The organism is uncultured Rhodospira sp. (assembly GCF_937138205.1).
In the GTDB taxonomy this organism is placed as follows: Bacteria; Pseudomonadota; Alphaproteobacteria; order Rhodospirillales; family Rhodospirillaceae; genus Rhodospira.
Genome location: NZ_CAKZOT010000045.1, coordinates 1 through 113,527, shown reverse-complemented (window position 1 = coordinate 113,527; position 113,527 = coordinate 1). Strand labels below are relative to the sequence as shown.

The 113,527-nt window shown below is 67.3% G+C and carries 102 protein-coding genes, 1 tRNA gene, 1 pseudogene and 1 riboswitch (1 of these 105 cut by a window edge); of the genes and pseudogenes, 51 read left to right on the top strand and 53 right to left on the bottom strand.

The genetic code is table 11. From position 1 onward, the window contains the following. Window positions 1–1,370, bottom strand: the 5' portion of a protein-coding gene (gene nifB, locus Q0309_RS05665; protein ID WP_299438348.1) for a nitrogenase cofactor biosynthesis protein NifB. 151 nt of this gene lie to the left of the window's left edge; 1,370 of the gene's 1,521 nt are visible here — the first part of the coding sequence; the start codon lies at window positions 1,368–1,370; the stop codon falls past the left edge of the window. 286 nt (window positions 1,371–1,656) lie between these two features. Between nifB and Q0309_RS05660 the strand changes: the two genes are divergently transcribed. From Q0309_RS05660 to Q0309_RS05620, 9 genes are all read left to right on the top strand, one after another. Continuing rightward, complete coding sequence (locus tag Q0309_RS05660) at window positions 1,657–1,974, top strand: iron-sulfur cluster assembly accessory protein (protein WP_299438346.1); 318 nt, start codon at window positions 1,657–1,659, stop codon at window positions 1,972–1,974. Window positions 1,975–1,994: 20 nt separating this feature from the next. Continuing rightward, the gene (nifV, locus tag Q0309_RS05655) at window positions 1,995–3,284 is read left to right on the top strand and encodes a homocitrate synthase (RefSeq protein ID WP_299438344.1); all 1,290 of its coding nucleotides are present in this window, start codon (window positions 1,995–1,997) and stop codon (window positions 3,282–3,284) included. Further along, window positions 3,281–3,607 carry a nitrogenase-stabilizing/protective protein NifW gene (locus Q0309_RS05650; RefSeq protein ID WP_299438342.1) on the top strand — a complete coding sequence of 109 codons (327 nt, stop codon included), beginning with the start codon at window positions 3,281–3,283 and terminating at the stop codon, window positions 3,605–3,607. The genes nifV and Q0309_RS05650 overlap by 4 nt, the downstream gene beginning before the upstream one ends. 5 nt (window positions 3,608–3,612) lie before the next feature. Continuing rightward, window positions 3,613–4,476 carry an electron transfer flavoprotein subunit beta/FixA family protein gene (locus Q0309_RS05645; protein ID WP_299438340.1) on the top strand — a complete coding sequence of 288 codons (864 nt, stop codon included), beginning with the start codon at window positions 3,613–3,615 and terminating at the stop codon, window positions 4,474–4,476. A 42-nt stretch (window positions 4,477–4,518) separates the two neighbouring features. Next, on the top strand, window positions 4,519–5,610 hold the full coding sequence (locus tag Q0309_RS05640) for an electron transfer flavoprotein subunit alpha/FixB family protein (protein ID WP_299438338.1): 1,092 nt from the start codon (window positions 4,519–4,521) through the stop codon (window positions 5,608–5,610). 92 nt (window positions 5,611–5,702) lie between these two features. Next, window positions 5,703–7,004, top strand: coding sequence for an FAD-dependent monooxygenase (locus Q0309_RS05635; protein WP_299438336.1), 1,302 nt, complete (start codon window positions 5,703–5,705; stop codon window positions 7,002–7,004). A gap of 457 nt (window positions 7,005–7,461) precedes the next feature. Then, window positions 7,462–8,274, top strand: coding sequence for a flagellin (locus Q0309_RS05630; RefSeq protein ID WP_299438334.1), 813 nt, complete (start codon window positions 7,462–7,464; stop codon window positions 8,272–8,274). Window positions 8,275–8,690: 416 nt separating this feature from the next. After that, a complete protein-coding gene (locus Q0309_RS05625) occupies window positions 8,691–10,247 on the top strand; it encodes a hypothetical protein (protein ID WP_299438332.1) in 1,557 nt (518 codons plus the stop codon). A gap of 136 nt (window positions 10,248–10,383) precedes the next feature. Then, complete coding sequence (locus Q0309_RS05620; RefSeq protein WP_299438330.1) at window positions 10,384–11,307, top strand: tetratricopeptide repeat protein; 924 nt, start codon at window positions 10,384–10,386, stop codon at window positions 11,305–11,307. Window positions 11,308–11,395: 88 nt separating this feature from the next. Here Q0309_RS05620 and Q0309_RS05615 read toward each other — a convergent pair whose 3' ends face one another. From Q0309_RS05615 to Q0309_RS05600, 4 genes and pseudogenes are all read right to left on the bottom strand, one after another. After that, window positions 11,396–13,342, bottom strand: coding sequence for a 6-hydroxymethylpterin diphosphokinase MptE-like protein (locus Q0309_RS05615; RefSeq protein WP_299438328.1), 1,947 nt, complete (start codon window positions 13,340–13,342; stop codon window positions 11,396–11,398). Window positions 13,343–13,603: 261 nt separating this feature from the next. Continuing rightward, window positions 13,604–13,774: pseudogene (locus Q0309_RS05610) on the bottom strand (IS3 family transposase); the annotation flags it as partial. Further along, the gene (locus Q0309_RS05605; RefSeq protein WP_299438326.1) at window positions 13,761–14,861 is read right to left on the bottom strand and encodes a hypothetical protein; all 1,101 of its coding nucleotides are present in this window, start codon (window positions 14,859–14,861) and stop codon (window positions 13,761–13,763) included. The gene Q0309_RS05605 and the pseudogene Q0309_RS05610, both read right to left, overlap by 14 nt. A 277-nt stretch (window positions 14,862–15,138) precedes the next feature. Next, window positions 15,139–16,086, bottom strand: coding sequence for a 4'-phosphopantetheinyl transferase superfamily protein (locus Q0309_RS05600; protein ID WP_299438323.1), 948 nt, complete (start codon window positions 16,084–16,086; stop codon window positions 15,139–15,141). Window positions 16,087–16,103: 17 nt separating this feature from the next. Here Q0309_RS05600 and pncA point away from each other — a divergent pair, with 17 nt between their 5' ends. Then, on the top strand, window positions 16,104–16,739 hold the full coding sequence (pncA, locus tag Q0309_RS05595; RefSeq protein ID WP_299438321.1) for a bifunctional nicotinamidase/pyrazinamidase: 636 nt from the start codon (window positions 16,104–16,106) through the stop codon (window positions 16,737–16,739). Window positions 16,740–16,749: 10 nt separating this feature from the next. On the opposite strand, the gene Q0309_RS05590 is transcribed toward pncA, so the two are convergent. The 7 genes from Q0309_RS05590 to Q0309_RS05560 form a co-directional block, all read right to left on the bottom strand. Beyond that, window positions 16,750–17,157 (bottom strand): carboxymuconolactone decarboxylase family protein, encoded by a 408-nt coding sequence (locus Q0309_RS05590; protein ID WP_299438319.1) that lies wholly within the window; start codon window positions 17,155–17,157, stop codon window positions 16,750–16,752. Between the two features lie 194 nt (window positions 17,158–17,351). Next, window positions 17,352–17,825, bottom strand: coding sequence for a HEPN domain-containing protein (locus tag Q0309_RS05585; protein WP_299438317.1), 474 nt, complete (start codon window positions 17,823–17,825; stop codon window positions 17,352–17,354). A 100-nt stretch (window positions 17,826–17,925) separates the two neighbouring features. Continuing rightward, window positions 17,926–18,264, bottom strand: a complete 339-nt coding sequence (locus Q0309_RS05580) for a nucleotidyltransferase family protein (protein ID WP_299438315.1) — start codon at window positions 18,262–18,264, stop codon at window positions 17,926–17,928. Beyond that, window positions 18,261–18,680 (bottom strand): HEPN domain-containing protein, encoded by a 420-nt coding sequence (locus tag Q0309_RS05575; protein ID WP_299438313.1) that lies wholly within the window; start codon window positions 18,678–18,680, stop codon window positions 18,261–18,263. Before Q0309_RS05575 ends, Q0309_RS05580 begins: the two co-directional genes overlap by 4 nt. A 65-nt stretch (window positions 18,681–18,745) precedes the next feature. Beyond that, on the bottom strand, window positions 18,746–20,329 hold the full coding sequence (locus tag Q0309_RS05570) for a TRAP transporter large permease subunit (RefSeq protein ID WP_299438311.1): 1,584 nt from the start codon (window positions 20,327–20,329) through the stop codon (window positions 18,746–18,748). Beyond that, complete coding sequence (locus Q0309_RS05565) at window positions 20,326–20,871, bottom strand: TRAP transporter small permease subunit (protein WP_366940568.1); 546 nt, start codon at window positions 20,869–20,871, stop codon at window positions 20,326–20,328. Before Q0309_RS05565 ends, Q0309_RS05570 begins: the two co-directional genes overlap by 4 nt. 167 nt (window positions 20,872–21,038) lie before the next feature. Then, window positions 21,039–22,142 (bottom strand): TRAP transporter substrate-binding protein, encoded by a 1,104-nt coding sequence (locus Q0309_RS05560; RefSeq protein WP_299438309.1) that lies wholly within the window; start codon window positions 22,140–22,142, stop codon window positions 21,039–21,041. A gap of 255 nt (window positions 22,143–22,397) precedes the next feature. Between Q0309_RS05560 and Q0309_RS05555 the strand changes: the two genes are divergently transcribed. The 3 genes from Q0309_RS05555 to Q0309_RS05545 all read left to right on the top strand — a co-directional run bounded on the left by Q0309_RS05555 (window position 22,398) and on the right by Q0309_RS05545 (window position 24,837). Then, a complete protein-coding gene (locus Q0309_RS05555) occupies window positions 22,398–23,162 on the top strand; it encodes an SAM-dependent chlorinase/fluorinase (protein ID WP_299438307.1) in 765 nt (254 codons plus the stop codon). Window positions 23,163–23,295: 133 nt separating this feature from the next. After that, complete coding sequence (locus Q0309_RS05550; RefSeq protein ID WP_299438305.1) at window positions 23,296–24,123, top strand: MBL fold metallo-hydrolase; 828 nt, start codon at window positions 23,296–23,298, stop codon at window positions 24,121–24,123. A 36-nt stretch (window positions 24,124–24,159) separates the two neighbouring features. Continuing rightward, window positions 24,160–24,837, top strand: a complete 678-nt coding sequence (locus Q0309_RS05545) for a CatB-related O-acetyltransferase (protein WP_299438303.1) — start codon at window positions 24,160–24,162, stop codon at window positions 24,835–24,837. Window positions 24,838–24,848: 11 nt separating this feature from the next. Here the strand turns inward: Q0309_RS05545 and Q0309_RS05540 are convergent, their stop codons facing one another. Together Q0309_RS05540 and Q0309_RS05535 are read right to left on the bottom strand one after the other, a co-directional pair. After that, the gene (locus Q0309_RS05540) at window positions 24,849–25,526 is read right to left on the bottom strand and encodes an OmpA family protein (RefSeq protein ID WP_299438301.1); all 678 of its coding nucleotides are present in this window, start codon (window positions 25,524–25,526) and stop codon (window positions 24,849–24,851) included. A gap of 60 nt (window positions 25,527–25,586) precedes the next feature. Next, window positions 25,587–26,426 (bottom strand): MotA/TolQ/ExbB proton channel family protein, encoded by an 840-nt coding sequence (locus Q0309_RS05535; protein WP_299438299.1) that lies wholly within the window; start codon window positions 26,424–26,426, stop codon window positions 25,587–25,589. A 562-nt stretch (window positions 26,427–26,988) separates the two neighbouring features. Here Q0309_RS05535 and Q0309_RS05530 point away from each other — a divergent pair. Then, window positions 26,989–30,207, top strand: coding sequence for an EAL domain-containing protein (locus Q0309_RS05530; protein ID WP_299438298.1), 3,219 nt, complete (start codon window positions 26,989–26,991; stop codon window positions 30,205–30,207). 40 nt (window positions 30,208–30,247) lie between these two features. Here the strand turns inward: Q0309_RS05530 and Q0309_RS05525 are convergent, their stop codons facing one another. Then, window positions 30,248–30,709, bottom strand: a complete 462-nt coding sequence (locus Q0309_RS05525) for a rhodanese-like domain-containing protein (RefSeq protein WP_299438296.1) — start codon at window positions 30,707–30,709, stop codon at window positions 30,248–30,250. A 180-nt stretch (window positions 30,710–30,889) separates the two neighbouring features. On the opposite strand from Q0309_RS05525, the gene Q0309_RS05520 reads away from it, so the two are divergent. Together Q0309_RS05520 and trmFO are read left to right on the top strand one after the other, a co-directional pair. Continuing rightward, complete coding sequence (locus Q0309_RS05520) at window positions 30,890–31,183, top strand: Dabb family protein (protein ID WP_299438294.1); 294 nt, start codon at window positions 30,890–30,892, stop codon at window positions 31,181–31,183. Between the two features lie 82 nt (window positions 31,184–31,265). After that, entirely contained in the window at window positions 31,266–32,648 is a 1,383-nt protein-coding gene (trmFO, locus tag Q0309_RS05515) for a methylenetetrahydrofolate--tRNA-(uracil(54)-C(5))-methyltransferase (FADH(2)-oxidizing) TrmFO (RefSeq protein ID WP_299438292.1), read from the top strand. An 18-nt stretch (window positions 32,649–32,666) separates the two neighbouring features. Here the strand turns inward: trmFO and Q0309_RS05510 are convergent, their stop codons facing one another. Further along, window positions 32,667–34,265 (bottom strand): gamma-glutamyltransferase family protein, encoded by a 1,599-nt coding sequence (locus Q0309_RS05510; RefSeq protein ID WP_299438290.1) that lies wholly within the window; start codon window positions 34,263–34,265, stop codon window positions 32,667–32,669. 151 nt (window positions 34,266–34,416) lie between these two features. Here Q0309_RS05510 and gpt point away from each other — a divergent pair, with 151 nt between their 5' ends. The 3 genes from gpt (at window position 34,417) to Q0309_RS05495 (ending at window position 37,709) form a co-directional block, all read left to right on the top strand. Beyond that, entirely contained in the window at window positions 34,417–34,932 is a 516-nt protein-coding gene (gpt, locus tag Q0309_RS05505; RefSeq protein WP_299438288.1) for a xanthine phosphoribosyltransferase, read from the top strand. Between the two features lie 127 nt (window positions 34,933–35,059). Next, window positions 35,060–35,932: a phosphate/phosphite/phosphonate ABC transporter substrate-binding protein gene (gene phnD / locus Q0309_RS05500; RefSeq protein ID WP_299438286.1), complete on the top strand. Its 873-nt coding sequence runs from the start codon at window positions 35,060–35,062 to the stop codon at window positions 35,930–35,932. A gap of 10 nt (window positions 35,933–35,942) precedes the next feature. Beyond that, window positions 35,943–37,709, top strand: coding sequence for a PAS domain-containing sensor histidine kinase (locus Q0309_RS05495; protein WP_299438284.1), 1,767 nt, complete (start codon window positions 35,943–35,945; stop codon window positions 37,707–37,709). Between the two features lie 96 nt (window positions 37,710–37,805). On the opposite strand, the gene Q0309_RS05490 is transcribed toward Q0309_RS05495, so the two are convergent. From Q0309_RS05490 to rpmH, 8 genes are all read right to left on the bottom strand, one after another. Continuing rightward, window positions 37,806–38,009 (bottom strand): DUF1289 domain-containing protein, encoded by a 204-nt coding sequence (locus Q0309_RS05490; RefSeq protein WP_299438282.1) that lies wholly within the window; start codon window positions 38,007–38,009, stop codon window positions 37,806–37,808. A 29-nt stretch (window positions 38,010–38,038) separates the two neighbouring features. Next, window positions 38,039–38,929 carry a DUF1849 family protein gene (locus Q0309_RS05485; RefSeq protein ID WP_299438281.1) on the bottom strand — a complete coding sequence of 297 codons (891 nt, stop codon included), beginning with the start codon at window positions 38,927–38,929 and terminating at the stop codon, window positions 38,039–38,041. Window positions 38,930–39,265: 336 nt separating this feature from the next. Further along, window positions 39,266–40,192, bottom strand: coding sequence for an acetylglutamate kinase (argB, locus tag Q0309_RS05480; RefSeq protein WP_299438280.1), 927 nt, complete (start codon window positions 40,190–40,192; stop codon window positions 39,266–39,268). Window positions 40,193–40,220: 28 nt separating this feature from the next. Continuing rightward, window positions 40,221–40,901: a ribosome biogenesis GTP-binding protein YihA/YsxC gene (gene yihA / locus Q0309_RS05475; protein WP_299438278.1), complete on the bottom strand. Its 681-nt coding sequence runs from the start codon at window positions 40,899–40,901 to the stop codon at window positions 40,221–40,223. A gap of 19 nt (window positions 40,902–40,920) precedes the next feature. Next, on the bottom strand, window positions 40,921–42,717 hold the full coding sequence (gene yidC, locus Q0309_RS05470; RefSeq protein ID WP_299438276.1) for a membrane protein insertase YidC: 1,797 nt from the start codon (window positions 42,715–42,717) through the stop codon (window positions 40,921–40,923). Window positions 42,718–42,804: 87 nt separating this feature from the next. Next, on the bottom strand, window positions 42,805–43,137 hold the full coding sequence (gene yidD, locus Q0309_RS05465; protein ID WP_299438274.1) for a membrane protein insertion efficiency factor YidD: 333 nt from the start codon (window positions 43,135–43,137) through the stop codon (window positions 42,805–42,807). Further along, window positions 43,134–43,616: a ribonuclease P protein component gene (gene rnpA, locus Q0309_RS05460; RefSeq protein ID WP_299438271.1), complete on the bottom strand. Its 483-nt coding sequence runs from the start codon at window positions 43,614–43,616 to the stop codon at window positions 43,134–43,136. The genes yidD and rnpA overlap by 4 nt, the downstream gene beginning before the upstream one ends. A 59-nt stretch (window positions 43,617–43,675) precedes the next feature. Further along, window positions 43,676–43,810 (bottom strand): 50S ribosomal protein L34, encoded by a 135-nt coding sequence (gene rpmH / locus Q0309_RS05455; protein WP_299438269.1) that lies wholly within the window; start codon window positions 43,808–43,810, stop codon window positions 43,676–43,678. 240 nt (window positions 43,811–44,050) lie between these two features. Here rpmH and Q0309_RS05450 point away from each other — a divergent pair, with 240 nt between their 5' ends. Further along, complete coding sequence (locus Q0309_RS05450) at window positions 44,051–46,126, top strand: hypothetical protein (RefSeq protein ID WP_299438267.1); 2,076 nt, start codon at window positions 44,051–44,053, stop codon at window positions 46,124–46,126. 22 nt (window positions 46,127–46,148) lie between these two features. On the opposite strand, the gene Q0309_RS05445 is transcribed toward Q0309_RS05450, so the two are convergent. Then, window positions 46,149–46,457, bottom strand: a complete 309-nt coding sequence (locus Q0309_RS05445) for a HigA family addiction module antitoxin (RefSeq protein ID WP_299438265.1) — start codon at window positions 46,455–46,457, stop codon at window positions 46,149–46,151. Window positions 46,458–46,889: 432 nt separating this feature from the next. Between Q0309_RS05445 and Q0309_RS05440 the strand changes: the two genes are divergently transcribed. The 3 genes from Q0309_RS05440 (at window position 46,890) to Q0309_RS05430 (ending at window position 52,302) form a co-directional block, all read left to right on the top strand. After that, a complete protein-coding gene (locus tag Q0309_RS05440) occupies window positions 46,890–50,585 on the top strand; it encodes a vitamin B12-dependent ribonucleotide reductase (RefSeq protein WP_299438263.1) in 3,696 nt (1,231 codons plus the stop codon). A 408-nt stretch (window positions 50,586–50,993) separates the two neighbouring features. Continuing rightward, window positions 50,994–51,563 (top strand): DUF488 family protein, encoded by a 570-nt coding sequence (locus tag Q0309_RS05435; RefSeq protein WP_299438261.1) that lies wholly within the window; start codon window positions 50,994–50,996, stop codon window positions 51,561–51,563. 295 nt (window positions 51,564–51,858) lie between these two features. Beyond that, complete coding sequence (locus tag Q0309_RS05430) at window positions 51,859–52,302, top strand: hypothetical protein (RefSeq protein ID WP_299438258.1); 444 nt, start codon at window positions 51,859–51,861, stop codon at window positions 52,300–52,302. Window positions 52,303–52,376: 74 nt separating this feature from the next. Here the strand turns inward: Q0309_RS05430 and Q0309_RS05425 are convergent, their stop codons facing one another. Further along, window positions 52,377–52,856 carry a YbhB/YbcL family Raf kinase inhibitor-like protein gene (locus Q0309_RS05425; protein WP_299438387.1) on the bottom strand — a complete coding sequence of 160 codons (480 nt, stop codon included), beginning with the start codon at window positions 52,854–52,856 and terminating at the stop codon, window positions 52,377–52,379. A 291-nt stretch (window positions 52,857–53,147) separates the two neighbouring features. On the opposite strand from Q0309_RS05425, the gene Q0309_RS05420 reads away from it, so the two are divergent. Together Q0309_RS05420 and Q0309_RS05415 are read left to right on the top strand one after the other, a co-directional pair. Continuing rightward, a complete protein-coding gene (locus tag Q0309_RS05420) occupies window positions 53,148–53,759 on the top strand; it encodes a TIGR00730 family Rossman fold protein (protein WP_299438256.1) in 612 nt (203 codons plus the stop codon). A gap of 276 nt (window positions 53,760–54,035) precedes the next feature. Then, window positions 54,036–55,697, top strand: coding sequence for a hypothetical protein (locus Q0309_RS05415; RefSeq protein WP_299438254.1), 1,662 nt, complete (start codon window positions 54,036–54,038; stop codon window positions 55,695–55,697). A 37-nt stretch (window positions 55,698–55,734) separates the two neighbouring features. Here Q0309_RS05415 and Q0309_RS05410 read toward each other — a convergent pair whose 3' ends face one another. The 3 genes from Q0309_RS05410 to Q0309_RS05400 all read right to left on the bottom strand — a co-directional run bounded on the left by Q0309_RS05410 (window position 55,735) and on the right by Q0309_RS05400 (window position 59,426). Continuing rightward, window positions 55,735–56,508, bottom strand: a complete 774-nt coding sequence (locus Q0309_RS05410; protein WP_299438252.1) for an SDR family NAD(P)-dependent oxidoreductase — start codon at window positions 56,506–56,508, stop codon at window positions 55,735–55,737. Between the two features lie 77 nt (window positions 56,509–56,585). Next, window positions 56,586–58,142 carry a hypothetical protein gene (locus tag Q0309_RS05405; RefSeq protein WP_299438250.1) on the bottom strand — a complete coding sequence of 519 codons (1,557 nt, stop codon included), beginning with the start codon at window positions 58,140–58,142 and terminating at the stop codon, window positions 56,586–56,588. Between the two features lie 9 nt (window positions 58,143–58,151). After that, window positions 58,152–59,426, bottom strand: coding sequence for an Ig-like domain-containing protein (locus tag Q0309_RS05400; RefSeq protein ID WP_299438248.1), 1,275 nt, complete (start codon window positions 59,424–59,426; stop codon window positions 58,152–58,154). Window positions 59,427–59,679: 253 nt separating this feature from the next. Here Q0309_RS05400 and Q0309_RS05395 point away from each other — a divergent pair, with 253 nt between their 5' ends. From Q0309_RS05395 to Q0309_RS05385, 3 genes are all read left to right on the top strand, one after another. Beyond that, window positions 59,680–60,390, top strand: a complete 711-nt coding sequence (locus Q0309_RS05395) for a cytochrome b/b6 domain-containing protein (protein ID WP_299438246.1) — start codon at window positions 59,680–59,682, stop codon at window positions 60,388–60,390. A gap of 123 nt (window positions 60,391–60,513) precedes the next feature. Continuing rightward, window positions 60,514–61,158, top strand: coding sequence for a biliverdin-producing heme oxygenase (locus tag Q0309_RS05390; protein ID WP_299438244.1), 645 nt, complete (start codon window positions 60,514–60,516; stop codon window positions 61,156–61,158). Next, window positions 61,155–63,962 (top strand): ATP-binding protein, encoded by a 2,808-nt coding sequence (locus tag Q0309_RS05385; RefSeq protein ID WP_299438242.1) that lies wholly within the window; start codon window positions 61,155–61,157, stop codon window positions 63,960–63,962. The genes Q0309_RS05390 and Q0309_RS05385 overlap by 4 nt, the downstream gene beginning before the upstream one ends. Window positions 63,963–64,004: 42 nt before the next feature. Here the strand turns inward: Q0309_RS05385 and Q0309_RS05380 are convergent, their stop codons facing one another. The 4 genes from Q0309_RS05380 to Q0309_RS05365 all read right to left on the bottom strand — a co-directional run bounded on the left by Q0309_RS05380 (window position 64,005) and on the right by Q0309_RS05365 (window position 66,019). Next, the gene (locus Q0309_RS05380) at window positions 64,005–64,520 is read right to left on the bottom strand and encodes a DUF2141 domain-containing protein (protein WP_299438240.1); all 516 of its coding nucleotides are present in this window, start codon (window positions 64,518–64,520) and stop codon (window positions 64,005–64,007) included. Beyond that, window positions 64,517–64,795 (bottom strand): hypothetical protein, encoded by a 279-nt coding sequence (locus Q0309_RS05375; RefSeq protein WP_299438238.1) that lies wholly within the window; start codon window positions 64,793–64,795, stop codon window positions 64,517–64,519. The genes Q0309_RS05380 and Q0309_RS05375 overlap by 4 nt, the downstream gene beginning before the upstream one ends. Before the next feature lie 103 nt (window positions 64,796–64,898). After that, window positions 64,899–65,108 (bottom strand): DUF4169 family protein, encoded by a 210-nt coding sequence (locus tag Q0309_RS05370; RefSeq protein ID WP_299438236.1) that lies wholly within the window; start codon window positions 65,106–65,108, stop codon window positions 64,899–64,901. A gap of 20 nt (window positions 65,109–65,128) precedes the next feature. After that, window positions 65,129–66,019 (bottom strand): alpha/beta hydrolase, encoded by an 891-nt coding sequence (locus tag Q0309_RS05365; RefSeq protein ID WP_299438234.1) that lies wholly within the window; start codon window positions 66,017–66,019, stop codon window positions 65,129–65,131. 237 nt (window positions 66,020–66,256) lie between these two features. Here Q0309_RS05365 and Q0309_RS05360 point away from each other — a divergent pair, with 237 nt between their 5' ends. Together Q0309_RS05360 and Q0309_RS05355 are read left to right on the top strand one after the other, a co-directional pair. After that, entirely contained in the window at window positions 66,257–66,934 is a 678-nt protein-coding gene (locus Q0309_RS05360) for a GntR family transcriptional regulator (protein ID WP_299438232.1), read from the top strand. Between the two features lie 161 nt (window positions 66,935–67,095). Next, window positions 67,096–68,589: an aldehyde dehydrogenase family protein gene (locus tag Q0309_RS05355; protein ID WP_299438230.1), complete on the top strand. Its 1,494-nt coding sequence runs from the start codon at window positions 67,096–67,098 to the stop codon at window positions 68,587–68,589. 225 nt (window positions 68,590–68,814) lie between these two features. On the opposite strand, the gene Q0309_RS05350 is transcribed toward Q0309_RS05355, so the two are convergent. From Q0309_RS05350 to ubiG, 3 genes are all read right to left on the bottom strand, one after another. Further along, window positions 68,815–69,069 (bottom strand): hypothetical protein, encoded by a 255-nt coding sequence (locus Q0309_RS05350; RefSeq protein ID WP_299438228.1) that lies wholly within the window; start codon window positions 69,067–69,069, stop codon window positions 68,815–68,817. Beyond that, complete coding sequence (locus Q0309_RS18585) at window positions 69,038–69,328, bottom strand: BrnT family toxin (protein WP_366940567.1); 291 nt, start codon at window positions 69,326–69,328, stop codon at window positions 69,038–69,040. The genes Q0309_RS05350 and Q0309_RS18585 overlap by 32 nt, the downstream gene beginning before the upstream one ends. A gap of 94 nt (window positions 69,329–69,422) precedes the next feature. Then, a complete protein-coding gene (gene ubiG, locus Q0309_RS05345) occupies window positions 69,423–70,181 on the bottom strand; it encodes a bifunctional 2-polyprenyl-6-hydroxyphenol methylase/3-demethylubiquinol 3-O-methyltransferase UbiG (protein ID WP_299438226.1) in 759 nt (252 codons plus the stop codon). Window positions 70,182–70,452: 271 nt separating this feature from the next. Here ubiG and Q0309_RS05340 point away from each other — a divergent pair, with 271 nt between their 5' ends. The 8 genes from Q0309_RS05340 to Q0309_RS05305 all read left to right on the top strand — a co-directional run bounded on the left by Q0309_RS05340 (window position 70,453) and on the right by Q0309_RS05305 (window position 81,397). After that, on the top strand, window positions 70,453–71,685 hold the full coding sequence (locus Q0309_RS05340) for an aspartate kinase (protein WP_299438224.1): 1,233 nt from the start codon (window positions 70,453–70,455) through the stop codon (window positions 71,683–71,685). A gap of 68 nt (window positions 71,686–71,753) precedes the next feature. Next, complete coding sequence (locus tag Q0309_RS05335) at window positions 71,754–72,839, top strand: nitronate monooxygenase (protein ID WP_299438222.1); 1,086 nt, start codon at window positions 71,754–71,756, stop codon at window positions 72,837–72,839. Further along, window positions 72,839–75,103, top strand: a complete 2,265-nt coding sequence (gene ptsP, locus Q0309_RS05330) for a phosphoenolpyruvate--protein phosphotransferase (RefSeq protein ID WP_299438220.1) — start codon at window positions 72,839–72,841, stop codon at window positions 75,101–75,103. Before Q0309_RS05335 ends, ptsP begins: the two co-directional genes overlap by 1 nt. 189 nt (window positions 75,104–75,292) lie before the next feature. Further along, complete coding sequence (locus Q0309_RS05325; protein ID WP_299438218.1) at window positions 75,293–76,822, top strand: RodZ domain-containing protein; 1,530 nt, start codon at window positions 75,293–75,295, stop codon at window positions 76,820–76,822. Between the two features lie 98 nt (window positions 76,823–76,920). Then, complete coding sequence (gene ispG, locus Q0309_RS05320) at window positions 76,921–78,060, top strand: flavodoxin-dependent (E)-4-hydroxy-3-methylbut-2-enyl-diphosphate synthase (protein ID WP_299438216.1); 1,140 nt, start codon at window positions 76,921–76,923, stop codon at window positions 78,058–78,060. 581 nt (window positions 78,061–78,641) lie between these two features. Beyond that, the gene (locus Q0309_RS05315; protein WP_299438215.1) at window positions 78,642–79,253 is read left to right on the top strand and encodes a LysE family translocator; all 612 of its coding nucleotides are present in this window, start codon (window positions 78,642–78,644) and stop codon (window positions 79,251–79,253) included. Between the two features lie 336 nt (window positions 79,254–79,589). Then, the gene (locus tag Q0309_RS05310; RefSeq protein ID WP_299438213.1) at window positions 79,590–80,759 is read left to right on the top strand and encodes an AAA family ATPase; all 1,170 of its coding nucleotides are present in this window, start codon (window positions 79,590–79,592) and stop codon (window positions 80,757–80,759) included. After that, window positions 80,756–81,397: a DUF3226 domain-containing protein gene (locus Q0309_RS05305; protein WP_299438212.1), complete on the top strand. Its 642-nt coding sequence runs from the start codon at window positions 80,756–80,758 to the stop codon at window positions 81,395–81,397. Before Q0309_RS05310 ends, Q0309_RS05305 begins: the two co-directional genes overlap by 4 nt. Window positions 81,398–81,504: 107 nt before the next feature. Here the strand turns inward: Q0309_RS05305 and Q0309_RS05300 are convergent, their stop codons facing one another. After that, window positions 81,505–81,804: a DUF1778 domain-containing protein gene (locus Q0309_RS05300; protein ID WP_299438211.1), complete on the bottom strand. Its 300-nt coding sequence runs from the start codon at window positions 81,802–81,804 to the stop codon at window positions 81,505–81,507. Window positions 81,805–82,011: 207 nt separating this feature from the next. Between Q0309_RS05300 and hisS the strand changes: the two genes are divergently transcribed. The 5 genes from hisS to Q0309_RS05275 all read left to right on the top strand — a co-directional run bounded on the left by hisS (window position 82,012) and on the right by Q0309_RS05275 (window position 86,646). Continuing rightward, window positions 82,012–83,256, top strand: coding sequence for a histidine--tRNA ligase (gene hisS / locus Q0309_RS05295; RefSeq protein WP_299438209.1), 1,245 nt, complete (start codon window positions 82,012–82,014; stop codon window positions 83,254–83,256). Continuing rightward, window positions 83,253–84,608, top strand: a complete 1,356-nt coding sequence (gene hemA, locus Q0309_RS05290; protein WP_299438208.1) for a glutamyl-tRNA reductase — start codon at window positions 83,253–83,255, stop codon at window positions 84,606–84,608. The genes hisS and hemA overlap by 4 nt, the downstream gene beginning before the upstream one ends. Continuing rightward, on the top strand, window positions 84,605–85,666 hold the full coding sequence (gene prfA, locus Q0309_RS05285; protein WP_299438207.1) for a peptide chain release factor 1: 1,062 nt from the start codon (window positions 84,605–84,607) through the stop codon (window positions 85,664–85,666). Before hemA ends, prfA begins: the two co-directional genes overlap by 4 nt. Before the next feature lie 122 nt (window positions 85,667–85,788). Next, a complete protein-coding gene (locus Q0309_RS05280) occupies window positions 85,789–86,013 on the top strand; it encodes a DUF2188 domain-containing protein (RefSeq protein ID WP_299438205.1) in 225 nt (74 codons plus the stop codon). Between the two features lie 3 nt (window positions 86,014–86,016). After that, window positions 86,017–86,646, top strand: coding sequence for a hypothetical protein (locus tag Q0309_RS05275; RefSeq protein ID WP_299438203.1), 630 nt, complete (start codon window positions 86,017–86,019; stop codon window positions 86,644–86,646). A gap of 166 nt (window positions 86,647–86,812) precedes the next feature. On the opposite strand, the gene Q0309_RS05270 is transcribed toward Q0309_RS05275, so the two are convergent. The 5 genes from Q0309_RS05270 to gcvT all read right to left on the bottom strand — a co-directional run bounded on the left by Q0309_RS05270 (window position 86,813) and on the right by gcvT (window position 92,209). Beyond that, window positions 86,813–87,409, bottom strand: a complete 597-nt coding sequence (locus tag Q0309_RS05270; protein WP_299438200.1) for a hypothetical protein — start codon at window positions 87,407–87,409, stop codon at window positions 86,813–86,815. Window positions 87,410–87,514: 105 nt separating this feature from the next. Next, window positions 87,515–89,032, bottom strand: a complete 1,518-nt coding sequence (gene gcvPB / locus Q0309_RS05265) for an aminomethyl-transferring glycine dehydrogenase subunit GcvPB (protein ID WP_299438198.1) — start codon at window positions 89,030–89,032, stop codon at window positions 87,515–87,517. Beyond that, window positions 89,029–90,381, bottom strand: a complete 1,353-nt coding sequence (gene gcvPA / locus Q0309_RS05260; protein WP_299438196.1) for an aminomethyl-transferring glycine dehydrogenase subunit GcvPA — start codon at window positions 90,379–90,381, stop codon at window positions 89,029–89,031. Before gcvPA ends, gcvPB begins: the two co-directional genes overlap by 4 nt. Before the next feature lie 239 nt (window positions 90,382–90,620). Next, window positions 90,621–90,998, bottom strand: coding sequence for a glycine cleavage system protein GcvH (gcvH, locus tag Q0309_RS05255; RefSeq protein WP_299438194.1), 378 nt, complete (start codon window positions 90,996–90,998; stop codon window positions 90,621–90,623). A gap of 92 nt (window positions 90,999–91,090) precedes the next feature. After that, window positions 91,091–92,209: a glycine cleavage system aminomethyltransferase GcvT gene (gcvT, locus tag Q0309_RS05250; protein WP_299438192.1), complete on the bottom strand. Its 1,119-nt coding sequence runs from the start codon at window positions 92,207–92,209 to the stop codon at window positions 91,091–91,093. Window positions 92,210–92,444: 235 nt separating this feature from the next. Beyond that, window positions 92,445–92,556: riboswitch (glycine riboswitch) on the bottom strand. A gap of 150 nt (window positions 92,557–92,706) precedes the next feature. Here gcvT and Q0309_RS05245 point away from each other — a divergent pair. From Q0309_RS05245 to Q0309_RS05235, 3 genes are all read left to right on the top strand, one after another. Continuing rightward, window positions 92,707–93,468, top strand: coding sequence for a 3-deoxy-manno-octulosonate cytidylyltransferase (locus Q0309_RS05245; protein WP_299438190.1), 762 nt, complete (start codon window positions 92,707–92,709; stop codon window positions 93,466–93,468). Further along, entirely contained in the window at window positions 93,465–94,397 is a 933-nt protein-coding gene (locus Q0309_RS05240) for an aldo/keto reductase (RefSeq protein ID WP_299438188.1), read from the top strand. The genes Q0309_RS05245 and Q0309_RS05240 overlap by 4 nt, the downstream gene beginning before the upstream one ends. A 362-nt stretch (window positions 94,398–94,759) precedes the next feature. Further along, window positions 94,760–94,836: transfer RNA gene (locus tag Q0309_RS05235), tRNA-Arg, on the top strand. Between the two features lie 71 nt (window positions 94,837–94,907). Here the strand turns inward: Q0309_RS05235 and Q0309_RS05230 are convergent. From Q0309_RS05230 to Q0309_RS05190, 9 genes are all read right to left on the bottom strand, one after another. Next, window positions 94,908–97,625, bottom strand: coding sequence for a GNAT family N-acetyltransferase (locus Q0309_RS05230; protein WP_299438186.1), 2,718 nt, complete (start codon window positions 97,623–97,625; stop codon window positions 94,908–94,910). A gap of 131 nt (window positions 97,626–97,756) precedes the next feature. Beyond that, window positions 97,757–98,755 (bottom strand): SLAC1 anion channel family protein, encoded by a 999-nt coding sequence (locus Q0309_RS05225; protein ID WP_299438184.1) that lies wholly within the window; start codon window positions 98,753–98,755, stop codon window positions 97,757–97,759. Window positions 98,756–98,820: 65 nt separating this feature from the next. After that, window positions 98,821–99,414 carry an NUDIX hydrolase gene (locus Q0309_RS05220; RefSeq protein ID WP_299438182.1) on the bottom strand — a complete coding sequence of 198 codons (594 nt, stop codon included), beginning with the start codon at window positions 99,412–99,414 and terminating at the stop codon, window positions 98,821–98,823. 295 nt (window positions 99,415–99,709) lie between these two features. Then, window positions 99,710–99,991 (bottom strand): DUF2160 family membrane protein, encoded by a 282-nt coding sequence (locus tag Q0309_RS05215; protein ID WP_299438180.1) that lies wholly within the window; start codon window positions 99,989–99,991, stop codon window positions 99,710–99,712. Between the two features lie 27 nt (window positions 99,992–100,018). Further along, the gene (locus tag Q0309_RS05210) at window positions 100,019–100,819 is read right to left on the bottom strand and encodes a carbohydrate ABC transporter permease (protein WP_299438178.1); all 801 of its coding nucleotides are present in this window, start codon (window positions 100,817–100,819) and stop codon (window positions 100,019–100,021) included. After that, window positions 100,819–101,682, bottom strand: a complete 864-nt coding sequence (locus Q0309_RS05205) for a carbohydrate ABC transporter permease (RefSeq protein ID WP_299438176.1) — start codon at window positions 101,680–101,682, stop codon at window positions 100,819–100,821. Before Q0309_RS05205 ends, Q0309_RS05210 begins: the two co-directional genes overlap by 1 nt. After that, on the bottom strand, window positions 101,679–102,767 hold the full coding sequence (locus Q0309_RS05200; RefSeq protein WP_299438174.1) for an ABC transporter ATP-binding protein: 1,089 nt from the start codon (window positions 102,765–102,767) through the stop codon (window positions 101,679–101,681). Before Q0309_RS05200 ends, Q0309_RS05205 begins: the two co-directional genes overlap by 4 nt. A gap of 45 nt (window positions 102,768–102,812) precedes the next feature. After that, a complete protein-coding gene (locus tag Q0309_RS05195; RefSeq protein WP_299438172.1) occupies window positions 102,813–103,892 on the bottom strand; it encodes an ABC transporter ATP-binding protein in 1,080 nt (359 codons plus the stop codon). A 208-nt stretch (window positions 103,893–104,100) separates the two neighbouring features. Continuing rightward, window positions 104,101–105,837, bottom strand: coding sequence for an ABC transporter substrate-binding protein (locus Q0309_RS05190; protein WP_299438170.1), 1,737 nt, complete (start codon window positions 105,835–105,837; stop codon window positions 104,101–104,103). A 241-nt stretch (window positions 105,838–106,078) separates the two neighbouring features. On the opposite strand from Q0309_RS05190, the gene Q0309_RS05185 reads away from it, so the two are divergent. The 3 genes from Q0309_RS05185 to glpK are packed head-to-tail and all read left to right on the top strand — an operon-like array spanning window position 106,079 to window position 109,883. Then, complete coding sequence (locus Q0309_RS05185) at window positions 106,079–106,870, top strand: DeoR/GlpR family DNA-binding transcription regulator (protein WP_299438168.1); 792 nt, start codon at window positions 106,079–106,081, stop codon at window positions 106,868–106,870. Then, on the top strand, window positions 106,867–108,399 hold the full coding sequence (gene glpD / locus Q0309_RS05180) for a glycerol-3-phosphate dehydrogenase (RefSeq protein WP_299438166.1): 1,533 nt from the start codon (window positions 106,867–106,869) through the stop codon (window positions 108,397–108,399). Before Q0309_RS05185 ends, glpD begins: the two co-directional genes overlap by 4 nt. Then, entirely contained in the window at window positions 108,396–109,883 is a 1,488-nt protein-coding gene (glpK, locus tag Q0309_RS05175; RefSeq protein WP_299438164.1) for a glycerol kinase GlpK, read from the top strand. The genes glpD and glpK overlap by 4 nt, the downstream gene beginning before the upstream one ends. A 280-nt stretch (window positions 109,884–110,163) precedes the next feature. Here glpK and Q0309_RS05170 read toward each other — a convergent pair whose 3' ends face one another. Together Q0309_RS05170 and Q0309_RS05165 are read right to left on the bottom strand one after the other, a co-directional pair. Beyond that, window positions 110,164–111,135 (bottom strand): D-glycerate dehydrogenase, encoded by a 972-nt coding sequence (locus Q0309_RS05170; protein ID WP_299438162.1) that lies wholly within the window; start codon window positions 111,133–111,135, stop codon window positions 110,164–110,166. 41 nt (window positions 111,136–111,176) lie between these two features. Further along, on the bottom strand, window positions 111,177–111,890 hold the full coding sequence (locus tag Q0309_RS05165; RefSeq protein ID WP_299438160.1) for a GntR family transcriptional regulator: 714 nt from the start codon (window positions 111,888–111,890) through the stop codon (window positions 111,177–111,179). 311 nt (window positions 111,891–112,201) lie between these two features. On the opposite strand from Q0309_RS05165, the gene Q0309_RS05160 reads away from it, so the two are divergent. Next, on the top strand, window positions 112,202–113,221 hold the full coding sequence (locus Q0309_RS05160) for a tripartite tricarboxylate transporter substrate binding protein (RefSeq protein ID WP_299438158.1): 1,020 nt from the start codon (window positions 112,202–112,204) through the stop codon (window positions 113,219–113,221). A gap of 98 nt (window positions 113,222–113,319) precedes the next feature. Next, a complete protein-coding gene (locus Q0309_RS05155) occupies window positions 113,320–113,499 on the top strand; it encodes a hypothetical protein (protein ID WP_299438156.1) in 180 nt (59 codons plus the stop codon). Window positions 113,500–113,527: the final 28 nt, after the last annotated feature.

The window sequence follows — 113,527 nt, the reverse complement described above, 5'->3', positions numbered from 1 at the left end:
AGCACGGCGTCGATCCCTTCCAGCACGGACAGGATCGTCGTCATGCGCTCGGCGTCGCCGTATCCGCCGAGGCAGTAGTTGTCGGCGCGGCGGATGCCGACGAAGCGCACGCCGGCGGCGCCCACCTCGTAGACATGGAACTCCGTCGCCTTGCCGAAGTGCAGGTTCACACGCCCCCCGCCGCGCGAGCACACGGCCACCAGGCGGCGGTCATCGGCCGGGGCCACCGACCCGGCCAGGGCATCGGCGCGGGCCGCCTCGGCGACCTGTTCGGCGCGGCTGTCCTCGACCACCGCCCGGTAGGCGGCGCGCGCATCGGCATCCACCGTGGCCGGGGTCGCGTCCTCCCCTGCCCCGTCGCCGCACGAGTCCTGGCCGAGCATTCCGACCGCGTCGGCCCGGCACTGGCGGCAATGGCGCATCAGGCGAGCGTCGTTGCCGAGGGATTCGCGCAGGGCATGGAGTTCCACCGGTGTCGGCCCGGGCTGCCCAGTCAGGCCGAAGTGCGTGCCGTGCGCCGGGTCGGAGATCAGCGGCATGACGTTGTGCAGGAACGCGCCCTTCTCGCGCACCACCCGGTTCACGTCCTTCAGGTGCGCGTCGTTGATCCCCGGGATCATGACCGAGTTGACCTTGACCAGGATGCCGGCGGCGACGGCGCGCTCCAGGCCCTCCATCTGGCGCTCCAGCAGGATCCGGGCGGCCTCCACCCCGTGCCAGCGGCGGTGGTCGTGCGCGATCCAGGGGTAGATTTCCGCGCCGATCTCGGGGTCCAGGGCATTCAGGGTGATGGTGACGTGATGCACGTCCAGCGCCTTGAGCGCGTCGACATGGTCGGGCAGCGCCAGTCCGTTGGTGGACAGGCACAGCGTCAGGTCCGGCAGTTCGGCGCGGATCAACTCAAAGGTCCGCAGCGTGCGGGGCGCGTTGTGCAGCGCGTCCCCGGGACCGGCGATGCCCACCACGGAGAGCTGCGGCAGGCGCGCCGCCACCTGGCGCACCTTCTCGACCGCCTGTTCGGGCGTGAGGCGGTCGGAGACCACGCCCGGCCGGCTCTCGTTGGCGCAGTCGTATTTCCGGTTGCAGTAGTTGCACTGGATGTTGCAGCCGGGCGCCACCGCCACATGCATCCGGGCGAAATGGTGGTGCGCCTGCTCGGAGTAGCACGGGTGCTCTTTCACCTTGGCCCAGACCGCCGGGTCGACGCGGGCGGGTTCCGCCGGCCCCTGTGCCTCGCGGCGTTTGTTATGCGGCAGGCGGACGGTCCGGCCCGGCGCCGCCGCCGATGCCGGCGCCAGCGAGGCGCGAAGGTCGGCGGCGGTGGTGACGGATCCCAGTCCGTCGAGCGGAATGCGCGGCATCGAGGTCATGTGTCCGGTCTCCCTGGCGATGCGGGACAGGACCCACTCAGCAATCCCGATGCCAGTTTGGAAGTTGTGCGATTTCAGGACGTTACGCGACCGTACGCCTGTCCGGGGCGCGACACGCCGCCTGTCGGATTGTCGCAACACCGACATGGCGGTCCTGCGTCGGCGGGGACGGAACCCCTTGTCCCAGGCCGGATTTCACGCCTCAACCGCCTTGGCACGCTGATTGCTGCACCGCACGGCGACTCTTTTTTGTGCTCGCCGATCGACCTGTTAGGAGATCCTCGCCATGCTGTCCCTGACCGACACGGCCCAAAGCGCCATCCGACGTGCGGTGAGCCGGTCCGACGCGGCGCGCGGACTGCGGATTGTCGTCGCGGCCGGCGGCTGCGCCGGGATTCAATACCGGCTCGGCTTGGCCGCCGGCGCCGAGGAGGGTGATGCCGTGACGACCTTCGACGACCTGTCGGTGTTCGTTGATCCCGAAAGCGCGCCGTTGCTGACCGGAACGACCATCGACTTCGTCGAGGACGAACGCGGCGCCGGGTTCGTGTTCGACAACCCGAACGCCGCCGGCCGGTGCAGCTGCGCCAAGGCCGGCGCCTGAGCCAAGGGGAGGCCCATCGCATGAGCACAGTCGGCGCCGCGATCGACCGGTCCGTGCCACAACGGCCCGGTACGCCGGTGGTTCTGACGGACACGACGTTGCGCGACGGCGAGCAAACCGCCGGCGTCGCCTTCAGTCGGGACGAAAAGCTGGCCATCGCCACGGCGCTCGACCAGGCCGGCGTGCCGGAGCTGGAGGTCGGCATCCCGGTCATGGGGGCGGAGGAACAGGCCGACATCCGCGCTATTCTGGCGCTGCCGCTGCGGGCGACCGTGTTCGTCTGGTGCCGTCTGAGCGACCGCGACCTTGACGCGGCCTTGGCCTGCGGTGTGTCCATGATCCACATGTCGGCGCCCGTCTCGGACAGGCAGATCGCCGGCAAGCTGGGGCGGACGCGCGCCTGGGTGCTGAGCGAGCTGGACCGCCTCGTCCGCCGGGCGCGGGACCACGGCCTTCGCGTCAGCATCGGCGGCGAGGATGCCTCGCGCGCCGACGCGGATTTCGTCGCCCGGGTCATCGACACGGCGGCGACGGCCGGCGCCGAGCGCTTCCGCTTCGCCGATACCCTGGGCGTGATGGAGCCGTTCACGACCCGCGCCCTGTTCGAACGCTTGCGGGCCGGGACGGACCTGGATCTGGAAATGCACGCGCACGACGACCTGGGGCTGGCGGTGGCCAATTCCCTGGCCGCCGTGCTGGGTGGCGCCACGCACGTCAGCACGACCGTTGTCGGCTTGGGCGAGCGCGCGGGCAACGCCGCGCTGGAAGAGGTGGCCGTCGCCCTGGAAACCCTGCACGGCTGCGCGACGGGCGTGGATGCCCGTCAGTTGCCGGCATTGGCCGATCTTGTGTCCCGCGCGGCGGAGCGCCCCGTGCCCTGCGGCAAGAGCCTTGTGGGATCCGGCGCGTTCAGTCATGAAAGCGGGATCCATGTGCATGGCCTGCTGCGCGAGCCCGACACCTACACCGGCCTTGATCCGGCGTGCCTGGGCCGCGTCCACCAATTGGTGCTGGGCAAGCACTCGGGCGCCGCTGGCATGGCGCGGGCGTGCGCCGACCTGGGCCTGACGCTGGAGGCCGGGCAGGCGCAGCGGATGGTCGGGCTGTTGCGCGCCCACTATCGCCACAGCAAACGGCCGCCGCAGGCCAATGACCTGCGCCAGTGGCACGCCCTGACAGCCCGGACACTGACCGCCGCAACGCTCATGGGTCCGGCCGCGACTCGGGACGCGACTCCGTGCGACTCGATGATGACACCGCCCCTGATCGGCGGGTCGCTGGCTCCAACAGAAGGGGTGATCCCGTCATGAATGCCGCACTGCAGCGTCTTGCCGGCCTTTCGGCGGCGGAAGAGTTTTTCGAAGCCCTTGACGTGGCCTATGACCCCCAGGTACTGGCCGTCAGCCGTTTGCATGTGCTAAAGCGGTTTCGGGAATTCCTGATCGCGTACGAGGACCCGGACGAAAGCATCTTGCGTGACTGCCTGCGGCGCGCGCACGACGATTTCGTCACGTCGACCGCCCGCCGCGAGAAGGTGTTCGCGGTCTTCCAACAACAGACCGACGGAGCCGGCCGCGCCTTCATTCCCCTGGAGGCGCTGTCCCCGTCCCCACCATCATCCAGGGGAGAGTGAGCCCGATGAGCCAAGGCCCGAACATGGTCGTCTGCATCAAGCAGGTGCCCGACAGCGCCCAGATCAGCGTGCATCCGGTGACCAACACCATCATGCGCCAGGGCGTGCCGACGATCATCAACCCGTACGACCTGTTCGCGCTGGAAGCCGCTCTGAAGCTGCGCGACCAACTGGGCGGCAAGGTGACGGTCCTGACCATGGGGCCGCCCATGGCCGCCTCGGCCCTGCGCAAGGCGCTGGGTCACGGCGCCGACGACGCCATCCTGTTGTCCGACCGCTTCTTCGCCGGCGCCGATACGCTCGCCACCTCATATGCGTTGACGGCGGCGATTAACAAGATCGGCGCCGAACGGCCGGTCGACATTGTGTTCACCGGCAAGCAGACCATCGACGGCGACACCGCCCAGGTGGGCCCCGGCATCGCCCGCCGCATGGGGCTAAACCAGCTCACCTATGTCTCCGCCATTCCCTCCATTGATCTGGAGGCCGGCGAGATTTCGGTGCACCGCCGCGCCGAGGGCGGCGTGCAGGTGCTGAAGACCAAGCTGCCGTGCCTGATCACCATGCTGGAGGCCACCAACGAACTGCGCCGGGGCTCGCTGCCCGACGTGCTGCGGGCGGAACGGGCCGAGATCAAGGTGTGGAACGCCGAGGCGGCCGGGGTCGAGGACCTTGGCAAGTGCGGCATGAAGGGCTCGCCGACCAAGGTGAGCAAGGTGTTCGCGCCCAAGCCGCGCGCCGAGAAGGCGAAGATGATCACCGCCGAGGACGGCGCGCCCGCCAGTGTCGCCGCCGCCGCCGTCGAAACGCTGCTTGACGCTGATCCGCGCCTCTTGAGCGTGCTCACCAAGCAGACGACCGTCGCCTGACCCGGCCCGCGCGCCCGAGCGAGATTTCAAGGAGACCATATCATGGCCCAAGCCCCCGCCGCTCCCCCGGCCAAGGGTCGCAAGAAGACCGAGGAACTGCCCGAACACCTGAAGGCCTACAAGAACGTCTGGGTGTTCGTCGAACTGGAACACGGCCGCGTCCACCCCGTGTCGTGGGAACTGTTGACCGAGGGCCGCAAGCTGGCCGACGCCCTGGGTGTCGATCTGTGCGGCGTCGTGCTCGGCCCGAAGGCCGAGGGCACCGAAAAGGCGGTGGCCGAGGCGTTCCACTACAGCGCCAACCGCGTCTACGTGATCGAGGATCCGCTGCTGGCCGAGTACCGCAACGAGCCCTACACCAAGGCGATGACCGACCTGGTCAACAAACACAAGCCCGAGATTCTGATGCTGGGCGCCACGACCCTGGGCCGCGATCTGGCCGGTGCCGTGGCCACCACGCTGCAAACCGGGCTGACCGCCGACTGCACGGAACTGGCCATCGACGACGACAAGTCGCTGGCAGCCACGCGGCCGACCTTCGGCGGCTCGTTGCTGTGCACCATCATGACGCGCGCCGCCCGGCCGCAGATGACCACCGTGCGCCCGCGCGTCATGGCCATGGGCGACCCGGACCGCGGCCGCACCGGCGAGGTGGTGCGCGAACCGCTCGACATGGCCGAGGAGTCCATCGTCACCAAGGTTCTGGATTTCATTCCGGACTCCGACACCAACCAGGCGCAGTTGGCTTACGCCGACATCGTCGTCGCCGGCGGCATGGGCCTGCAACGGCCGGAGAACATCCGGCTGGTGGTCGACCTGGCCCAGGTGCTGGGCGCCGAGTACGGCTGCTCGCGCCCACTGGTGCAGAAGGGGTGGATGACCGCCGACCGGCAGATCGGCCAGACCGGCAAGACCATCCGCCCGCGCCTGTACATCGCCTGCGGCATCTCGGGCGCCATTCAGCACCGCGTGGGGTCCGAGGGGGCCGACCAGATCCTGGCCATCAACATGGACCCGAACGCGCCGATCTTCGACTTCGCCCATCACGGCATCGTCGGCGACGTGCTGGAACTGCTGCCCGCCCTGACCGAGGCCTTCCGCAAGCGCCTCGCCGTCGACCGGATGGCCGGCTGACGACCCGCAAAAAAACCAAAGGGCCTGAACCCGGCCCGCGATCACCCGGCGATGCCCGCCCAGGGCCGCCGGTCTCACGGAGACCAGAGAGCATGACCGAACATTTCGACGCCATCGTGGTCGGGGCCGGGCCGGCCGGCAACAGCGCCGCCCTGGTGATGGCCCGCGCCGGACTGTCCGTGTTGCAGATCGAGCGCGGCGAGTACCCCGGCGCCAAGAACGTGCAGGGCGCCATCCTGTACGCCAACGCGGTGGAACAGGTGATCCCCGACTTCCGCGACAGCGCGCCCCTGGAACGCCACATCATCGAACAGCGCATGTGGATGCTGGACGACCACGCCTATGTGGGCTCGCACTTCCGCTCGGACACGTTCAACGAACAGCGCCCGAACCGCTATACCATCATCCGCGCGCAGTTCGACAAGTGGTTCAGCGGCAAGGTCAAGGAGGCCGGCGCCCTGCTCATCTGCGAGACCACGGTGACCGGTCTGCTGCGCGACAAGAAGGGCAAGGTCATCGGCGTCAAGGTGGATCGCGACGACGGCGAGGTGACCGCCGACGTGGTGGTGCTGGCCGACGGTGTGAACGCCCTGGTCGGCAGCCGCGCCGGCCTGCGCCCCGAACTGAAACCGCAGGAGGTGGCCCTTGGCGTCAAGGAAACCATCTTCATGCCGCGCGAGACCATCGACGCGCGCTTCAACCTGAAGGGCAACGAGGGCGTGGTGATCGAGGCCGCCGGCTCGATCACGGCGGGCATGACCGGCACCGGGTTCCTGTACACCAACGGCGACAGCCTGTCGGTGGGCATCGGCTGCCTGATCAGCGACTTCGCCAAGAGCCAGGTGCGGCCGTACTTCCTGCTGGAACGCTTCAAGCAGCATCCGGCCATCGCCCCCCTGATCGCCGGCGGCGAACCGAAGGAATACGCCGCGCACATGCTGCCCGAGGGCGGATACAACGCGGTGCCGCAGGTGCACGGCGACGGTTGGGTGATGGCCGGCGACGCCGCGCAGTTGCTCAACGCCATGCACCGCGAGGGCTCCAACCTGGCCATGACCTCCGGGCGGCTGGCGGCCGAGACCATCGTCGCGGCCAAGAAAGAGGGCAAGCCGATGACGGCGGCCACCCTGAAGGCCTACCGCAAGGCGTTGGAGGACAGCTTCGTCCTGCGCGACCTGAAGAAGTACCGCCGCCTGCCCAAGATTCTGGAGACCAACAAGCACTTCTTCACCGACTACCCGCGCCTGCTCACCAACGCGGCCGAAACCATGCTGCGCGTGGACGGCGTGCCCAAGCGCGACAAGGAACGCGCCATCATGGGTTCGTTCCGAAGCACGCGGAAGCTGCGCGGGCTGATGACCGACCTCGTCAAGCTGGGCCGGGCGTGGCGGTAGGGGGGCCAGGGCTCACAAAGCCTTGGCGCCCAACTGGGGAATTGAGGATCAGAAAGTTGTGCAGCGACGGTTGCCGTCAAGCGTGTATCCCCTTGACGGCGTCGCTGCCCTACCGCTTGGGCGGTTTCGACCTGCGTCCGCTCCACGATGACGAAGGGTGGGGAGACGCACCGGCCGCCCCCGCGCCCATTGCGCGGGGGAATTCTGACGATTCGTTTAGAAATCAAGTCAAATTGCTCGACTTGCGCTTTCCGTAGGGGACCCCAACCTTCGTCGACGTCCGCGAGCGTTTGCTCCCGAGGCAACGCGTCTTTGGTCCAGGAGGCAAGAATTGTCTTGCACGACCGGATCCAGGGCGCTAGGATGTGATTGGTCGTCAGGAGACGGCCATTCAACCTAGTTGCCCCGCCGCCACATAAGGTTTTGGTGGGGCCGCGATCCAGAAGGGACGAAAACAATGGCTGACATTACCCTCTCCACGGGCATTCAGAACAACCTGCTGTCGCTGCAGCGGACGACGTCTAATATCGAAGAGACGCAGTTCAAGCTGTCGACCGGCAGAAAAGTGAACAGCGTTCTTGACGATCCGATTGCCTTCTTCAAGGCGCAGGACTTCAATTACCGCGCTTCTGACTTGGCGGCCCGTAAGGACGGCGTCGTCCAGGCCCAGAAAACCATCGAAGCCGCCACCAACGCGCTGGACGCCATCACCAAGCTGGTCAAGCAGGCCCAGGCCATCCAGGAAGCTTATGCCGCCGATACTGGCAATCCTGGAACCATCTCCTCCGATATGTCCGGGATCTATTCGGCCATCAACGATTTGATCAAGGACGCGCACTATCAGGGCATCAACCTGCTGAACACGGGCGACCAGCTCAAAGTCAAGTTTGACGAAAAGGGTTCGAGCACCCTGACGATGACCGCCGTGGGTGCCTGGACCGGCGCAGGGACCGGCGGTATTGCAGCCGCTCTCGCGACCCAAGATGCCGCGACCGACGTCCAAAGCCAGATCAGGATGATGGACGAGGTCATCGACGACCTGCGCGCTTACTCCAAGTCGTTCGGTACCGACAACGCCATCCTTGAGACGCGTCGTGAGTTCACCGACAATCTGGTGAACACCCTGGAAGTTGGCGCCGGCGAACTGGTGAACGCCGACATGAACGAAGAGTCCGCGAACATGCTGGCGCTGCAGACCCGTCAGCAGCTTGGCACGATCTCACTGTCGATCGCCAACCAGGCCGAATCGTCGGTGCTGCGTCTGTTCTAAGTGGCAGACCGAGGTCCGTGCCCCACGCTGTACGGGAACGCGGACATCGGTTGGTTTTTCGGGGCATCGGCTTGGTCTATGCAAAGATCGGGCCGGTGCCCCTTCCTTTTTCGGCGTCAGGGTCCGGGCATCGCTTCGGAGCCTGCCACGTGCATGTGGCGCCAGCGCGGGCGACGACAGGGCAAAAATGCGTCGTGCGCGGCAAGCGCAATTTTTAGCGTGATTGGCAGGCCACCCTCCCGCTTATCGCGCAAACGCGCTCCCCCCCCACCTCCCCAAGTCAGATCGCACCGTCCGACCGACCTTGGGCGATCGGCCGTCGCGCGTTTGACCCATGGCGCTTGCCATTTGGTTGGATTTCCTTGAGAATCCTGAGCGTACGGCGGTCTTTTTTTTGACAAGAGGAACGGGAAGACATGACCTCGGTCGCAGGCGACACCGAAACGAGCGACGTGGCGCATCCCTCGGACCCGGGGCTTGGTGCCCTGCAGAGCGAGTCGGCACAGGCGGCACACGTTCGGGCGCTGATTGAGGCGGGAGCACTGTTCCAGATCGACAGTCTTCTGAACGCGGGCACCATGGCGCCCTTGCCCGTCCTGGATCGGCTGGCCGTGGCGTTGTTTCAATTCGATTTCAAGGCCGTACAGGCGCTACGGCCAGACGTCACGGACCCGGGTGTTCAGCGGGCCCTGGACGCCGTCGTTCTTTTCCAGCCGCCACCGGACACGCCTGAAGAGGAAACGCCAACGGAAGGCGACGCCTCGGTGGCCCTGGTGATGGCGATGCTTACTCTGCTGGAAGACTCTCTTGCGGATATCCTGAGAAACCAGGTGCCGGAACAGTGGAACTCCTCGCTTCATCGCTACATCTTCATCCGGCTTCTGGTGTATACGCGGCCTCGACTGGGCACAGCCCTTGACACGCTCTTTTCTTCTGAGGATCTGACCGAAGGCGACACCTTCTGCCTCTTGTTGTACCATATCGAAAACGGGCATGAACACTTTGTCGACCGCATGTTGCGGGTCTTGATGAACCGTCACCGGGACAGCGGACACATCTTCTACCTGATGTATCGCCAAGCGCTCGCCGTGAATGCACCAACCACCGCGAAGGCTTGGCTCTTGAACGCGTGGTCCTGCTCGGGGGTGGACGAACGCCTGGCGGAACGGGTCTTTTGCTTGTTCGGGATTGACGACGCAAACACGACGAGCGCGGATGTTGGGCTGCGGGCACTCCGCGAGGTCGGTGACCGTTCGGCCTTCGCCGTGCGCCGGGAAGATCTGCGGGCCACCCCGCGTCCGGATTCGCCGTTTGGCGCCCCTTGCTTCGCGTTTGCCGACATCGACTTGGCGAACGATGTCGCCCATATCTGCCACCAACTTGCGCATGACCCGGTCACCCGGTCGGGCGGCGCCGCGCTGCAGTCCGACCAGGCCGGCGAAGAAATGCACGGCAGAGAAAAACGCTTCGTGATTGTAGCGCCACCTAAGCGGGTCGAGGACATCGGTTTGGCCGTCTCCGCCGTCAGCACAGCACCGATCGTATGGTTCGATTGCCTGGGGACGATTCTAGACAATGCCGCCAAGCTGGATGCCACCGTCAGCGCATCCGACCCTTCGACCCTTGCACGGCACGCCTCCGTTTTGCGCGGGGCTTGGGATCGGCTGGTGCAGGCCCGCGCGGGGGTCCAACCAGGCCGCCCCGTGTTTCATTTGGTTGCCGATCCACAATCGCTGGAGGCCATACGCGCCTTGTGGCCGGCAGCCGGTTATGTCCTGTGTGTGCCAACGCCTGACGTGGTCAACGACCTCGCGGCGGCGGGATTGCCGGTCGACGGCGTTGATCGGGTCCTGTGCTGGCGCCGACCATCCGGGATGATTAGGATACTCGCGCTGCTCGGTGTTCACCGGCAGAACCGCCGAAGACTGATGCAAACCGGCCACTACCTGCGCCATCTGCTGTACCCCGTCTGAGGGGGATCGAAAGCGCGAGGCTGACGTCTGCACAGTGCGGCCTTTGAGTTTGAACGTTATGCCGCGCAGCGCCTTACGCGAACCTTACCAAGCGTGTTTCCACGTGCGACAAGCCCCGTGAAGCGGAGACGAAAACGTGCAAAATCCAGATGAGGACGCCCCGGTGCCGACAGATGTCACTCGCCTGGACACGCTGCCAAGACAGATGCTGGAGGCGTACCAGGAGGGCGACTTCAAACACAGTAGTTTGCTTGCATTTTCCGTCGTGAAGGAAACACCGACCGATCAGGTTGGCTGGATCATTCACCTGGAAAGCCTTTTTCAAGGCGGACAGGTCTTGAGGGCCTTGTCCAGCGTGGATACGGCCTTGCGCATGATCCCCGGCTCGGCGGATCTTCACCGCCTGCGCGGCGAAATCCTGGTCGCGCTTGGTCGCGATCCCGAAGCAGAGGAGTCGCTGCGGGAAAGCCTGAGCCGCGACCCCGAAAACCCCCTGGCGGTGCAAGCCCTGGCGGCAATCCTGACCAAAGGCGGGCGTGAGGCCGAAGCCGCCCACCTGCCCCACGTGGACGAGGTGCAAGATCGACAAGCGGCCGTTCTGGCCCGGCTTCACCGGGCTGGGTCCGTGCCAAGTGTTGACGCGTTGCGGCGGATTGTGGCCGCGGCACCGGCGTTTGCCGAAGCGTATGCGGCACTCGCCGACGTAATGAGTGCCACCGAGGACACCCTGGACCTGGCCAATGTCTACGCGCGAACCGTTCAGTTGCGCCCCAAGGCGGTACGCCCACGCTACGGTTACGCCCGCGTGTTGACTGACCAGGGCGATCTTTTTGAGGCCCGTGATGTGATCCGAGCCGCCGTTGCTCTTCGGCCAGAGGCGCCGCAGGGCTATTTTGGCATGGCGTATGTTCTGTATTTCATGATGCGGTCCGAAGGCGCCGCGATCAACCACCGACGCGGGACCATGCTGGCGCCAGATCATCCGGGCGCTCGGCTCCCAATCGCAAGAGTTGTAGATCAGGTCCCCCACGCCGAACTCAATTGGTTCTTCGCGGACTGATCGAACGCCGGCGAACGAAGATCGTGCTCGGGATCTGTCCCGCGTGGGCACCTTTACTCGAACGCCCCAGACGAAATACGCCGCCCCGTCAGTTTCGACGCGGGTCGTCTGGTGGCACGACACGGATGCCGTGTCGGATCAGATCGCCGACTTCCTTGTGCATACCGTCGAGGCCGGCCATCAAGGCTTGCCGCAACACGGGCTCGTACACTGTCCTCTCGTCCTGTGACATGCGTCCAAGCGCCCCCATCACGCTCCAGACCATCTGCGAAAGGGTGCCACGAAATATGCTCTGGAATGGATGAGTCAACGGTTGGATCCAAAGCAACATGGCCAGCGACTTCAGCGTTTCCCGCCGTCGCGTCCAAGACAGCCTTTCGAAGGCTCGGCGCACGTTCCGGACGAAGGAGTCAAGGTCCTCTGAAGCATAGTTATACTTTTCCCTGTCGAAGTTCTCCCCTTCAATCACCAATGATGCCGCGCCCGTGTCGGCGAGTGGAAACACGCGATCGAGAAACTCTCCGACGGGCCCCTTGAGCGGCGGTACGGACGCAATGCGGACGCCATCGGAGAGATTCAGGGCGATCGCATCGGTCTGCGCCGCCAGAAGCTGTTGCAGTCTGTAGCGCGTCCAGTCGAACACAACGCTGGTATAGGCGGGTCCACCGAACGAGGCCTCCACCTCGATTGGCAGTTTTAGATCGGTTTTTTTCAGGTCCTCATCCGTGTAATACGCACTTTGTGCGCTGTGATGCCGGGCTTGGTCCACCGAACCGACATCAATGCCAAAGAGGACCAAGCGCCGGAACCCAAGAAACACGGCCAAAGCCGTGCCCGTGTTCGCTACGGTTGGATCACAATTGAGGAGAATATGTTCTGACCCCCAACCAAATCCGATCGCAACGTTGAGTCCCGGCCGGTAGAAGTACAGGCCCCGAGCAAAGAACTGCTCCAGATCGGGGTGCACCGTTGAACTGGCAATCATCGGAACGGATGCCAGATCGACTCTTTCCGCTATTCGCTCGTAGATGGGCCGCAGTGCTGTTCCACGCTCCAGCACCACGCACGCGTCAACACGGATGCCCCTCGCCAGCAAAGGCTCCACCGCGGTGCCACAGGCGATGACAGCGCAATGCTGGCTCAACCGTTCTATCGTGTCCAAGTTCTGGTCAAGCGACGGACCGGAGCCGATCACCAGAGCGGTCCCGTCGTGAACCGGCTGCCGCTTCAGGAGCGGCCGGTCGTGCTCCAAGATATTATCGGTGGTTGATTCCAGCATGATGATTTCATCCCGGAAAAACCCGACCCCAATGACGGCAGAACGGAAATCGCGAACCACGGTCCGGCACAAATCCACGTATCGGCTGCCGTCACCATGCGGATACAGGATAATGTTGTCAGGCATCATCCGTGCGGCCCGATGAAGCTGGTGCACCATCTTGGCAGCGCCTTCATTTCCGGGCGGAAGCACATGAAAGCTGATGCCAATGTCGCGACGATCACACAGTGAAAAAACTTCGCTCCAGTTGATGACGTGCAAAGAGGCCATGAAAAGATCGACGTCGAGAATAAAAATCAGAAGAGTATCGAGCATCGGGAAAGCATTAATGAGACGCGCAACGCCATCCGTCGATGGCGGATCCACGATGGCGAGCGTCAGTGCGTGTTCTGGTGCGAAGGGGCGCGCCCAGAAGGCATCATCGCAGAGGTCCTGTACGGCCCCGAGGTGGTCATGCCAATAGGCGGGGTCGCCGGTGCTGACATTCTCTAAGCGAATGTACATAGAAAGCTGGGTTGGGGCGGTCAAAAAAGCATCGACCCGCTTTCGAGAATACGCCGGCTCCGCCTCCGCCAGCACGGAACGGCCCGTGCGATCACGGAAAACCAGCCCGTCCGGTGTCTCGTGAAGCCGATAGCTACACCGTTCCATTTCAAAGAATTTTTGTAGACCCAAGACCCGGGCCGACAAGCACTTAAGATTACTCGGATACAGGACGGGATCAGTATAAATCTTGTCGGAAAATTCGATCTCCATTTACCTACCTCCACTTGAGGCGCGGTCGCGTTCTCGGTCGATCCGCGCCGCGCCCCTAACAAAAAACGAATACCCATTCGCCGTCCGCCCGTCCGCAAATAGGCACGGGAACAGCGTCAGTGTATCATAACGGCCCGTTCCTGGCACCAGACGGGTGAGATGGCCGGAGTCGTTCAGATAGCGGGCGGATTTACTGGTCGATCTTCGCGTGCCGCTCATTGAGCGCCTCGGATGGGCTCAGCCGTTGGGCGCGTGGTCATCGAACAACCCCGTTGCGCCCTCCAGGCGCTGGGCGCGCCTTGGCGTGATCTGGTTCGAGTGAACGTCGAACTGCTGCGCCAGCTTATCCAGCGTCTAATCGCTCTTGAGGACGGCAAGGGCCACTTTCGTGTTGAAGGCCGGCGCTCCCCGGGTACCGCTACCCCAGGATATTCACGAACGACCCACCGCCACCGACCTGGGCCAGAATGCGCTGATAACCACTCAGTGCACCGGACTGGGCGTTCAGGCTGGATTCGATCGCGTTGAACTCCCGGCGAGCCTCGTCCTCAATGTCCGCGATCTTGTCGTCCATCAGGCGACTCGTGGCGGTGAAGTCGTCCAAAAGCGATTTCTTCTCCGCCTCAAGGGAGGTGGCGATCGGCTTAACCTTCGCTTCGGCCATCGTGACCGAGAACGAAACCCTATTCAGTTGCGTGAAGGCGTCGTTCACAGCCTCGCGGGCAGCATCAATACCAGCATCATCTTCGAAGTCGTTGTAGTACCAAGCCGGCATGAGTCCGAGGCCACCCTTCTGAATCGTCCCCTCGAATTCATCCCCGTTCCCATCACTGCTATTGAGTTTAAACTCTATCGTGTTGGCATCGCGATCAATCGTGATGGTCTCAAACATGCTCGTCCCGTGCGCGATTACAAAGAGTGGGTCTTCGGCGCCGAGACTTTCAACCTTGGACATGAAATTGCCGCTCGGATCGTTCTGGTAATACTCGCCTTCGCTCGCATTGGTTCCGATCAAGTTGAAAGAAGACCCACCGTAAAGGGTATCGATGTCAGTCGTCGTACCGTAATCGCTGGAGAGTTCTTTTGTCTCAGGAAGAAGCGTGCGCTCATCCGCTCGACCGATCAAGTTATACTCGGCAGCATACTGATCCGCCACCTCATTCAATTTTTTCAAGTTTTCGTTGAACTGCTTGGCATAAAACTCTTTCGCAGTTGCCGAGGTCGTGGTCTTCGCCTTCGACAGCATCACCTTCATATCGCGCAAGACTTGTCTAATCTCTTCGATTTGGGTTTCGGCGTTTTTCACACCGTCCAAGACGTTTTGCACCTCTTTCAGACGGCCCACGACCGTCCCGCGACGCGCCAAAATTGACTGGAGCTCAGGATTGTATTTTGTCTCGACGGCGGTGACCTCCTTGGTCATATCCGCGTACAATCGACCGGCGATCCGGTTCATGAGAAACGCCGTTGGGTCGGACGACAACAGCGAGGAGGAACCTGCGGTCAGGGCGTTCACCATGGGTCTTCTTCCCTATCAAGTGGGACGCACTCGGCCCGACGGTTCGCCGCGAGCCATATCATTCGTGCCGATCATAGCACAAGTTCCCCACTGGGTGTGAATATGGAAATAGGTCGTGCTGCCCTTGCGTTCTGTCCGTTCGCCCTCGTCCATTCTTGGCTTGGCCGTGAAAGGCCGCCGGCGCCCCACCAAAATGGGGGAACCGAATGGTGAGTTTGCCCCGAAAAAGTGAACACCGGATTGTGGGCTGCGGCGTTCGGCGAGCTTTGGCCGACGTCTACCGCCGATGGACGCGCACGGCTGGGCACGGGCTTTCGAAATCGCCGCCGCCGTCCGGCCCGCGCACCGCCCATGACAGGCGGTGGCTGGGGCTCGCATCCTCGCTGGCCAGGTGCCATCGGGCCGAGTCGCCGATCAGGTCGGCGGGGCCGTCGACACGCGCGGGGTCGCCCAGGCACGCATACAGGCTCAGGTGGTTGGCGATGCCCAGACCAAGCGCCTTCAGCACCGCTTCCTTGCGGGTCCACAGTGTCATGAACAGCTGTTGGCGCTCTGGACCGCGCGGAACCAACTCGAGGGCCGCCGCCTCGTCCGGATGGAAGAAGCGACGGGCCAGGGGCACGGCCGGCACGCTGGGGCGTCCGGTCCACTCGGCGTCGACGCCCAGGTCGGCCCCCGGCGGCCACGGCCCCAGGCTGACGGCGCACGCGGCCAGACCCACCGTGTGGCTGAGGCTGAAGCGGGGCCGCGTCTCGGCGGTCAGCGGATACGGCGGCCGCGTCATGTCGACATGGGGGCGACCGCCCGGCTCGGTGACGAAATGCCAGGCCAGCGGGTCGGCACCGTGAAACCGGCTCAGCATGGTCCGCAGCAGCAGCCGCGCGGCGGCACTCGACCACGCGTGCCGTGGGTCGCGGAACGACGTCACGCGGGTCCATTCGTTGACCGACAGGTGCGGCCGCATGGCGTCAAGATCGGGCTGCCCGGCGGCGTCGGGTTGCAGCGTCCACAAGGCGAGGTCGAGTGCGTGGGCCGGCTCCCCCGGTCCGTCACGACAGGTATCTGATTCCGTGCCCTCACCCGACCGGGTCAGGGCGAGCGGCATCGTTTGCGGGGCGAGGCGGAGAACGGACGTTGACATGCGCGGATGGTGATGCAGGCTTGCCATCGCGTCAACGCTGGCGGGGTGCCGCCCCGGCGTGATGACGGTGACGATCTGGTTCATTGGCGGAAGAGGCTTCCATGCCATCCATCCTCGAAGACGCCGCGCTCGTGGTCATTGATGTGCAGAACGATTTCTGCGCCGGCGGCGCCCTGGCGGTCCCCGACGGCGACGCCGTGGTCCCGGCCGCGAATCGGCTGATCGAGGCGTTTCAGGTGGTTATCCTCACCCAGGACTGGCACCCGCCGGGCCACGCCTCGTTTGCCTCCGCTCATTCGGGGGCGGAGCCGTTCTCGATGACGGAAATGCCGTATGGACCGCAGGTGCTGTGGCCGGACCACTGCGTCCAGGGCACGGAGGGGGCCGCGTTCCACCCCGATCTGGACACGCGGCGGGCGCGCCTGGTCCTGCGCAAGGGCACCGACCCGGCCATCGATTCCTATTCCGCGTTCTTCGAGAACGACCGCGTCTCGGTGACCGGTCTGGCCGGCGCGCTGTCCGACCTGGGGGTCGAGCATGTGGTGCTGGCCGGGCTGGCCACGGACTACTGCGTGTGCTGGTCGGCCCTGGATGCCCGCGCCCTGGGCCTGAATGTCAGCCTGGTCGAGGACGCCTGCCGCGCCATCGACATGGACGGCTCGCTCGCCTCGGCCATGACCAACATGCTCCAGGCCGGGGTGCGCCTGACGAACAGCGACGCCGTGCTGTTCGGGTAGCCGCCGCCGATCACGTCGCGTCCGCGTCGAACGCGGCGTCGACGGGGATGTGCAGACCGTTCAGCAGCGCGTTCAGACGCGACGCCGTGCCGACCACCCGCAATAGATCGGCGTACTCGGCCTCGGTCATGCCCTTGGCGCGCGCCGCCGCCGTGTGCGAGTGGGTGCAGTAGTCGCAGCCGTTGGCGATGGAGACGGCGACGTAGATCATTTCCTTGGTCTTCGGGTCGAGGGCCGAGGCCGTGGCCATCACCGTCTTGATGTCGGCCCAGACCTGCTCCAGCAGGACCGGATCAAAGGCCAGATACCGCCAGACGTTATTGATGAAGTCCGTGCCGCGCGTGGCGCGGATGTCGTCGAATACCGCCTTGACACGGGGGTCGCTCTCCGGGTGCTCGGGGGGGCGGACGGTGGCCATGGTCGGGAGTCTCCTCTAACGATGCGACCGGCTGGCTCCGGACCGACCGCGAAGGCCCTGATCCGGTTGCCTGACTCTTTCTACACCACACGGTCGCCCGGCGCCGCGCCCAATGTCGAGTCGGGCACGGACTGTCTACAAGAGCTTGGATATGTGCCTGGAAACGGGCCGAACACGGCACCGTCGCGCCGCGCTCACCCGGCCAGCGACGGGCGCGGCGGGCCACGATGGTCGTCGGCGGCCAGATCCAGACCCCCCGCACGGCCTTCGGCAGCCTCGGCGACAAGCCCCAGAAGCTGTTCCGTCAAGGCGACGGCGTCGCGCGCCAGGGCCACCGAGTCGTCGGGTCCGTCCTGCAGCACGGCTCGGTCCGGGCTGCGCAGCCGGGCGGCGATCGACTGGAGCGCTTCCAGGTCGCCCAGACGCGCCACGTCGGCCTCGCCCAGCACGCCCAGTTCCATCAGGTCCATGGCCAGCAGGGCCGGGTTGTTGGTGGCCAGTGGCCGATGGCCCGCGTCCAGAGCCAATCCCTTCAGCGCCCGTTCGGCGGCATGGTGGGCCGCCAGGCACGCCCAGTCGGCATGTCCGGCGCGCATGGACCAGTGGGCATGGACCAGATCGTAACGGGCCTGCCGCAGCCAGCCCTTCGCCGCATCTCGGGGATTCATCGGGGCGCCCTCCGAGGGGAGCATTTCACCAAACAGGATCGCAGGCGCGCGACACACCGGTCAATCGAATCGTTGGGCGGTCGCACCGAGATCGGAAACCCTACGGCCAGAGCGGGATGGCCTCGGCGCGGATGTCGGCGACCATGTCGCCGGCCGCCAGGTCCGCGCTGCGCCACCGCGCCGGGGCGACGGCCACCACGTCCACCGGCCGGTCGAAGGCGGAGAAGACCCCGCTGTCGAACGCCTGCCGATCGCCGATGACCGCGATATCAGCGTCCGACAGGCCGTCGAAGTCACCGCGCGCCAGGGACCCGAACAGCATGACGGCCTCAATGCGGGCCGGATCGCGAACCGCCCGCGCACACGCTGTCCGCAGGGCGGCGATGACCTCGTGCCGCACCCGGTCGCGGACCCGTTGCATGTCCGGCGGCCGGCTCATGGGTCGCCGACCCCGAGCTGGGTCCGCGCCCAGGCCAGCACACGGTCGGCTGTCTCCAACGCGCCTTGAACGCGCGGCGACGAGATGACATCCCCGGGGGCCGTGAGGCCATCGCCCAGAGGGTATCGCGCCGTCACGCTGAACTCCGTCAGGGCCGCCAAATCGCCCAGTGTCTCGACCGTAGCGGTGTCCATGCCCCCGTGCTGGACAACAGCGTGCGCCAACGCCGCCAGGTCATGCACCGGCGCGGGCCGCGTCCCCAGGTCGATCAGCACGGCCTTCAGCGCTTTTTCCGCTGCCTGCTGGGCGGCGTAACAGGCCCATTCCGGATCACTTTGATCAGCCGAGCGGTGGGCGTGCGCAAGGTCACGCTCGGCCTGCCTCAGCCATGCCGTGGCCCTGCGATCGGCGATCATGCCCCGTTCACCTCTCCGTGCTCCGCTCTGCCAAGCCTATCACAGCGAGCCGGCGGCGCGCACGGCTACCCGAAGATCACGTCCGGCAGCCAAGTGGCCATTTCCGGCCACAGGGCCAGCGCCCCGAGTCCCACAAGCTGGATCAGAATGAACGGCAGCACGCCTTTGTATATGGACATGGTGCGGATTGACGGCGGCGCCACCCCGCGCAGATAGAACAACGCGAAACCGAACGGCGGCGTCAGGAACGACGTCTGCAGGTTCATGGCGATCATCACGCCGAGCCAGACCGGATCGAGGTCCATCCTCAGCAGAACAGGCCCGACGATCGGCACCACGACGAAGATGATCTCGATGAAGTCCAGGAAGAAGCCCAGGACGAACATCACCAGCATGACCACCAGCATGGCGCCAAAGGCGCCGCCGGGCAGGTTGGTCAGGAACTCATGCACCATCTCCTCGCCGCCCAGGCCCCGGAACACCAGCGAGAACAGACCGGCGCCGACGATGATGATGAACACCATCGAGGAAATGATCAGCGTCTGGCGCATGACCTCTTGCAGGATGCCCATCGACCAGACGCGCCGCAGGCTCTCGCCGATGCCCAGGAAGACAATGCCGGTACAGGCCACCGCCGCCCAGATGCCCACGGTGTCACCCGGGCCGATGGCATCGCGGGCCACGCGCAGGTCCACCCAGCGCGCAAGTAGCAGCATGACCACCAGCGCGCCGAAGGTCAGGATGATGGGCCATCGGGTGCTGCCCTCCAGCTTCAGGCCGCCCAGCAGCAAGGCGCCCACGGCGCCCACGGCGGCGGCCTCGGTGGGCGTGGCCACGCCGGTCAGGATCGAACCCAGCACGGCGACGATCAGGAACACCGGCGGCAGCAGGGCATTGGCCAGGGTGCGGACCGTCTCCCACCCGGTCATGCCGACGTCCGCCGCGTCGTGGATGGCCGGCGCCCGTTTCGGCTGCAACCACGCGACCAGCGCCACATAGGTGATGTACAGCACCACCAGGCCCAGGCCGGGCAGCAGGGCACCGGCGAACAGATCGCCCACCGACACCGGCTCTGGCGACCAGTTGCCGATGGCCCGCTGGGCATCGGTGTAGGCGTTGGAGATCTGGTCGCCCAGCAGCACCAGCACGATGGACGGCGGAATGATCTGCCCCAGAGTGCCGGCCGCGCAGATGGTCCCGCAGGACAAGGCCGGACAGTATCCCCGGCGCAGCATGGTCGGCAGCGACAGCAAACCCATGGTGACCACGGTGGCGCCGACGATCCCGGTGGAGGCCGCCAGCAGGGCGCCGACGATGCACACCGAGATCCCCAGGCCGCCCCGCAGCGTGCCGAACAGCTTGCCCATGCTGTCCAGCAGTTCCTCGGCCACGCGCGAGCGCTCCAGCATCACGCCCATGAACACGAACAGCGGCACGGCGATCAGCACCTCGTTGGTCATGGTGCCGAAAATGCGCTGCGGCATGGCCGCGACGAAGCTCATGTCGAAGGCGCCGATGAACCAGCCGACGATGCCGAACAACAGCGCCGAGCCGCCCAGGGTGAAGGCGACCGGAAACCCGCTTACCAGGAACAGGCAGGTGCCGGCGAACATGACGAGGGCGTAGATTTCGCGCTCCATCAGGGTCATCGGGCTGCCTCCTGCTCGGCCGCGCCATCGGCCTCGACTCCGGCGAGGGTCAACACCGACCGGAGGATCAGCGACAGGCCCTGTAGGAGGACCAGACCGGCAAACACCAGGATCACGGTCTTGAGCAGGTAGATGCCCTGAACGCCGCTGGTTTCCTTCGACCCCTCCATGACCCTCCAGGCGTTCATGACGTAGTCCCAGGAAACCCACAGGATCAGCGCGCAGAACGGGACCAGGAACAGCAGGCTACCCACCAGATTGACGATCGCCTGGCGGCGCGGCGACGCCTCTCGATAGAACACGTCCACCCGGACGTGGCCGTCCATCAACAGCGTGTACCCCGCGCCGACCATGAACAGCAGGCCGTGCATGTAGACGATGCTTTCCTGCATCCAGATGAAGCCGAGCCCGAACACGTAACGCAGCACGACCACCAGGAACTGCACGAGCACCATGATCAGCGCCAGCCAGGCGGTGGTGTGCCCGACAAAGCGGCTGAACGCGTCAAGGGCGCGGGCCAACGCGGCGAGCGACGACACCACGATTTCTCCCTGCTACGACAAATGGGAGGAGCCAGAAGCGGTTACGCCTCCTGCTGGCGCCCGCCCGAAATGGGCGGCGGCGCGCCCCATCACCCCAGGAAGGGTGTGGGCACGCGCCGCCGGTCAGGGCACGCTGGGACACGGGGCACACCCCGCGACCCGGCACGTCAGCCCTTGGTGTACTCATACGGCAACTCGCGGGCGTTCCAGTACGCCTGGTCGGCGATCCGCGCCCAGCCCATGGCCTTGGCGCGGAAGTCGATGAACGAGTCGTAGACCTTCTGCGTCATCGGATCCTCGGCGGCCACCTCGGCGACAACCTCGCCGGCGGCGGTACCGATGGCCGTCATGACGTCGTTGGAGAACTTGCGCAGCTCGACGCCGTGTTCGTTGACCAGTGTGTCCAGCGCGTCGCCGTTGCGGGCGTTGAACTCGGCCAGGGAGTAGTCGTTCTCGGCGGTGGCGGCGGCCTCGATAATGGCCTTGTCCTCATCGCTCAGGCTGTTCCAGACGTCCAGGTTGACGCCGCCGGACAGGGTCGTGCCCGGCTCGTGGAAACCGGGATAGTAGTAGTACTTGGCGACCTTGTAGAAGCCGAACGCGAGGTCGTTCCAGGGGCCGACCCACTCGGTGGCGTCGATGGCGCCGGACTGCAGGGCCGGGAAGATCTCGCCGCCGGGCAACGACACGGCGGCCGCGCCGATGCGGCGCAGAACCTCGCCACCCAGGCCGGGCATCCGGATCTTGAGGCCCTTGTAGTCTTCCAGGCTGTTGATTTCCTTGTTGAACCAACCGCCCATCTGGACGCCGGTGTTGGCCACCATCATCGGCTTGATGTTGAAGCCGGCCGACAACTCGTCCCACAGCGCCTGACCGCCGGCGTGATGGATCCAGGAACTCATCTCGGTGGCCGTCAGGCCGAACGGCACGGCGGCGAAGAAGTTGAACGCCTTGGACTTGCCCTGCCAGTAGTACTCGGCGCCGTGGTACAGTTCGGCGGTCCCGGAAGACACGGCGTCAAACGCCTCGAACGGTGGCACCAGTTCGCCGGCCGCGAACACCTTCACCGTCAGGCGACCACCGGACATGGCGGTGATGCGTTGCGCCAGCCGCTCCGCGCTGGTGCCCAGCCCGGGGAAGTTCTTCGGCCATGTGGTGACCATCTTCAGTTCGCGCCTGTCCTGAGCGATGGCGGGCGTGGCCAGCGTGGAGGCAGCGGCGGCACCGGCGCCGGCGACGGCGGCGCCGGACAGAAACTCGCGGCGTTTCATGAGACGTTATCTCCCTCGTCTGTCCTTGATTGTTCGGACGGGACCCCTGGGGCTGGTACCCTCGCACGGTCCGGCCCCCCAGGGAACCGGGTCCACCGCCCGGACGCGGTCGTCGCGCCGGGCCGGGCACCCCAGAAGGACTCATGAGTAGACCAAGATGCCCTGAAACGAAAGGATCATTTCCGTCGGGTATTTGGGTTGGTGTTGCAGTGGCCCGACGTCTGCGCGAGAGTTGCGCCGACACGGAGGCGGCGGTTGAGGTGGCGGAAGGTGTTCGCGCTGTTCACGGATTTCGGGCTGGAGGGACCCTATACCGGGCAGGTGAAGGCGGTCCTGCATCGGGACGCGCCGGGGGTCCCGGTGGTCGATCTGTGCGCCGACGCGCCGATGTTCGATCCCATGGCCTCGGCCTACCTGCTGGCCGCGTTGGCACCGACGCTGCCCCCCGGCACGATCGTGCTGGGCGTGGTCGATCCGGGCGTCGGCTCGCAGCGAGGCACCGTGATGCTGTGCGCCGACGACCGCTGGTACGTGGGGCCGGACAACGGCCTGTTCGCCCTGGTGGCGCGACGGGCCGCGAAGGCGCGGGCCTTTCCGGTGTTCGCGGCGGACGGCCCCATCAGCGCCAGCTTTCACGGCCGCGACCTGTTCGCGCCCGCCGCCGCGCGACTGGGACGCGGCGAGCGACCCGACCCGGCGCTAGCCAGTGGGCCGGGGCACGTCGACCGGCCGGACTGGCCCGACGATCTGCCGCGCATCGTCTACATCGATCGCTACGGCAACGCCATGACCGGGGTCAGGGCCGCCGGCCTGGAGGCCGGGACGGACATCATCGCCCACGGGCGCCCGGCGCGCCGCGCCCGCACGTTCTCGGACGTTCCCGTCGGCCAGGCCTTCTGGTACGAGAACGCCAACGGCTTGGCGGAACTGGCCGTCAACCAGGGGCGGGCGAGCGAAGCCCTGGGGGTGCGGCAGGGGGACGCGGTCACGATCCGCCCGCCGCGCCGGGGCGGGTCATGAGGCTCGACAACACCGGCTCGATGGCGGAAAAAGGCTCGAAGCCGTGGCGCGTCTGGCATAGTCTGCAACTGGAATGCCTTCGGTTGAGCCGCCGGGGGCGAGAGTGACCATTGGGAGGAGTTGAACTCGGGCCATGGCGTGCTGGGTAAAGTTCTGGGGCGTCCGCGGTAGCATTCCCTGCCCGTCTCCCGACCATGTCGTGTACGGCGGCAACACGAGCTGCGTCGAGGTGCATCTCGACGGACGGCACATTGTGTTCGACGCCGGAACCGGCCTGCGCGGCCTGGGGCAGTCGCTCAACGCACGGGGCGTGACCCATGCCACGCTGCTCATGACGCACACGCACTGGGACCACATCATCGGCTTTCCGTTCTTCGCCCCCGCGCATCGGGCCGACTTCACGCTCGACATCATGGCCGGACACGTGGCGGACAACGGCGGCATCCGGCGCCTGTTCTCGAGCCACATGTCGGACCCCATGTTTCCGGTACCGCTGGACGCCCTGCGCGCCCACATCACCTTTCGGGACTTCAAGCCGCGCGAATCGTTCGTGATCGAGGACGCCGTGCACGTGCGCACGGCGCCGTTGAACCATCCGAACGAGGCCACGGGCTACCGCCTGGAGTACGACGGACTGGCCATCTGCTATATCACTGATACAGAGCACCGACCGGGCCATCCCGACGAAAACGTGCTAGGCCTGATCGACGGCGCCGATCTCGTCATCTACGACTGCACCTATACGGACGAGGAATTCGCCGAGCGGATCGGCTGGGGCCATTCGACGTGGCAGGAGGGGGTGCGTCTGTGCCAGGCGGCCGGCGCGCGCCAACTGGCCGTGTTCCATCATGATCCGGACCACACGGACTCGGTCATGGAACGCCTGGAGGACGAAGTCCGCCGGCACTGGCCCCCGGCGCTGGTGGCGCGCGACGGCATGGAAGTGACCTTGCGGCCCTGATCTCCGGTCCAGAAAACTTGGCGGTGGAGTCCCCCCATGCCCGTCACGCCGAGCCTGCCGCCCGATCCCGACCGCCTGCACCCCATTGATCGGCGTGCCGGCGTCGTTTTCCTGCGCCCGTTGCTCGCGGCGCATCCGCCGGCCGAGGGCGCGGGACCGACCGAGGTCGGCGCGTACAGCTACTATCACGATTTCGAGGACCCGACCCGCTTCTTCAGCCGCAACGTGCGCTACCATTTTCCGTTTTCGCCGGAACGGCTGGTGATCGGCAAGTTCTGCGCCCTGGCCCACGGGACGACCTTCGTCATGGCCAGTGCCGCGCACACCATGGCCGGGCCGAGCACCTACCCATTCCCGATCATGGGCGGCGCCTGGGCGGAAGCGATGCCGCTGGCCGACGTGCCATTTCCGAACAAGGGCGACACCGTCATCGGCAACGATGTCTGGCTGGGCTATGAGAGCCTGATCCTGCCCGGCGTAACGGTGGGCGACGGCGCCGTGGTGGCGGCCCGCGCGGTGGTCCACGACTCGGTGCCGCCCTATGCGGTCGTGGCCGGCAACCCCTCCCGCGTCATCCGGTTCCGCTTTGAGCCGGCGATCGTTTCTCGGCTGCTCGATCTGGCGTGGTGGACCTGGCCGGCGAACCGCGTCATCGCCGCCATTCCGACACTGGTGGACGGCGATTTGGACGCCCTGGAACGGCTGGCCCCATAGCGACCCCGCCGTCAGCGCGGCATCACGCGGATCGCCACCCGCCGGTTGATTTCCTGGTTGTTGGCGAGCGGGCTTCCGTCCGGCCCCCGGTTCGGAACCTTCGGCGCCGTATGCGCGAAGCCGATCGCCCTCATGCGCTGGTCGGCCACGCCCTGGTCCTCGAGCACCCGCACCACACCCGAGGCCCGGGCCGATGATAGCTCCCAGTTCGACGGAAAGCGCCGCGAGCTGATGGGCGTGTCGTCGGTGTGCCCCTGCACTTCGATCTGGAAGTTCCGATACTTGGGCGACCGCAGGGTGTTGGCGATGCGCTCGAACACCGGAACCGCCTCAGGCCGGACCTCGGCCTCGCCGCGATTATAGAACGCGGCACTGGCGAACTCGATCACCAGGCCCTGCTGGTCCTGGCCCACCGCCACGGCGTCGTCGACCTTCATCAGGTTCACGGCCGACTCGATGTCCTGGCGCAGCGACTCGATCGGGCGTTCGATCTCGCGCTTGCCGATGCCCTTGGCCATGCCGGCCTTGACCTGTTCGAACAGGATCGGGTCCACCTTGGAGATGGCGGCCAGCAGGATGAAGAACGCGAGCAGCAGCGTCGCCATGTCGGCGAAGGTGGTGACCCAGTCGTTGTCCTCGTCCCGGCGCGGGGCCTTCCGAGTCCAGCTTTGGCCCAGGTTCTCGAACATGAACACCTCCAACCGCCCGGACCCCGGCCCCGCCGTGAGCGGACGGCCGCGGTGCCGCCCTTACGCCTCGGACGGACCGTTCGTGGGTTTCGCGACCTCCGGCCGACCGCGCATCATGCTGTCGATGCTGAAGTGCAGGGCCGGATCCAGGTAGCTGTTCATCTTGTCCTGGATGTAGCGCGGGCTCTTGCGTTCCGCCAGCAACGCCAGCCCTTCGGCCAGCAAGTAGTTGCGGAAGCGCACGATCTCCTCGCGCTGCTGCACCTTGTTGGCGGCGGGCAGGAAGATCAGACGGGCCGCCAACACGCCGTAGAGCGTGGTCACCAGGGCCACCGCCATGCCTGGTCCCAGCGAGGCCGGATCCTCGCCCATCTTGTCGAGCATGATGATCAGGCCGACCAGCGTCCCGATCATGCCGAACGCCGGCGATGTCGCGCCCATGTTGCGCAGGATGTCGGAATAGACCGTGTTGCGCTGGAACGTGGTCTCGACCGTGTTGGCCAGAATCTCCCGCACTTCCTGACCGGTGTAGCCGGTGATCACCAGGTCGATCCCGTAACTGAGGAAGCGGTCGATCTTGCGCGCCCGTGCGGCATCGGTTTCCAGGCCGGCCAGGCCGCCCTTCTGGATCACATAGCCCCAGCGGATCACACGTCCCACCTCGTGCGTCAGGATGGCGCGGCCGACCTCGTGGGCCAGCAGGATGCCCGCCATCGTCCGCAGGGAATGGACGACGAAGCGCGGTTCGAAGGAAATGAAGGTGGCCGCCAGCGTCCCGCCCAACACCATGATGAAGCTGGGCAAATTGAGAAAGATAAAGACGTTGTCCGTGCTCAGAATGATCGAGCCGACGAACAGACCGAAGCCGAAGATAACGCCGAGGATCGTAGCGATGGACATTAAGACAGGATCCCAGAACGAAAAAACTGGATCAATTTGTTGGCACCGAACGAAAATCCTGCGAACCGCCAAGACGGCCCCACAGATGACCGCTTGCGTCCGGTGTTCCCTGACCTAACACCCAGGCTGCAACAGCTTCGCATTGCCCCGGCGGGATCCCTGATGACCTCGTTCACGAAGGACCGTCCACAGACCGCCCTCTCGACGAGACTACCAACGGATCGGGCGGCACCTTAACACGTCTTGGGCCGCGACACGCAAGCGCGGATATTGCCCGGAGAAGGTTTAGAAAGCTTGAACATCCGTAACGGCATCAAAACAAAGCTGAGGCATGGCAACGAAAGCTTAACCGCCGCACTCTAGTCAAACAGGGTACGAGCGCGGGGGATGCCGTCGGCACAGCCCGTTTTTCAGGGACCAAGACTCAGCATCGCGACAGGGCTGGCGAAACACTGCATCCTCGATGATAGAATACCGTCGCCACCCAAGCCGGTCGGCGGGAACCGCCTGCACAATTGCACTGTTTTGGGGCCTCAGCCCGATGGACGCAACAGACCCGCTCATGCAGATTGGTGCCGCGCTGACGGCCCTGGTCTTTGCCCTGGCGCTCCGGCTGGGCCGGCGGGGCGAAGCGGCCCGTGACAGGCTGGCCAGTTGGACGGCCGGGGCATTCACGTTGGAGGCCGCCGCCGTGCTGGTCTCCGTCACCGTCGGTTTGGGCACCGAGACCGGCGTGTTTCTGTACTCGGCCCTGCATGGGCTGGTGCCGGTGCTGGTGCTGGCCGGCGCCGGGCGCCAGCGGCCGGGCGGCGAGCAGAACGCCGTGCTGCTGGCCCTGGTCGGCATCACGGTGGGCGGGCTCGGCACGGCGATGGTCGCCGACGTCCCCACGGCCACAGTGTTGTTCTGCCTGCACGTGTTCAGAGCCGGCGTGTTTCTCGGCGCGGCGTGGCTCATCACCCGCGCCCTTGGCCGGCGCGGCCGCGCGGTCGCGGGCATCGGCGCGACCGCCGGCGTGTTCGCTGCTGGGGTGGCCCTTGGCATCGGTCTGGATGCGCTGTCCGCCGGTTCCGATCCCGCCTTCGCGGCCGTGACCTCCTGGGCGGGGGTCTTGGAGGAAATCGCGCTTTACGGGCTGGGGCTGACCGTTCTGTTGCTGCCGGGACACACGCGTCAGGACAGCGCGATCGCCCCTCGGTCGCCCGAGGGCTGGGCGGATCACCTCATGCAGGCCATGGGTCAGGCCGCGCTGGTGGTCGGGACGGACGGGCACGTCGCCTGGGCCAACGCGGAGGCCGGCCGCCTGTTCGCCGAGGGCACCCGGTCGGCGCTGTTGGGCAAGGACATACGCCTGCTGTTCCCGGACTTCGGCCATCGGATCACCGACGCGCCCGGCAAGGGCACCGGCGTGCCTTCCTCGCCGACGGCGCGATCGAGTCTCGGCCGGACGCTGGGCGGGGCCGAGCTGGGGCTGGAGATCACCCGTCTCCCCATTCCCGGACCGAGCGGCGAGGCGATGACGGGTGTGGTGGTCCATGCCTCGTCAGGCACGAGTCTGTTGACGGGCCTGGTGCATCTCTCGCGGGACATGGACGCGGCCGTCCTGGCCGGCGACTCGGCCGAGGCGTTGTGCCGGCTCGCCTGCGATCGGCTGACCGACATTGAACGCGTGCCGCTGGCATGGATCGCCTTGCGGACCGACCGTGACACGCCAATCCTCGCCGCCGCCGCCGGTCCCGAGGCCGTCGACCTGTGCGATGGCCTGGGCGGTCCCCCGCCAGACTCTTTGGCGGGAACCATCGAACCGCTGTTCCGCCAAGCCACGCTGCATCCGTTCGCCGCCCCGCCGCACGCGCCGGACGGCGACCGCCGGAAACCCGGCGGCACGGGCGAGCCGATCCGGGTCGCCCCGGACGGTCTGCGGCCGGGGTTCGCCTATGCCCTCAGGGCCGGAGACGAGGTGCTTGGCTGCCTGGTGGTGCACCCGGCCGGCGATGCCTCGGACCGCGGGCTGCGCCAGCGCGCCGAGTTCATTGCTCGGCGGTTGGCCATCATGACCAAACTGATCCGCAATTCATCGTTCCTGCGGCTGCAGGCCACCGCCATGACGGTGGCAGCCAACGCCGTGTTCATCACCGACGATCAGGGGCGGATCGAATGGGCCAACGAGGCGTTTGGCCGCCTCTCGGGCTTCAGTCCCGACGAGATCATCGGCAAGACGCCTCATATCCTGTTTTCCGGGCACCAGGACGCGGCCACCTATGCCGACATGTGGGCGACCATCCGCCGTGGCGAGGTGTGGCGCGGCGAACTGGTGGAACGCCGCAAGGACAACACGCTCTACACCGTCTGCCAGACCGTCACCCCCATCACCGGCCCGGACGGAGTTTCCGTGCACTACGTGGCGGTGCACGAGGACGTGACCGAGCGCAAGCGGGCCGAGGAACGCATCCGTTACATGTCAAACTACGACACCCTGACACGGTTGCCCAACCGGGCGCTGTTCCGAGACCGCCTCATCCATGTCGTCCAGCAGGCGCGCCGCACCGACGGCACTGTCGCCGTCCTGTTCGTGGACCTGACCAAGTTCAGCCGCGTCAACGACACACTGGGCCACGACATCGGCGACCGGATCCTGATGACCGTCGGCTCGCGCATCAACGCCGCCGTGGCCGAGGACGTGGACACCGTGGCCCGCATGGGCGGTGACGAGTTCGCCATCATCCAAAGCGTCGTGGGCGGCGCCGACGCCGCCGCAACCCTGGCCCGCCGGGTGGCGAAGATCATCGAAACGCCGGTCGAGGTGGGCGGACACACCGTCTCCCTGCGCGCCACGGTCGGCATCGCCATGTATCCGGACGACGGCAACGACCCCGACCAGATCATCCGCAACGCCGACCTGGCCATGCACCGCGTGGCCCACCATGAGGGCGAGCACTACCGTTTCTACTCGAATGACATCAACAATGAGGCCCAGATCCGACTGGGCCTGGAGGCCGACTTGCGCCGGGCGCTGGACCGCGACGAGTTGGAGAACTTCTATCAGCCGCAGTATGACATGACCGGAACGCTGGTCGGTATGGAGGCCCTGGTCCGCTGGCGCCATCCGACCCGAGGGCTCGTCCCGCCCGGGCAGTTCATCGGCGCCGCCGAGGACAGCGGCCTGATCCTGCCCCTGGGCGAGGCGGTCCTGCGCCGCGCCCTCGCCGATATCGACGCCTGGCGAGCGCACGGCCTGCCGACCCTGCCGGTGGCGGTCAATCTCTCGGCGGTGCAGTTCCGCGACGGTGGCCTGGTGGACCGCATCCGCGAGTCGCTCGAGGCCCACGACCTGCCGCCCGAGGTTCTGGACCTGGAGATCACGGAAAGCGTCCTGATGACCGACCACGTCGGCACCGTCGCCTTCCTCAACCAGTTGACGGGCGCCGGCTTTCGGATCGCCATTGACGACTTCGGCACGGGGTACTCGTCCCTCGCCTATCTGAAGCGGTTCCCGGTGCACAAGCTGAAGATCGATCAGTCTTTCGTTCAGCACCTGGACACGGACACCAACGACGCCATCCTGGTTCGCGCCATCATCAACCTTGGGCACAGCCTGGGCATGACCGTCATCGCCGAGGGCGTCGAAACACAGGCGCAGTTCGAGTATCTGCGCCAGGAAGGCGCCGACGTGGTGCAGGGGTATCTGTTCAGCAAGCCGATTCCGAGGGAAGAGATGGAGGACCTGTTGCGCACCGAAACCGGCCGCATCGGCCGAGCGGCGGCGCGCGTCGGACCCTGACGCGCCGCCCTCCGCCGGCGCCGGCCGAGCGAACGATCGCTCAGGCCGCGTCCCCGTGTTGCGTCGGGTGGCCCTGCGCCCGCCAGGCCGACATGCCGCCGCTGACCACCGCAAGCTGCTGGAAGCCCGCCTTCTTGAGGATCCGGGCCGCGTGGGCGGCGCGGCTGGACGTCTGACAGATCAGGAACACCGGCGTGTCGGCATACGCGCTCAGGCCGGGACCCGCCTCCTCCACGCGCCGGCCAAGCTGGTCCAGCGGCAGGTTCAACGCCCCCGGAACATGGCCATGGCGGCCCGCGTACTCGCCCGGCGTGCGGACATCAACCACCAGCACGTCGTCGCCACGATCCAGGTGCTCGCGCAACACGGACGGCGCCACCAGGGGGACACCGCCCGCCATCAGGCGCGGCATGGCGCGGAACAGAAGAAGCGCCGCCATGCCGATCAGCACGGGCACAAGGATCTCCATGGAGACAAGATCGAAGCCGTCCACGGTGGTCATGTCCTGTTCTGGCGGCGGGAACGTAGGGTGTGCGGGAGGTAACCCCGCGCCGGGGCGCTGTCAAGAATGGGCAATGCCCGCGGGTCCGCCGCCCCTCGTCACGACGGGCTCGACTCCCGCCCGTCGGTGATGGAGGATGCCCCACCGTTTGCCCCCGAACCCCAAAGGACCTTTCGCCCTATGATCCGTCATGTCGTGCTGTTCAGCCTTACGTCGCCGGAACACCTGGAGACGGCGCGGGCGGGGCTTGAGCGGCTGGCCACGAATCCGCACGCTCGCGCGCTTGAGGTCTCGGTCAACCTGAAGTCCGATCCGATCGGCAACGGCGTCGACCTGATCGTGCACGCCGTGTTCGACGACGAGGCCGCGCTGGAGGCCTATCGCCGGCACCCCGTCTACCAGGAAGCCATCGACATCGTGCGGCCCTTGCGCGACGTCCGCGTGGCCGCCGATTTCGTCAGCACGATTACCTGACCCGCCTCCCCGAGGTGTCGTCGGCCGCGTGGCGCTGGCGTCCGCATGGACACACCGACCCGCAGGGCTTACATCCCCGGCCATGACAGACACCTCTCTCCCCTCCCGGATCCGCGTGATCGGCGGCGGCCTCGCCGGCAGCGAGGCTGCGTGGCAGTGCGCGCGCCTTGGCCTCGTCGTCGAGCTGATCGAAATGCGCCCCATCCGCGCCACCGACGCCCACGTCACCGACGGCCTGGCCGAGCTGGTGTGCTCCAACTCGTTCCGCTCCGACGATGCCGAGGGCAACGCCGTCGGCCTGCTGCACGAGGAAATGCGCCGGCTGGACTCGCTGGTGATGGCGGCGGCCGACCGCAACCGGGTGCCGGCCGGCGGCGCCTTGGCGGTGGACCGCGAGGCCTTCTCGCGCGACGTCCATACCACGCTGGAGAGCCATCCCAACGTGACCATCACGCGCGGCGAGATCACCGCCCTGCCCGGCCCCGACGACGGCCCGACGATCATCGCCACCGGCCCCCTGACCTCATCGGCGCTGGCCGAGGCCATCCGCGCCGAGACGGGCGAGGACCACCTGGCCTTTTTCGACGCCATCGCCCCCATCGTCCATCGGGACAGCATCGACATGGACGTGGCCTGGTTCCAGTCGCGCTATGACAAGGGCGAGGGATCGGACTACATCAACTGCCCGCTGGACCGCGCCCAATACGACGCCTTCATCGACGCCCTTTTGAGCGCCGAGACGGTGGCCTTCAAGGAGTGGGAGGGCACGCCCTACTTCGAGGGCTGCCTGCCCATCGAGGTCATGGCCGAGCGCGGCCGCGAGACCCTGGCCCACGGCCCCATGAAACCGGTCGGCCTGACCAATCCGCGCGCACCCGACCGCAAGCCACACGCCATCGTCCAGTTGCGCCAGGACAACGCGCTGGGCACGCTCTACAACATGGTCGGCTTCCAGACCAAGATGCGCCACGGCGAGCAGGCGCGCATCTTCCGCATGATCCCGGGCCTGGAACGGGCCGAGTTCGCTCGCCTGGGCGGTATCCACCGCAACACGTTCCTCAACAGCCCGCGTCTGCTGGACGGTACCCTGCGCCTCAAAAGCCGGCCGTGGGTGCGCTTCGCCGGGCAGGTGACGGGGTGCGAGGGGTATGTGGAAAGTGCCGCCGTGGGGTTGATGGCCGGCCTGTTCGCGAGCGCCGAGGCGCGCGGCGAGACGCCGGCGTCGCCGCCAGCGACGACGGCGCTGGGGGCCTTGCTGAACCACATCACCAACCCGGCCCACGCCGAGACGTTCCAACCGATGAACGTCAACTTCGGCCTGTTCCCGGAACTGCCGCCGGAGTTGACCCGGGTCGGCAAGCGCAAGCTGCGCGGCCGCGACCGCAAGGCGGCGTATGCGCGCCGGGCGCTGGAGGATCTGGCGGCGTGGATGGGCGAGCAGCGGGCGGAGCACACGAACGCCTGAACGCTTTTTCGCACCGGCTCAATACCCCGCCACGACCCCATCGGCGCGGGGATCGGTCGCCCCCTCCAGAACGCCGTCGGGACGGCGCACGATCGCCCCGGCATGGCCGGTCACCTCGTCGAACGGCCCCAACCGGGTCACGGTATGCCCCGCCGCCTCAAGGGCCGAGATCACCGCCGGATCGAGCCGGCTTTCGACCTTCACGTCGTCGGTACGCCCGACCCAGGTCCGACCCAGCATCCAGCGCGGCGCCGTCACGGCCTCCTGCAGCCCCTGGCCGAACAACACGTGGCGGGTGAAGATCTGCGCCTGCACCTGCGGCTGCGCGTCACCGCCCATGGTGCCGTAGACCATCGTCGCGCCGTCGGGCAGCCGCGCCATGGGCGGGTTCAGGGTGTGGAACGGCCGCCGGCCCGGCTTCAACACGTTGGGCCGGGCCGCGTCGAGCTGAAAACTCGTGCCCCGGTTCTGCCATAGGATCCCCGTGTCGCCCAACACCACGCCGGCGCCGAACTCGTGGTACAGGCTCTGGATGCAACTGACCGAACGCCCTGCATTGTCGATGCAGCCCATCCACACGGTATCGCCGTCGCCGACCCCGTTGGCCGAAGGCCACGGCGCGGCGCGGCGCCGGTCGATGCGGGCCGCGCTCTGATCCAGCATGGTGTCCGACAGGTAGGTCGTCGGGTGCAGCGCCATGTAGCGCGGATCGGTCACATGCCGGTCACGCACCGCGAAGGCCACCTTGGCCGCCTCGATCAGCCCGTGCGCATGGTCGAACGATCCCGCCTCGGTCACCCCCAGGCGTTCGAACAGGCCCAGGATCATCAGCGAGGCCAGCCCCTGGGTCGGCGGCTGCGTGTTGTAGACGGTGCCGTGGTCCAGCTTCAGGACCAGCGGTCGGCGCCGCACCGAGCGGTGGCTGGCCAGATCATCCGAAACCAGCGGGCTGCCCACCGCCTTCAACTCGGCCGAGATGGCGCGGCCAACCTCGCCCCTGTAGAAGTCCCCCAGACCGCGCTCGGCCAGGCGGCGCAGCGTCTCGCCCAGGGCCGCGTTGCGCAGACTCGCACCGGCGGCGGGCGCCGCCCCGTCCTCCAGGAACAGGTCCGCGAACCCCGGTAGGTCCGCGAGTTGATCCCTGACCTGCGCCGTGGTCCCGGCCAGCGATTGTGCCCGGGGACAGCCCGCCTCGGCGTAGTGGATCGCGTCTTCCAGCAGGCGCGCCAGCGGCAGCGCGCCGTCCCAATGCTGGCCGCTGATCTCCAGCGCCGAGGCCCAGCCGGACACCGCGCCGGCCACCGTGTTGGCCGCCAGAGGACCGCGGACCGGCACGCGGTCCAGTCCCTGGGACCGGTACAGGTCGACGGTGACGGCCTTGCCGGCCACGCCGGCGGCCTCGATGGACAAGGGCGCGCGCCCGGGCCGGGCCACCAGCCAGAAGGCATCGCCGCCCAGGCCGTTCATGTGCGGATAGACGACGGCGCACGCGGCGGCGGTGGCCACCATGGCCTCGATGGCGTTGCCGCCCTCGCGCAGGACTCGCAATCCCGCCTGCGCCGCCAGATGGTGCGGTGCGACCACCATGCCCCCATCGGCCATCAGGGTGTGCAGCATGGCTCCTCGATCCCGTCGTCGGCGTATCGGACGTTCGTCATGTATGCGGGATCGGCCCCACCTTCGTCCAGCACCTCTTGGCAGGTTGCCCGGTCCGGCGGAGCGGAGTAAGGAAGGGGCGCTCCCGCGAAAGCCCGGCGGAAAAGGCGCAATGAAACGAGACTACACCCATAGCATATACATGCCCATTCCGTGGGAGATTTTTCATCGCGACACGCGCGTGCTTGCACAGCGGGTCCTGGCCACGGGGCGGCGCTTCGACGGGATCATCGCCATCGCCCGTGGCGGCCTGATCCCCGCGTGCATCATCGCCCGGGAACTGGACATCCGCACCGTCGAGGCGGTCAGCGTCGCCAGCTATGATGATCGGTCCCAGGGCGAGCCGCGTATGCTCAAGGGCGTCGACACCGAACTCGTCGGCGACGGGCACAACTGGCTGATCGTCGACGACCTTGTGGATTCGGGCGTGACGGCCGGAGTCGTCCGCCGCCTCCTGCCCCGCGCCATCATCGCCACGGTGTACGCGAAGCCGGAAGGCCAGGCGGCCGTGGACCTGTTCGCCGTCCCGGTGCAGAGCGAGTTGTGGCTGCTGTTCCCGTGGGATGCCGAACTGAAGCCCAACGAGCCCCTGGCCCGGAACGGGCTGGGCGGCAAGCCCGGACCGTGACGCGCCGGTGCGGATGACAATTGTTCAAAGGGCATGACCCGGCGCGCAAGGGCGTGCAGAATGGCGGCCCCAGGGGCGCCGCACTGCGCGATGCGGCCTGGGACCCGAAGAAACAAGGACCATGCCCATGCGTTCCAAGGCTTTCTTGATCAGAGCGTTCCTGTTGCTTGCCCTGATCATGGCCGGCGCCGCGCGCCTCGCCCCGGCGAATGCGACGGAGCCGGAGCCGCTCAGCCTCGGGTTCATGCCCTACCTGAACGCCGAACACCTGATCGAGAAGTACACGCCCCTGGCCGACTATCTGTCGGACCACCTGGACCGGCCGGTCCGGATCACCGTGGCCCGCAACTACAACGAGCACATCCGCCTGACCGGGGAGGATCGGCTGGATATCGCCTTCCTCGGCGGCAGCCCCTATGTCGTGATCGGCGAGCGCTATGGCCTCAAGCCCCTTCTGGTCCGGTACGTGTTCTCGGGCAAACCGACCTTCCGTTCAGTCATCCTGGTCGACGCCAACAGCGGGGTCCAATCCTTGGCCGACCTGGCGGGCAAACGCATGGCCTTCGGCAACGTGAACTCCACCCTCAGCACGCAGGTTCCGTTGTACATGCTGATGCAGGCCGGGGTGGGACTGGGGGACCTGGCCGCCGCAACGCATCTGCGCAACCACGAGAACGTCATCCTGGGCGTACGGTTCGGCGACTTCGACGCCGGCGCGGTGGCCGAGGAGGTCTTCAACGAGCATGATGACGGGACGATCCGCGCCCTGGCCCTGTCGCCGGACCTGTCGACCCATGTGTTCGTGACCCGCACGACCATGGACCCGGCTCTGCGGCAGACCATCGCCACGGCGCTCATAAGCCTGCGCGACGATCCGCGCGGCCCGGCGATCCTGGGCGCGATCAGCCCGACCCTGACCGGATTCGCCCCGGTGCGCGATCGCGACTACGACCTGCATCGGACGATTCTGGCGGACGTCCTGCCCGTCCTCGGGGAGTGACAGGCCAACGATGGGGCGCACCCTGAAACACAATCGGTGGGGGCTGCTGGTCACCATTGTCCTGGTTCTGACGCTGTTCGCCTCGCTCGCCAGCGTGCTGGTGCATGGTCAACAGAAGGCCCGGTTGACCGAGGACCACGTCCGCAGGATGCGGATGGAGGCCGATCTGATCGGCGCCGTCCTGACCGACGCCATGCTGCGCCACGATTACGCCGAGGGGCAGCGCCTGCTGGCCGACTGGACGGCCAAGCACACCGAGGTCGTGGTCCTGACCGTCGAGTTGGACAACGGCCGGCCCTTCTTCGTCTATCGAGCACAGGGCCACACCGGCAGCACGCCGTTGGCGGTCGAGCGCGTGTTCCGGTACCACGACCGCGCCCTGACCCTGACCCTGTGCCATGACGTGGCGGAGCTTACCGGCGCCATGGCCTCCCTGCGGGGTGGGCTCGTTCTGTTAACGGTCTCATTGATCGGCCTGACGGCCCTGACCCTCTGGTACATCCTCTTCCGCTGGATCCTGCGGCCGATGGAGGAGGAGATCGCCACCCGCACCCGCGACCTGAACGCGGCCCGCGACACCCTGGAGCAGCAGGTCGCGGAGCGCACCGCCTCGCTGGCCGCCGAGATCGACATGCGCCGGCGCGCCGAGGCCGAACTCCGCAAGCGCGGAATGCTGGTCGAGCAAAGCCCGGTCATGATCTTCATCACCGATCGCGACGGGGTGATCGAATACGTGAACCCGAAGTTCGAAGAGGTGACGGGATACGTGGCCGCCGAGGCCCTTGGCCAGACGCCACGCCTGATCAAGTCGGCCGACACGCCGCGCGCCGTGTACGAGGACCTGTGGCGCACGATCCTCGCGGGCCGCAGTTGGCGCGGCGAACTGAAGGATCGCCGCAAGGACGGCCGCGAGTTCTGGGCCACCGTCGCCATAACCCCCATCAAGGACACGGACGGCGCGATCACCCACTTCGGCGCCCTGCACGAGGACATCACCGAGCGCAAGCTGGCCGAGGAGTCGATGATCGAGGCCCGCCACGCCGCCGAGATGGCCAACAAGGCCAAGACGGACCTGCTGGCCAACATGAGCCATGAGTTGCGCACGCCGCTGAACGCCATCATCGGCTTTTCGCAGGCGATGACGGACGGCCTGTTCGGTCCGCTCGGCGATGAGCGGTACGGCGAGTACGCCGCCTTTATCCGGTCGTCCGGCACGCACCTGCTGGACCTGATCAACGACATCCTGGATGTCTCGGCGGTCGAGGCCGGCCGTCTGACCCTGAACGAGGAGCCGGTCAGCCTGGCCGACATCTTCGAGTCCTCCTCGCGTCTCGTGATGCCCCACGCCGAGACCGCCGGGGTCACGCTGAACAGCACCATCGGCCGCGACCTGCCGCTGGTCGAGGCGGATCCCCGGCGACTGAAACAGATCCTGCTCAATCTTCTGTCCAACGCCGTCAAGTTCACGCCAGAAGGCGGCCGGGTCGACTGCGACGCCCGGATCGACACGGACGGGGCGATGGTGATCACCGTGCGCGACACCGGCATCGGCATGGACGCGGACGGCCTGGCCACCGCCATGTCCAAATTCGGCCAGGTGGACAGTTCCCTTTCGCGCAAGCACGAGGGCACCGGCCTGGGCCTGCCCCTGACCAAGGGTCTCGTCGAACTGCACGGCGGCACCCTGGACTTGGCCAGCACGGTCGGCGAGGGCACCACGGTCACCGTACGCCTGCCCGCGTGGCGGGTGATCGCGCCGACAGGGACGATGCGTTAGACATGCCGTGGGTTGCCCCGACATTGCGCGGGGGGGCTCCCGAAAGCCCAACACGGGACAGACCACGGCGACGGTGGCACCAGCCACGCCTTGGGATCAGGCCTGCCCGTCCGGCGCGTGCCCCTCGCGGCGCAAACGCGCCCACACGGCCCGCCGCTGGGGCGACGTCATCCGTTTCCAATCGCGGATTTCCGCCAGGGTGCGCCCACAGCCCACGCACACCGCCCCCGCCTCATCCAGCCGACAGACCGAGATGCAGGGCGAGGGGACCTCGTCGTCTTCGTCGGGAGACTCCGCCATCGCGCGTTCCGAAAGGTCCTCGGTGGGGCTCAACAGCCGTCGTCGTCCAGGGGCGTCAATTCCTTCAGCGACGCCCGCAAGGCCATGGTGCCGAAGTCCTGAATGATCTCCTGGGCCACCCCGTTGGCGTGGTAGCGCAGCCGGATTTCGTACTCGGGCAGGCTGCCCGTACTGTCGGGCGCGAAAAAGCTGAGCACCATACGCCAGGACGGCCCGGCCAGCAGGGCATGATCCGCCAGTTCCGACGGCGCGCCGGCCGGCACGGCCTCGATCAGCACCGCCGTCGCCTGCATCGGGCCGGCCGGTTCGGAGCCATCGAACATCGGCACGGTGAAGATGCGCTTGCCCTGGCGCGCCGCCCGCAGCGCCGCGAAGGTGTGTTCCGCCGGCAGCATAACATCGGGCGCCAGGTCCATCGTCTTTTCCTCGGGGTGCGAGAAGGTGGCCACGCCGCCCTCGCCCGGGTCCATGCGCGCCCTGCCGTCGATCAGCTCTTGGACCGCGCCGTTCCGTTCCGAGCGGATCCGGAACCGGTACTGGGTGCTGTCCTTGCTTTCCCAGGAAATGAACGACCAGTCGGTGCGGACCGAGTCGGCGCGGGCGTAGGACAGGTCCAGGTGGGTGCGGCTTTCCATGGCCCACCCGTCGCAGGTATCCGTGATCCGGTAGTGCATGGCGCCGCGCGCGCCAATCACCGGGCTGCCGTCCGCCCGGCTGATCAGGCGCAACTCGTAGCGGGCCTCGTGCGGCGTGAGGGAGACCGCCTGCCCCGACGCGCCGCCGTCGTCCTCGGCCGTGGCGGGCGCGGCCGCCAGGCCAAGCGTCAGCGCCGCCAGGATCATCCCAAGGATTGCCCGACCGGGGCCGCGCCAGCCCGTCGAATGCCGCCTCTGGGTCACACGCGCGCCGCTGATCGTCATGCCGGGAGCCTCCTGTCCTGTTCCATGGTCACCGGGACCGCCGGGTTTGGCCGTCCATCCCGCACCGCCCCAATTTGGGTCGGGACGCCGCCGAAGTCCAAGGAAGAGTGGACGGAAGAGTGGACGGAAGAGTGCACTGGGCCGGTGCCGCCAGCCCAACCGCGCACGAAAAACCGGCGGTGCGTGGGGGAAACGCACCGCCGGCGGGGGGACAGAAGAACGCGAACAAACGCCGTCTTCTGCGGCCAGACAGTAGCGATGCGGGCCTGACGGTGGGCTTACCCGTATATTACATCTCATTCATATAACACCGATACCAGAGCACGATGATCCGACTCATCGCGCCCGGATCAGCGTGCCCGCGCCGTGCGGCGTGAACAGTTCCAGCAGGATGGCGTGCGGCACGCGGCCATCCAGGATCACCGCCGCCTCGACGCCGTTCTCGACCGCCTTCAGGCAGGTCTCGACCTTGGGGATCATACCGCCCGAGATCGAGCCATCGGCGATGCCCGAATGCGCCTCGCCGGCCGACATCTCCTCGACCAGCGTCCCGGCGCCGTCGAGCACGCCCTTGACGTCCGTCAGCACCAGCAGCCGCCGGGCATCGACGGCGGCGGCGATGGCCCCGGCCACCGTGTCGGCGTTGATATTGAACGTCTCGCCGTCATCGCCCTGGCCGATTGGGGCGATCACCGGGATGACGTCCGAGCCCTCGAAATAGTTCAGGACGTGCGGCTGTATTTCGGTCGGCTCGCCGACGAAGCCCAGGTCCAGCAGCTTTTCGATGTTGCTGTCCGGGTCCCGGCGCGCGCGGCGCAGCTTGGTGGCCCGGATCATGTGGCCGTCCTTGCCGGACAGGCCGATGGCGAAGCCGCCCGCCTGGGTGATGGCGGTGACGATCTCCTTGTTGATGGAGCCGGACAGAACCATTTCGACGATGTCCACCGTGGCCCGGTCGGTCACCCGCAGGCCGTCGATGAACTCGGACTGGATTTTCAGGCGCTCCAGCATCCTCTGGATCTGCGGCCCGCCGCCGTGCACCACCACCGGGTTGATGCCCACCTGTTTGAGCAGCACCACATCGCGCGCGAACAGGGTGGACAGGTGCGCGTCCCCCATGGCGTGGCCACCGTACTTGATGACCACGGTCTCGCCCGAGAACCGGCGCATGTAGGGCAACGCCTCCGACAGGGTCTTGGCCTTTTCCAGCCAGACCTCGCGCAAGGCCTCCTTGTCCTGACCGATTCCGTCGTGGCCGCCCATGCCCCGGTCCCCCTTCACGATCCGTTTGTCACGCCGTGCCGTCGCCCGCCGGCAGCGCGATCTCGGCCAGCGCGGCGCGCACCTCCGGCACGCCCTCGCCCGTCTGCGCGCTGGTCGTCAGCACGTCCGGATGGGCCGCCACATGGCCGGACAGCGCCGCCCGCGTGGCCGCCAGCACGTCGAAGAGCGCCTTCTTGCCCGGCTTGTCGGCCTTGGTCAACACCACCTGATAGTTCACGGCAGCGCCGTCGAGCATGGTCATGACCTCGCGGTCGATGCCCTTCAGGCCGTGGCGCGCGTCCACGAGCAACAACACCCGCCGCAGGGGCGGCCGACCTTTCAGGTAGGCGTTCACCAGCCGCGTCCAGGCGTCGACCTTGGCCTTGGGCGCACGGGCGAAGCCGTGCCCGGGCAGGTCGGCCAGCATCAGGCGCGGGCGGCCCTCTCCGCCCAGCGTGAACAAATTGATCTCCTGCGTGCGGCCTGGCGTGTTGGAGGTGCGAGCCAGCGTCTTGCGGCCGGTCAGGGCGTTGACCAGGCTGGACTTGCCAACGTTGGAGCGGCCGCAGAAGGCGACCTCCGGCAGGTCGGAGGCGGGCAGGCCCGACAGGTCGGCGACGCCGCGCAGGAAGGTGCAGGGCTGGGCGAACAGCACCCGGCCGGCTTCCAGCCGGGCTGCCGCCTCGTCCTTCGCGTCATCCTCCGCCAAGACCCCGATCCCCGCCCGCTCAGGGATTCACCTTCGCCCCCATGCGCCGCATGATGTACCACTGCTGCGCCATGGACAGGATGTTGTTCAAGGTCCAGTAGATCACCAGCCCGGCGGCGAAACGCGCCAGAATGAAGGTGAACAGGATCGGCAACATGGCCATGATGCGGGCCTGCGTCGGGTCGGGCGGCGTCGGGTTCAGTTTCTGCTGCAGGTACATGGACGCGCCCATGATGAGCGGCCAGATGCCGATGTGCAGGAACGTCGGCGCATCCCACGGGATCAGCCCGAACAGCGTGAAGATGTTGGTGGGGTCGGGCGCCGACAGATCCTGGATCCAGCCATAGAACGGCGCGTGCCGCATCTCGATGGAGACGAACAAGACCTTATACAGGGCGAAGAACACCGGGATCTGGATCAGGATCGGCAGACAGCCCGACAGCGGATTCACGTTCTCGCGCTTGTACAGGCCCATGATCTCCTGCTGGGCGCGCTGCTTGTCGTCCTTGAAGCGCTCCTGGATCTTCTTCAGCTCCGGCTGCATCTTCTTCATCTTCGACATCGACGTGTAAGCCTTGTTGGCCAACGGGTAGAAGGCCAGCTTCAGAAGAATGACGAAGGCGATGATGGCAAGGCCATAGTTGCCAAGCAGGTTTTCCAGCCAGAGCAGGGAATAGAAAAACGGCTTGGTCATGAAGTAGAACCAGCCGAAGTCGATGGCCAGGTCGAAATTGGTGATGCCGTACTGGTCCCCGTAACCGTCCAGCAATTGCACTTTCTTGGCGCCGGCGAACAGGCGGTTTGTCGTTTCCACGCTGCCGCCCGGCGCCAGCGTCTGCCCGCTCAGGCGGTAGTCCACCTGAAAGCGCTCGCGGCCGTCGGTGACGTGGCGGATGAAGCGGGCGTTGGCCTCGCGCTGCTGATCGAAGGCCAGCGCCGCCAGCCAGTACTTGTCGGTGATGCCGATCCAGCCGCCGGTGGTGGTGTGGGACTGGGTCGACTCGTCTTCCAGGTCGCCGTAGTTCACCTCGGTCAGGGTGCCGTCGAAGACGCCCAGCGGCCCCTCGTGCAGGATCCAGATGCCGGTGGTGGCCGGCCGGTCGGTGCGCGAGACGAGCCCGTAGGGGAACATCGTCAACGGGGTCTCGCCGGTGTTCTCGACCCGCTGGGTGACGGTGAACATGAAATGCTCGTCCACCGCATACGTGCGCGTGAAGCGAAGGCCGGCGCCGTTGTCCCAGGTCAGCGTCACCGGTTCGCCGACCCGCAGCGTGTCCGAAGACGCCGTCCACGGGGTGTCCGCGCCGGGCAGCGGCATGGAGACGGACCCGCCCCCCTGTCCGGCGGCCACCCATCCGAACTCGGCATAGTACGGATCCGGCGCGCCGGCCGGAGAGAACAGATGAATCGGCGGACTGTCCTCCTCAAGCGACTCGCGATAGTCCGTCAGGATCAGGTCGTCCACTCGCGCCCCGCGCAGGCGGATCGATCCTTGCAGCTCGGCCGTGTCGATGGTCACCCGGCCCCCGTCCGACGCCGCCAGCGCCTGCGCCCGCGACACCACGTCCGCGTCCATCACGGGTCCCGGTGCGCCGGGCGCCGGGGGAATGCCCGCCTCCGTACCGCCGGGCGCCTGGGGCGCGGACCCCGGCACGACGCTCGCGCCGTCGCCCGTCGCGGTGCCGTCCGCCGTCTGGGCCTGTTCGGTCTGCTCCGTCGGGGGCGGCGGGAACATCGTCCGCCACACGAACTCGAAACCGAACAGAACGGCAATCGAAAGCACGATCGCGAGGATCAGATTACGCTGGTCGACCATGGGTCCTTTGTCCGTCACACGATCCGGCCGAGGTCCGGCCGGTCGGAAGAGCGGGCGCGCCGGCGCGGGCGCCCCACGCGGTGTCAATCATGGCGCTGAATCGGAAGGCGGGTCGGCGGGCGCGTCGGCCGCGCCGGCCCGGGCCGGATCCCCCGCACCCCCTCGGGCACGCCGTGGCGCGGGGACGGGATCGTATCCCATGCCGCCCCAAGGATGGCAACGAAGAATCCGCTTCAGGGCCAACCATCCGCCGTACAGCACGCCATGGCGCTCCAACGCCTCCATGGCATAGGCCGAACAGGTCGGCAGGTAGCGACAGTTCTGTCCCAGATAGGGCGACAAAACAAGCTGATAGACGCAGATGACACCGCGCAGGGCGTGGCGCGGCCAGTGCGCCAAAGGCGGGAGCCGCCAGCTCATGACGGGGCCTTCCCGGCGCCCCGCCCGCGCCGGCGCCCATCGCCGCGTCCGCCCGCCCGGCCACCGCCGCCACCGCCAGCACCGGCGGCCAGCCGGTCCAGCGCCTTGCGCATGTCGCCCAGCATCCGCGCGAAATCCTGCTCGTTGGTCTCGCGCCGGCCGATCAGCACATAGTCCCAGCCCGGCCGGGCGGCGACCGGAAACACCTGATCGGCGGCCGCGCGCAAGCGGCGCCGGGCGCGGTTGCGGACCACGGCCTTGCCGACCTTGCGGCTGACGGTGAAGCCCAGGCGCGGGGCCAGCGCATCCACACCGAGCCGACGCACGGCCGGATTGGGCGCGGCCTGCAGGATGAAACCCGGCGCCACCCACTTGGTGCGGGCGCCGGCCACGCGCAGGAAGTCGCCCCGGCGCTTCAACCGCTCCACCGCTTGCCGGGGCGGGTCGGCCGCCGTGCATCCGGGCGAAGACGCGGTCATGCTGGCTGCGACCCCGTGCTGTGGAGAGGTGTGGGGTGTGGGGTGTGGGGTACCCGGTCCTAGGCGGACAGGCGCTTGCGGCCCTTGGCGCGGCGGTTGGCCAGGACGCGGCGACCGCCCACGGTCGCGCTGCGGCTGCGGAACCCGTGCCGCCGCTTGCGGACGAGCTTGCTGGGCTGATACGTGCGTTTCACGGTGGCGACTCCGTCGGCCAGAACAAGTTTGAAAGGGAAGGGCGGGTTTATACTGGCGCCCCCCGGCCCTGTCAACGCCGAGCCGACGTTCACGGATTCGCCGCCGCACTTCTCGCTGGCAAAAGTTAAGACTATGTGGCAAAACAATATGGTGTCCAGTGTTTTAAAGGTAATGTGAGAAGTTCGGCGGACATGGGCGCGATGCCCCGCTCCGCGCCTGTCCTCCCGGGGGAGCGACCGATGACCCCACCACGCGCCCCAGGCGCGATCGCGCGACACCCGGCCCGGTCCCACCGCGCCGGCCCGTCGCGCTGGCCGTGGTACCGCCTGGCGGGCGTGGCCCTGGTGATCTGCGCGCCCTTTGCCGGCATGGCGCTGGCCACCCAGCTTGCGCCCGAGCCGGCGGCCGCGCGGGACGAGCCGGCGTCGCTGGCCGTCGACGCGTTTCCGGCCCAGGACCTGGCCGACCAGGCCAAGGCCGAGGTGTTGCGCCTGACGCGGCGGCTCGCCCTGGTCAGGAAGGAGCACGCGACCGCGACCGGCGAGACGCGCCGCCTTCTCGGGGAGGCGGTCGCCGCCCTGTCCGAAGGCCGGGCCGGCTTCGCCATTGTCTCGCGCGCGCTGGGTCATGCGCCCACGCCCGTCGACGCCGCCACCGTGGTCCGGGCGCGTGCCGATGCCGACGCGGCCGAAGCCGCCGTGCGGCGCGCCGATGCCTTGCTTGCCCAGGCCCGCCGCCGGGACACGGCGGCTCCTGCCGAAACCTCGGCGCCCGCCGCGCTGCCCGACCCCGCACCGCCCGAGCCAGCTGTTGCGGCGGACGCCACGCAGGGGCCACCGGCGCCGCCGCCGGCGCTGTTCCGCATCCTGACACCGCCGGCCGCCGACAGGGCGAAAGCGACGGCGGAACCTCCGGCCCAGCCCGAGCCCGAACCCGAGTCCGCGCCGCCGCCGGAGACGGCAAGCAACACGGCCGCCCCTCCGCCGCCCGAGACGGTGACCCCGCCAGCCCCTCGCGACCCAACGCCGCCCGCGCCACCGCCGCCCCTGGCCGGCGCACCCAAGCCGGCCGGTCCGGCCCGGCCAGCCGCCGCCTCCACGGTACGGCCGGCGCCGCCGGTCGCGACCGCTCAACCCCAGCCCGGCCCGCCGCCGGACGACCCGTCCGCCCCAACGCGGACGACCACCAACGCCTTGCGCACCCTGGACCCGCTGCCGGCCACCGGCCCCGTCACCCAGACCGCGCGCCTCACGGCGACCACACCCGCGCCCGACGCCCCGCACGGCAGCACGCTGGTGGACAACCTGGGTCGCACCCTGCCCTCGCCCCCAGCGGTCGAGATGACCGGCACCGCCGCCCTTCCACCCGAAGGACAGCCGCCGTTCGAACGCGGCGGGCCGGCCGACTGGCGCCCCGCACTGAACCCGCTGGCCCGGCCGCCGGGTGACCCGTCGGTCGTGGTCCATCCCGATTTCGCCGGCCCGGCTGTTCCGGACGCGCTGCCGGCCGCCGCCAGCACCCGCGCCTATGCGGACACGGCCCCCGCGCGCACGCGGCCGCTGGAACTGGCGCCGCCCGGCGACGCGCCCCCCGAGACCGACACCACCCCACCCGAGGAGCCGAAGCCCCGGGCCGCCGCGCCGCCCCCGGAGCCAACGCCAACCAACACAGCCACGCCGCCGGCGCCGTCGCGTCCGCCTCCGGCCGATCGCGACGATCCGCCGCCGCCGCCGCCCACGATCGCGGAGACCGAGACCACCGCCGCGCCGCCCCCGCCGCCGGCCGTCGCCGCGCCCGCGCCCCTGCCGCGGCGGACCGAGACCGCCGGCGTGCAGCCCTTCGCCCTCGGTCCGGCCGACTCGGCGCCGCCGGCCGAGTCCCGCGCGCCCGACGCGCGCGCGCAGTTCGCCGACATCGCCGTTCAGGTCGCGGCCCATCACACCAAGGCCAAGGAGATCCTGGGGCAAATCGATCCCGTGCGCAGCGACCTGACCCGCCGCATGGAGGCGCTAGCGCCCGACGATCCGCGCCGCGCCGGCATGGCCGAGGTGCGCGACATTATCACGACCGCCGAATCCAGCCTGCGGGCCGCCGTCACGCGATTCGGAGCACTGTCGGAACAGTTGCGGGTCGTGCTGGCACAGGATCCGGCTCCCGCCGTGGACTGGACCCCGCGCGACGCCGCGCGGCAGGCCATCGCCGCCAGCACCAAGGCCAACCAGGGCGTGAACGGTCTCAAGCAGGCCATGGCCCGATTCGAGGCGGTGATGACGCAGGGCACCACCCGCCTGACACCGGGCGCCCTGGCGCAATAGAGTCGCGTCCTGGTGCCGCGTGTCAGGCGGCGCCGGACACCGGTGTCGCGCGCTCAATCCGCATCCGCTCCCGGGGGGAGTGCATGGCCTCCCATAGATCGGTGCGGCGCTGCACGTTCAGCCAGAACTCCGGGCTGTTGCCGAACACACGCGCCAGAATCAAGGCGGTCGACGCGGTCACGGCGCGGCGGTCGTTGCACAGCTCATTTACATGTTTGCGGGGCACGCCCATGGCCTCGGCAAGCGCGGCCTGTGTCAGGCCCATCGGCCGCAGGAACTCCTCGGTCAGGATTTCGCCTACCGTGGCCGGCTTGCGTTTGGTTTCAAGCATGGACGGAAGCCTCGCGCGCGGCTCGAATCAGAATGCCTCGACCGTACCGCGCCACGGGTCGAATGCAAGCATCGGCACGCTTCGTGCATCAAACAAACCGCTGGAACAAACGCTTATAATCTCTTGAATCATATCCGTTCTTGGCTTATGCTCCGGGTTTAAGAGAGCCCCTCCCCTGCCCTGCCGCGCGGCCGCATCCGGACCGCCCTTGCCAGACGCCCGCGCTTTCAGCGCCCGGGCGCGGGCCTTCTGTCTTTCGCACATGCACTAGATATAGTTATCCACACCCCTGTGGACACAAAATCTATTGCCATCGGTCCCCGCCACGCATACTGTTGGGTCCACGCGTCGACGGAGACACAACATCCTGTGCACCACACGATGTCACGCCGTCGACCCGCGCCAGCCACACGCAGAGGGGACACGCGAGCCATGCGCATCGACCGCCACTATACGACCGAGGGCCAGGACCCCTACGCCGACATTGCCTTCCGCGCCACCGCCAGCGAGATCCGCAACCCGGACGGCTCGGTGGTGTTCCGGCAGGAAAACATCGAGGTGCCCGCCGACTGGTCGCAGGTGGCGAGTGACGTGCTGGCGCAGAAGTACTTCCGCAAGGCCGGCGTGCCCCTGGCCCTGCGCCCGGTGCGCGAGGACGACGTGCCCGCATGGCTGTGGCGGCACGAGGCCGACACCGAGGCCCTGGCCGACCGCCCGGCCGACGCGCGCACCGGCGGCGAGACCAGCGCCCGCCAGGTGTTCGACCGGCTCGCCGGCACCTGGACCTACTGGGGCTGGAAAGCCGGCTACTTCGACGCCGAGTCGGACGCCCGCGCCTACTTCGACGAACTACGCTTCATGCTCTGCACCCAGATGGGCGCCCCCAACAGCCCGCAGTGGTTCAACACCGGCCTGCACTGGGCCTATGGCATCGACGGGCCGTCGCAGGGCCACTACTACGTCGACTACAAGACCGGCGAGATGGTCGCCTCGCACAGCGCCTATGAACACCCGCAGCCGCACGCCTGTTTCATCCAGTCGGTCAACGACGACCTGGTGAACGAAGGCGGCATCATGGACCTGTGGGTGCGCGAGGCGCGCCTGTTCAAGTACGGCTCCGGCACCGGCACCAACTTCTCGTCCCTGCGCGGCGAGGGCGAGCCCTTGTCCGGCGGCGGCAAGTCGTCCGGCCTGATGAGTTTTCTCAAGATCGGCGACCGCGCGGCCGGGGCGATCAAGTCGGGCGGCACCACGCGGCGCGCCGCCAAGATGGTCATCTGCGACGTCGACCACCCCGATATCGAAACCTTCATCAACTGGAAGGTCCGCGAGGAACAGAAGGTCGCCGCCCTGGTGACCGGTTCCAAGACGCTGGCGCACCACCTGAACGCCGTGCTGGGCGCCTGCCGCCAGTGGGACGGCGCCGCCGACGCGCCTGATCGCTTCGACCCCAAGGTCAACAAGACGCTCAAGAAGGCCATCGTCGCCGCGCGCAAGGCGCTGGTGCCGGAGAACTCCATCCAGCGCGCCATCCAGTACGCGCGCCAGGGCTACGCCACGCTGGAGATCGAGACCTTCGATGCCGACTGGGACTCGGCGGCCTACCAGACCGTGGCCGGGCAGAACTCCAACAACTCGGTGCGCGTCACCGACGACTTCCTGGAGGCGGTCGAGCGCGACGGCGACTGGAACCTGACCCACCGCCTGAGCGGCAAGACCGCGAAGACCATGAAGGCCCGCGACCTGTGGGAACAGATCTGCGAGGCCGCCTGGAACTGCGCCGACCCCGGCCTGCAATTCGACACCACCATCAACGAGTGGCACACCTGCCCGGCGGGCGGGCGCATCAACGCGTCCAATCCGTGCTCGGAGTACATGTTCCTGGACGACACGGCGTGCAATCTGGCGTCGCTTAACCTGATCCGCTTCCGCCGCGAGGACGGCACGTTCGACGCCCAGGGGTTCGCTCATTCGGTGCGGCTGTGGACCATCGCCCTGGAGATCTCGGTCCTGATGGCCCAGTTTCCGGCGCGGGAGATCGCCGAGCGGTCCTTTGACTACCGCACGCTGGGCCTGGGCTACGCCAATATCGGCGGCCTGCTGATGGCCAGCGGCCTGCCCTACGACAGCGAGGCCGGCCGCGCCCTGTGCGGCGCCATCACCGCGCTGATGACCGGCACCGCCTACGCCACGTCCGCCGAGATGGCGGAAGAGATGGGTGCGTTCGCGCACTACGCCGACAACGCCGACGCCATGCTGCGCGTCATGCGCAACCACCGCCGCGCCGCCCGGGGCGAGTTGAAGGGCTACGAGGGCCTGTCGGTGACGCCGGTGCCGCTCGACCACGCCGACTGTCCGCAGCCGGACCTGATCGACGCCGCCGTCGCCGCCTGGGACCGCGCGCTGGAGCTGGGCACCGCCCACGGCTACCGCAACGCCCAGGTGTCGGTGATCGCGCCGACCGGCACCATCGGCCTGGTGATGGACTGCGACACCACCGGCATCGAGCCCGACTTCGCCATCGTCAAGCACAAGAAGCTGGCCGGCGGCGGCTATTTCAAGATCATCAACCGCATGGTGCCGGCGGGCCTGCGCGCGCTCGGCTATGACGAGACGACGATCGAGCGCATCGGCCGCTATGCCACCGGCCACGGCACGCTGAAGGGCGCGCCCGGCGGCGACGGCGCCCTGACCCACGCCGCGCTGCGCGCCAAGGGTTTCACCGACGAGGCCCTGGGCCGGCTGGAAGATGCCCTCGGCACCGCCTTCGACATCCGCTACGCCTTCAACGTCTGGACCCTGGGCGAGGACTTCTGCGTGCGCGGGCTCGGCCTGTCGGCGGAGCAGATCAACGACCCCGGGTTCGACATGCTGGCGGCCCTGGGCTTCGGCAAGGCCGCCGTCGAGGCCGCCAACACCTACGTCTGCGGCGCCATGACGGTGGAGGGCGCGCCGGGCCTGAAGCCCGAGCACCTGCCGGTGTTCGACTGCGCCAACCCGTGCGGCCGCATCGGCAAACGCTATCTGTCGATGGATGCGCACATCAAGATGATGGCGGCGGCGCAGCCGTTCATTTCCGGTGCCATCTCCAAGACCATCAACATGCCCAACGACGCGACGATCGCCGATTGCGACCGCGCCTATCGGACGTCGTGGAAGCTGGGGCTGAAGGCCAACGCGCTGTACCGCGACGGCTCCAAGCTGTCGCAGCCGCTCAACGCCCAGGTGCTGGACGACGAGGACGGCGACCTCGCCGATGACATCGCCGACGCGCCGGCCGCCGAGCGCACCACGGTGGTCGCGGAGCGCGTCGTCGAGCGGGTGGTGCACCGCCTGCAGCGCCACCGCCTGCCCGATCGCCGCAAGGGCTACACCCAGAAGGCCGTGATCGGCGGACATAAGGTCTATCTGCGCACCGGCGAGTACGAGGACGGCAGCCTGGGCGAAATCTTCATCGACATGCACAAGGAAGGCGCCGCCTTCCGCTCGCTGATGAACAACTTCGCCATCGCCATTTCCATCGGCCTGCAGTACGGCGTGCCGCTGGAGGAGTTCGTCGAGGCGTTCACCTTCACCCGCTTCGAGCCGTCGGGCATGGTCGAGGGCAACGGCGCCATCAAGATGGCCACGTCGATCCTGGACTACATGTTCCGCGAGATCGCCATTTCCTACTTGGGCCGCAACGACCTGGCCCACGTGCAACCGGACGACCTGCGGTCCGACACCCTGGGCCGTGGCAACGACGAGGGCGACTTCACCGAGGAGTGGGAGGAGGAGCACCTGCCGCGCGAGGTGTCGGCCGGGTACGTGCGCTCGAACCTGTACGTGCTGCACGGGAACGGCCGGGCGCACGGCGCCGAGGCGGTCGCGACCGAGGCCCGCGAGGCCGCCGGCGGGACGGCGGTGCAGGCGCTTGCGGTGGGGCAGACCATGGCCATGGCCCCGGTCGGCGGTGGCGGCGGGGGCGCCGGCGGCGGCTCCGGAGACTCCACCATGGCCCGCATCCGCGAGGCGCGCATGAAGGGCTATGAGGGCGATTCCTGCGGCGAATGCGGCAACTTCACCCTGGTGCGCAACGGAACGTGCCTGAAGTGCGACACCTGCGGGGCAACGAGCGGGTGTTCGTGAGGATTGCGGGTTGGGGCGGGCCTGCGCCACTGGCGCGGCCCGCCTGAAAGCGACATGCGCAAGCGTGAGCACTCGTGCTCACTCATATCAGCCGACCGAAGTCATGACTCGTCGCCATTCGCCGGGCGCAGTGCCGACGCGGCAGATCCCTCGGCTCGCTTCGCTCGCTCGGGATGACAATTTTCTTAAAAAAACAAATACATACGTCATCCCGAAGCGTCCGTTAGGACGCGAGGGATCTCCCAAGGCCGTGTGTCGACGGTCCGGAAAACGTGTCACGATTTTCGTCGCCCGGTATCACTCACTGTCTTGAGTTCCCGCGTTCGTCGGCAATGAGCACCGACCGCGCCTCGGCCGGCGGGAGCTTCAAGCCGCGGCCGCGACAGATCAAAGGTTTACATTTGGGCAGTGGGCAAAGAGTATGTTCGAGATCCGAACCGCTTGGAGCCTAACCCTTTGAGAAACAAAACTCTTTACACGATTGGATACGAAGGGGCGTGCCCAGGGGATTTTTGGGCGACCTTGGTGGCGGCTCGCGTACAGATCCTCATTGACATCCGGGACAAACCATTCTCGCGCAAGAGCGGCTTCTCGAAAAGGGCCTTGGAAGAGGACGCCGCCGCGCACGATATCGGCTACGTCCATCTTTCTGGCCTTGGAGACCCCAAAGAAGGCAGAGAGGCCGCGAAGGCAAGAAACTACGAATTGTTTACCAGGATATTTGAGTCTCATATGAAAACACCACAAGCGCAGTCGGATCTGAAACAAGCCATGACCTTATCCACGGAAGGCACGTCTTGCCTCCTGTGCTATGAGCGAAAACCTCAACACTGCCACCGGATGATTGTGGCGAAACACATGATGTGGTATGAGGAGTTTCGTGTTTGTCACCTTGGAGTGCAGGCAGGGATAGTCAGGAAATGTCTGCCGTCATCCGCAACCTATGAAGACAGAAATCTCGACATCGGGCACTTCTGAAGCTGTCGTCATCGTAAAGGCAGCACCTCAGGTGAGTGCCCGACACGGTGAAACAGTCTGCTGCGCAGCTATTGACATTTACGGGCATTGGCTTCGTTTGTATCCGGTATCGTTTCGATACCTTGATGAAGGCAAGAAGTTTGGGCGATGGGACCGGATTAAGTTTCGTTGGAGGTTGCCTTCGGATGACAGACGGTTTGAGTCGAGGCGAATTGACCAGGACTCACTTCAAATCACTGGGAAACTTAGACAAAGTGACAGAGAGTTATTCTTGTCCAATACTGTGGTCACGAGCTTGGCCAATGAGAAGGAACGGGGAAGAAGCCTCGCGTTATTAAAAGCAGACATAGTGGATTTTTTGATTGAGAGAAAGGACGACAAAGAGATCAATTTACAACAGTCGAGATTCGATGCATTACACGCACAAGCGGACCTTTTCAACACAAAACCTTTGATACCCTATGCACCTTCTCCCTACAAGTTTAAATACAAATACATTACCGATGACGGCGAGCGAGAAGGAACATGCCAAGACTGGGAGATCGAAGCAACATTCTACTATCATTCGCGCGAATATGGTGAAGACAAGGCGCTTTCATTCATAAAGGCAAAATTCGGTGAAGAATATCCGCGCAAAGGTATGCTTCTGGCAATGGGAACCCATTCGCTGCATCCCGATACATGGTTAATAAACGGGATCGTTCGTCTTGACGATATTCGACAGCTTTCACTGTTCTAACCATGATCCTCAGTCCGTCGGATGCGCTGACGGCCGCGTTCGCGGCCCTCAGCGCACCCTACAAGCCCCCTGCCCTACCGCTCATACGTCGCGGTGATGCTGGCGCTGTCGAGCGCGCCGCCCTGAAGGAAATACCCGACCATAGCCCCTGACGCGCTTTCGTCCACGGGCAGGCTTTCGTCGGGCAGAGCGTAGACGGTGAAGATATAGCGGTGCGGGCCGTGCCCCTCCGGCGGGCAGGCGCCGCCGAACGCGTTGCCCCCGAAGTCGGTGCGGCCCTGAACCGCGCCCTCGGGCAGCGGCGCCTCGACGCCCACACCCGTCGGCAGCGACGTCGTCTCGGCCGGGATGTTGAACAGGGTCCAGTGCCACCAGCCGGAGCCGGTCGGCGCGTCCGGGTCGTAGACGGTTACGGCGAAGCTCTCGGTCCCCTCCGGGGCGCCCGACCAGGACAGCGCCGGCGACAGGTTGCCGCCCTCGCAGCCGAAGCCGTTGTAGACGTGCGCCTCGGTCAGGGGCTCGCCGTCGGTGATGTCGTCGGAGGTCAAGGTCATGTCCGCCTGGGCGGCGCTCGCCCCGGCGACCGCGAAGCCGATCGCCGCGACAGAGGCGGAAAAGGCACGAAAAGCGCGCATGGTGCTCTCCCTGGGTTGAAATGGGGTGGGTGGACGTGATGGCGGCCGGCGCCGACCGTCCGGCGCCCAAACACCGACAAAGCGATGACGTGAGCACGATCGATCCGTCCCGCAACCGTGCCGCCGCCCGATCCGCCTCCGCCCGCCTTCCCATCGGGCGCCGCGTGCATTACAACGGCCCGTCTCCCTCCCCCGACGGATCCGAAGACGATGACCGAGTTGACCTCCCTGTGCGTGTTCTGTGGCGCAAAACCCGGCAATAACCCAGCCCTGGCGGACGCCGCCCGCACGCTCGGCACGGCCATCGGCCAGTCGGGCCGGACGCTGGTGTTCGGCGGTGGCCGCGTCGGCCTGATGGGCGAACTGGCGCGGGCGACGCGCGACGCTGGCGGGCACGTCGCGGGGTTCATTCCGGAGCACCTGGAACGCGCCGAACGCGCCGACAAGACCCTGCCGGAGTTGCACGTGGTCTCGGACATGCACACCCGCAAGCTGGGCATGTTCGAGCGCGCGGACGCGTTCTGCATCCTGCCGGGGGGGCTGGGCACGCTGGACGAGACCTTCGAGATCCTGACGTGGCGCCAGCTTGGCCTGCATGACAAGCCGATCGCCCTGCTCAATGTCGAGGGATTCTGGGATCCGCTGCTGGAGGTGATCGACCGCATCATCGTCGAGGGCTTCTACCACACCGCGCACCAGCACCGCCTGTTCACGGTCGTCACCGACCCGGAGGCGGTCCTGCCCACCCTGGCGGCCGAACTGGCCGGGCAGTCCCCCGACGCCGCGCCCGCGCCCGGTCACGACGCCCGGGCGCTGGGGTAGGCGCGCCCCTCTTGCGTTGTGCCATCCCTTGACGGGCGGACCATGGACCGCCTTCATCGTGCCTGCTTGACGTCGCGCGACACTCGCCAGCAAGTTTCGGTTGCCAAAAGGAAATCGAAGACGGACCATACAACTGTCCACGACCAGCCCCGCCGGTTCTTTTTTTGGTAGGCCCTGGATGGCGTTGCTCGGGCTTTCATCGTCTCGCGCCCCATTCATCGCGATCATCCGCCTTAGCAATCCTATATTGTCACAATAAAAATGGAGCGACGCACGATGTCTAGCAGTGTATTTGTCTCTCATTTTGTCGAAAAAAATGGCGTTCGGATTGTTGTCCTTATTTTTGCAATTGGCATTATAATACGGACAGCTTCTATTATACAATACCCTCTTTGGATAGACGAGGCTTATAGCGTATTCTTTTCTGGACTTAGCTGGTCAGAGTTATGGGGTGATATATTCAAGTATGAAATAATCCCCCCATTTTACTATTCAATATTAAAGATTTGGCGAGGTGTGTTCGGGTCGAGCGAACCGGCGCTTCGGCTTTTGTCGTTGCTGTCGAGCGCGGCCGTCCCTCTCGTGTTGTACGCCACGGCTCGTGTCGCATTTTCAGGCCGAGAGGGGCATTGGGTGGGGCTTCTGGCCGTCGCCCTCGCGAGTGGTTGGCTGTACCAGATCAAATTTGCCGAGGAAGCGCGTCCCTATGCGCTTCTCAGCATGGCGATGGCGTTCGTCATGTTAGGGTCCCTCTGGCTGCTGGCCAATGCCGGCCGGTTTTCGGCGCCCCTTAGCAAGGTCGTTCGAAGTACGCCCGGGACGATCCTCGTGATCGTGGGGCTAGGCGTCGCGATGGCCTTACTTTCCAGGCTCCACAATTTGTCGGTGATCACCGCCGCTTTGATCGGCATGTTTCTATTCGTGGTCTCTGTGGTGCAGGTGCGGCGCGTACCCGGTCTTCTTCAGGCCGTGTTGGCCGTGGGGTTTGTTTGTCTGGCGTTGTATGCGCCGTACGTCAGCACCCTGCTTTTCCAGGCCAGCAGTGTTTCCAAGGACTTTTGGCTGGAGGCACCGACACTTACAACCTTGGTCGTTGACTCTCTTCGTATTTACAGCCAAGTTCCCAGCACCTGGTTGGCGAGGAACGTGGCCGATGAATGGGTCGTTGCGGCAATTGGCTCGCTTATTTTCCTTGTGCCGCTGGTTCCGTCCGTTGTAGGCCTTTTTAATGTTTGCCGCCGCAATGGACGGCCCTCTTTTTTTTGGTTTTTACTGATCGCAGCCTTTGGGCCCGGGCTAGTTTTGTTGATCTTGACGTATGCATTCACCCCAGTATGGCTGCCACGTACTCTGGCACATACGTCCGTACCCTTCATTTTGATTTTGGCGGCCTTGCCTTGGGGCCTACCGGAACGCTGGCGAACGCTTGGCGTGATTGTTGTTTTTGGATTGGCGCTCATGGGGCCAATGATCTTGCTTGCAAAAATGATCGTGATAGACCCGTCAAGCGTCGACAACCATCGGTCCTACCCTCACATGCTTGGTGTAATTGAGCATGATTCTGAAAAAAATATACCTATTGTTCTTGCGCCCAACAGTCTGGACCTCCCGGTTTCCTACTACGCAAAAAAGATGAATATTCCAAATCCGATCCACGTTGTTCCAGGACCTTATCCGCAGAGAGGCGAACAATACACTTATCCTTCGGGCAATCGAGGCGCTCCAGCCATACGAGAAGAAGACGTCGAATCCGTTATTGAGAAACTTGAAACCGCGTCAGAGATATGGGTCATTACGCGCAAACTTGATCTTTTTGACCCGAACGATGTATTCATCTCACGAATGAACGCCGCATTTAAATGCCAACAGGACGTCTATGGCCATAAGCCCTACCAAGTAGCCTTGACGCGTTTCACCAGAGAAACATGCGACCCCTGATTCGGCAAACAGTGCCCGGCGGCACCCGACTCCCTGCCTACTTCGGCTCCATGCGCAGGGCGCCGTCCAGCCGCACCACGCTGCCGTTCATCATCGGATTCTCGATCAGCGACCGCACCATGTGGCCGAATTCCTCCGGTTTGCCCAGGCGGTGCGGGTGCAGCGTCTTGCTGATCAGTGCGTCATAGAGATCCGGGGGGAAGCTATCGAACAGCGGCGTCTGGAACAGGCCCGGCGCGATGCACATGACCCGCACGCCGACGCGCGCCAGCTCGCGCGCCGCCGGCAGGGTCAGCGCGGCGACCCCCCCCTTTGACGCCGCATAAGCCGCCTGGCCGATCTGGCCATCGGTGGCGGCGATGGAGCCGGTGTTGACGATGACGCCGCGTTCTTGCGTATCCGCGTCCACTGGCAGGGGATCCAAGGCCGCCATGGCGGCAGCGGCCTGGCTCATGACGTTGAACGTGCCGATCAGGTTGATGCTGATGACGCGCGAGAACGTCTCCAGGTCGTGCGGCCCATCCTTGCCGACCACCCGGCCGCCGGCGACGATGCCGGCGCAGTTGACGCAGAGGCGCGCCGGGCCATGCGCCGCCGCCGCTTCGTCCAGGGCGGCCTTGACGGAGTCGGCGCTGGTGACGTCGCAGACGACGCCGAGTCCGCCGATCTCGGCGGCGGTGGCCCGCACACCCTCGGCGTTGACGTCCAGAACGGTGACGCGCGCGCCGGCCTCGGCCAGCGCCCGCGCGGTGGCCTGTCCCAGGCCGGAGGCACCGCCGGTGACGACGGCGGCATGACCGGAAATCTGCATCCTGACGGGGTTCCCTGATTGGTGTGATTTGGATTGGCGCCGATGGCGCGCGTGACTTGTACCCGAACTGCCCGCGCCTATGCCACCACCCGCTTGCGCAGCACCAGGCGCATGGCATCCACCGCGCGCGGTGTGGCCAGGATGGTCTCGACCGGCGTTCCCTCGGCCTCCAGGCGTTCGCCCAGGGCGGTGAAGGCGAATTCCAGGCTTTCCAGGTGGAACCGCGCCTCGGTCCAGCCGATGGCCGCGTGGCCGTCGGTGAAGGCCGTGAACGAATGCTCGTTGAAGGCCCGCCGGTTGGCCGGGTCGGCCCAGGCGCCGTGCGACAGGTCATAGGGGACGAGGATTTCCATGATCCCATTTTCGGCCAGCAGGGTCAGGCACGTGGTCATGAGCGCCGTCAGGTCCGCCACCCGCGCCGGCACCCAGGGCGCCAGGATGCGCGTCAGCCCGCCCGGCGCCAGGGTCAGCAGCCCGAACCGGTCGGTGTCGAAGACCCGGCCGACGAGGGTCGGGTCGCAGGGATCGGCGACGAGGTCCGGCGGTGCCGCATCGCCCGGCACCGGCAGGCCCGGCAGGGCGAGATTTAGGGCGTCCACGACCGGATTGCGACCCCCGTCGAGATTGAGCACGGTCGGCGCCGGCCCGGGTGGGGCTTCCGGAGGCGGATCGGGATCGGGCGCGGGCGCTTCGGCCAGCCGGTCGGCCGCCGCCGGCTTCGCCATGGTAGTCCGCACCGGCGCCGTCAGGTCCGCCGGCAACCGCGCCAGCGCCCGCTTGAGAATCGTCGCGGCGTCGCGCCGGCGCACCGCGTCCAGCCCGCGCTGTTCCAGGGCGTGGCGGCTGTCCACGTCGTGCGCCAGACGCAGGCAGGCGCGCGGCAGGTCCTCGAAGGCCGCCAGCCGGAGACCGCCGCGTAACGCGACATCGGCCTCCAGGTCGGGCGTCGCCTCGGCCAGCACCACCTTGCGGTTGGCCAGCAGATAGACCAGGCGGGTCGGCTCCGGCGGCTGCTCGTCCAGCGGCGCCAGTTCCAGCACCATCTGCGCGCGGGCCACCAGGGCGTCGCGCTTCTGGCCACCCACTTCGGACACATGACGCACGTCCATGCCCTGGGCCTCCAGTTCGGCCATCAGGCGCCAGCGCGCCCGGTCCATGGGGCCGATGAACAGCAGGCCGATGTCGTGAGCGCGCGCCGGCGGACAGCGCCCCAGGGCCGGCACCCACCCGGGCGGGACGTGCTGCACGCTTTGCGGATCACGGCCGCTGGCCCGCAGCAGGGTCTCGCCCGACGCGCCGCTGACGTCCCACACCGGGTTGCGGGCGAGAAGGCGGGCGTAGTCCGGAAACCGCCCCGCCAGCCCGCCAGGCCCGCCCGTCCGCACCGGCAGGGCATTGTAGACCACCACCTCGGGCGGCAGCGCGTCGAGGGCGCGCCCATCCAACATGTGGCCGCCGATGAGGATGGTCAGGGCCTCCGCGTCCGTCTGGCCGGCGTCTGTCACGCGGCTGACGTCGTGGCCAAGGTCCTTCAGCGCCTCGACCGTGATCAGAACCAGATCGTCCAGGGCGGCGGTTCCCGGCACGCCGGACGGTCGGGGATGAAAGACGCGAATGGGACGGCGCGAGACCATGACCCAGCCCTACTCGGCGGCCGGCAAGGCGGCGGCGTCGTCCGCCGCGCCGGCCTGGTCCAGGGGAATGCGGAACACCTGCCCAGGGTAGATCAGATCCGGATCGCGGATCTGGTCGGTGTTGGCCTCATAGATGATGGTGTAATCGATCCCCTGGCCGTACACGGCGCGAGCCACACGCCACAGGTTGTTTCCCGGCTGCACAACCACCATGGTCTCGCCGCCCGCCGCCGCGTCGGCGACAAGGTTGGTGTGGCGAAACGGCAGCTCCACTCGCTGCTCGACCGCGCCGTCGGCCGCCACCTCGTCGACGCGCAGCGTATAGACCTTGTCCTCTAGATCGGCCGCCCCGGGGGTGGCCGTCCAGGTTCCCTGGGCGTCGGCCTCGACCCGCGCCAGCGGTTGGTTGTCGACGTAGAGCTGGACGGTCGCCCCGGGCGCGGCGGTACCGGACAGCGACAGCGCGCCGCCGCTCGCATAGTCGACACGCGACAGCCGCAACTCCCCGGCAACGTCCGGCGGCGCCGGCCCCTGCAGCAGCCGGGCCGCCGCGCCGCCCTCGCGCGGCGCCTCCAGCGCGATCACCGGCCCCTCGCGATCGGCCCCCGGCACCGACAGGACCACCACGCGTTCCGACCGACGCGCCCCCCCCGTTCCGCCCCCGGCGGAGGCGGTGAGACCCGACCCTGTAACCGCCGTGCCCGCCCCGTCCGCACGGGCCACCAGCGACAGCTCGCGGTCCCCCGCCGCCAGCGGGGCGTCGGGCACGAACACCCACTCGCCGCGCGCATCGGCAGTGACCTCGCCGATGGCCGATCCGGCGTCGAGAATGCTGACCCGCGCGCCCGGTTCGGCACGGCCGGCCATGACGGCGCTGCCGTCGGCCTCGACGCGCACCACGTCGAAGCGCGGCGCCGCCGGATCGGACGGCGCGCCACTGGCGCGCACCCGGGGCGCGACGGCGGCCACCTGATCCGAGGGCGCGGGCGCCTCGGCGGTGACCGCCGGCGGCGACGTTTCCGCGCCCGGCGCCGTGGCCTCCGCTTCCGGTCCATCCGGCGCGTCAACGACCGAGAGGGTCTCGCGCGCCTCCTCCATCACCCGATCGAGACGCTGATCCCCGGTGGTCGAGGGTGCCGCCGGCGGGGGCACCGTCTCGGCCGGCGGTGGCGCCTCCGCCTGGCGGGACGGGCCGTCGGACCCGGTCACGAGGTGCCACGACAGGATCGCGACGGCCAGCACGCAGGCCGCGATCACAAGGCTCCACAGGACACGCTCGCTCATGGTACTGCCTCCCCGTGGCAGACTGGGCCGATGCACCGCACCGGCTTGAGTCTGGGCGCTGTGTGACCATGGCCGGCCCGCCGCGCCCGCGCCCGACTCTGACGGTCGGCGGGCGCGCTGGCAACAGCGCGCGGCACGCGCCGCATCCCCCGCCGCTGCTGTTTCGCTGGACAAACCGCGTCACGCCCTCGATACCGTGCGTCGCAGCGTCCGCGCCCCCACACACCACACGATGAGTTGGAGGACCGCCGCCATGACCACGCCCTTGACCACCGCCGAACACGACGCGGAGCAACCCAAGCGCCCGGTGAAGGTCTGGGACCTGCCCGTGCGCCTGTTCCACTGGGCCCTGGTGGCCGCCCTCGCGATCTCCTGGTGGAGCGGCGAGGAAGGGAATTTCACGGTCCACTTCATCTCCGGTCACGTGGTCGTGGGCCTGATCGTCTTCCGCGTGCTCTGGGGCGTTCTGGGCAGCCAGACCGCGCGGTTCAGGGATTTCGTGCGCGGTCCCGGCGCGGTCCTGCGCTACGCCCGGCGGATGTTCGGGTCCGAACCGGAGTACAGCGTCGGGCACAACCCAGCCGGCGCGGTCATGGTGCTGCTGTTGATGGTCGTGGTGGCCGTGCAGGCCGGCACCGGGCTGTTCGCCAGCGAGATGACCTACGCCTTCGTCGAGGGACCACTGGCCCCGCTGGTCGACAGCGGCACGTCCGAGGCGCTGACCAGCTTGCATAAGTCGTTGCTGTTCAACGCTCTGCTGGCCCTGGTCACCCTACACATCGTGGCCGCCCTTGCCTATCTGCTGATCAAGCGGGAAAACCTGATCAACGCCATGGTTACCGGTTGGAAGACGTTGCCGGCGGAAAAAGCAGAGCGGGCGCCGAGGATGGCCAGTCCGCTCGTCGCAGCCGGGGTCGCGGCCGTCGCGGTGGCGGTGGCCGGGGGACTGTACGCGATGACGTAGCAGTGAGCGGGGTTATGATTGCCGCCGTATAGAGGGCGTCCCGGTGCGCGACGGCATGGCGCGTGACACCCCAACCTGCTAGGAGTCTCGGGTTTTGCCGTTGTCTGGATGAAGGGTTGTATCATGGGCTCTCCCGCTGTGCGCGCCGACCACGCCGACGCCGGTTTGACCGATCCCTCCCTGATGGCACGCCTGCGCGTCGCCACCCGTGAACCGCACGAGGCCCTGCACGTGGCCCCGGGGCTGGCCACGCTGCAGGCGGAGACGCCCGACCCGGCGCGCTACCGGTTCATCCTCGAACGCTTTGATGCGTTCCTGGAAACGGTCGAGAGTCAGGTGCTGATCGCGGCCGACCCCTGGTTCGAAAGCCAGGGATTCCGGCGCCAGTCTCGCCGGCCGAACCTGGCGCAGGACCTCGCGGACCTGGACACCGCCGGCATTCAGGCCCCGCCGACGCCGGCCGCGCCGAGTGTGCCCGCCCTGCCCACGGGCGAGGGCGCGGCCCTTGGCCTCCTCTACATCACCGAGGGTTCGCGGTTGGGCGGGCGGACCATGGCCCGACAGCTCGCCGAGGCACTGCCGGCCGAGATCGCCGGCGCGACGCGGTTCCTGGGATCGCCCGGACTCGATCTCAGCGCCCACTGGCGGCGCGTCGGCGCGTTCATCGACGCCCAGGGGCGCGACGACGAGGCCCGCGCCGCCGCCGCCCTGGACGCCGCCACGCAGGGCTTCGCGGTGCTGGCCCACTGGTTCGACGAGGCCCCATGACCGACTCCGCCGCCGACCTGCCCACGGTCGATCTGAGTGAATGCGAGAATGAGCCGATCCACCTGTTGGAGCTCGTTCAGCCGCATGGCTGCATTCTGGTGCTGGGCCGTCACCCCCTGACGGTGCTCTCCGCCAGCGCCAACACCGACTCCATCCTGGGTGAGTCCGCCGAGTCCCTGCTGGGGCGCCCGATCGACACCATTCTGGACGCGCTCGCCGTGAACGCGTTGAAGTGCCTCCAGGCTCTCCCCCACCGGGCGGAGCCCGTGCCGCCGGCCGGAGTCTATGCGCGCCCGCTGGCGCGTGGCGGGTCCGCGGGGCGGTTGCGCGCGACGGCCCACCGCGCGGACCAGAGCCGCCAACCGCGCCTGATCGTGGAGCTGGAACCGGTCGCCGAGAACGACGAGGACGCCGCCGAGCAGACCTACGCCGCCGAGGCGGTGGCCGAGCCCAGTATGCGGGAGAACGAGAACCTCTATCTGTTCCTGGACCAGACCGTGAACGCCATCGCCGGCCTGACCGACTACGACCGGGTGATGGCCTACAAGTTCCACCCCGACTGGTCCGGTGAGGTGGTGGCCGAGGTCTGCCATCCCGACCTGACGCCGTATCTGGGGCTGCGCTACCCGGCGTCCGACATCCCCTCTCAAGCGCGCCGCCTGTATCTCGACAACCGCCTGCGCGTGATCGTCGACGTGGGGGCCACACCCGCGCCCATGGTGCGGGCCTCGTCCGTGGCCGATGAACCACCCCTCGACCTGGGCCACGCGACGTTGCGCAGTGTGTCCTCCTACCACATTGAATACCTGCGCAACATGGGCGTCGGCGCGACCATGGTGGCGTCGCTGATCGTCGACGGCGCCTTGTGGGGCCTCATCGCCTGCCACCACATGACCCCCAAAATCGTGCCCTGGCACCAGCGCGAGGCGGCGGCGCGCATCGTCGGCCGCGTGTCGGATCGCATCGCCGACATCCTCAGTCTGCAGAGTGACCGCCAGTCCCGGCGAATCCACCGTTTCCTGACCATGAGCCGGTCCCGTGCCGACGACCGGTTCGGCATCGTCGACGCGCTGTTCTTCGGCACTCCGCGCCTCAGCGACGTGATCCGATGCGACGGCGTGACCATCCACGTGCAGGGACGCACGGCGTCCATCGGCAACACGCCCCCCGGCGACGCCATCGGCCCCTTTCTGGACGTCGCATGGCGCCAAGCCGAGGACGGCATCTTTGCCTCGCACGAACTCTCGGCCGACCCGGCGTTCGAGGGCCTGCCCCTGGCCAACAGCCACGGCGCGCTGGTGGCCTTCCCCGGCGCCGATCATTCCGTCGCCCTGATCTGCTTCCGCGACGAAGTGGAACACGAGGTGCACTGGGGCGGTGACCCCAACAAACCGGTCGAGGTCGACCGCGCGTCCAACCGGCTATCGCCGCGCAAATCCTTCAACCTTTGGCGGCAGGGGGTGAAGGGCCAGGCCCGCCCGTGGGAGCCCTGGACACTCGACCTGATTCGTGGCGCGGCCGAGATGCTGTTGCGCGGCCCGGATGAGGGCTTGGACGTGGACGGCGACGGCCGCCCCGACCCGATCCCGGCGGCGGCGGCGGCCACGCTGACAGCGGCGATGGACGACCTGTTCGCCCGCTTCGAGATGCGCACCGAGGCGCTGCTTGAGGGCCTGGACCTGGTCGACAACGGCGCCCTGCTGGCCGTGCCCTGGGCGCGCAATGGCGGCGAGGACATCGCCGTGGCCGCCAACCAAGCCTTTCGCACCCACTTCGATGTGGACACCGGAGACGTCGGCGGGCGCCCGGTGCGCGAGGTGCTGACCGCCATGGGCCTGCCGGGGAGCATCGCCGCCCTGCCGCTCGGCCAGACCAAGGAGGTCGAATGGTGGTCGGGCAAGGACGGGCACCGAACCTTGCGCGTGCTACGGCGCGGCCTGTTTTCCGTCGCGCGGACGGGATCGGACGCGCGCAAGGACGATGAGCGGGCGTGGGTCATCTATACCTTTGACGATGTGACGCATCTGTACCGGACTCAGCGCGCGCTCGGCGCCGCCCGCCAGCAGGCCCTGGCCCGAGCACGGGGGCGCACGGAGTTCCTGGCGCAGCTTGCACGCGAATTGCGCGACCCCCTCCATGCCATCGAAAGCTTCGCCGAAACCCTCGACCAGAGCACCGGACCGGTCCGGACCGACCGCTACCGGGAGTATGCGGGCAAGATCCGAGACCTCAGCGGCGACCTGCTCGATCTGCTGAACGAAACGCTCGACATGACCCGCCTGGAGCGCGGCGGCGAGCACACCGACTCCTCGGTGTTCGACCTGACCGTGATGGTCGGCGACCTGTGCCGTTCGGTACAGGAGTCGCACCGCCACCACGACACCTCTTGGGATTGGCACCTGCCGAACGAGCGGATCATGGTCCATGGCGATCGGGACGCCCTGCGCCATGCCTTCCTGACGCTGATCACGGCGGCGCTGCGCGCCAGCCCGGCCGGCGGCATGGTGATGGTTCGGCTGGTCATGGATCGCAGTGGCGAACCCCGGCTTTCGGTCAGCGACACCGGCCTGGGGCTCGGCGAGGAGGATCTGATGGCCCTGCGCCGTCCCCTTGATCCGACCCTGGCGCGCGACACCGGCACCATGGTGCCGAAACGCGGCCTGGGCCTTGCGCTGGCCCGGGCGTTGGTGGACCTGCACGGCGGCGCCGTCACCGTCACCAGCAACCCGGGCACCGGCACCACGGTCAACGTCACCCTGCCCCGCCACCGGGTGGTGGACCGCGACAACCCGCCGTCGGGGTAGTCCTTTGCGGGGTAGTCCTTTGAACGATCAAGCCGTCGGCGCCTACAGCGCGTAGCGCATCCGCAAGGTCTGGCGCGTCTCCGGGGCGGTGACCGGGATGGCGGCGTCGTCGAAGGACGGTCGCGTCGGCACGACGGCCGGATCACGCGTGAACCCGAAGCCCTCCAGTGGAACCCCGAGCAGGCCCTGGTCGAAGCGGCCGTTGTCGTTCTCGTCGTGATAGGCCGCGACGGCATAGCGACCCGGCGGCAGACCCGGAACGCGGATCGTGACCTGCCCCTGGCGGGCGGAGACCTGCGCGGCGGCTCGTTTGGCCTCGGGATCAAGGAACCGGTCAGCCCGGTCATAAATGGCGACGTAGACAGTGCCCTGGCCGCTGGCCAGGTTGGTGACGGTCAGCGAGAGAACCGCCGTTTCCGGGCCGCCGGCGCGGGCGGAGGTTTCGGCGCCGTGACTCGGCCCAGAACCGAGACCGAAGACCATCATCAGGGCGAGCAGACCGGCGGCCCCGACGGCCACCATGGCCGGGCGCCGCCTGACCGGAGCAGGAGCCGTCATGGATGGGGACCGCGTCCCGTAGGGGTGCGCTGCCCGTAACCGCAGTCGCATTTCTCGGAACTCTTCACCAGACGGGCCGCCCAGGCCACCTCGGGGCTGCCCGGTTTCTCGGCCCGGTCCCAGGCGAACTCGGCGCCGCAGCGCTGGCAGACCAGATTGGGGGGCTGGCGCGGCTCCTCCCGCCCACCGGGGGGACGCGGCGCGCGCGACCGCAGTCCGGCGCGTTTGGGTGGCGGGATCAACTCCCCCTTTTCGGGCTCGTCCGACGGGGCCATGGCCTCCGAATCCTCCTGATATCGTCGCAAGCGCCCAGGGCCGGGCGCGACGGTCCGCCCCATATAGGCCGGCGGGACCGCAAGTCCAGGGGACGCCGCCCGCTCATGGCTCCTCGCCGGGCGCGGACGGGCGGGACTCCGCCTCCAGGCGGTGCCCGTCGTGCGCGCGCCGCTGTTGCTCGCGCGTCATGGTATCGCGCCGGCGAGCCTCTTTCGTCTGCCCGAAGTGGACCCGATTGGCCTGGGCCGTCGCGTCCTTCTCGGCCCGTTGGCGCTGTTTGCGGGCGCGGCGCAGGTTGACGATCTCGGCCATGCGACCTCCGGAAACTGGCCTCAGCCCGACAGAAAATCGACCACAAGGCGGTTGATCTCGGGTGTGGTGAACATCGGCGCGTGGCCGACGTCGGGCACCTCGTGCACCGTGCAGTCCGGATGCCGTTCGGCCATCTGGGCCGCCGTCTCCTGCGTCAGCACATCCGAGCGTACCCCGCGCAGGACGAGCACCGGACACCGGATCAGGCCCCAGAGTCCCCACAGGTCGGTGTCGGCCTGCTCCTGGCCTTTCATCGGGTCGCCGATCCCGGGGTCGTGGTGGCGCAGCCACCCCGGGCCGTCCTCGCGCTGTACGATCGAGTGGCGGGTCAGGTCGGCCCAGTCGCGATCGGTCATGGGGCCGAAGTCGGCGTGAATCTCGCGGTAGTGGGCCTCCGCCTCCTCCGGCGAGGCGAACGTCGGCTCCGGCGCCGTGGTGTATTCGGCGATGCGCTCCAGGGCTGCCTTGGGGATGAACGGGCCGATGTCGTTGAGAACCAGCCGGCGGATGGGACTGACCGGGCTGGCGGCCAACAGCATGGCGATCAGCCCGCCCATGGAGGTGCCGACCCAGTCGACCTGATCCATGTCCTTCGGGGCCGTCGCCCGCCCGATCAGGGGCGTCATGTCGCCAATGTAGTACGGCAGTTGGTAGCCGGACGAATCGGTCAGCCACTCGCTCTCGCCGCGTCCGAGAACATCCGGGGCCAGGGACCGGCGGCCGGCCTCGGCGAGGGCCGCGCCCAGGTGGTCGAAGTCGTGCGCGTTGCGGCTCAGGCCGTGCACGCAGATCACGGCGGGCGCGTCACCGTGCGGCGGGCCCCACTGGCGATACGCCATGCGCTTCAGGCCCTCGGGGCGAGCACAGAGCACATGGCGGACAATCGCGTCCGAGGCGCTGGCATCACTCATGGTGGAACCCCTTCTTCGATCTGCCCGGCGGCAGTGTAACCGGGTTGGCGGGGGCCGGTCCAATGCCGGGTGCGGCCGGATTGCGTCCTGGCGCCCTCGATCACGCTAGATGATTGCATTCTTGCCGGGGATATGTACGTTAACGGTGATTGGCGGCGCGTTCGTTCGCATGGGTAGCGGACGACGCCGCCGGGTCGGACGTGTGCGGGGCGCGCGTCGACAGGAGGCCGAGGCGGCATGGATACGGACAAGGCAGACCAACAGGACTCCACCCGGACCGGCCGGGTCCGCGCGGCCCTTGAAGACGAGATCCTTGACGGCCGCCTGCCGCCGGGGCGCCGGCTGGACGAGGCGTCGCTGGCCCGGCGGTTCGCCGTCTCCCGGACCCCGGTGCGGGAAGCGCTGCGCCAACTGTCCACGTCCGGGCTGGTGGACCTGCGCCCGCGCCAGGGCGCCGTTGTGGCGCGCCTGTCGCTGCCCCGGCTGTTTGAGCTTATTGTGGTCATGGCGGACCTGGAAAGCCTGTGCGCCCGCCTGTCCGCGCGCCACATGACCCCGTCAGAGCGGCGGGTGATGCTTGAAGCCTGCGATGACTGCGAGCGCGCAGTAGTGGAGAACCAGGGCGATGAGGCTTTCATCGCGGCCAACGGACGGTTCCACGATGCCATTCACGCCGGATCACACAACGCGGTCCTGATCGAGTTGGCCTCTGCACTCTGCGGCCGCTTCCAGGCCTACAGCCGCTACAGCACCGCGCCGCCCGGTTTCGTGGCGGAGGCACAGGCCGATCACTGGTCGGTGGCCCGGGCCATCGTCAACGGCGACGCCGACGCCGCGGCCGAGATCATGCACCGGCATGTGTCGGCCGTCGGGGACATGTTCGCCGAGGCCCTCTCCCTTCCCCCGGATGAATAGGACGATGGGCGCCACGCCGGCTTGAACCCCATCCGAGCCCATGGCATCAGTGGCGGTCACGCTTGGTCGCGCGGGCGCCGTGCCGCGCGCGTCCGGGCCATGCCATCGCCATGCAAAAGCGCGCCACCCGAACCGGCGCGCGTCCTTGGGAGGGACCCGTCATGACCGTCAGCACCGCGCCGCAGACCGACCCGTTCGCCCTGGCCCAGGGGCTCAGCGGCCACCACCTGATCGACGGCCAGTTCGTCGCCGCCGCCTCCGGCCGCACCTTCGAGGTGATCAATCCGGCCACCGGCGCCGTCATCGGCCACGCCGCCGACGGCGACGCCGCCGACGTGGACCGCGCCGTGGCCGCCGCCGCCCGCGCCCAGGCCGAGTGGAAAAAGACGCCGGCGCGCCAGCGCGGCAAGCTGGTGGCCCAGTGCGGCGCGCGTCTGGCCGAGCATGTGGACGAACTGGGCAAGCTGATCGCGCTGGAGACGGGCAAGGCCCTGCGCACGGAAAGCCGCGTCGAGGCCTCGGTGCTGGCCGACATGTTCGTGTTCTTCGGCGGCTTGGGCTCGGAACTGAAGGGCGAGACCGTGCCCTTCAACCCCAACATGATGACGGTGACGGTGCGTGAGCCGCTCGGTGTGGTCGGCGCGATCATTCCGTGGAACGTTCCCTTGTTGCTGATGGCCATGAAGATCGCGCCCGCCCTGGTGGCCGGCAACACGGTGGTGGTCAAGTCGGCGGAAGAGGCGCCGCTGACCGTGCTGCGCGTCATGCAGATCATGAACGAGATCCTGCCGGCCGGCTGCGCCAACATGCTCTCCGGCTTTGGTCCAGAGTGCGGCGGGCCGCTGGTCGCCCATCCCAAGGTGGCCAAGGTCAGCTTCACCGGCTCGGTGGAAACCGGGCGCATCGTCTCGCGCGCCGCCGCCGACCGCCTGATCCCGGCCACGCTGGAACTGGGCGGCAAGAGCCCGATGATCGTCATGGGCGACGCCGACATCGACCGCGCCGTCGACGGCGCCATCACCGGAATGCGTTTCACCCGCCAGGGGCAGAGCTGCACCGCCTCGTCGCGCATCTATGTGCACGAGTCGGTCCACGACGCGTTCGTCGAGAAGGTGCGCGCACGGGTCGATGCCATGGTGATGGGCGATCCGCTCGACGAGGCCACCGACATCGGCACCATCATTTCGCCGCAGCAGTTGGAGAAGGTTCAGGGCTTCATCGAGGCCGGGAAGAAGGCCGGCGCCACCTGCATCACCTGCTCCAAGATGCCGGAGGACGCGGCGCTGTCGAAGGGCCTGTTCCTGCAGCCGGTCATCTTCACCGACGTCTCGCCCGACGCGGCGCCGGCCAAGGAAGAGGTGTTCGGCCCCGTGGTCTGCGTGTTCAAGTTCAGCGACTACGAGGACGTGCTGGCCAAGGCCAACGACAGCGAATATGGCCTCGCCGCCACCATCTGGACCAGCGACCTGAAGACCGCGCTGGACGCCACCCACCGCCTGGAGGCCGGCTTCGTCCAGGTCAACCAGAACCTGGTGGTGCAGCCGAACCTGTCCTATGGGGGCGTCAAGAACTCCGGCCTGGGCAAGGAAGCCTCGCTGGAATCCATGCTGGAGCACTTCACGCACAAGAAGACCATCATCTTCAACATGGGGTGAGTGTGGGCGGGCGCAGCCCGAAACGGCGAGCCTTCAGTGCCACTCATGGGACTGTCTTCGTAGAACACCTGTACGCGGTGGGCTGCCCCTTCGGGGCGAGCCCACCCGACAACCCGCCGGCCTCACCCCGGCTTGTGCGCGGCGATCATGTCGTTGACGTCCAGGTCGCGGCCGAGCCTCTCCACCTGCCCTGTCGCCAAAGGGCGCGCCCCAAACGGCCCCGCTTCAGTCGTGATGGCGTCCGCCAGCCCAGGCGTCGGCGAGCGCCGCCAGAACGGCCCCAATCGGAACACCCAGGCGCGCGGCTTCGGCCTTTAGCGCGGCATGGGTCGGTGGTGAAACCGAGGCCGTAATCCTGACCCCACTGGCGTGCGCCGCAAGCTCTTCGGGTGACGGCAGGTCATCGGTGGTGGGTGCCGGCCCGATTCCGTCCATCTCGCCCAGGTCTTCAGTGTAAGCCCCGTCGTTCTTGCCACTCATGGTACAGCCTCCGGCCTTTGCGCCAGTAACCGGCTCCGAAAATACGGATGCTACCATCCCGCTTCGTGAATCTGACCGTCAACACCCGCCCGTCGACCAACCCAAGACAGAACATCCGACGCTCGTCAGCGCTATGACCATGATCCTCAAACACAAGCCGTTGCGGATCAAGAAAAGCGAGAGTCGCGTCCTGGAAACCGACACCATGCTTCAGGCGGTTGGCTCGGTCCTTTCGCTCATCCCATTCGAAGTGGGTCACAACACGCCGCCCCGCAACGGGTTGCTGGATTGGGACAGCGCCCACTCAAACAATGATGGCGCCTAAAAAAGACGATCCGCGCCCGCAAAAACCCTCACCCCGGCTTGTGCGCGGCGATCATGTAGTTGACGTCCAGGTCGCGGCTCAGCGCCCAGTCGCCGGTCAGCGGGCTGAACGACATGCCCACCAGGTTGTCGACCGTCAGGCCGCCGGCGCGCAGGCCGCCGGCGAACTCGGACGGGCGCACGAACTTGCGCCAGTCGTGCGTGCCCCGGGGCAGCCAGCGCAGCACGTATTCGGCCCCCACCTTGGCCAACGCGAAGGCCTTCATGGTGCGGTTGATCGTGGCGCCGATCAGCAGGCCGCCGGGCTTGACCAGCGCGCCACAACTCATCAGGAAAGCATCCACGTCGGCCACGTGCTCGACCACCTCCATCGTCAGCACGACGTCGAAGGCCAGCCCCTCGGCCTCCAGCACCTCCGGTGTAACGGGGCGATAAGTGATGTCGAGTCCGGACTGTTCGGCGTGCACGGCGGCGATCTTGGTGTTCTTTTCGGTGGCATCGATGCCCGTGACATCGAACCCCAGGCGCGCCATGGGCTCGCACAGCAGGCCGCCGCCGCTGCCGATGTCCAGCAGGCTGAGGCCGGCGAACGGGTGGCGCTGGCCAATGTCGCGGCCGAAACGGTCGACGGCACGGTCGCGGATGTAGGCCAGCCGCTTCGGATTGAAGGTGTGCAGCGGCTTGAACGGGCCTTCCGGATCCCACCACGTCTCGGCCATGGCGGCGAACTTGGCCACCTCGTCGTCAAGCGCGGAACTGGCAGGGCGAGAGGCGCTGTCAACATTCATGGTGAGTCTCCGGACTGGCAATAGGACCCTTCGGTCGGGCTGCGCGCGGCCTTGCCTCGCACAGGGCGAGCGGGTATGAAGACCGCGCCCGCGCCCCCGACACGCGTCCGTTTACAGGGAACCGGCGGCGGCGGCAACCGGATCGCCCCATGGCATCCGGCTGGGCGGCCGGGCTGGGCAGCCGGGCATCGCGGAACCGCCGGACCCGGGGAGTCGCGCCGGCGCGCGGACTCGGACATAGGGATTTCTGAGGCAAAGGGACAGGCCGGCCATGGCGCGCATCGTGATGAAGTTCGGCGGCACCTCGGTCGGCAGCGTCGAGCGCATCAAGACCGTGGCCCGCCGCGTCGCCGAGGAGGCCGAGGCCGGCAACCAGGTGGCGGTGGTCGTCTCCGCCATGTCCGGCGACACCAACCGGCTGGTGGGCCTGTGCCGCGAGGTTTCGCCCATGCACGACGCCCGCGAATACGACGTGGTGGTCTCGACCGGCGAACAGGTAACCATCGGCCTGCTGTCGATCGCCTTGCAGGACCTGGGAATCGAGGCCCGCTCGTGGATGGGCTGGCAGATCCCGGTGCGCACCGACGTCGCCCACGGCCGCGCGCGCATCCTGGACATCAACACCCAGACCTTGATCCAGCGGATGGACCAGGGCCAGGTGGCGGTGGTGGCCGGCTTCCAAGGCATTGGTGAGACCGACAACCGCGTCACGACGCTGGGCCGGGGCGGCTCGGATACCTCGGCGGTGGCGCTGGCGGCGGCCCTGGGCGCGGACCGCTGCGACATTTACACAGACGTCGAGGGCGTCTACACCACCGATCCGCGCATCGTGCCCAAGGCGCGCAAGCTGGGCCGCATCACCTACGAGGAGATGCTGGAAATGGCCTCGCTGGGGGCCAAGGTGTTGCAGACCCGGTCTGTCGAAATGGCCATGAAGCACAATGTCCGGGTGCAGGTGCGGCATAGCTGGCCCGAGTACTGGACCGTTCCCGGAACCCTGGTTTGCGGCGAGGATGAGATCGTGGAAAAGGAAGTTGTCAGCGGCATCACCTACAGCCGCGACGAGGCGAAGGTCACGTTGTCCAAGGTCTCCGACCTGCCCGGCGTGGCGGCGCGCATCTTCGGCCCGCTGGCCGAGGGCAATATCAACGTGGACATGATCGTCCAGAACGTCTCGGACGACGGCCAGTCCACCGACCTGACATTCACGGTCCCGACCGGGGACCTGAACAAGGCCGTCAAGCTGCTGGAAGCCCGCCAGGACGAACTGGGCTATAAGGCCCTGACGGCCAACGACGGCGTGGTCAAGGTGTCGGTGATCGGCGTCGGAATGCGCAGCCACGCCGGCGTCGCCCAGACCATGTTCAAGGCGCTGGCCGAGCGCGGGATCAACATCCAGGTGATCACCACCTCCGAGATCAAGATCAGCGTCCTGATCGCCGAGGAATACACCGAGCTGGCGGTGCGCGCCCTGCACACCGCCTATGGCCTTGACGCCGCCTGAGCCGGCTCGCTCTCGCGTTCCCCGATTGAGCCCGTTTCGCCCGACCCCAGCCGCCGGACCCGACCGCCATGACCACCACCGAGACTCCCCGCCAGCACCTCGACCGCCTGTGGGCGCGCGGCCGCGCCCTGCTCGGCACCGATACCGCCATCATGGGCGGGGCCATGTCGTGGGTGTCGGAGCGGCATCTGGTCTCGGCGATCTCGAATGCCGGCGGCTTTGGCGTGCTGGCCTGCGGCTCCATGGGGCCGGACTTGCTGGCGGCCGAGATCGAGGCCACCCAGGCACTGACCGCGCGCCCGTTCGGGGTCAACCTCATCACCATGCACCCGGACCTGGACGCGCTGATGGACGTCTGCCGGGGCCTACAGGTGGGCCATGTGGTCCTCGCCGGCGGTCTGCCCTCGGGGACCGCCATACGCCGCCTGAAGGACGGCGGCGCGCGCGTCCTGTGCTTCGCCCCCGCCATGGCGCTGGCGCGCAAGCTGGTCAAGCTGGGCGTGGACGGCCTGATCATCGAGGGCGCCGAGGCCGGCGGCCATATCGGCCCCGTCTCCACCAGCGTTCTGGCGCAGGAAATCCTGCCCGAGGTGGGCGCGGCGGTGCCGGTGTTCGTGGCCGGCGGCATCGGCCGCGGCGAGGCCATCCTGTCGTATCTGGAGATGGGCGCGTCCGGCGTGCAACTCGGCACCCACTTCGTGTGCGCCACCGAAAGCATCGCCCACCCGAACTTCAAGGCCGCCTTCATCAAGGCCAACGCCCGCGACGCCGTGCCGACGGTGCAGGTCGACCCGCGCTTTCCCGTCATCCCGGTGCGTGCCCTGCGCAACAAGGGCACCGAGGCCTTCATGGAGACCCAACGCGCCGTCATCGCCCGCTTTCAGGCCGGTGAGATCGACCAGAAGAGCGCGCAACTGGAGATCGAGCATTTCTGGGCCGGTGCGTTGCGTCGCGCCGTCATCGACGGCGACATCGAGAGCGGCTCGCTGATGGCCGGGCAGAGCGTCGGCCTGGTCAAGGAGGAGCAGCCGACCCAGGTGATCATCGACACCCTGATCGCCCAGGCGGAAGCGGCCCTGACCGCACGCGGTCAGGCGACCGCCGCGCCGGCGGCGGCCACGGACCGGGCGGTGGCGCCCGAACCGGTTCCCTGATGCCGTTGCCCGATTCCACCGGTCGGCGCCTGCTGGGGCGCTTGCGGGAGTACATGGCCGGCGGCGGCACGGCCCAGGAGCGACTCGACCGTACGGTGCGGCTGATCGCCGAGGAGACAAGTTCCGACGTCTGCTCGTGCTATGTCATGCGCGCCGGCGAGGTGCTGGAGCTGTTCGCCACACAGGGCCTTTCGCAGGACGCCGTCCACGTCACCCGGTTGCGCGTCGGCGAGGGCCTGGTCGGCGAGATCGCCGCCCGCGCCCGGCCGCTCAACGCCCCCAATGCGTGGGACCATCCGGGCTTTGTGTACCGACCCGAGACCGGGGAGGACGTGTACGCCTCGCTGATGGGCGTGCCCATGATCCGGGGCGGACAGGTCATTGGCGTGCTGGCGGTGCAGAACCGCGATCGGCGCCCGTACAAGGACATCGAGATCGAGGCCCTGGAAACGGTGGCCATGGTGCTGTCCGAGCTGCTGGCCGGGACCGAACTGATCTCGCGCGACGAACTGGCGCCGGTGGCCGGCAATGCCGTGCTGCCCTTCCGCATGGAGGGGCTGTGCCTCAACCCCGGGGCTGCCCTGGGGACGGCGGTCTACCACCGCCCCAAGGTGCATATCGAGCGGCTGATCTGCGAGGACCCGGACGCCGAGCTGGCCCGCCTGCGTGAGGCGTTGCAGGCCTTGCGGCGGTCCATCGACGATCTGATCCACAGCCACATCGACCTGTCCGGCGACTACCGGGAGATCCTGGAAGCCTACCGCATGTTCGCCGACGACGCCGGGTGGGTCTCGCGCATCAGCGACGCCATCCGCTCCGGCCTGACCGCCGAGGCGGCGGTGCGCCGTGTCGACGACGACATGAAGGTGCGGCTGTCGCAGGCCAACGACCCCTACATTCGCGAGCGCCTGCACGACCTGGAGGACCTGGCCAACCGGCTGCTGCTGCACCTGACGGGCCACGGGCCGACCTCAGCGCAGGGGCAGTTGCCCGAGGACGCGGTCTTGATCTGCCGTTCCCTCGGTCCGGCGGAGCTGCTGGACTACCCGCGCGGCACCGTGCGCGGCGTGCTGATGGAAGAAGGCGCCCCCACCATGCACGCCGTGATCGTGGCGCGGGCGCTCGATATCCCGGTCATCGGCCGCCTGGCAGGCGCCTTTTCGCGCATCGCGCCGTTCGATGCCCTGGCGCTCGATGCCGACAACGCGCAGGTGTTCGTGCGGCCGAGCGACGATGTCCGCGAGATCTTCCTGCACAGCGTCGCCACGCGGCAGGCCCGCAAGCAGGCGTATCTGGCCGAACGCGACCTACCGTTCGAGACCCGCGACGGCGAGGCCGTCACTGTCATGATGAACGCGGGCCTGCTGATGGACATGAGCCACCTGGACGACACCGGGGCCATGGGCGTTGGGCTCTACCGGACCGAACTGCCGTTCATGACGCGGCCCAGCCTGCCCGACGTGCCCACGCAGACGCTGCTGTACCAGAAGATCCTCGATCAGGCCGGGGATCGACCCGTGGTGTTCCGCACGCTGGACGTCGGCGGCGACAAGCTGCTGCCGTACTGGAGCAACGATGGCGAGGACAACCCGGCGATGGGGTGGCGCTCCATCCGCATCACGATGGACCGGCCGGCGGTGCTGCGCAGTCAGCTTCGGGCATTGCTCAGGGCCAGCGCCGGGCGGGAGCTTCGCGTCATGTTTCCGATGATCGCCGACGTGGCGGAATTCGACCAGGCGCGGCGCCTGGTGGATGCCGAGGTGGCGCGGGAACTGTCCCGCGCCGGCGATCTGCCCAGCGAGATCTGGGTCGGCACCATGCTGGAGGTGCCGGCACTCCTGTACCAGTTTCCGGCCCTGCTGCGGGCGGCCGATTTCGTCTCTGTCGGCAGCAACGACCTGCTGCAGTTCCTGTTCGCCACCGATCGCGGCAATCCGCGCGTCTCGTCGCGGTACGACGTGCTGTCGGTGCCGGTGCTGCGGATGCTGCGGGACGTGCGCGAACAGTGCGACGCGGCCGGCAAGCCCGTCACCATCTGCGGCGAGATGGCCGGCCGCCCGTTGGAGGCCATGGCCTTGATCGGCCTGGGATATCGCCGCCTGTCAATGGCCGCGCAAGGGATCGGGCCGGTCAAGCAGATGCTGCGGTCGATGGACAGCCGCACGGTGACCACCTACGTCCAGGCGTTGATCGACCGATCGGCCGCGCACCCCCGCCGGGCGCTGGCGTCGTTCGCCCGGGATCATGCCATCACAATCTCGTAAACGCTTCATAACGTGTTGTAACGCGGGTTCTTTCCTGCCTTCGTGAGGGACCTGGAAAGCCGTTTCGTCCTTCGATAAGGTAGGGTATATGTCAGGGCATTGGTTTGCGTGCCGGCCACGCACCCACAGGGGCGGACGACCGCCGCGACCTTTCCGGCGGATGACGCGAGCGGACCACGCGATCAGGTGATGAGGACGACAACCTTGGCCAATACGGCGGAACGGCGGCATCCTCACGAGGGGTATATCCCGGCGGCGCATGTCGGCACCTTATTGCAGGAAACGCGCTTGCGGCTCGGGCAGGACCTGCGGATCGTCGCTGACGATCTTCGCATCCGCTATCACCACCTGCTCGCCATTGAGGACGGCCGGTTCGACGACCTGCCCGGCGCCACCTATGTCACGGGATTCATCCGGGCCTACGCCGAATACCTCGGGCTGGACGCCGAGGAGATCATCCGTCGCTACAAGAACGAGCCGCAGGGTGCCAAGCCGGCCGACCACCTGGACTTTCCAGCGCCCGCCAACAGTGGCCGCCTGCCGGCCGGGGCCCTGCTGCTGGTGCTGCTGGCCGTGGCCAGCCTCGCCTACGGCGGCTGGTACTGGATGTCGACCAACAACACGTCGATGGCCGAGCTGATCCCGGCGATTCCCGACCGGCTGGCGAGCCTGATGGAAGGGGATGACGGCGCGGGACCCGCGACGGGGCAGGCGGAGCAAGAGACGTCGCCCGAGCCCGCCGAGCGCGCGGACCCCACCGAAACGACCGAACCGACAGCCGAGACCCCGGACGCCGCTCCGGTCGACACCGCAACCGATACCGTCGACGCGGCGGACGGCGGCGCGGAGGACGGGGGCGCGGCCGATGAGGGGGCGCCGGCCGGCGACGGATTGGCGGCGCTGAATCCCACCTCTCCCACCACGCCTCCAGCCCAAGACCCGGCGGCAACGGCCGCGGAAGAAACCGCTCCGGCCGATGACGACGCGCCCGCGCCGGACGACGTGACTACGCCGACGGAACCGGCGACCCCCGACGTGGCGGCGGTCGATGAGACCGAAGAGGCGGAAGAGACCGCACCGCCAGCCGAGGAGGCGGCGACCGCGCCGGGTCCCGAAGACGCCGAGGACCCGCAACCGGCCGAGGCGCCCGACGCAGTCGCGCCGGACGAGGCCGCGCCGGATGAAGGCGTGGCGGATGAAGGTGTGGCGGACGAGGACGTCGCACCCACCGAACCCGTTACCGACGGCGCCGACGAGGCGGGGGATGGCGACGCGGCTGAACCGGCCGAGGCGCCCGAAACCCCGGAGGCGGCCGCACCGGCCATTCCCGAGACCGAGACGGCGGAGACAGCGGAGGCGCCGGAGCCGCCGGCCGAACCGGAGACGGAAGAGCCCGCCGAACCGGAAGAGGAGCCGACACCCGCCTACATCGGCCGCGCCGCGCCGTCCGAGGTTCAATCGGTCGCCAACGGCTCCCGCATCGTGCTGCGCGCCAACCGCGATTCCTGGATCCAGGTGCGCAAGGGCGGCGACCTGGTGGTGCGCCGGCTGCTGCGGCGCGGCGATACCTACGCGGTGCCGACCGATGGCGGCTATACGCTCAACACCAGCAACGCCGGCGGGCTTGAGGTCTACGTGGACGGCCGGCGGGTGCGCAACCTGGGGCCGGTCGGGGTGCCGCGCAACGGCGTGCGGCTGTCCCCGGGCAGCTTGAACTAAGGCCCACGAACCCCTTATACCAGGGGCTGAAACGCGCGGGCGGTCCGCTCCGGACCGGCCCGCGTCCGTACTTGTCGGACCACGACCGAGGGGGTCCCATGTCCGTTCGCCCCTACCGCGACATCACGCGTCGCAAGAGCCGCAAGATTTTCGTCGGACCGGTGCCGGTGGGCGGCGACGCCCCCGTCACCGTGCAATCGATGACCAACACCATCACCGCCGATGTGGCGGCGACGGTGGCCCAGATCAAACGCCTGGAGGAGGCCGGCGCCGATATCGTCCGCGTCTCCTGCCCTGACGAGGAGGCCACGGCCGGCCTGAAGGAGATCGTCAAGCAGGTCAGCGTGCCAATCGTCGCCGACATCCACTTCCACTACAAGCGGGCCATCGAGGCCGCCGAGGCCGGCGCCGCCTGCCTGCGCATCAACCCCGGCAATATCGGGTCGCAGGAGCGCGTGCGCGAGGTGGTCCGCGCCGCCAAGGACCACGGCTGCTCCATGCGCATCGGCGTCAACGCCGGCTCGCTGGACAAGCACCTGCTGGAGAAGTACGGCGAGCCCAACCCCGAGGCCATGGTCGAAAGTGCCCTGGAGCACGCCAAGCTGCTGGAAGACAACGATTTCCGCGAGTTCAAGATCTCGGTCAAGGCGTCCGACGTCTACCTGGCCATCGCCGCCTACGAGGCGCTGGCCGAGGCCTGCGACTATCCGCTGCACCTGGGCATCACCGAGGCCGGCGGGACCCGCGTCGGCACTGTCAAATCCTCCATCGGCATCGGCTGGCTGCTGAAGCAGGGGATCGGCGACACCATCCGCGTGTCGCTGTCCGCCGATCCGGTCGAGGAGATCAAGGTCGGCTTCGATATCCTCAAGAGCCTGGACCTGCGCCACCGGGGCGTGCGCATCGTCTCCTGCCCGTCCTGCGCCCGGCAAGGCTTCGACGTCATCAAGACCGTTGCCGTCCTGGAAGAGCGGCTGGCCCATATCGCCACACCCATCTCGCTGTCCATCATCGGCTGCGTGGTCAACGGCCCGGGCGAGGCGCGCGAGACGGATATCGGCCTGACCGGCGGCGGCACGATGGCCAACGAGGGCTCGGCCAACAAGGTCTACATTGCGGGCGTTCCGGATCACAACATCAACAACCCGCAGATGATCGACCACATCGTCGAACTGGTGGAGAAGAAGGCCGCCGAGATCGAGGCCGCCAAGGCGGCGGAAAAGACGGCGGCGGAGTAGTTTGGGCGTTGGCCTGAAACGAGAAACGTCATTGCGAGGAGCGTAAGCGACTACTCTCTGGGGTGTGGCGTCGCTTCGGTGAGCCGAGACCATGAAGACGACGAATCCCACCTCGACCCTCCCCGTGCCGGCGATCTCTGAGTCACACACATCCAAAGCCGCTGTTTTCCGCCTGAACCCCCTCCCAACCTCCCCCATAAATGGGGGAGGTGTCAGGCAGGCACCTTCCGGTGGGGTGGAGGGCAGGCCGTAAAATGGGTGCAGGCCGGACCCCCTCCCCATGAAATGGCTATACGATTCACACATCTTTACTCCCTCTTGTCATTGCGAGGAGCGTAGCGACGAAGCAATCCAGGGCGGATACTTGCGTCTTGTGCCCTGGATTGCTTCACCCTCGTCTTGCGACGAGGGTTCGCAATGACGTGTCACATCGCCTCGCGAGCGAAGAGCCGTCGCTTCGGCGGAAACGTGTGATACGATAGCCGTGCCGGGGACGGTGTGCCGCCCCTTCCCAACCCGAGCAGACCGTTGCCCGGCATCGCGCGACATGGACCCAGCGAACCCAGTGTGAGGATACCGCCATGACCCCCGAATTCCTGATCACGTCGATGGTCGTCATCCTGCTGCCGGGCACCGGCGTTCTGTACACGCTGGCCTGCGGACTCGGGCGAGGCTGGCGCGCCAGCGTCTGGGCGGCGGTCGGCTGTACGTTCGGGATCGTCCCGCACATCGCCGCCAGCATCGCCGGTCTGGCCGCGCTGCTGCACACCAGCGCCATGGCGTTCATGGTCATCAAGTACCTGGGCGTCTGCTACCTGCTGTACATGGCCTGGAGTGTGCTGCGCGAGGGCGGCGCGCTGGAGGTCAAAGGCGAGCGCGCCCCGGCTCCGGCCGGCCGGATCGTGCGCGACGGTATCCTCCTGAACATCCTGAACCCGAAGCTGTCGCTGTTCTTCCTGGCTTTCCTGCCGCAGTTCGTGCCAGCCGGAACGACCGCGCCGACGCTCGTCATGCTGTGGCTGGCGGGGGTGTTCATGCTGCTGACATTCATCGTCTTCGTCGGCTACGGCGCGTTCGCCTCGGCCACCCGGCGCCACGTCATCTCACGGCCAGAGGTCATGCGCTGGATGCGGCGCGGCTTCGCCGGGGCGTTCGGCCTGCTGGGGCTGCGGCTGGCGCTGGCGGATCGGTAGCAGCGACGCGCACCCCTCACACCGTTGCAAATCGGGTCCGGTCTGAATATGACGGGGGCGGCACCCGGCCGGAGTGACGGGCGAGCGGCCGAGCCGATGGGAGACAATGTGTAGGGTGGGTTGGCACCGTCCGTGGCGCCGATCGCGGCGGCTTACGCCTTCGGCGGGAACGCCCTTCGGACGACGGGCTGCGTTTGGCATTGGCACGACATTTGTGCAGCGTTAAAAAAACGAGCTTGGAAATCTGCTGCAATCCCGTCATGCTGCTTTGGGAACATAGAACTTGGCACCGAGTAGGGCTGCGCGGCTCACAGCGATTAAACTGTACTGCTTGCTATGATGAAAAAGACACATCTGACCGGCCTAAATGTGTTTGGTTTTAGGCCCTTTGAACGCCTAGAACTCAAAAATCTATCTCGAGTGAACTTGGTAGTCGGAAAAAATAGCTTAGGAAAAACGTCGCTCTTGGAGGCAATTAGTATATTTTCTGCTGAGGGATCGCCCGCCCGCATCCGCGACTTACTGGTAAATAGGGGCGAGATTTCTCTGGACACGCGATCGGATGCGGACGCGGATTCTGGTAGCGCGGAAGGTTTTTCTTATGAATCTCTTTTTTATGGTCGCCCAGACCTAGCGGAAGCGTGTCCGAGCTTTTCAATTGAAGGCAAGTATATAGAAGGTTTTTTCCAAGAAACTCATACAGTTACACAAACTCTTACAGTTAAACATTGTCAAATTATAGATGAGATCGACGAGGCAGAAGGTGGTAGAGTTCTTAGAGCGCGTCGGATTATGACCGAAGAAGATGCTGAATTTTCTGGACGTGCCTATCCTGGACTATCCATCCAATATGGAGAACGTGAACGTCTGGTGTCATTTGGTAGAATTGAGAACTTCCGGAGACTTCGTTCAGTAGACTCTGATGCGCACCCAGGATTCCAGTTCGTTCCTGCTGAAGGCCTCGGCTCCGACTATGTCTCACTTCTTTGGGATAAGATTGCGCTACGTGAGGAAGAAGACATTGTGTACGAAGCGTTGCGCTTAATCTGCAAGGATCTGGAGAGGGTAGCTTTTGTTGGATCTCCTCGAGATCGTTTGCGTTCGTACGGCCGTTTTGCTTTGGTCAAGATTGGGCGACACGCAATGCCTGTCCCGCTGCGCAGCCTTGGTGAGGGTGTCAACCATCTATTTGGGATCGCTGTCTCACTCGCGGCCGCCAGGAACGGCTTTCTTTTGATTGACGAAGTTGAAAATGGTGTTCACTACTCCGTCATGAAAGATCTCTGGGCTTTGATATTGAAGCAGAGTCAAGATCTAAATGTTCAGGTTTTTGCAACGACACACAGCCTTGACTGTATTAGAGGTTTTGAGGCGGCAGCCTCAGGCCTCGATGCCGAAGACGCATCGTTGATTCGCCTCGAAGGTGTGAATGGCGTTATTTCTGGGGTTTCTTTCGAACCTGATGAGCTGAATTTAGTCGTAGAAAAGGAGATAGAGGTGAGATGAACGATAATTCGAATGTTTTATTGGTCGAAGGCAATGACGACCAGCATGTTTTCTGGAATTTGTTTGAAGCTCACTCAATTCCTGTATCTTTTTCAGTTGAGAAATGTGGGTCAGATAGTGGGGTTCTAAGAGACTTAGGCGTTCGTTTGAAGGGAAGCACTACTCAAGCGATTGGAGTTATTTTGGACGCAGATGTTAGTCCCGAGGGGCGCTGGATTAGCATCAAGGATGTGTTGAGAAAACATGACTACCCTGAGATTCCGGACGAACCGCAATCACATGGCGCCGTTGTTTTGCGAGAAGGAAAGCCAAGGATTGGTATTTGGCTGATGCCGGACAATGTTACTCAAGGCATGCTGGAGGACTTTGTTTGCTTGTTGATTCCTGATGGAGACGAGCTTTTTAACTATGCGAGAACCTGCATCAATGGCATGTCGAATGATTTGCGTTTGTTCAAAGACGCACATCAATCCAAGGCAGAAATTCATACGTGGTTGGCTTGGCAAGAAGATCCCGGGACGCCTATGGGCTTGGCAATTCGGAAAAAATATCTCAACCCGGATCGGGGGAAGGTGCCCGATTTCTTGAAATGGGTTGAGCGAGTGTTTTTGACCGAAGGTACGAATCATTCTGCGTAATTTTTTGGCTGCATTTGTTGTGCGAATGCGAGTTTCTTGTAGTTGTATGGCCGTGATCGCGAAGGCGCACAATTGATCGGGTACCGTGACGGCGGACAGGTCCGTCGTCATCGGTCCCAGGGGGCCTTTTCCGTCAGCAACCGGCGCAGCGCGGGGTTGTCCTGCGGCGGCGCGTCAAGGGCATCCAGGAAAGCCTGGAAGCGGTCTTCGACGAGGGTGAACAGCTTACGGTCCTGCAGGACGGTTTCCGCGTCCCGGCAGGCGCTGTCCAGCATGAACTCCGAGCGTGTCTTGCCCAGGGCCTCGGCGGCCTGGTCGATCAGCGCGCGTTGCCCCTGGCTGGCACGCAGGTTGATGGAGACGTCGCGCGGCGGCCGAGACCGCGCGGCGGGGGGAAGATGGGACATGATGGCCTCCGTCACACCATGCTCCAGGAGATGTTGGCTGTGAGGGCAATGTCAATACGCTTTCGGCCGGCGGACGGATCGTCCCTCCAAATGCCTCACACCGTTGCAAAACGGGTCCGGCCTGAATATGACGGGGGCGGCACCACGGGCCTCACCGGTCCGTGGCGTGATCCCGTTTCCCGTTGTCCCGTCTCCTGAAGGACCCCCATGGCCGCCCTGCAACCCGTGCGCGGGACCCACGACCTGCTGCCCGACGCCGCCCGTGTCCACCGCGCCGTCGAGGACCGCGCGTTCGACGTCGCCCGCCGCTTCGGCTTCGGCGAGATCGTCACGCCCATCTTCGAGTTCACCGAGGTCTTCAAGCGCACCCTGGGCGACACGTCGGACATCGTCACCAAGGAGATGTACACCTTCGAGGACCGGGGCGGCGAGAGCCTGACCCTGCGACCCGAGGGCACGGCGGCCATCGTGCGCGCCTTCATCTCCGGCGGGCTGGCCCAGAGCGTGCCGGTCAAGGCGTTCTATCGCGGCCCCATGTTCCGGTATGAACGGCCGCAGAAGGGCCGCCTGCGCCAGTTCCACCAGGTCGGCATCGAGATCCTGGGGGTCGAGGGGCCGGCCGCCGACATCGAGGTCATCACCTGCGGCTATCATATTCTCGAAGCCCTGGGCCTGGGCGGCACGGTGACGGTGGAACTGAACACCCTGGGCGACCTGGACAGCCGCGCCGTCTACCGCGAGGCCCTGGTCGCCTACCTCCAGGGGCATAAGGACAAACTGTCCGAGGACAGCCTCGCCCGGCTGGAGCGCAACCCCATGCGCATTCTCGACTCAAAAGACGAGGGCGACCGCGCCGTGGTGGCCGACGCGCCCGTGCTGGCCGATCACCTCAACGACGCGTCGCGCGACTTCTTCGCCCGCGTGCGGGAGGGCCTCGCCGCGCTGAACATCCCGGTCGAGATCAGTCCCCGGTTGGTGCGCGGGCTCGACTACTACACCCACACGGCGTTCGAGTTCACCACCACCCAACTGGGCGCCCAGGGCACGGTGCTGGCCGGCGGCCGCTATGACGGGCTGGTCAAGCAGATGGGCGGCCCACCCACCCCCGGCGTCGGCTGGGCGGCGGGGGTCGAGCGCCTGTCCATGCTGCTGGCCGACCCGCCGCCGGCGCCGCGCCCCTTTGCCGTGATCCCGGCGGGGGCCGAGGCGGAGGCGCTCGCCCTCACGCTCACCGACCGCCTGCGCCGCGCCGGTCATGTCGTCGACCTGGGGTATGGCGGCAACATGGGCAAGCGCATGAAGCGGGCCAACAAGGTGGGCGCCCGCGCCGCCATCATCCTGGGCGACGAGGAACTGGCGGCCGGCGAGGCCACTGTCCGCGACCTGGACAGCGGCGAGCAGGCGCGCGTGCCCCTCGATGCGCTGGAGGGAGCGCTGGACCGGTTCCGGTGACGACGCCCCCGGGCGACAGCCCCGAGGGCCCCGGGGAGGCGGCGCTGGGCAGCCTGGTGATCGTGGGCGTGAACCACCATTCCAGTTCCATGGCCCTGCGCGATCAGGTGACGCTGGAGGACGAGGCCATCCCCGCCTTCCTGGGCCACCTGCGCGCCAACGGCCTGACCCAGGCGGTGGTGCTGTCCACCTGCGACCGGGTCGAGATCATCGCCCAGGCCCCGCAGTCGGAGGTGGCCGACGCCACCGCCGAGGCCGCCCTGGTCGCCCTGGCCGAGCATGGCGAGGTCTCGCCGTCCATGCTGCGGAACCAGGGCTACGTGCATCGGGGCGCCGACGCCGCCCGGCACTGCTTCGCCGTGGCCGCGTCGCTCGACAGCCAGGTGATCGGCGAGCCGCACGTGCTGCGTCAGGTCAAGGCCGGGTACTCCACCGCCCGCGCCGCCGGCATGGTGGGGGCGGAACTCGAACGCCTGCTGCAATCCGCCTTCGCCTGCGCCAAGCGGGTGCGCACCGAAACCCACATCGCCGAGGGGCCGGTGTCGGTGGCGTCGGCGGCGGTGCAGGTGGCGCGCGACCTGCACGGCGATCTGGACGGCTGCGCGGCCCTGCTGCTGGGCACCGGCGAGATGGGCGAGTTGCTGGCCGAGTCCTTTCAGGCGCACGGCCTGGAGCGCCTGGTGGTGCGCGGCCGTCGCCGCAGCCGGGCCGAGGCGGTCGCGCGCCGGCTGAACGCGCAGGTCAGCACGGCCGAGGCGCTGATCGACGACCTGGTGGCCGCCGACATCGTCATTTCCTGCTACGGCGGTCGCGAGCACATCCTGGGCGAGGATGCCGCCCGGCAGTCGGCCAAGAGACGGCGGCGCAAGCCGGTGTTCATCGCCGACGTGGCCGTGCCGGGCGACGTCGAGCCGGCGGTGAACAAGGTGGACAACGCCTTCCTGTATGATCTGGATGACCTGGAAGGCATCGCCATGGAAGGCCGCGCGCATCGCGAGGCCGAGGCCGAGGCGGCGTGGCGCATCGTGCGCGACGAGGTGGGGCGGTACCAGCAAGGCCGGGTGGAGCGGGCGGCGGCGCCGGTGATCACGCAACTCCACGCCCGCTTCGAGGAGGAGCGCAACCGCGTGTTGGCCGAGGCCGGCGACGACGCCGCCAAGGCGACGCGCTTGTTGATCGGCCGGCTGTTGCACACCCCGTCGGAGGAACTGCGCCGCCTCACCGCCGGCCCGCCGGAAAACCTGCGCCACGCGGAGAACGTCACCCGCCGCCTGTTCCGCCTGTCCGGTGCCGCGGCGCCGGGCGCCATCCCCATTCCCGATCATCCAACAGACAACGAAGACCCAACATGAGCCTGGACGAGAAACTGAGCCGCGTGGTGTCGCGGCACGAGGAACTGGGGGCGCTGCTGTCGGGCTCCGACCTTGACGCCCAGGACATCCCCCGCCTGTCCAAGGAACTCTCCGACCTGACCCCGGTGGTCGAGGCCATCGCCGCCCTGCGGCAGGCGCGCGCCGACCTGGAGGACGCCGAGGCGATGCTCGGCGATCCGGACATGCGCGAACTGGCCGAGGAGGAGGTCGGGCGTTTGCGAGAAGAGGTGCCGGAGCGCGAGCGCGCGGTCAAGGTCATGCTGTTGCCGAAGGATGAGGCCGACGAGCGCAACGCCATCCTGGAGGTTCGCGCCGGCACCGGCGGCGACGAGGCCGCCCTGTTCGCCGGCGAACTGTTCCGCATGTACGAGCGCTACGCCGCGTCACAGGGCTGGCGCTTCGAGGTCATGGAGGCCACCGACACCCCCATCGGCGGCCTGAAGGAGGCCATCGCCACCGTCTCCGGCCGCAACGTCTTCGCCCGCCTGAAGTACGAAAGCGGCGTGCACCGGGTGCAGCGCGTCCCGGTGACCGAGGCCGGCGGGCGGATCCACACCTCCGCCGCCACCGTCGCCGTGCTGCCGGAGGCCCAGGCCGTGGACGTCCACGTCGAGGACAAGGACCTGCGCGTGGACACCTTCCGCTCCCAGGGCGCCGGCGGCCAGCACGTCAACACCACCGACTCGGCGGTGCGCATCACCCACATCCCCACGGGCATCGTCGCCGCCTGCCAGGAGGAGAAGAGCCAGCACAAGAACCGCGACAAGGCGATGAAGATGCTGCTGGCCAAGATGTACGACGAACAGCGCCGCGCCGCCGACCAGGAACGCGCCGATACGCGCAAGAGCCAGGTGGGCTCCGGCGACCGCTCGGAACGCATCCGCACCTACAACTTCCCACAGGGCCGGGTGACCGACCACCGCATCAACCTGACGCTCTACAATCTCGACAAGGTGATCGCCGGCGAGGCCCTGGACGACGTCATCGACCCCCTGATCGCCGAGGATCAGGCGGCGAAGTTGGCGGAAGTGGGGTGAGGGGGCGTTGCAGCCAGATTTGCGCAACAGGCTGCCGGCATTTGTGCCCCCCATTGGCGCCCGCCCGTCCTTCGGCTATACTCGCGAGGCAAACGCGATGTGATCAGGAAAGGTCGTGGAGAATGACGGCGAAAGCCCATCATGTGGCGCCGAGGGGTAGCAAGTGGAGCGTTCGGCGCACCGGCGCGGCGCGGGCCTCCAAGCTGTTCGACACCCGTGAACAAGCCGTCGAACGGGGCCGGGAACTGGCGCGGCGCGACAAAAGCGAGCTTTACATCCATGGTACGGACGGCCTGATCCGGGAGCGACTCTCGTTCAACGGAGACGCATCCGCGCGCAAGGGTTGACCGGTGGCGGGGCCATCCTTCGACCACTGTGTTTTCATTAATGCGCCTTTTGATGACGCCTACGCGCCCCTTTTGCGGGCCATACTGTTCTGCGTGACGTACCTGGGCTACGTTCCCAGACTGGCGACGGAACGCTCGGACTCGGGCGAGATGCGTCTCGCCAAGATTCTGGGCTTGATTGAAACATCCCGGTTTTCCATCCACGACCTGAGCCGCTGTCAAGCCGCAAGCGTTGGCGAACATTATCGCCTGAACATGCCCTTCGAACTGGGCCTGGACTATGGCTGTCGCCTTTATTGCGGCAACGGACGAGGCATGAAACGCTTTTTGATCCTTGAGGAGCAGAAATACCGCTATCAGGCGGCCATCTCCGACTTGGCTGGATGTGATATTCAGGCGCACCAGGGGCAGTATGGCGTGGCGGTTCGCAAGGTTCGGAACTGGCTTGTCAGCGAAGCGGGAACCACCGCGCCCGGTGCCGAACGGATCCTCGGCGCATACGAGGATTTTCAGGAGTGGCACTGGAAACAGCAGATGGCGCTTGGGTTCTCCGAGGACGACATCCGTGATGCTCCGGTGCGAGAACTGCTGGAGGCAATGTGCCAGTGGATGGACTTGGGGCAACCTACCTGATACAGGCCGACAATAGCATTGACTGATCGGCTTCGTGATCGCAGCGACGGACCGGTCGCAATGAGTCTTTGTTTTTCTCGCCGCAGCGCCTCTTCAGGGCGCGCGGCACCATGTGCGCCGGCTCGATTATTCGTTCAAGCTGGCGTCGCGTGTCCGGCAGACAGCCCTACTCCGCCTCGGCCACGATGCGGAACGTATCGTGACAGGCGCGGCAGTATCCCGTGACCTCTTGCAGGTTGGACAGCAGCGCCGTGACGGCTGCGGCGTCGGGGCTGTCGCCCATGGCCCGCGCCTGTTTCGCGAACCGCTGACCGGCCGCGTGGAAGCCCTGGCCCATGGTGCGGAAGGCGTCCGGCATGAACCGGCCGAAGCCCATGCCCCGGCCCTGTCCCATGCCCATGCCCTGGCCCATGGGCATTCCGGCCGCCTCCATGGCCGCGCGCATCTCGGCCTTGCGCTGGGCGATCTCATCAGGGCTGAGGCCCTGCTCCTCCAGCGCCTCCCAGACGCGATGGCCGAAGTCCCAATGGATGTCGGCGATGTTGGCGGCCGCCTCGTAGTTGCCGTCCGCCAGTTCGTACAGGACATCGTCCAGCGAACGCATGTGGCCGTGCATCTCGGCCCGGAACGCCTCGGCGACGGGTGCGGGCAGCGTGACCACGGTGCGCGGGTCCTCGACCTGTTGCGCCCCGGCCGGCGCCGAGCCGATGCACAAAGCCAGGGCCGTGCAGACGAGAAAGGTGCGTCGAAACCGTCTCGGCATAGCGAGCCTCCCAAATGGTCTGTGGGACGACGACCGGACCGGACCGTCCTTCCGGCGGCCACACCACATCATGCCCGGACTTGCCAGCGGGTCCTACGGGCAGGATCACTCCGCCGCCTTGGCCGGCTCCGGTGGTTCCCAGCGCAGCACCGGCTGGCGCGCCGCCCGCGTCTCGTCCAGGCGGCGGCGCGGCGTGTGGCGGGGCGCCTCGGTGAAGAACGCGGCATCGCCGGACCGCGCCCGGTCCGCCAGCGCCAGCACGGCGTCGCAGAAGGCGTCCAGGCTGTCCCGGCTTTCGGTCTCGGTCGGCTCCATCAGCATGGCCCCATGCACCACCAGCGGGAAGTACATGGTCATCGGGTGGAAGCCCTCGTCGATCATCGCCTTGGCGAAGTCGAGCGTGGACACGCCGGAGCCCTTCAGGAAGCGGTCGTCGAACAGGGCCTCGTGCATACAAGGCCCCGCGAACGACGGCGTCAGCGTCTCGCCCAGGCGCGCCAGCAGGTAGTTGGCGTTCAGCACCGCATCGCCCGACGCCTGGCGCAGCCCGTCCGCGCCCATGCTCATCACATAGGACAGGGCGCGCACGAACACGCCGAACTGGCCATGGAAGCCCTTCATGCGACCGAACGGCTGCATTTCGCCCTCGACGTGCTCGATCAGCCGATAGCCGGCGCCGTCGGCGACCACGTGCGGCAGTGGCGCGAACGGCGCCAAAGCGGCGCTCAGCACGGTCGGCCCGGCGCCCGGGCCGCCGCCGCCGTGCGGCGTCGAGAACGTCTTGTGCAGGTTGATGTGCATGGCATCGACGCCCAGGTCGGCGATCTTCACTCGGCCGACGATGGCGTTGAAGTTGGCGCCGTCCAAATAGAAGTACGCGCCGGCCTCGTGCACCGCCGTCGCCAAGTCCATGATGTCGTTTTCGAACAGGCCGCAGGTGTTGGGGTTGGTCAGCATCACCCCGGCAACACCGTCGTCCAGCGCCTCTCGGAAGGCGTCCAGATCGACCCGCCCGCGCGCGTCCCCCGGCACGCCGCGCACCTTGAAGCCGCACAGCGCCGCCGTCGCCGGGTTGGTGCCGTGCGCCGAATCCGGCACCAGCACGATCCGCCGCTCGCCCGCGCCGCGCGCGTCCAGGGCCGCGCGGATGGCCTGCATCCCGCACAGTTCGCCGTGCGCGCCGGCGGCGGGCGACAGCGCCACCGCCTGCATCCCGGTCAGGCCGAGCAGCCAGTCCGACAGCCGGTGCATGACCGCCAGCGCCCCCTGCACGGTCGACTCCGGCTGGAACGGGTGCAGATCGGCGAACCCGGGCAGCCGCGCCATGCGTTCGTTCAGGCGCGGGTTGTGCTTCATGGTGCACGAGCCGAGCGGATAGAACCCGGCATCGATGGCGTAATTCTTCTGCGACAGGCGCGTGTAGTGGCGCACCACCTCGGGCTCGCTCAGGCCGGGCAGGCCGATCGGTCCCGTGCGCGCCAACCCGCCCAGGCGGTCCGGCATATCGGGTGGCTCCGGCAGGTCGACGCCGGTCTTGCCGGGGTGGCCCTGCTCGAAGATCAGCGGTTCCTCAATGCGCAGGCCGCGGTTGCCGGTCAGGGTGGGGGTGCCGCGATCGGTCATGCCAGAACCTCCGTCAGGGCGCGCGCCAGCGCCTCCATGTCGTCCCGCTCGGTCGTCTCCGTGGCGCAGACCAGCAGGCCGTCCGCCAGTTCGGGATAGGTGGGCCAGAAGCGCGACAGCGGCACCCCGGCCAGGATGCCCCGTTCCGCCAATGCGTCGACAATGCCGGCCGCGTCCTGCCCGGGCAGGCGCACCAGCACCTCGTTGAAGAACGTGGGTGTGACCACCGTCAGGCCCGGGACCGTCTCCAGCAGCCCGACCAGCTCGACCGCCTTCATGTGGTTCAGGCGCGCCAGCCGCGTGAAGCCGGCCTCGCCCAGCAGTGTCATGTGGATGGTCCAGGCCAGCGCCACCAGGCCGCTGTTGGTGCAGATGTTCGAGGTCGCCTTCTCGCGCCGGATATGCTGCTCGCGGGTGGACAGGGTCAGCACCCAGCCGCGCCGGCCGTCCTCGTCCACCGTCTCCCCGGCCAGCCGGCCCGGCATGTGGCGCACGAACTTCTTGCGGCTCGCGAACAGGCCGACGCCCGGGCCGCCGAAGTTCAGCGGGCTGCCGAGGGCGTGGCCCTCGGCGACGACGATATCGGCGCCCATCGCGCCCGGCGGCGTGACCAGGCCCAGCGACACCGGCTCGGCCACGGCCACCACCAGCAGCACGCCCTCGGCGTGGCAGGCCTGGGCCAGCGCCGACAGATCGGACAAGCGGCCAAAAAAGTCCGGGTTCTGCACCACCAGGCAGGCCAGCCCCTCGTTCAGGCGGCCGATCAGATCGGCGATGCCCATGGGGTCGGGGTCCAGCACCTCGACGTCGATGTCGGTGTAGCGCAGGAAGCTGGCGGTGGTGTCGGCATAGTGCGGATGCACCCCGCCGGCCACCAGCACCCGCTTGCGCCGGGTGACACGGCTGGCCATGGCCGCCGCCTCGGCAACTCCCGTGGCGGCGTCGTACATGGAGGCGTTGGCCACCTCCATGCCGGTGATCAGCGCCACCTGGGTCTGGAACTCGTACAAGGTCTGCAACGTGCCCTGGCTGACCTCAGGCTGATAGGGCGTATAGGCGGTCAGGAACTCGCCCCTCTGGATCAGATGGTCCACGGTCGCCGGCACATGATGGCGATAGGCCCCGGCGCCCAGGAAGCACGGTCCCGCGCCGGCCGGGCTGTTGCGCGCCGCCAGGGCCGCCAGGTCACGCTCCACCGCCATTTCGGTGGCGTGATCGGGCAGGTCGTCAAAGCGGACGCCGGTCAGGGCCTCGGCCGGAACATCGCGGAACAGGTCGTCCATCGACGCGGCGCCGATGCGCGCCAGCATGGCGCGGCGGTCGTCGTCGGTCAGGGGCAAATAGCGCATGGGGCGGGGTCCTCGCGTCGTTCAACTCGCACACAGAAACCAGACCCCCCTCGCGACCTCCCCCATTACATGGGGAGGGGCGCGGTGGGGTCTTGCGCCGGGCCGGCCCTCGGGCTCGCGCCAAAGCCGGCGGCGAAGCGCAGTCCGTCGATGTCTTGGCGCCGCTGGGCCGGCGCCGGGGAGGCGGTCGAACGCACCCGACAACGGTCCGCATGGGTCGCGCTCACAGGCCGCCGGTGTTACTCCAGCCCTGCCACAAAGGCGTCGTAGGCCTCCTGGTCCATCAGGTCGTCGAGTTCGCCGGTGTCCTCCAGCGTCATCTTGAAGAACCAACCGTCGCCCATGGGGTCGTCGTTGACCGTGCCCGGGGCGTCGGCCAGGGCCTCGTTGCCCTCGGTGACGGTACCGGAGGCGGGCGCATAGACCTCGCTGGCGGCCTTGACCGATTCGATCACCGCCGCCTCGTCGCCCTTGGCCAGGGTCTTGCCCTCCTCGGGCACCTCGACGAAGACGATGTCGCCCAGCTGCTTCTGGGCATAGTCGGTGATGCCCACGGTGGCGGTCTCGCCGTTCACGGCGAGCCATTCATGGTCCTCGGTGTAGTAGAGCGTCGTCATGATGGATGGTCCCCCAAAATCAGCACGATGGAATGAATGGACGGGATGGTGTGGCGTGAGCGCGGCGAGTCACGCCGCGCCTCCCCCTGCAACTAGCCCCTGAATTGGCGCGGCGGCGTGAACGGCAGCGCCACGACCTGGGCGGGCAGGTCCTTGCCCCGCACCCGCAAGGCAACGCGGGTGCCCGGCTTCGCCAGCCAGGGCGGCACATACCCCATGGCGACCGGCCCACCGACCGTGGGGCCGTAGCCGCCGCTGGTGACCATCCCCACGGCGGTCCCGTCGGCGTCGATCACCTCGGTGCCGGCGCGGGCCGGCGCGCGCCCCTCGGGGCGCAGGCCCACCCGGCGGCTGGGCGGACCGCCCCGAAGCTGCTCCAGGATGGTTCGGGCGCCGGGGAAGTCGCCGGCCTCGCGTCGTGTCTTGCCGATGGTCCAGGCCAGATCGGCCTCGATGGGCGAGGTGCTTTCGGTGATGTCCGACCCGTACAAGCACAAGCCGGCCTCCAGGCGCAACGAATCGCGCGCCCCCAGCCCGGCCGGGGCCACGTCTTCGTGCTCCAGCAGAGTGCGGGCCAGCCGCTCGGCGGCCTCGGCCGGAACGCTGATCTCATAGCCGTCCTCGCCGGTATAGCCGGAGCGGGTGACGAAGCACGGCGCCCCCATCAGCTCGACCGCGCGGGCGTCCATGAAGCGCATGTCGGCCACCTCGGGCGCCAGCGCGGCCAGCACACCGGCCGCCGCCGGACCCTGCAGCGCCAAAAGGGCGTGATCCTCCAGCACGGTGACCTCGACCTCCGGCAGGTGCGTGCGCAGGTGGTCGACGTCGGCCTCCTTGCGGGCAGCGTTGAGCACCGCGAATAGATGGTCGCCGGCGTTGGCCACCATCAGATCATCAAGGATGCCGCCGGCGTCGTTGGTGAACAGGGTGTAGCGCTGCCGTCCCGGCTTCAGGGCGCGGATGGCGCCCGGCACCAACCGTTCCAGCGCCGCCGCCGGGTCGGCGCCGGTCAGCCGCACCTGCCCCATATGCGAGACGTCGAACAGACCGGCCTTGGCGCGGGTGTGGGTGTGCTCGGCCAGCACGCCGGCGGGATACTGCACCGGCATGGCATAGCCGGCGAAGGGCACCATGCGCGCGCCCAGTTCGCGGTGCAGGGCGTCCAACGGCACGGTGCGCAGCGGCGTCTCGGCAGAGGGGGACTCGGCCATGGCGCGGGTTCCTTGATCTGGGGGCCTCCCTCGCGCGCGGGCGGGGACGACCCGAGGGGCCTCGGCCACCGCCCGATCCACCGCGACTCCCCGCGCGGACACCGGCGATGGTGCTGCCCCCCTCTGTCTCGGAACCTGAAAGATTGACCGCCACGCCATGGGATGCCCTGGGGGCGACGGCTTTCATCTTCGGTGAGGCGCGCGCTCATGGCGCCCGCCCGCTTTCCAGAGGCCCCGCGACCGCGCGGTCCTTTTGCCTGAGAGTTTCCGGGGGCGGTTGCTCCTTCGGCGCCGGCCGCCGTGTCCGCCACTGGGGACAACGGGCCGGTCTCTCCCACGCGGTCGATCCGGGTTCGACCGCAAAGAATAGACATGCGCGGGGCAAGGTCAACCGGGCAATGGCCGACCACCGTCCTTCCCAGCGGGCGCGGTGTGTGCAACAAGGGCGGCATTGGCCCGGATTTCCACCGGTCCTCCCCTGCAGAAAAGAGGCCGCCTTGGCCCCCAGAACGCGCTCCGCCCCGCCCCTGATCGTCCTGCCCGCCCGCATGGCCTCCACCCGCCTGCCGGGCAAGCCGATGGCCGACATCGCGGGGGAGCCGATGATCGCCCACGTGGTCGCGCGCGCCCTGGACGCCCACGTCGGTCCCGTGGTCGTCGCCTGCTGCGAGGAAGAGGTGGCCCGCGCCGCCAGCCGCGCCGGCGCCCGGACGGTTATGACGGACCCGGACCTGCCCTCGGGATCGGATCGGGTGTGGGCGGCCGTTCAGTCCGCCGACCCGGACGGCCGGCATGATCTGATCATCAACCTTCAGGCCGACCTGCCGACCCTGGATCCGGTGCTGCTGCGCGATGTGCTGGCACCCATGGCCGATCCGGCGGTGGACATCGCCACCCCGGTGGCGCGCATCACCGATCCCGCCGAGATCGCCGACCCGGGCGTGGTCAAGGCTGCCGTCGGCCTCGGCCCCGGCCGGCGCGTCGGTCGCGCCCTGTACTTCAGCCGCCTGCCGGTGCCCTGGGGCGAGGGGCCGCACTACCATCACATCGGCCTGTATGCCTATCGCCGCGCCGCCCTGGCCCGATTCGTGGCCCAGCCGCCCACGGTGCTGGAACGCCGCGAGCGCCTGGAGCAGTTGCGCGCGCTCGAGGCGGGGATGCGCATCGACGCCGTTCTGGTGGACACGGTGCCCTTGGGCGTGGACACGCCCCAGGATCTGGAGACGGCGCGCCGGCTGCTGGGGGCGGGCGCGTCGTGACGGCGCGGCTGGCGCAGCGGCCCTTGGGGCGCAGTGGCCGCACGGTCTCGGCGCTCGGCCTGGGCTGCGCCAGCTACTGGGCCAAGCCGCGGTTCCCAGAGGCGCGCGCCCGCGCGGTGCTGGCGGCGGCGTTGGAGGCCGGCATCACCCTGTACGACACCGGGGCCTCGTACGCCCATGGCCATGCCGAGGTGCGGTTGGGGCGACTGCTGCGCGAGTTGGGGGCCGATCCCGACGCGCTGGTGATCGGCACCAAGGTCGGCACCGTGGCCGACCGGCGGGGACGGCTGGTCAAGGATTTCCGCCCCGAGTCGGTGACGGCCCAGGTCCGGGCCAGCCTGGAACGCCTGGGGCTGGAGCGTATCGCCCTGCTGCAATTGCACGGCCCGGAGCCGGACGACCTGACCGAGGAGTTGCTGTCCGCGCTGGAGCGCCTGCGCGACGACGGAGTGGTCGACCTGCTGGGCATCAACGGCTTCGCGCCGGTGATCCGTCACGCCACGGGCTTGGCGCCGTTCGATGTGCTGATGCCCTTCCTGTCGGTGATGGAGCCGGGCAACGCGGCGCTGGTCAGGGCGGCGGCGGAGACCGGACAGGGCGTGCTGGTGGCCGGACCGCTGGCCCGCATGGCCTTCGCCCCGCCGCTGGCCCGCTGGCTGACGCGGCCGAGCGGCCTGTGGTACCTCGCCCGCGCAGTGCGCCACGGGCCGGGGCCGCTGCTGCGGGCGCGGGCGCTGCGGCCGGCGTTGCGGGCGCCCGGCTGGACCCCGGCGGAGCTGGCGCTGGCCTGGGTGCTGGAACAGCCCGGCGTGGCCTCCGCCGTGTTCGGCACCACCACGCCGGCCCACGTCACCGCGCTGACCGAGGCGGCCCACCTGCCGCTGCCCGACACCGTGCGGGCGGCCGTGGCGCGGGTGCATGGACTGTAAGATCATGGACCGTTTTGCGGGTGGCCTGCGCGCAACCTAATCGAGAAAATCCGCAGGCGCTTTCCGTTCGCGGGAGACCAGGCCGGCACCGGTTGCGCAGGGCAATCGGGTGATACCGCCCGACGAAAAGCCCGCGAAGCGGGGCAATCCGCCGTGTGGCGGCGATGCGGCGGGTTGCGCCTTTGGCGCGAACCCGCCCTACGACGTCTCTACGACGTTTCGTATTTGGCCAAAGGCGCATTCACCCGATTGCCCTGCGGCGGGGGTGGTCAGGGCGGGGCCGATCTGGTAATCAGCGCTCTTGCGCGCCCGGCTATCGGGCGGTGCCTATCTGGCACCGCCGCCAGCCAGGCCATGGTCACGGCCCCGTAGCTCAACTGGATAGAGCACCGGTTTCCTAAACCGGGGGTTGCAGGTTCAAGCCCTGCCGGGGTCGCCACGCCCGCCCACCATCGGCGGGCGGACGGGCGGACGGGCCACCGGGGCCGCGCCCTGCCCAGCCGCCGGTCCCTACACCGGATCGTGGGCCGAGCGCTCCGGCACCTCCTGCAGGTCGAGCACCAGTTCGACCACGTCCTCCTCGACCATGCCGACGCGGCGGAAGCCCAGGTTCTCGCAGAAGTGCAGCATCCGCGTGTTGTCCTTCAGCACCTGGCCGATCATCTGCCGGGTGCCGCGCGCGCGGCTGTAGCGGATCATCTTCTCCAGCAGCGCCACACCCAGACCCGAGCCCTTCAGGTCGGAACGCACGACGATCGAGAACTCGGTGCGCTCGTTGTTGGAATCGGTGACCGTGCGCACCACGCCCAGGGTTTCCTCCTCGCCGTCCCTGTCGAGGTCGGCGCGGGCGATGAAGGCCATTTCGCGCTCGTAGTCGATCTGTGTGAGGCGGGCCATCTGGTCGTGTGGCAGTTCCTTGACGAGACCGAAGAAACGGAAGCGGATGTCCTCGGGCGTCAGGCGCGAGACGAACTCGTAGTGCTTGGGTTCGTCCTCCGGCCGGATCGGGCGCAGCAGCACCCGATGGCCACTGGCCATGGTGAACCACTCCTCCAGGTCCTTGGGATAGGCACGGATGGCCAGCCGGTGCGGTCCCTTCTTCTGCGTCGCGTCCAGCTTGATGCGGGCATCGACGGCCAGCACGCCGCGGCTGTCGGCGAACAGCGGGTTGATGTCCAACTCGACGATTTCCGGGACGTCGATGGCCAGTTGCGCCACCTTGATGAGGGTCAAGCAAATGGCGTCCAGGTCCGCCGCCGGCCGGTCGCGGTAGCCCTGGAGCCGTTTGTAGATGCGCGTGTTCACGATCAGGTTGCGGGCCAGGTTCATGTTCAGCGGTGGCAGCGTCACGGCGCGGTCGGCGATCACCTCGACGGCCGTGCCGCCCTCGCCGAACAGGATCACCAAGCCGAACACCGGGTCCGTGGTCACGCCGATGATCAACTCGTGCGCGCCCGGCCGGCGCATCATCTTCTGCACCGTGAAGCCGTCGATGTTGGCGTCCGGAAAGACCTGACTGACGCGGTCCAGAATGCCCTGGGCCGCGTGGCGCGTTTCTTCCGGCGTGTTCAGGTTGAGCACAACGCCGCCGACGTCCGACTTGTGGGTGATGTCGGGCGACAGGATCTTGACCACCACCGGGCAGCCCATGCGCTCGGCCACCTCGGCGGCCTCGTCGGGACCGCGCGCGATGTGCGTCTCGACCGTCGGGATCCCGTACGCCGCGAACACCGCCTTGGCGTCGGGCTCGGTCATCACGACGTGGCCCTTGGACATCGCCCCCTCGATGACCAGGCGGGCCGTGGTCGCCGCCGGCGTGAACTCCACCGGCAGCGACGGCGGCGTCTCCATCAACATCTTGCGGTTACGGGCGAAGGTCACCGTGTGCATGAAGGCCCGCACCGCCTGGTCGGGCGTATCGTAGCTGGGGATCGACGCCTGGGCGAACATGCGCCGCGCGTTGGCGACGGCCCCCTCGCCGACGAAGCAGGTGGTGATGTGCGCCTTCTTGTTCTTGGCGGTCAGGTCGATGACGCTTTGGGCGATCTCGTCCGGGCTGCTGACGGCGGTCGGGGCGTGCATGACCAGCACCGAGTCCACCTCCGGCGCCTGGAACAGAATCTCCATCGAGTCCGTATAGCGCTTGCCCGGCGCGTCACCGATGATGTCGATGGGGTTGGCGCGTGACCATGTCGGCGGCAACACCGAGTCGAGCTTGCCCACGGTCTCGTCCGACAGATTGGCCATAGTGCCGCCCATGTCGATCAGGTCATCGACCGCCATCACGCCGATGCCGCCGCCGTTGGTCATGATCGCCAGTCGCTCGCCGTGCAGACGACGCTGGTGGGCGACGGTTTCCACCGCCTGGAACAGTTCTTCCAGGTTGTACACGCGCAGGACACCGGCGCGGCGGAAGGCGGCATCGTAGATGTGATCGGCGCCGGCCAGGGCGCCGGTGTGCGAGGCCGCCGCCTTGGCGCCCTCGGCGACGCGGCCGGATTTGATGGCTAGCACCGGCTTGTTGCGGGACGCGGCGCGGGCGGCCGACATGAACTTGCGGGCGTCGCGCACGGCCTCGATGTACAGCAGGATGGCGCGGACGTCCGGATGCGTGCCCAGGTAGTCGATGGTGTCGCCGAAATCGACGTCCAGGTTGTCGCCCAGCGAGATGAAGTGCGAAAAGCCGATGCCGCGCGGCGTCGCCCAGTCCAGCACCGCCGTGCACAAGGCGCCCGACTGGCTGACGAAGGCCACCTTGCCCGGCTTCGCCGGCTCGTGCAGGAAGCTGGCGTTGAGGTTGACGCCCGGCACCAGCAGGCCGACGCAGTTCGGCCCCAACAGGCGCATTCCATAGCGGCCGGCGTTCTCCAGCATCCGTTCCTGGGCGGTGCGGCCCTCGTCGTCCTTCACCTGGCCCAGGCCGGCGGTGATGATGATGGCCGCCCGGACACCGCGGTCGCCCAGGGCCTCGACGACGCCGGGCACGGCCTTTGGCGGCACGCACACCACGGCCATGTCCGGGGTCACCGGCAGCGACGCCACGTCGGGATAGGCGAGCACACCGGCGATCGCCTTGTCCTTCGGATGGACGGGCATGATGGGGCCCTGAAACCCGCCCATCAGCAGGTTGCGCATCACCAGCGCCCCCACCGTCTTGGGGCGGTTGGAGGCGCCAATCACCGCGACCGACGTGGGGGCGAAGAGGCGGTCCAGATTGCGTGTGCTCATGATGATTCCCCTGACGCTGGGCCTGGTTGCCGGAACGGTGCGCCGAGGGTACGCGTTTTTCGCTGCACTGCAAGATCAACCGGCGCGCCGCCTCGCCCCTTCCCTACGCGCGGGATCAGGGATTGGCTCACTCAATCCGGTACGAACAGCTTGCCCTGAACCAACGCGACCAGCGTCCGCAGGAACACCGTGACGATCACCACGGTCGTCACGCTCACAAGGGTCCAGCAGATGACCGACATCTCGTCATAGCCATTGAGGTGATGGAACTCCATCGCCGCCACGGAAACCGCCGCCATGGGGAAGGTATAGGCCCACCAGGAGACGAAAAACGGCACGCGCAGGAACTGCCGGACCAGTGTGGCGTTCAGAAGCGTGATGAACAGGGCGAAATAGACCAACACGCGGGCAAAACCGTCCACGACGCCGCCATTCAGGGCCACATAGGACAGGAATCCGATGGCCGGCGGCGCGATCAGGATGAACAGCGTCGGGATGAACTTCGCCGGCAACTGGTCATGGAACACGATCCGGTAGAAGACGATCGTGAACAGCAGGATCCAGAACACCATGCCGATGGCGAAGAAGAACCATGAAATTTCATCATAGCCCAGCCGCGCGCCGCTCAAGGGCACCAGCACGTTGCCGACCACCGGGATGAACCAAGCGGGGTTGGAATGATTGATCTGTTGATTGTGCACGATCCAGCGGCTGATCAGGCGCAGCGTGAACACGAGGTGGAGCGCCGCGCCGACCGCCCACAGCCAGGACATGGCGTTGTGCGAATAGGGCTCGGCCGCCAGGGACAGCAGCAGCAGGCTGATCGAGACCGCCGGGAAGAAGCTCGACCGAACCGGGTGATTGAACTCGGCCTTCACCTCGCCGGCGTGCATCACCCACTTGAAGGCGTACAGGATGGCGATGGCCACGAAAGCCGCGGCCGCCACGCCCAGCACGATCTCGCCCACGAGGGCCGGAACCCCCAGCACGTGATGCGCCTTGCGCCACGTGATCCCCAGGCCGGCCGTGCCCATCACCAGAGCGAACAGGGGGATGGGAACGTGCATCAGCCAGTTCGAGCCGACCTTCTCTGCGTGGTCCGGCGTGGCGGACCCGACTCTTTCGGACATGGAAGCCCCTCCTCCTTTGCTGCGCGGTGTTTCGCGCGGACACGCGCTCTGTATATTTGATTGACCTAATATGCAAGCCGCGTGGCCACCGGCTCGGGCAGGCTCCCGGCCAGCGCCATCAGGCGCACCCGGAACAGCGTCGCGATGCTGTGCGCATCGGTGATGGCGCCGGTCTCCGCCATGCGCACGGCCTCGGCGAAGGGCACGCGGCGCACTTCCAGCTTTTCGGTGTCCTCGGGCTCGCTGGGGCCGGGGGTCAGATCCCAGGCCAGGAATGACACGCCCGCCTCGTCGCTGACGCAGTTCGACAGGTGCAGCCGCAGCACCTCGGCCCAGTGGCCGGCGATCAGGCCGGTTTCCTCGCGCAACTCGCGGCAGGCGGTGTCAAGTGGATCGGTGCCCAGCGGACACCCACCCTCGGGCAGTTCCCAGCTCCAGGCCTGCAACGGGTAGCGGAACTGGCCGACCAACGTCACCGTGCCGTCCGCGTCCACCGGCAGGACACAGACCGACAGGTTGCGGAAGTGCACGACTCCGTAGATCCCGGGGGAGCCGGCCGGCGTCAGCACCTGATGCTCGGTCACCTGAATCCACGGGTTCTCGTAAACCCGGTCGCTGGACAGGGTGGTCCAGGGATTGTGGTCGGGCTCACGCGTCATGGTTCGATCTTCCGGCAAGACGTGGCGCGGTGCGGTCGGCTGCCGCATCGGCCCAATCTACCGGCTGGATCGGGGCGGCGACTTGACGGAGCGCAATAGCCCCGTCTCCGTGCGATCCAGACGGACATTGCCGCGCCCCACCTCGCGTCGGCCCGTCGATCCAACCGCCACCCGACGCCCAGAGACGCGGGGTCGCCGGGTCCGGGAGGCGCCCGAGACACAGTCCTCCGAGCAAAGCGCGGACTGAAGCAGGCCATTGGGCCTATGCGGCGGGACGACTGGGCCGCGATCCGCCCTAGACTTTCCAGAACACGAACCCGGCCCACGCCAGGGCGATCGCCAGCCCGCCCCACAGCGGCGTACCGAAAAGCCCGAGCCATCCGAGAAAGATGAACGCGCTGCCGACGAGGGTGATGAACAGACGGTCGCCACGTGTGGTGTCGAGGCCGAACGCCCCCCGGCGTGGCGCGCCGCCGGGGACGAAATACTCCCACACGCCCATCGTGGCGATGGCGGCGGCGATGAACAGAAAGAAGGCGGCGGTCGGCCACGTCCAGGCCATCCAGCTCAGTCCCACGGCAGGCCCTCCCTTGATCCGTAGCGCCTACACACGCCCCAGGGCGAAGCCCTTGGCGATGTAGTTGCGCACGAAATAGATGACGAAGGCGCCGGGGACGATGGTCAGCGTCCCGGCGGCGGCCAGCAGTCCGAGTTCATAGCCCGAACTCGACGCCGTCCGCGTCATGGTGGCGGCGATCGGCTTGGCCTCGACAGCAGTCAGGGTCTTGGCCAGCAGCAGCTCGACCCACGAAAACATGAAGCAAAAGAAACAGGCCACGCCGATGCCGGCGGCGATGGTCGGCAGGAAGATGCGCACGAAAAAGTGCGGGAACGAATAACCGTCCACGTAGGCGGTCTCGTCCAGTTGTCGCGGCACGCCGGACATGAATCCCTCCAGGATCCACACCGCCAGTGGGATGTTGAACAGCGTGTGCGCCAGGGCCACGGCCAGATGCGTGTCGAACAGACCGACGGCGGAATACAGTTGGAAGAACGGCAGCGCGAACACGGCCACCGGCGCCATGCGGTTGGTCAGCAGCCAGAAGAACAGATGCTTGTCACCCAGGAAACGATAGCGCGAGAAGGCGTACGCCGCCGGCAGCGCCGCCGTGACCGAGATGACCGTGTTGATCGTGACGTAGGCCAGGGAGTTCACATAGCCCATGTACCACGTCGGATCGCTAAAGATCGTGATGTAGTTCTCAAGCGTGAACTCCCGGGGCCACAGTGTGAAGTCGCCGAGAATTTCGTTCGTCGTCTTGAACGACATGTTCAGCAGCCAGTAGATCGGCAGCATCACGAACAGGATGTACAGGGCGGGGACCAGCGGGCTCAGGCGTCTCATCACCGTTCCTCGTCGCGCATCATCAGGGTGTAGAAGATCCAGCTCAGGGCCAGGATGATCAGGAAGTAGATCAGCGACATGGCGGCCGCCGGCCCCAGATCGAACTGGCCCAACGCCAGCTTCACCAGGTCAATGGACAGCAGGGTGGTGGAATTGCCCGGGCCGCCGCCGGTCAAAACGAAGGGCTCGGTGTAGATGTTGAAGCTGTCCATGAAGCGCAGCAGCACGGCGATGGTCAGCACGCGCTTCATTTTCGGCAACTGGATGTGGCGGAAGATGGCCCAGGTGCTGGCGCCGTCGATCTTGGCCGCCTGATAGAATGCGTCGGGGATCGACACCAGCCCCGCATAGGCCAGCAGAACCACCAGCGACGTCCAATGCCACACGTCCATGGCGATCAGCGTGAACCAGGCCGCGCCGGGCTGGCGCGTGAAGTTGTAGTCGATGCCGAGGCCGTTCAGGACTTGCCCCAGCAGCCCGATCTCCGGCAGGGCGAAGATGTTCCAGATCGCCCCGACCACGTTCCACGGGATCAGCAGCGGCAGCGCCATGGTCACCAGACAAACCGGCACCCAGATGCCCCGCTTGGGCATGGTCAGGGCGATCACGACGCCCAACGGAATTTCGATCGCCAGAATGGTGAACGTGAACGTGAGCTGGCGCACCAGCGCGGCATGGAACCGCTCGGAATGCAGCACGTCCTCGAACCAGATCAGCCCGGCCCAGAAGAACGTGTTGTCGCCGAACGTCTCTTGCACCGAGTAGTTCACCACCGTCATCAACGGGATGAAGGCGTTGAAGGCGACCAGGACCAGCACCGGCAGGACCAGGAACCAGGCCTTGTGGTTGACGGTCTTGTTCATGGCGTTCCTCCGTCCGGGACCAGCCAGCCGTCCGCGTAAAGCCGTGTTTTCTCGGGGGCCAGGGCCAGCCGCGCGCCGTCGGCGGGGATCTCCACGCCTTCGCTGACCAGAGCCTTGATCACGAAGCCGTTCAAACACGTGTGCACGACCCGGTAGCGCCCCGCGTCGCTGACCTTGAGGATCTCGACCGGTACGCCGGTCTCGGCGCCGCGATCGGCCAGGTCGATGAACTCGGGACGCACGCCGATCTCCAGACGCCCGGCGGCCGAGGTCACGGGGTTGGCAATGGGGATGGCGTGGCCCTCCACCACGGCCTTGCCGCCCTCCAGGGTGCAGGGCAGCACGTTCATGCCGGGCGAGCCGATGAAATGGCCGACGAAGGTGTGCTGGGGACACTCGAACAGGTCCACCGGCGTGCCGATCTGCACCACCTGGCCTTCGTTCATGACCATGACCTGCTCGGCGAAGGTCAGGGCCTCGGTCTGGTCGTGGGTGACGTAGACCATGGTCAGCCCCACGCGCTGGTGCAGTTCCTTGAGCTTGGACCGAAGCTGCCACTTGAGATGCGGATCGATGACCGTCAGCGGTTCGTCGAACATGACGATGTTGACGTCTTCTCGGACGAGGCCCCGGCCCAGGGAAATCTTCTGCTTGCCGTCGGCGGTCAGGCCCCGGGCCCGCCGGCCCAGCATGTCGGTCAACTCCAGCATGTCGGCGATCTCGCGCACGCGGGCCTTGACGCGCGTCTCATCCACACCCCGGTTGCGCAGGGGAAACGCCAGATTATCGTGCACCGTCATGGTGTCGTAGATCACCGGGAACTGGAACACCTGGGCAATGTGGCGCTGGTCCGGCGGCTGGTCGGTGACGTCGCGGTCGTCGAACAACACCCGGCCCTCGGTCGGCCGCAGCAGGCCCGAGACGATGTTCAGCAGCGTCGTCTTGCCGCACCCGGACGGCCCCAGCAGCGCATAGGCGCCGCCGTCCTCCCACGTCTCGTCCAGGTGCTGAAGCGCCCAGTCCGCCCTGTCGTCGCGGGTCGATCCGTAGGAGTGGCGGACCCCCGCCAAGGTGATTTTCGCCATGCTTCCCCCTGGGCCCACCGGTCTGGTCGCCGCGCCCCGCTCAGCTCAGGCGGCGATCCGCGCGCCATCGGGCTCGAAATAAAGACCCTGGGCCACGTCCATATGCAGGCGCGCGACCTGACCAACCGGGACCGCGTGAATGCCGTGGGATTGAGAGACCCAGGGTGCGGCTCCGTCATCGGCGCCAAGACGGAAATGGACGACACTTTCCGAGCCGCTCAACTCTGTGACCAGCACCATGCCGTCGATGGCCACCGGATGGGTCCCGTCCGGAGCCAGCGTGACGTGATGCGGCCGGATGCCGAAGACATACGCGCCATCCGGCAGCGCCTGGATGGGCGGCGGCGCCGTCCAATCGGTGTGCTCGCCCAGGCGAATCGTCGCGCCGTCCTTGGTGACGGGCGCCGTATTGATGGGCGGTTCGGAAAAGACCTGCGCGCTCGTCAGGGTGCCGGGTCGGCGGTAGACCTCGCCGGTCGGACCGAACTGGGCCACGCGCCCCTGAAACACCGTCGCGGTATTACCCCCGAGCAGCAGTGCTTCGACCGGTTCGGTGGTGGCGTAGACGACGACACAGTCCCGGTCCGCGAACAGGCGCGGCAACTCGTCGCGCAGTTCCTCGCGCAGCTTGAAGTCCAGGTTGGCCAAGGGCTCGTCGAGCAGCACGAGGCTGGCGTCCTTGACCAGCGCCCGCGCCATGGCGCACCGCTGTTGCTGGCCGCCGGACAGCTCCGACGGGCGCCGCCCCAGCAGGGGCGTGAGCTTCAGAAGGTCCGCCATCCGTTCGACGCGGGCCTTGATCTCGGCCTTCGGCATCCGCGCGACCCGCAGCGGCGAGGCGATGTTCTCGAACACCGACATGTTCGGGTAGTTGATGAACTGCTGGTGCACCATGGAAACGTTGCGCTTCTGCACGGGCATCCCGGTGACGTTGACGCCGCCGAACCACACTTCGCCGGCGGTCGGGCGCTCCAGGCCGGCCATGAGCTGCATCAGCGTGGTCTTGCCGGCGCCCGTCGTGCCCAGAAGGATGTTGAAGACGCCGGGCTCGAGCGTCAGGTCGGTGGGGTAGATGTGGGTTTCCCCGCCCACCTGCTTGCTCACGCCCTTGAGGTCCAGAGGCATGGTTCGGCTGCCCTCGCGGTTCGTCTGGCCGGCACAAAGGAGAGCTGATCGGGCCACGTCATTGCGAGCCCCGCCTTTTTTTTCGCGTCGCGAAATTGGCGGGGCGAAGCAATGCAGGGCGGGTCGGATGACGGTGTCCGTTGCCCTGGATTGCTTCGTCGCTTCGCGCCTCGCAATGACGACATCTTATCCGCAGTGGACTCGGACCCTATTGCTCGGCCCAGCGCTCGACGAGCGCGTCGTAGTCGACGGTCTCGCCCGGTGGCTTCTCGTTCTCCAGCGCCGGCTTGGCGCCGCCGTGACCGATCCACTCGTCGGGATCCTTCGGCTCGTTCAGGCGCGGCCCGCAGCCGCCGTAGGTGTCGTTGGCCTTGTCGGCCCGCTCCATGCGCGCCATCACCTGATCCATCTCGCTGGCGAGACGGTCCATGGCCTCCTGCGGGGTGAAGACGCCGGAGTTCACATCGCCGATCTGCTGCCACCAGATCTGGGCCAGCTTCGGATAGTCGGGCACGTTGACGCCCGTCGGGGTCCAAAGCACGCGGTCGGGCGAGCGGTAGAACTCGACCATGCCGCCCAGCTTCGGCGCGCGCTCGGTGAAGCTTTCATGCCGGATCGAGGAATCGCGGATGAAGGTCAGACCGACGTGGCTTTTCTTGGTGTCCACGGTCTTCGACACGACGAACTGGGCGTACAGCCATGCCGCCTTGCGGCGGTCCACGGGCGTCGACTTCAGGAACGTCCAGGAGCCGGCGTCCTGATACCCCAGCTTCATGCCCTCTTCCCAGTACGGGCCATGCGGTGACGGCGCCATCCGCCACAGCGGCATCCCCTCTTCGTCGACCGTGTTGTTGCCTTCGCTTTGCGGCGCGACCATCGAGGCGGTGAAGGCGGTGTACCAGAAGATCTGTTGCGCGACGTTGCCCTGCGACAGGGCCGGCAGCGACTGGTAGAAATCGTAGTCGGCGGCGGCCGGCGGCGCGTACTGGCGCAGCCACTCGTCCCACTTGCGAATGGCGTAGACGGCGGCCGCGCCGTTGGTGGCGCCGCCGCGACTGACCGAGGCGCCCGCGGGGTTACAAGACCCCTCTTCCATGCGGATGCCCCATTCGTCGATCGGCCGGCCGTTCGGCAGGCCCTTCGACCCCGCGCCGGCCATGGACAGCCAGGCATCCGTCATGCGCCAGCCAAGGTCCGGGGCGCGCTTGCCATAGTCCATGTGGCCGTAGACGCGGACGCCGTCGATTTCCTTGACGTGCTCGGTGAAGAACTCGGCGATATCCTCGTAGGCCGACCAGTTGACCGGCACGCCCAGGTCATAGCCGTACAGCTCCTTGAACTGGGCTTGCAGGTCCTCGCGGTCGAACCAGTCCTTGCGGAACCAGTACAGGTTGGCGAACTGCTGATCGGGAAGCTGGTACAGCTTGCCGTCCGGGCCGGTGGTGAACGACTTGCCGATGAAGTCGTCGATATCAAGCATCGGGTTGGTGACGTCGGCACCCTCGCCAGCCATCCAGTCGGTCAGGTTCATCGCCAGTTGCAGGCGCGAGTGCGTGCCGATGAGGTCCGAGTCGTTGACGTAGGCATCATACAGGTTGCGGTTGGTCTGCATCTGGGTCTGCACGGCTTGTACCACCTCGCCCTCGCCGAGCAGCTGGTGGTTGACCTTAATGCCGGTAATCTCCTCGAACGCCTGGGTCAGGACCCGCGACTCGTACTCGTGCGTCGGAATAGTCTCGGACAGGACGTTGATTTCCATGCCCTGGAAGGGTTCGGCGGCGTCGATGAACCACTGCATCTCGGCCAGCTGTTCGTCCCGGGACAGGACGGACGGTTGGAATTCGTCGTCGATCCATGTCTCCGCCTCCTCCATGCCGGCATATGCGGGCAGGGCGAACGCCACCATCACGCCGAACGCGACCGTGGCCGTCAGGGTGCCTTTCATCCCGTTCCTCCCATCAATTCGTTCTTGAAACAACACCGCATCATCAAACGAAACAAAGCGAACGTCAAGGCGACAATTTTCGTTGTTAAGGGCGCGATTTTTCGGGAAAATCATCTGGAAATGATCAAAAGTGAGCGAACGCGAAAGGCATTGGCCGCGTGAGCGAACTTTTTCGCGCCGCAACATGACGGAAGCGGGCGAAACGAACACCGGAACAGGGGGCGGTCCTGCCGCCGACGGGATGATGGAAACGCTTTCCCCACGGCAGTCGGACATTCTGTCCATCGCCCGGCGCGAGGCGCGGGTGACGGTGGACGGGCTGTCGTCGCGTTTCCAGGTGACGCCGCAGACCATTCGCAAGGACCTGAACGACCTGTGCGAACGCAATCTTCTGAAACGCGTGCATGGCGGCGCCATGCTGCCGTCCGGCGTGTCGAACCTGGGCTACGAGGCGCGCCGGCGCATGGCCGCCGAGGGCAAGCGGCGTATCGGCCGGCGCGTCGCCACTCTGATCCCCGACAACAGCTCGACCATCCTCAACATCGGCACCACCACCGAGCAGGTGGCCATGGCTCTGCGCGCCCACGAAGGCCTGATGACGGTCACCAACAACCTGAACGTGGCCAACATCCTGCGCGACGCCCCCGGGGTTCGAGTGGTGGTCGCCGGCGGCGTGCTGCGGGCGTTCGACGGCGGCATCATCGGCGACGCCACGGTGGCCTTCCTCTCGGACTACAAGGTGGACTTCGCGGTCATCGGCGCCTCAGCCATCGATCCCGATGACGGCACGGTGCTCGACTACGACCATGCCGAGGTGCGGGCCGCGCGCACCATCCTGTCCCACGCGCGCACCACCATTCTGGTGGCCGACGCCATGAAGTTCGAGCGCACCGCGCCGGTGCGCATCGCGCCCCTGACGGACATCGACATCTTCGTGACCGACCAGCCGCCGCCCGAGTCCATCCGCGACCTCTGCGAGGCCGGGGGCGTAAGACTCGAGGTCGCGCCCGAGGAGGAGGGCCCGTCGCCATGACCGACTCGCGGTCCGCATTCGATGTCTTCATCGTCGGCGGCGGGATTAACGGCACGGGCATCGCCCGGGACGCGGCCGGCCGGGGATTCTCCGTCGGCCTGTGCGAGATGAACGACCTGGCGAGTGGTACGTCGTCGTGGTCCACCAAGCTGATCCACGGCGGGTTGCGCTATCTGGAGCACTACGAGTTCCGCCTTGTCCGCGAGGCGCTGATGGAGCGCGAGGTGCTGTGGGCGATGGCCCCGCACATCATCTGGCCCTTGCGGTTCGTGCTGCCGCACCAAAAGGCCATGCGGCCCAAATGGCTGCTCCGCCTGGGGCTGTTCCTGTACGATCACCTGGGCGGTCGTAAGCGATTGCCGGGCACCCGCGTCCTCGACCTGCGCGCCGATCCGGCGGGAGTGCCGCTGCGGGCCGGCTTAGACACGGCGTTCGAGTACTCGGACTGCTGGGTGCAGGACGCCCGCCTGACCGTGCTAAACGCCCGCGACGCCGCCGATCGGGGCGCCGAGATCATGGTCCGCACCCAATGCCTCGGGCTGGAGCGCACCGACGGCACCTGGACGATCCGTCTGAAGGACACGGCGACGAGCCAAGAGCGCACGGTCTTGGCACGCTTGGTGGTCAACGCCGCCGGACCCTGGGTGGACATCTTCCTGCGCGGCCCCCTGGGCCGCGCCGACGCCCACAACGTGCGCCTGGTCCAGGGCAGCCACATCGTCGTCCCGCGCCTGTTCGACCACGACAAGTGCTACATTTTCCAGAACGCGGACCAGCGGATCGTCTTCGCCATTCCGTTCGAGCGCGACTTCACGCTCATCGGCACCACCGACCAGGAGTACATCGGCGATCCCGGCACGGCGCGGATCTCCCCGGATGAGATCGACTATCTGTGCCGGGCGGCCAGCGCCTATTTCGTGGCGCCGGTCACGCCGGATCAGGTGGTCTGGAGCTATTCCGGGGTGCGGCCGCTGTTCGATGACCACGCCGGCAAGGCGCAGGACGCGACCCGCGACTATGTGCTGCGGGCCGACCCGGGCGAAGGCGCGCCGCTGCTCAACATCTTCGGCGGCAAGATCACCACCTACCGCCGTCTGGCCGAGGCCATGCTGGAGCAGATCGAGGCGCGGCTGGGCCGGCGGGGCGGCCCCTGGACCCGCGACACGCCCTTGCCCGGGGGCGATTTCTGGGGGAGCGGGTTCGATGCCCTGGTGGACGGTCTTGCGTCCGCCTATCCCGATCTGCCGCGCGACCTGCTGTGGCGGCTGGCGCGCGCCTACGGCACCGCGGCCTGGACGATCCTGCGCGAGTCCGCCACTGTCGCCGATCTGGGCCGGCATTTCGGCGCCGACCTGTATGAGGCCGAGGTGCGCCACCTGATGGACCGCGAGTGGGCGCGCACAGCCGAGGATGTGCTGTGGCGGCGCTCCAAGCTGGGCCTGCGGCTGACGGCGGACGAGGCGGCCGCACTGGAGGACTGGATGGCGCATCCCCAGGCGCCGCCGGACAGGGAGGAACACACGCCATGAGCGGATACGTCCTGGCCATCGATCAGGGAACGACGTCGACCCGGGCCATCGTCTTCAACGACCGCTATGCGGTCACCGGCACCGGCCAGAGGGAATTCACGCAGCACTTCCCGCGCTCGGGCTGGGTCGAGCACGCGCCGGCCGACCTGTGGAACACGACCGTCGAGACCGTGCGCCTCGCCCTCGCCGACGCGGGTCTGTCGGCCGGCGACATCGCCGCCATTGGCATCACCAACCAGCGCGAGACGACCCTGATCTGGGACCGCAAGACCGGCCAGCCGATCCACCGTGCCCTGGTCTGGCAGGACCGCCGCACGGCGGATCTATGCGCGCGCTACGACACCGACGGCCTGGAGCCGCTGATCACCGAACGCACCGGCCTGATTATCGACCCCTACTTCTCGGGCTCCAAGATCGCCTGGCTGCTGGATACCGTGGAGGGCGCGCGGGGCCGCGCCGAGGCTGGGGAACTGGCGTTCGGCACCGTCGATTCCTGGCTGATCTGGAACCTCACCAGCGGGAAAAGGCACGTCACCGACGCCACCAACGCGTCGCGCTCCATGCTCTATGACATCGGCCGGGGCGACTGGGACGACGACCTGCTGAAGGCGCTCAACATCCCGCGCGCGTTGATGCCCGAGGTGCTGGACTGCGCCGCCGACTTCGGGTCCACCGATCCGGCGATCTTCGGCGTTTCCATTCCGATCCGGGGGGTGGCCGGGGACCAGCAGGCGGCCGTGGTCGGGCAGGCCTGCTTCGAGCCCGGCATGATCAAGTCCACCTACGGCACCGGCTGCTTCGCCCTCATCAACACCGGAACCGACCGGGTGGTCTCGACCAACCGCCTGCTGACCACCATCGGCTACCGGCTGGACGGCCGCACGACCTACGCCCTGGAAGGCGCCATCTTCATCGCCGGGGCCGCCGTGCAATGGCTGCGCGACGGCCTGGGCATCATCGACCGCGCCGATCAGTCCGGTCCGCTGGCCGCCGAGGCCGACCCGGAGCAGGCGGTCTATCTGGTGCCGGCCTTCACCGGCCTGGGCGCGCCCCACTGGGACCCGCACGCGCGGGGCGCGCTGTTCGGCCTGACCCGGGCGACGGGGCCGAAGGAACTGGCGCGGGCCGCTTTGGAGTCCGTGTGCTACCAGACCGCCGACCTGCTGGAGGCGATGCACAAGGACTGGTCCGTCGAGGGCGAACGTACGGTCCTACGCGTCGACGGCGGCATGGTGGCCAGTGACTGGACCATGCAACGTCTGGCCGACCTCCTGGGCGCGCCGGTGGACCGGCCCGTGGTGCTGGAGACGACGGCCCTCGGCGCCGCCTGGCTGGCCGGGCACAAGGCCGGCGTCTGGCCCGACGCGGCGGGCTTCGCCGAAGGCTGGCGGCGGGAACGTCGGTTCGAGCCGGCGATGGCGGTCGAGGATCGCGACGGTCGGCTGGCGGGGTGGCGCGACGCGGTCCGCCGCACGTTGACCTGACGCTGCCCCAAGACGGTGGCGACCTCAGATAGCCCGCTGCCGACCAACACACTCGGCCCTGGCGACGATATCATCTCCTCTGGACGGGGACCACGATCACCGATGTGGTCTCGTACAAGCGGCTGATCAGGTGGAACAGGCGCCGGGGCCCGGCCCTTCGTAGCCGCTCCGATGACCCTGGCCGAGGCCATGGCCAACGACCCGGATCTGATCGAGCGAGCGGCGGCGCGCCTGATGGCGACGCTGCGGCTGGGGGGCACCCTGGGCGCGGGGTAACGGCTCACGCCACCCGGTCGCCCGGGGCCTCGCCGCGCAGCAGCACGGCGTCCAGGTTGTCCAGCGCGCGGAACCCCATGGCCTCGCGCGTCTCCACCGTCGCGCTGCCCAGGTGCGGCAGCAGGAAGGTGTTGGGCAGATCGCGGTAGCCCGGATTGACGGCGGGCTCGCCGGTGTAGACGTCCAGGCCGGCGGCGGCGAGGTGGCCGCTCTTCAGGGCGGCGATCACCGCCGCGTCATCAAGCACGGGGCCGCGCGCGGTGTTGACCAGGATCGCGCCCCGGGGCAGCAGCGCGATGCGCTCCGCGTTCATCAGGCCAGTGGTCTCAGGCGTGGCCGGGCAGTGCAGGCTGAGAAATTCACACTGCGGCAACAGGGCCTCGACCGTGTCGTGGAACACCGCACCCTCCGCCTGATGCGGCGGCAGCGGGGCGCGGTCGTTGTAGTGGATGGTCATGTCGAAGGCGCGGGCGCGTTTCGCCACGGCGCGGCCGATGCGGCCCATGCCGACGATGCCCAGGCGCTTGCCGGTCACATGAGTGCCCATCATATGCGTCGGCGCCCAGCCGGCCCATGCGCCGGCGCGCATCAGGGCGTCGCCCTCGCCGGCCCGGCGCGCGGCGCCCAGCAGGCACAGCATGGCGATGTCCGCCGTGGCGTCGGTGAGAACGTCGGGGGTGTTGGTGACGACAATGCCGCGCGCGCGGGCGGCGTCGAGATCAACGTGGTCGAAGCCCACCGAGAAGGTGGCGATCACCCGCACCGAGTCCGGCAACGCGTCGATGACGGCCGCCGAGACCGCGTTGCCGGGCGCCACCAGCAGGCCGTCGGCGCCGGCCGCGTGGGCCACCAGGGCGTCGCCGCCCAGCGGCGGGTGATCGACCGGAGCGGGGCGGACGTCGTAATCGCGGGCGGCACGGGCCTCGACCGCGTCGGGCAAAGTGCGGGCCAGGGCCAGCACGGGCTTGGTGGGCATGGGGGTCTCCTTTGCCTGAGGATCGCCGGCCGGGGCGCGGATCATGGCCCGCCCTCGCGGGCCCGCAGTAGGTCGGTCAGCAGGGCGGAGGCACGCTGGCGGTGCCTGCGATGAGTCCGCCGCGCCCGGTCGGGGTCGCGCTGGCGGATGGCGTCGACCACCTTTCGATGATCCTGGTTCGAGCGGGTCGGTTTCGGGCGCATGGTCAACGTGACCATGCGCACCCGGTGGGTCCGCTCGACATAACCCTCGACCAGGGCCGTCAGGCGGGCGTTGCCCGACAGCTCGGTCAGTCGGGCGTGGAACTCTTCGTCGGCGCGCGCCCAGCGCCGCAGATCGTTCGCGGCGAGGGCAGCGTCCATTTCGGCAACGCAGACGTCCAGGGTGGCGATCTCGTCCTCGGACAGACCCCGCTCCGCCGCCAGCCCGGCGGCGGTCGACTCCAGGGCGGTCAGGATGTCGTAAATCTCGCGCATGTCATCGGCGGAAATGGGCAGAACCCGCATCCCGTGGCGCGGCCGGATCTCCACCAACCCGTCCCGTTCGAGCTGCACCATCGCCTCGCGCACGGGCGTGCGGCTCATGTTCAGGGATTCCGCCAGTTCCTGTTCGAGAAGCTGCGCGCCGGCCGGCAGGTCGTTGTCAAGAATGCGGCGTTTGAGGACCTGATAGGCCTCGTCGGCGCGCGACAGGCGCGTCGCGCCCGAGTCCGCGTCTTCAACCGGCGTCTTCTGGTCTGCGGTTCCGGTTTCCATGGGCCCATCATCACGTTGATTGGCGTTGTTCCTTTGAACGTTCCCGATCCGATCGGACCATTCCGGCGCCCGGCACGGCGCAAAAGAATCAGTTGCAACGGCACTTTGGCATCATATCGCCCTTGCCCCCTGGCGTCACGGGTCCGCCTTTTCGCGCCGTATGGACTGTGACCGTCATTTGACTCGCATCCTCTAATGCATACACTACCGCATCCGTTGTCGGATGCAAGAGAGCGTCTCGGCCTGCTGGCGCGAACCGTCCGGGCAGGCTTTCCCGTCACCCCAAAAACCCGATCCCGGGGGAGGAACACATGGTTCGTTTGCGCCCATTGTCGACGGCCCTGATCGCGACCACGACGGCCGCGTCGCTGGCCCTTGCCGCGTCCTCGGCCGGCGCCCAGGAGTATCCGACCCGCGACATTACAAACGTCGTCGTCTGGTCGGCCGGCGGCGGCACCGATGTCGCCAACCGCGTGGTCTCCGAGCACATGGCCCAGGCGCTCGGCGTCAACATCAACGTGACCAACCGCCCCGGCGGAGTCGCGGGGTCGCTCGGCATGAGCTACGGCTATCAGCAGCCGGCCAACGGCTACACCATCGTCGGTCTGTCCGAGAGCTGCGTGACCGCCGCCGTGCAGGGCGGCTGGGATCAGCGTTTTGAGGTCTGGTATCCGTTCATCATTGGTGGCTCGCCGGACGTGATCTCGGTCAACCCCGACTCGGGCTTCGAGACCCTGGCCGATCTGGTCGAGGCCGCCGGGTCCGGTGACATCAACGCCGCCGCCGGTGGGGCCGGGTCCATTCACCACCTGAACCTGCTGGCGCTGGAAAAGGGCACCGGCGCCGACTTCAACTTCATCCCCTATCCGGGATCGGCCCCGGCGCAGACCGCCGCCATGACGGGCGAGGTCACCATCGTCGTCACCTCGCTGGCCGAACAGCAACAGCTCATTCGCGGCGGCCGTCTGAAGCCCCTGGGCATGTTGACTCCGGACAGCTTTGACCTGGCCGACCATGGCACCATTCCGTCGGCGTTCGATGCCTACCCGGACCTGGCGGAATACCTGCCGATCTCGCAGGCCATCGGCATGGCCGTCCGCGCCGATGCCCCGGACGAGGTCAAGGCCAAGCTGACCGAGGCCTTCGACGCCGCCCTGGCGACGCCCGAAGTGCAGAAATGGGCCGAGGAGAACTACTACATCCTGTCCGGCCAGACCGGCGCCGAGGCCAGCGAGACGTTCGCGGACCTGGAAAGCCTGTTCTCGTGGACCCTGTGGGAGCTGGACGCCGCCGAGGTGAACCCGGAGGAACTGGGTATTCCAAAGCCGTAAGGCTGGCTCGGCGACGGTTGGGCGGGGCTTCGGCCCCGCTCAGCGCCTGCTTGCTTCCTTTGTCAACCCGATGCCCGCACACGTTCAGGGAGCGCGCCATGAGCGACGATCCGACCGGGCGCGCCTTGCGCAAGGCCGACCTGTGGACCGGACTGGGGCTGGCGGCCCTGGCCCTGGCCATGCTGGCCGTCACCGCCACGTTCCCAATGACCGGCAGCTACGGCGGGGTCAAGAACGTCTGGTACGTCTCCCAGGGGAATCGCTTGAACGTCCTATGAGTGGCCGCACAGGACATCGCACATGTAA

Excerpts from the sequence above, each read along its gene's own strand:
- Q0309_RS05190 (WP_299438170.1), bottom strand. The coding sequence starts at position 105,837 with ATGAAAGGCACCCTGACGGCCACGGTCGCGTTCGGCGTGATGGTGGCG.
- Q0309_RS05375 (WP_299438238.1), bottom strand. The coding sequence starts at position 64,795 with ATGGCCCCGTCGGACGAGCCCGAAAAGGGGGAGTTGATCCCGCCACCC.
- hisS (WP_299438209.1), top strand. The coding sequence starts at position 82,012 with ATGGCCGCCCTGCAACCCGTGCGCGGGACCCACGACCTGCTGCCCGAC.
- Q0309_RS05495 (WP_299438284.1), top strand. The coding sequence starts at position 35,943 with ATGGGGCGCACCCTGAAACACAATCGGTGGGGGCTGCTGGTCACCATT.
- Q0309_RS05445 (WP_299438265.1), bottom strand. The coding sequence starts at position 46,457 with ATGCTTGAAACCAAACGCAAGCCGGCCACGGTAGGCGAAATCCTGACC.
- Q0309_RS05650 (WP_299438342.1), top strand. The coding sequence starts at position 3,281 with ATGAATGCCGCACTGCAGCGTCTTGCCGGCCTTTCGGCGGCGGAAGAG.
- Q0309_RS05205 (WP_299438176.1), bottom strand. The coding sequence starts at position 101,682 with ATGAACAAGACCGTCAACCACAAGGCCTGGTTCCTGGTCCTGCCGGTG.
- Q0309_RS05605 (WP_299438326.1), bottom strand. The coding sequence starts at position 14,861 with ATGGTGAACGCCCTGACCGCAGGTTCCTCCTCGCTGTTGTCGTCCGAC.
- Q0309_RS05585 (WP_299438317.1), bottom strand. The coding sequence starts at position 17,825 with ATGAATCCCCGAGATGCGGCGAAGGGCTGGCTGCGGCAGGCCCGTTAC.
- Q0309_RS05640 (WP_299438338.1), top strand. The coding sequence starts at position 4,519 with ATGGCCCAAGCCCCCGCCGCTCCCCCGGCCAAGGGTCGCAAGAAGACC.
- yidD (WP_299438274.1), bottom strand. The coding sequence starts at position 43,137 with ATGAGCTGGCGGCTCCCGCCTTTGGCGCACTGGCCGCGCCACGCCCTG.
- ubiG (WP_299438226.1), bottom strand. The coding sequence starts at position 70,181 with ATGAATGTTGACAGCGCCTCTCGCCCTGCCAGTTCCGCGCTTGACGAC.
- glpD (WP_299438166.1), top strand. The coding sequence starts at position 106,867 with ATGACCGACTCGCGGTCCGCATTCGATGTCTTCATCGTCGGCGGCGGG.
- Q0309_RS05415 (WP_299438254.1), top strand. The coding sequence starts at position 54,036 with ATGTCTAGCAGTGTATTTGTCTCTCATTTTGTCGAAAAAAATGGCGTT.
- Q0309_RS05490 (WP_299438282.1), bottom strand. The coding sequence starts at position 38,009 with ATGGCGGAGTCTCCCGACGAAGACGACGAGGTCCCCTCGCCCTGCATC.
- Q0309_RS05305 (WP_299438212.1), top strand. The coding sequence starts at position 80,756 with ATGAACGATAATTCGAATGTTTTATTGGTCGAAGGCAATGACGACCAG.
- glpK (WP_299438164.1), top strand. The coding sequence starts at position 108,396 with ATGAGCGGATACGTCCTGGCCATCGATCAGGGAACGACGTCGACCCGG.
- Q0309_RS05220 (WP_299438182.1), bottom strand. The coding sequence starts at position 99,414 with ATGACGCGTGAGCCCGACCACAATCCCTGGACCACCCTGTCCAGCGAC.
- Q0309_RS05185 (WP_299438168.1), top strand. The coding sequence starts at position 106,079 with ATGATGGAAACGCTTTCCCCACGGCAGTCGGACATTCTGTCCATCGCC.
- Q0309_RS05540 (WP_299438301.1), bottom strand. The coding sequence starts at position 25,526 with ATGTTCGAGAACCTGGGCCAAAGCTGGACTCGGAAGGCCCCGCGCCGG.
- Q0309_RS05160 (WP_299438158.1), top strand. The coding sequence starts at position 112,202 with ATGGTTCGTTTGCGCCCATTGTCGACGGCCCTGATCGCGACCACGACG.
- Q0309_RS05335 (WP_299438222.1), top strand. The coding sequence starts at position 71,754 with ATGACCACCACCGAGACTCCCCGCCAGCACCTCGACCGCCTGTGGGCG.
- Q0309_RS05350 (WP_299438228.1), bottom strand. The coding sequence starts at position 69,069 with ATGAGTGGCAAGAACGACGGGGCTTACACTGAAGACCTGGGCGAGATG.
- Q0309_RS05535 (WP_299438299.1), bottom strand. The coding sequence starts at position 26,426 with ATGTCCATCGCTACGATCCTCGGCGTTATCTTCGGCTTCGGTCTGTTC.
- gcvH (WP_299438194.1), bottom strand. The coding sequence starts at position 90,998 with ATGACGACGCTCTACTACACCGAGGACCATGAATGGCTCGCCGTGAAC.
- Q0309_RS05525 (WP_299438296.1), bottom strand. The coding sequence starts at position 30,709 with ATGACCACCGTGGACGGCTTCGATCTTGTCTCCATGGAGATCCTTGTG.
- Q0309_RS05510 (WP_299438290.1), bottom strand. The coding sequence starts at position 34,265 with ATGCTGCACACCCTGATGGCCGATGGGGGCATGGTGGTCGCACCGCAC.
- Q0309_RS05165 (WP_299438160.1), bottom strand. The coding sequence starts at position 111,890 with ATGGAAACCGGAACCGCAGACCAGAAGACGCCGGTTGAAGACGCGGAC.
- Q0309_RS05155 (WP_299438156.1), top strand. The coding sequence starts at position 113,320 with ATGAGCGACGATCCGACCGGGCGCGCCTTGCGCAAGGCCGACCTGTGG.
- Q0309_RS05340 (WP_299438224.1), top strand. The coding sequence starts at position 70,453 with ATGGCGCGCATCGTGATGAAGTTCGGCGGCACCTCGGTCGGCAGCGTC.
- Q0309_RS05310 (WP_299438213.1), top strand. The coding sequence starts at position 79,590 with ATGATGAAAAAGACACATCTGACCGGCCTAAATGTGTTTGGTTTTAGG.
- gcvT (WP_299438192.1), bottom strand. The coding sequence starts at position 92,209 with ATGGCCGAGTCCCCCTCTGCCGAGACGCCGCTGCGCACCGTGCCGTTG.
- ispG (WP_299438216.1), top strand. The coding sequence starts at position 76,921 with ATGTCCGTTCGCCCCTACCGCGACATCACGCGTCGCAAGAGCCGCAAG.
- Q0309_RS05645 (WP_299438340.1), top strand. The coding sequence starts at position 3,613 with ATGAGCCAAGGCCCGAACATGGTCGTCTGCATCAAGCAGGTGCCCGAC.
- Q0309_RS05380 (WP_299438240.1), bottom strand. The coding sequence starts at position 64,520 with ATGACGGCTCCTGCTCCGGTCAGGCGGCGCCCGGCCATGGTGGCCGTC.
- Q0309_RS05560 (WP_299438309.1), bottom strand. The coding sequence starts at position 22,142 with ATGAAACGCCGCGAGTTTCTGTCCGGCGCCGCCGTCGCCGGCGCCGGT.
- Q0309_RS05405 (WP_299438250.1), bottom strand. The coding sequence starts at position 58,142 with ATGGTCTCGCGCCGTCCCATTCGCGTCTTTCATCCCCGACCGTCCGGC.
- Q0309_RS05280 (WP_299438205.1), top strand. The coding sequence starts at position 85,789 with ATGACGGCGAAAGCCCATCATGTGGCGCCGAGGGGTAGCAAGTGGAGC.
- phnD (WP_299438286.1), top strand. The coding sequence starts at position 35,060 with ATGCGTTCCAAGGCTTTCTTGATCAGAGCGTTCCTGTTGCTTGCCCTG.
- Q0309_RS05370 (WP_299438236.1), bottom strand. The coding sequence starts at position 65,108 with ATGGCCGAGATCGTCAACCTGCGCCGCGCCCGCAAACAGCGCCAACGG.
- Q0309_RS05270 (WP_299438200.1), bottom strand. The coding sequence starts at position 87,409 with ATGCCGAGACGGTTTCGACGCACCTTTCTCGTCTGCACGGCCCTGGCT.
- Q0309_RS05410 (WP_299438252.1), bottom strand. The coding sequence starts at position 56,508 with ATGCAGATTTCCGGTCATGCCGCCGTCGTCACCGGCGGTGCCTCCGGC.
- Q0309_RS05325 (WP_299438218.1), top strand. The coding sequence starts at position 75,293 with ATGAGGACGACAACCTTGGCCAATACGGCGGAACGGCGGCATCCTCAC.
- Q0309_RS05545 (WP_299438303.1), top strand. The coding sequence starts at position 24,160 with ATGCCCGTCACGCCGAGCCTGCCGCCCGATCCCGACCGCCTGCACCCC.
- Q0309_RS05390 (WP_299438244.1), top strand. The coding sequence starts at position 60,514 with ATGGGCTCTCCCGCTGTGCGCGCCGACCACGCCGACGCCGGTTTGACC.
- Q0309_RS05360 (WP_299438232.1), top strand. The coding sequence starts at position 66,257 with ATGGATACGGACAAGGCAGACCAACAGGACTCCACCCGGACCGGCCGG.
- Q0309_RS05450 (WP_299438267.1), top strand. The coding sequence starts at position 44,051 with ATGACCCCACCACGCGCCCCAGGCGCGATCGCGCGACACCCGGCCCGG.
- Q0309_RS05230 (WP_299438186.1), bottom strand. The coding sequence starts at position 97,625 with ATGAGCACACGCAATCTGGACCGCCTCTTCGCCCCCACGTCGGTCGCG.
- Q0309_RS05580 (WP_299438315.1), bottom strand. The coding sequence starts at position 18,264 with ATGAGCCGGCCGCCGGACATGCAACGGGTCCGCGACCGGGTGCGGCAC.
- prfA (WP_299438207.1), top strand. The coding sequence starts at position 84,605 with ATGAGCCTGGACGAGAAACTGAGCCGCGTGGTGTCGCGGCACGAGGAA.
- Q0309_RS05530 (WP_299438298.1), top strand. The coding sequence starts at position 26,989 with ATGCAGATTGGTGCCGCGCTGACGGCCCTGGTCTTTGCCCTGGCGCTC.
- Q0309_RS05440 (WP_299438263.1), top strand. The coding sequence starts at position 46,890 with ATGCGCATCGACCGCCACTATACGACCGAGGGCCAGGACCCCTACGCC.
- Q0309_RS05425 (WP_299438387.1), bottom strand. The coding sequence starts at position 52,856 with ATGACCTTGACCTCCGACGACATCACCGACGGCGAGCCCCTGACCGAG.
- Q0309_RS05300 (WP_299438211.1), bottom strand. The coding sequence starts at position 81,804 with ATGTCCCATCTTCCCCCCGCCGCGCGGTCTCGGCCGCCGCGCGACGTC.
- rnpA (WP_299438271.1), bottom strand. The coding sequence starts at position 43,616 with ATGACCGCGTCTTCGCCCGGATGCACGGCGGCCGACCCGCCCCGGCAA.
- gcvPA (WP_299438196.1), bottom strand. The coding sequence starts at position 90,381 with ATGCGCTATTTGCCCCTGACCGACGACGACCGCCGCGCCATGCTGGCG.
- nifV (WP_299438344.1), top strand. The coding sequence starts at position 1,995 with ATGAGCACAGTCGGCGCCGCGATCGACCGGTCCGTGCCACAACGGCCC.
- pncA (WP_299438321.1), top strand. The coding sequence starts at position 16,104 with ATGCCATCCATCCTCGAAGACGCCGCGCTCGTGGTCATTGATGTGCAG.
- Q0309_RS05570 (WP_299438311.1), bottom strand. The coding sequence starts at position 20,329 with ATGACCCTGATGGAGCGCGAAATCTACGCCCTCGTCATGTTCGCCGGC.
- Q0309_RS05400 (WP_299438248.1), bottom strand. The coding sequence starts at position 59,426 with ATGAGCGAGCGTGTCCTGTGGAGCCTTGTGATCGCGGCCTGCGTGCTG.
- Q0309_RS05615 (WP_299438328.1), bottom strand. The coding sequence starts at position 13,342 with ATGGAGATCGAATTTTCCGACAAGATTTATACTGATCCCGTCCTGTAT.
- Q0309_RS05355 (WP_299438230.1), top strand. The coding sequence starts at position 67,096 with ATGACCGTCAGCACCGCGCCGCAGACCGACCCGTTCGCCCTGGCCCAG.
- Q0309_RS05520 (WP_299438294.1), top strand. The coding sequence starts at position 30,890 with ATGATCCGTCATGTCGTGCTGTTCAGCCTTACGTCGCCGGAACACCTG.
- Q0309_RS05660 (WP_299438346.1), top strand. The coding sequence starts at position 1,657 with ATGCTGTCCCTGACCGACACGGCCCAAAGCGCCATCCGACGTGCGGTG.
- Q0309_RS05225 (WP_299438184.1), bottom strand. The coding sequence starts at position 98,755 with ATGTCCGAAAGAGTCGGGTCCGCCACGCCGGACCACGCAGAGAAGGTC.
- trmFO (WP_299438292.1), top strand. The coding sequence starts at position 31,266 with ATGACAGACACCTCTCTCCCCTCCCGGATCCGCGTGATCGGCGGCGGC.
- Q0309_RS05630 (WP_299438334.1), top strand. The coding sequence starts at position 7,462 with ATGGCTGACATTACCCTCTCCACGGGCATTCAGAACAACCTGCTGTCG.
- ptsP (WP_299438220.1), top strand. The coding sequence starts at position 72,839 with ATGCCGTTGCCCGATTCCACCGGTCGGCGCCTGCTGGGGCGCTTGCGG.
- Q0309_RS05385 (WP_299438242.1), top strand. The coding sequence starts at position 61,155 with ATGACCGACTCCGCCGCCGACCTGCCCACGGTCGATCTGAGTGAATGC.
- Q0309_RS05170 (WP_299438162.1), bottom strand. The coding sequence starts at position 111,135 with ATGCCCACCAAGCCCGTGCTGGCCCTGGCCCGCACTTTGCCCGACGCG.
- Q0309_RS05550 (WP_299438305.1), top strand. The coding sequence starts at position 23,296 with ATGGCGTGCTGGGTAAAGTTCTGGGGCGTCCGCGGTAGCATTCCCTGC.
- yidC (WP_299438276.1), bottom strand. The coding sequence starts at position 42,717 with ATGGTCGACCAGCGTAATCTGATCCTCGCGATCGTGCTTTCGATTGCC.
- Q0309_RS05575 (WP_299438313.1), bottom strand. The coding sequence starts at position 18,680 with ATGATCGCCGATCGCAGGGCCACGGCATGGCTGAGGCAGGCCGAGCGT.
- Q0309_RS05420 (WP_299438256.1), top strand. The coding sequence starts at position 53,148 with ATGACCGAGTTGACCTCCCTGTGCGTGTTCTGTGGCGCAAAACCCGGC.
- Q0309_RS05395 (WP_299438246.1), top strand. The coding sequence starts at position 59,680 with ATGACCACGCCCTTGACCACCGCCGAACACGACGCGGAGCAACCCAAG.
- Q0309_RS05635 (WP_299438336.1), top strand. The coding sequence starts at position 5,703 with ATGACCGAACATTTCGACGCCATCGTGGTCGGGGCCGGGCCGGCCGGC.
- Q0309_RS05365 (WP_299438234.1), bottom strand. The coding sequence starts at position 66,019 with ATGAGTGATGCCAGCGCCTCGGACGCGATTGTCCGCCATGTGCTCTGT.
- Q0309_RS05315 (WP_299438215.1), top strand. The coding sequence starts at position 78,642 with ATGACCCCCGAATTCCTGATCACGTCGATGGTCGTCATCCTGCTGCCG.
- Q0309_RS05590 (WP_299438319.1), bottom strand. The coding sequence starts at position 17,157 with ATGGCCACCGTCCGCCCCCCCGAGCACCCGGAGAGCGACCCCCGTGTC.
- Q0309_RS05210 (WP_299438178.1), bottom strand. The coding sequence starts at position 100,819 with ATGAGACGCCTGAGCCCGCTGGTCCCCGCCCTGTACATCCTGTTCGTG.
- Q0309_RS05195 (WP_299438172.1), bottom strand. The coding sequence starts at position 103,892 with ATGCCTCTGGACCTCAAGGGCGTGAGCAAGCAGGTGGGCGGGGAAACC.
- Q0309_RS05485 (WP_299438281.1), bottom strand. The coding sequence starts at position 38,929 with ATGACGATCAGCGGCGCGCGTGTGACCCAGAGGCGGCATTCGACGGGC.
- argB (WP_299438280.1), bottom strand. The coding sequence starts at position 40,192 with ATGGGCGGCCACGACGGAATCGGTCAGGACAAGGAGGCCTTGCGCGAG.
- Q0309_RS05200 (WP_299438174.1), bottom strand. The coding sequence starts at position 102,767 with ATGGCGAAAATCACCTTGGCGGGGGTCCGCCACTCCTACGGATCGACC.
- gcvPB (WP_299438198.1), bottom strand. The coding sequence starts at position 89,032 with ATGACCGATCGCGGCACCCCCACCCTGACCGGCAACCGCGGCCTGCGC.
- Q0309_RS05625 (WP_299438332.1), top strand. The coding sequence starts at position 8,691 with ATGACCTCGGTCGCAGGCGACACCGAAACGAGCGACGTGGCGCATCCC.
- gpt (WP_299438288.1), top strand. The coding sequence starts at position 34,417 with ATGAAACGAGACTACACCCATAGCATATACATGCCCATTCCGTGGGAG.
- Q0309_RS05600 (WP_299438323.1), bottom strand. The coding sequence starts at position 16,086 with ATGAACCAGATCGTCACCGTCATCACGCCGGGGCGGCACCCCGCCAGC.